Origin of the sequence: Rhodoferax sp. (assembly GCF_025354435.1) — a bacterium.
Lineage (GTDB): Bacteria > Pseudomonadota > Gammaproteobacteria > Burkholderiales > Burkholderiaceae_C > Rhodoferax_B.
Map to the genome: position 1 here is coordinate 1 of NZ_JANXMU010000010.1, position 83,644 is coordinate 83,644.

The following is an 83,644-nucleotide window of genomic DNA, read 5'->3' on the forward strand; positions in this document are numbered from 1 at the left end:
GCGGTGCTGGGCGAATCCCGCTTCTTGGTCGGCGGCCAGGGCCAGGGTGTGTTGCTTCATCTTTGTCGCCTTGTGAGGGATGACAATACCAATGCAAGTCACGCGCCAGGTCGGGACTTATTCAGCGTTGCCTTAACGCCCCCCTGCCTTTGTCGCAGGGAACGGTGCGCACCGCCCTGGTCGAGCGGGGGCGCTTCCAGGTGGTGATGCAGCCCAACTCCACCCAAGACATCCGCGCGCGCTATGCCGATGCCGTCTGGGCCGGCCGTGCCAGCCAGCGCACCCGGGTGTACCAAAGTGCCCGGGGTGTGTGGACCGACCGCCTGGTCACCCCGCAAACCCCGCATTTGCATCTGGACGCGGGCCGCGCCGCCTTGCTGGTCACCACCACGCTGCCGGGTGTCAGCCCCATCTCTGTGCAGTCGGTGCTGCTGGCCCAGGACCTGTACCAAAACCATGCCGAGGTCTGGGTTGGGGCCGCCCTGGTGTGCCTGCTGCTGGGGCTGCTGGTGCAGAGTGCGGTGACGCAGCGCTGCCAGCATTTCCAGTCGATGGCCTACCGTATCCGTTTTCTGTGCCAACCCGCCAATGTGGTGTGCCACTACCAGCCCATCATGGACTTGGCTAGCGGCCAACCGATAGGCTGCGAAGTGCTGGCCCGGTTGGATGACGCAGGCCAACTGGTTTACCCCGACCACTTCATTCCGGCCTTGATTGCGGATAACCGGACTTGGGCTTTTGACGCGGCGGTCAGCACCCGGGCGCTGCAGGAGCTGGGTGCGGCCTTGCCCGCGCGCGGGCCCTTCAAGGTGGCGTTGAACTTCTTTCCACAAAACCTGCAGCGCGATGCCATCGAGCCGCACCTGCGCGCCAGCCTGCAGGCCCTGGGCCGCACCGACCTGCAGGTTGAGCTGGAAGTCACCGAATACAACTTTTCGCCCGAGATCGTGCCCGAACTGCAGCGCCTCAAGGCCGACGGCTACTACATCTCGATCGACGACTTCGGCACCGGCTACTCCAACCTGGGCATGGTCAAGCGCGTCGCGCCCGACTTTGTGAAGATCGACAAGTCTTTTGTGTTCGAGATGGAAGACGCCAGCCTGCGCTCCAGCCTGATCCCGGAAATTATCGCCATCGCCAAGGCCGTCAATAGCCAGGTGGTTGCCGAAGGCATCGAAAACGCCGCCCAGGCCACGCAGTTGCGGGCCATGGGCGTACCGTTTGGCCAGGGCTATTACTTCGCCAAGCCCATGCCGCTGGAGGCCTTTTTGGCCTACCTGCGGGCCTGCGACGAAGCGGCTAAACGCCCAACTCTTTGAACACCTCTTTGGCGGTGCGGAAGCTGTCGATGGCCGCCGGTGCGCCGCAATAGATGGCGGTCTGCAAAAACACCTCTTTGATCTCGTCCTTGCTCACGCCATTGGTCAGTGCGCCGCGCAGGTGCAGCTTGAGTTCGTGTGGGCGGTTCAGGGCGGTCAGCATGGCCAGGTTCAGCAGGCTGCGGGTTTTGCGGTCCAGGCCTGGGCGGTTCCACACATCGCCCCAGGCATACTGGGTCACCAGCTCCTGGATGTCCATGCTGAAGGCATCGGCATTCTGGATGGCCGCGTCCACGTAGTCGGCACCCAGTACCTCGCGGCGGGTCTGCAGGCCTTTGTCGAAAAGTTCTTGGTTCATGGCGACTTCCCTTGTGAAAAAAGGGGAGTGTATCGCCCGCTATAAATGCTATTTATTTAATAGCTATATGCGTAGGTTCTATATGCGCTAGAGCCTGATTTTTTTTAAAAATCAAGTGTAGCGCTTGCTACGCAGGTTGTTCTTGATCTCTTGCAGCTTGGGCTGCAAGGTGGTGCCGCCGATGCGCAGGGCCACACAAGTGGCCAGGATGTCGATGATCATCAGGTGCAGCAGGCGCGACACCATCGGGCTGTAGCGCTCGTAGCCTTCGGGGTGGTTGGCGGCGAGGTGTATATGCCCGGCAGCGGCCAGGGGCGAGCCGCTGGTGGTTATGACGATGGTAGTTGCGCCGTTTTTGCGGGCGATGTCGCAGGCATCCATCAGGTCGCGGGTGCGGCCCGAGTTGGATATCACCACCACGCAGTCGCCCGGGCCGAGCATGGATGCGCCCATCACCTGCATGTGGCCGTCGCTGTAGGCAATGGCGTGCACACCCAGGCGGAAGAACTTGTGCTGCGCGTCCTGCGCCACGATGCCAGAATTGCCCGCGCCGTAGAACTCGATGCGTTTGCCGGTTTTGTAGGTTTCGGCCAAAATTTCGGCGGCTTTTTCCAGCGCCGTGGTGCTGGCTTCGTTGCGGTACTTGAGGAAGGCGGCGACGGTGTTGTCGATCACCTTGACCATCACGTCGCTGGTTTTGTCGTCCAGGTCCACGCTGCGGTGGATGAAGGGCACACCCTCGCTGACGCTGCCTGCCAGCTTGAGCTTGAAGTCGCTCAGGCCGTCGTAGCCCATGCTGCGGCAAAACCGCACCACGGTGGGTTTGCTGACGTGGGCGCGGTCACTGAGCTCGCTGACCGGCAGGTTGGCAAAGGCGCGCGGGTCGGTCAGCACCAGCTTGCCCACACGCTGCTCCGCTGGTGCCAGCGACGAGAGGGAAGCTTTGATACGGTCGAGCATGGATTACGACTCTTCGCTCCAGCAGTAACCGTCGCGCGCAATCATCGCGCTGGAGGCACTCGGGCCCCAGGTGCCTGCGCCATAGGGGCGTGGGCCTGCCGCGTCGTTCTTCCAGTGTTCGATGATGGGTTCGACCCAGCGCCAGGCTTCCTCTTGCTCGTCGCTGCGTACAAACAGGTTCAGGCGGCCGTCCAGCACGTCGAGCAGCAGGCGCTCGTAGGCACCCACGCGTTCCGAGCCGAAGCGTTTGTCAAAGTCCAGATCCAGCTGCACCGGGGCCAGCGACTGGCTGGCCGAGCGGCTGCGGTTGCCCTGGGCTTGCGCTAGCAGGTGCAGCTCTAGCCCGTCCTTGGGTTGCAGATTGATGACCAGGCGGTTGGCCGCGCCCACCGGGGCGTTGAAGATCGGGTGCGGGGTTTGGTGGAAGTTGACCACGATGTGCGCGTCGCGTCCGGCCAGGCGCTTGCCGGTACGGATGTAGAAGGGCACACCGGCCCAGCGCCAGTTGGCGATTTCGGTGCGCAGGGCAACGAAGGTTTCGGTCTGGCTGTCGGGGTTCACGCCCAGCTCTTCGCGGTAGCCGGGCACCGACACGCCGCTGGACTTGCCTGCGCTGTACTGGCCGCGGATCACGTGCTGGGACAGGGTTTCGGCTGTCCAGGGCTTGAGCGAACGCAATACCTTGAGCTTTTCGTCGCGGATGGCATCGGCGTGCGCGTTGATGGGCGGCTCCATGCCGATGGCGCACAGCAGTTGCAGCGCGTGGTTTTGCACCATGTCGCGCAGTGCGCCGGTGTTTTCGTAGAAGGCGCCGCGCTTTTCCACGCCCAGGTCTTCGGCAATGGTGATCTGGATGTTGGCGATGTGCTCGCGCTTCCACAGGGGTTCAAACAGGGCGTTGCCAAAGCGCAACGCAAACAGGTTTTGGACCGAGGGCTTGCCCAGGTAGTGGTCGATGCGGAAAACCTGCTTTTCCTTGAAGCAGCGGCGCACGGTTTCGTTGATGGCGCGGTTGGATGCCAGGTCGTGGCCCAGCGGCTTTTCCAGCACGATGCGGGTGTGGTCGCTGTTCAGGCCAGCAGCCGCCAGCTGTTCGCACACGGTGGTGAACAGGCCGGGCGCGGTGGCCACGTACATCACTACCGAGTCGGCATTGCGGGTTTCCAGGATGGACTTCAGCGCAGCGTAGTCATCGGGCTTGGACAGGTCCATGCGCTGGAATTCCAGCAGCGCGGCAAAGCGTGCAAATTCTTCGGCGTTGGGGCGCTTGGATTCTTCGACGCTGTTGAAGCGCGATTGGATCTGCTCGCGGTACTGTTCATGGCTGAGGTCGTCACGACCCACACCAATGATGCGACCACCCTCAGGCAGGGTGCCGTGGCGAAAAGATTGGAACAGGGCGGGCATCAACTTGCGCCAGGCGAGGTCGCCGGTGCCGCCAAACAAGACTAAATCAAAGCTCATAGAGTTACATCCAAAAGGGTGACCGCGAATGTAACTTAGTTTCAGGTTTCTGAAAATATGGCAGCTAAAAAATCTTTTTAAGGCAGTTTTTATCAGTGTTTTCCCGCTTGTGGCGCTTTCAAACTGGGGTCTAAGCTGGTTTGGTAACCTAGTTACCCCGATGCGCCCCAGGGGCCGGGTTTTTACGGCCACACAGATTTTGCAGCTTGGTAACCAAAAAGATGCACCACGCAGCCCCGCCGCGTATCTTTTTGTTTGTACCATTCGAGACCGTGCAGCCCTCCAACCCCTGGCGCACCCCGGTTTCCAGCGAAAGAACCCCGCCTATTTTGGGTTCTGACAACGACCACTACATACCATGACCCAACTCGACTCCCTCAAGCAGTTCACCACCGTCGTTGCCGATACCGGCGACTTCAAGCAGTTGGGCGTTTTCTTGCCCACCGATGCCACCACCAACCCGTCGCTGATCCTGAAGGCCGTGCAAAAGCCCGACTACGCGCCGCTACTGGCCGAGGCCGTGGCCAAGTACAAGGGCCGCCCGTTGGACGAGGTGTGCGACCGCCTGATTGTGCGTTTTGGCTGCGAGATTTTGTCCATCGTGCCGGGCCGCGTGTCCACCGAAGTCGATGCGCGCCTGAGCTTTGACACAGCGGCCACCGTGGCCCGCGGCAAGCGCTTGATCGAGATGTACGCCAGCGAAGGCATTGCCAAGGAACGCATCCTGATCAAGGTCGCCTCCACCTGGGAAGGCATCCAGGCCGCGGCCGAGCTGGAGCGCGCAGGCATCCGCACCAACCTTACATTGCTGTTCAGCTTTGCCCAGGCCGTGGCCTGCGGCCAGGCCAAGGTGCAACTGATCTCGCCGTTTGTCGGCCGCATCTACGACTGGTACAAAAAGACCGCCGGTGCCGCTTGGGTCGAGGCCGACATGGCCGAAGCCAAAGACCCCGGTGTGGTGTCGGTCACCCAGATCTACAACTACTACAAGCGCTTCGGCATCAAGACCGAGGTGATGGGTGCGAGCTTTCGCAACGTGGGCCAGATCACTGCGCTGGCGGGCTGCGACCTGCTGACCATCAGCCCCGACCTGCTGGCCCTGATGGCCGCCAGCGATGCCCCGCTGACGCGCGCGCTGGATGCCAAGGCCGCCCAGGCCATGGACCTGGAAGAAGTGACACTGGACGAAGCCGGTTTCCGCTTCGCCCTGAACCAGGATGCGATGGCCACCGAGAAGCTGGCCGAAGGCATCCGTGGCTTCGTCACCGATGCCATCAAATTGGACAAGCTGCTGCTGGCTGCTTAGTTTTACTTATCCCCAGGCTACGTTGCGCTACGCCAACCCCCTTGCAGGGGCGATACCGACGGCCCGGCGAAGCCGGTTCGGTGGTGCCCTGAGGGCGGTGCGTTCTGGCTGTTGTTTGGGGTGACCTACCTATAAAACCGAAAAGGAATAAAAATGGACGCACTCCACCGCCCCCGTTGTGACACTGTGCCCGCCTGGGCGCAACTGCAAGCCCAGTACGCTGCCAGTGGAGCTGCGCTGGACCTGCGTACGGCCTTTGCTGCCGACCCCGGCCGCTTTGCCGCCTTCAGCCAGGACGCGCCCTACGTGTTCGCCGACCTGTCGAAGAACCGTATCGACGCGCCCACCCAAAGCCTGCTGTTCGACCTGGCCCGCCAGACCGGTGTGGAAGTGCTGCGCGACGCGATGTTTGCCGGTGCCAAGATCAATACGACTGAAGACCGGGCGGTGATGCACTTTTTGTTAAGAAAAAGTGCTGCAACGCAAGCAAAACCTGCACCAGTAGCTATCAAAAATGATCTGGCTGAGGTGCACGCCACGCTGGACGCGATGCTGGCCTTTGCCGAAGCCACGCGCGCCGACGCCGCCATCACCGATGTGGTGAACATCGGCATTGGCGGCTCTGATTTAGGCCCGCTGATGGCCACACTGGCACTCGACGCGTTTGCCACGCCCACCAAACGCATGCACTTTGTGTCCAACGTGGACGGCCACGAGCTGGCCGCGCTGCTGCCGCGCCTGCAAGCGAGTAGCACGCTGTTTTTGATCGCCTCCAAGACCTTCACCACCACCGAGACCATGACCAACGCCCGCTCGGCCAAGGCCTGGTTCGAGGCGCAGGGCGGCACCAACACCGCGCGCCACTTTGCGGCACTCACCACCAATGTGGCGGCCGCCAACGCGTTTGGCATCAGCACCACTTTTGGTTTCTGGGACTGGGTGGGCGGGCGCTATTCGGTGTGGTCGGCGATTGGCCTGCCGGTGGCGATTGCCATCGGTGCGGCGCACTTCCGTGAGTTTTTGGCCGGTGCCGAAGCCATGGACGAGCATTTCCGCACCGCCCCGCTGGAGCAAAATTTGCCCATGCGCCTGGGCCTGCTGGACGTGTGGTACCGCAATTTCCACGGCTTCACCAGCCGTAGCATTGCCCCGTACCACAGCGCGCTGCGCCGCCTGCCCGCCTACCTGCAGCAACTGGACATGGAAAGCAACGGCAAGCAGGTGGACATGCAGGGCCAGAAGCTGCCGTTTGGCACCTCGTGCGTGCTCTGGGGCGAGCCCGGCACCAACGGCCAGCACGCCTACTTCCAGATGCTGCACCAGGGCACGGACGTGGTGCCGGTAGAATTTATCGCCGTCAAGAAGGCCCGCCACAGCCTGCCCGGCCACCACAACACACTTTTGTCCAACGTGGTCGCCCAGGCCCAGGCCCTGATGGTCGGCAAAGTGGATGCGGGCGGCCACCGCAACTTCCCCGGCAACCGCCCCAGCACCTTCCTGCTGCTGGACGACCTGACCCCCGCCAGCCTGGGCGCGCTGATTGCGCTGCAAGAGCACCGGGTGTTTGTGAGCGGCGCGCTGTGGGGTATCAACAGCTTTGACCAGTGGGGCGTGGAGCTCGGCAAGGTGCTGGCCAAAGACATCGAGCCGCGCCTGCAGTCGGGCGATGTGTCCGGGCTGGACGGCTCTACCGCGGGCCTGCTGGCCAAGCTGCGCTGAGGTGTTTAGCGCTGCCTTCATCTGGGAACTTGGCCAGTACGACGCGGAGTTTGACCGCTTGGACGCACTGATCGACGCGGTGGCCCGCGCCATGCCAGGCTTCTTGGGCGTGGAAGTGTGGTTGTCCGAAGTCGGCCAGCGCCGTAACGCTACCTACTACTGGGCCAGCCTGGAGGACGTGCAAGCCTTCTCCCAGCACCCGCACCACTTGGAAGCCAAGCGCCAGTACGCGCGCTGGTACAAGGGCTTCCATATCGTCATCTCCGAGGTGGTGCGCTCGTATGGCGATGGTGCCTTTGCGCACCTGACCCCCAATAGCCGGCTACCCGGGCCTTTGCCCCAGAGCGCTACGCCGTCTTGACTGCGCAGGGTATTTGCGCCTGGGGTGTGGCCACAAAGCGGTACACCAGCAGGCTGGCCAGGCCGTAAGCCAGGGCGAACGCCGCAAAGGCCAGCGGCAGCCGCAAGTTCCAATCTGGCACGGTGTGCAGAATCGTTCCGACCAACGCCACGCCGACCAAGGCACCGATCTGGCGATTGGCGTTCAGGGCGGCGGCGGCGCTATTGGCGTAGGTTCGGCCGGATATTTGCATCACGGTGGTGGTCATGGCCGGAATCGCCACCGCTACAAACAAGTTCACCACGATCAGCCCGAGCAGCAACACCGGGTAGGGCGTGTGCAGCCGTACCCCCACCAACGCCACCGTTGCCAGCGCCGCTACACCCAGGCCCACCAGCATGGGTTTGCGTGTGCCGACGCGGGCCGAAATGCGTCCCGAAGCCAGGTTGCCCACCGTGAACGCGGCCATCATCGGTAGCAGTTGCAGGCCTGCCTGCAAGGCATCGGCAGAGCGCGCCTGTTGCAGGTACAGGCTGAGCAGGAACAATTGGCCAAACACCGCAAAGTTGATCAAAAAGCCGGTCATGTTGGCGGCCCCGAAGCCTGCGGTGTGCAGCAATGCGCGTGGCAGCAATGGGTGGGCACCAGTGCGTTCGCGCTGGACCAAGGCCAGTGCCGCTGCCACGGCAACCACGGCCGCAGCCACCACGGGCGCTGACCCCCAGCCCAGCGTGGGGCCTTCAATCAAAAAGAAACTCAAGGCCGTCAGGATCAATACGCCGAACGCGTGGCTGAGCAAGGACAGCGCCCGGGGCTGCCGTGGCGTAGCCGCAATCAATACCTGCGCCAGCACGATGCCCAGCAAACCCAATGGCAGATTGACCCAAAACACACTGCGCCAGCCATAGCTGTGCACCAAAATACCGCCGACCAGCGGGCCCACGGCCGATGCCGCGCCCACCATGGCTGACCAGATGCCCAGTATCCTGGCGCGGGTGCGATCATCTTCATAGGCATGGGTGAGCAGGCTGAGCGAGCTGGGCATAAACAGGGCCGCGCCTGCGCCTTGCAGCAGACGTGCGGCGATCAGACCGGTGCCGCTGGTGGCCAGACCGCACAGCACCGACCCCAGCAAGAACACCGCCAACCCACCTTGGTAGACGGTTTTGGGGCCAAACCGGTCGGCCAACGCGCCGCCCGCTAGCAGCAGTGCGGCAAAGGTCAGCGTATAGCCGTCCACCACCCACACCAAACCGGTCAGCGGCACCGAGAGGTTCAATGCGATGTCTGGCAAGGCAACGTTGACGGCGGTCACGTCGATCATTGCCATCACAAAACCAATGGCCAGGGTCCAGAGCACCCAGATGCTGCCGGTGGCTGGGGTGTGGGGTGGAGGGCGGGTAGGCATGGTGGGCTTTCAGGGTTATCACTAGGTTGGCGATTATTCGCGGCTTGTGTGATGCAGTAAAGATGCATAACATAAGCAGCTCAATGCAAAAATGCATTTCAAGGAAGCCATGGATTGGGACAATGCCCGCATTTTTCTCAGCATTTCCCGCGCTGGTACCTTGCGAGGCGCGGCGGCCGAGCTGCAAATCGACCAGGCCACCGTGGGCCGCCGCTTGGCCGCCATGGAGCAGACGCTGGGCGCGCGGCTGTTTTTGCGCACGCCCTCAGGCTATGTAGCGACCCCGGCGGGTGAGTTGGCGGTGGCTGCGGCCGAGCTGATGGAGCGCGCTGCGGACCAGCTGCAGCGTGAAATGCAGGGTATCGATAACCGTTTATCGGGTACCGTGCGGGTGGCCACATCGGACACCATGGCGGTGTATTTTGTGGTTGCTGCCATGCAGCGCCTGCACACCCGGCACCCGGACATCCGCATCGTGCTCAGTGCGTCCAACCAATTGGCCAGCCTGACGCGCCGCGAGTCTGACCTGGCCATCCGGCTGGTGCGGCCTACCGACCCCGACCTGATCACCCGCCAGTTGACCAAACGCCAGATGGGTCTTTACGCGGCCAAAACCTATCTGGCAGAACGCGGCGAGCCCAAGGCGGGCACAGCCCTGGCGGGGCACGATGTGGTGATTTACCAGCCGTCGGTGTTGGCGCGGCAAAGTGAAATACTGTGCGGGGAAGCGATGGCGAATGCCCGTGTGGTGATGGAGGTCAACACTGGCTTGGTGCTGCTGGAGGCTGCCGCCAACGGGCTGGGCATTGCCGAATTGCCTATCCACATGGCCGACACCGATGCCCGGTTGCAGCGCATCTGGCCTGAGCGCAGCGAGTCTTACGGCGTGTGGCTGGTGATGCATAGCGATCTGGCCCGTACGGCACGCGTGCGGGCTGCGGCCGACGCGATCATCGAAACTTTTCCGGACAAATAAAGGCTGCTTTCCCGGTTGCGTCTATCTCAGGGCGTGAGGTTGAGGCGGTAGGCGTAGGCCTCGCCCCGGTAGGTGCTTTCGATGTACTCGACTAGCTTGTTGTCGCTGCTGAAGGACTTGCGTTTGAGCAGCAGGCAGGGCGCAGGCGCGGTGTAGTTGAAGGCTTTGGATTCGGCCTCGCTGCTCATTACCGCTTCAATGGTTTGCTCGGCCGCCGTCAGGGCCAGACCGCAGTGTTCTTGTAAGTAGGCATAGACCGAACCGCGTGTGTCCCAGTCGGCCATGGGCGGGGCCAGCGCCAGGTCATACCAGGCGACTTCGCGGGCCAGGGGCTGGCCGTCGGCCAGGCGGATACGCACCAGCTTGGCAAAGCTGTTGACCGATGGCCGCCCGAAGATGGACGCAATCATGCGGTCCTGCACCACGTCATGGGTCACCAACTGGGTGCTGGCGGCCATGCCCCGTTCGCGCATGTCTTCGGCAAAGCTTTTGAGTTTGCCGATGGGTTGGTGGATTTTTTGCGGAGCCTGCACCTGCGTGCCACCGCGGCCGTGGGTACTGAGCAAGTGGGCGTGGCGCAGGTCGTTGTAGCAGCGTTTGATGGTGGTGCGGCTGACCTGCAGGGCTTCGGCCAGGACCCGCTCCGACGGCAGGTTGCTGCCCGTGGGCAGATCGCCGCTGTCGATTAGGGCCTGGATCTGGCGCTTGAGTTGCTGGTAATAGGGCTCCGAGGTCTTGGAGTCCAGCCGCAGCTTGGCCAGAATGCCCTCGGACGCAGCCCCGGTGTGCGGGGCCGGTGGGGCGGCATGGCGTGCGTTCATCGTCGGGTTGTTCACTCGGTAGGTCCAAAAAATACCAGCGGCTTTACTGGCCTGGCAATTTTGTTCCAAACGTAACAATATGTGACTTTTGAGTTCGCGACATATTTGGGGTTTCGCCGACAAATATGGCCCGCACAGGCACTGTGTGTCGCCTGCGTGACTCTCGCCAGACCGCCGAAATCAGCGCTGCCGTGCTTGCGACGGGGCGCCTGGCAAGCCTAATTGGTGCCAGGCGCGGCGCAATTGGGTATCTGAACTGAAACCCGCCAGCTCGGCGGCATGGTTGACGTTGTGGCCCGACTGCAGGGCCGTCTGCGCCACGGCCAGGCGGATGCGGCGCAGATACTGCAAGGGCGCAATCTGCGCGTATTCTATGAACAAACGCGTCAGGTGGCGTGGCGAGGTGTGGGCCATGTCGGCCATGCGCGGCACCGTCCAGCCCGCCCGCGGGTCCAGGCTGACGGCATCCTGCACCCGGTGCAGGGCAGGGTGCAGGTGGTTGCGGTAGCTTAAGAATGGCGACAGCTCGGGGTCGTGCGGGCCGCGCCGCAAAGCCACCACCATGGTCTGGGCGACCTGCGCTGCGATGGGCTCGCCGCAGGTGTCGGCGATGCGTTGCAGCACCAGGTCAATGCCGGTGGTCACGCCCGCACTGCTGTAGACCGGCGCGTCTTCCACAAACACCCGGTTGGCCACCACCTCGCACTGCGGCTCCACGCTGCGCAGTTCGTCCAGGTGCTGGTGGTGGGTGGTGACGCGCCTGCCCTTGAGCAGCCCGGCGTGAGCCGCCAGCAGGGTGCCCGCGCACACCGTCACCAGCTCCAGCTGGTGCGTGGCTAGGCGCAGGCCGCGCAGCCAGTGCAGCACGGCGCGGGCCGGGGCGTTGTCTACCGCTATTGTTTCACCGGGCAGGCCGACCAGCACCACCCAGTGCGGCGTGGCCGGGTGGGCGGTCAGCGCGCTGGGCAGGGGCTGCAGCCCGGTGAGCTGTGCGCCGACTGAGGTGGCCGTGCTGCCATCCGGCCCTATAAATTGCAGGGCAAAGCGCTCCGGCTGGCCCTGCGCCAGCAGGCATTGGTTGGTGATGCGCAGGGCTTCGGCCGGGCCCGCCCAGTCGAGGATCAGGCTGTTGGGCAGCAGGACAAATAGAACCTGGATTACGGCTGGGCTTGCCATGCGTAGTCCATTTGCCGGGCCGTGCGGGTGGCCAGTTCGTGGCCCGCCAGCGTGGCGACCAGGTGTAGGCACATATCGATGCCTGCGCTGATGCCTGCCGAAGTGGTGATGTGGCCTTGGGTGATCCAACGCTTGCCGGTCTGCACCTGCAGGGCTGGGAACATGCGTTGCAGGTCATCCACGTCTTCCCAATGCGTGGTGACCGGGCCGTGGGTGAGCACGCCGCTGCGCGCCAGCAAAAATGCACCTGTACAGACTGATGCGACGGTAGAAGCCGTGGCGGCGGTGGCGGCAATCCAGGCGATGGTCTGTTCGCAAGCCATCGCGGCATCGACCACGCCGCCGGGGATGATCAGCGCGTCGGTGGCGGTGCAGGCCGCAAACGTGCTGTCGGGAATTATGCATAAACCGGCCCTTGCGCCCACTGGGTCAGCGTGACGTGCTACGCATTGTGTAGCAAATAGGGGTGGGTCGTTGGGGTGGCTGCGGCTATGCACGCGGCTGGCGGTGGTGAACACCTCGTACGGCCCGGCAAAGTCCAGTGCTTCTACGTCGTCAAACACCAGGATGGCAACACGGTGCGTCATGCGGCGGCTCCTTCCAGGGCTTGTTCCACCGTGCAGATGCGGGCGAAGCGCTCGGTGAGCACGGCGGCGGTGCGGGCCATGATGTCGGCGGCGGGTAGCACCGTGCCGTCTAGGTGCTGCATGTCCCAGGTCAGCGTGGCGTCCAGGCAGTAGTCCACTGCCCAGCCCAGGTCGGACGCATGGCGGGTGGTGGTTTCGCAGCATTGCTCGGTGCGGATGCCGCTGACGATCAGGCGGCGAATGCCGTGCGCTGTCAGCCACACGTCCAGCCCGGTGCCCACCAGCGCGCTGTGGCGGCTTTTGGTGAAGGTGGCGGCAGGCTCGAATGGAGCCAGACCCGCGATGGGCTGGATGTGGCCGGATTCGACGGCAAACGCGTTGTCGGTCGTCTTAGGGCCATCGACATGGAAGATGCGCACGATAGGAATGCCCTGCGCCACGCAGCCCTCGATCAGTGCGTTCTGCCGGGCCAGGTAACCCGGCAGCGTGGCCGGGTTGAAGTAAGGACGTTGCCGAAAAGATTCCTGGGCATCGATCAAAATCAGACAGGTTTGCATGGTGTAGAACCTCAAGCAGTGGTGGATGGTAGCGCTCTATTCTTCTGCACGAGCGGCCCACAGGCCATCCACGATCAGCCCAGTTTCGATCATTTTCAGCCATAAACTAGATCGGAAATGAAAAACCCCGCAGAGCTTGCACTCTGCGGGGTTTGGAGGAAGTTGTAGTCCCGGTCTTGCAACAGGGATGCCAACCTCGTCGCGCAACGGGTGGCTGGGTAGGCGCATCGTCGTAGACAGTGGCAAAGCCACGGCAAGACGGTGCAACGCCCCCAGCCGCTCGTTTCGCGGCGACCCTCTTTTACATGCCCATGTCGCCCATGCCGCCCATACCACCACCCATGCCGCCGCCCATGCCGCCAGCACCGGCTTCGTCTTTTGGAGACTCAGCAATCATGGCTTCGGTCGTCAGCATCAAAGATGCCACGGAAGCTGCGTTCTGCAGAGCAGTACGGGTCACTTTCGTTGGGTCCAGAATACCCATTTCGATCATGTCGCCGTAGGTGCCGTTGGCAGCGTTGTAGCCGTAGTTGCCCGAACCGGTCAACACAGCCGCGACCACCACAGAGGCTTCTTCGCCTGCGTTGTAGACGATTTCGCGCAGAGGGGCTTCGATGGCCTTCAACACCAGCTTGATGCCGGCGTCTTGGTCGGCGTTAGCGCCTTCGATCTTGCCAGCAGCTTGCTTGGCGCGCAGCAGAGCCACGCCGCCGCCAGCCACAATGCCTTCTTCCACCGCAGCGCGGGTAGCGTGCAGAGCATCTTCAACGCGGGCTTTCTTTTCCTTCATTTCGATCTCGGTGGTAGCGCCCACCTTGATCACGGCCACGCCGCCAGCCAGCTTGGCCACGCGTTCTTGCAGCTTTTCGCGGTCGTAGTCGCTGGAAGCTTCTTCGATTTGCACGCGAACTTGCTTGACGCGGGCTTCGATGTCGGCAGCAGCACCAGCGCCATCAATGATGGTGGTGTTTTCTTTGCCCACTTCGATGCGCTTGGCTTGGCCCAGATCGGCCAAAGTGACTTTTTCCAGGGTCAGACCGACTTCTTCAGCGATAACCTTGCCGCCGGTCAGAATGGCGATGTCTTCCAGCATGGCCTTGCGGCGATCGCCGAAGCCAGGAGCCTTCACAGCCACAACCTTCAGGATGCCGCGGATGGTGTTGACCACCAGGGTCGCCAGCGCTTCGCCATCGACTTCTTCAGCGATGATCAGCAGAGGACGGCCGGACTTGGCGACTTGTTCCAGGGTCGGCAGGAGTTCGCGGATGTTGCTGATCTTCTTGTCGAACAACAGAACAAACGGGTTGTCCAGCAAAGCGGCTTGCTTTTCTGGGTTGTTGATGAAGTAGGGCGACAGGTAGCCACGGTCGAATTGCATGCCTTCGACGACATCCAGTTCGGATTCCAGCGACTTGCCGTCTTCCACGGTGATCACGCCTTCTTTGCCGACCTTGTCCATTGCGTCAGCAATGATCTTGCCGATGGATTCATCGGAGTTGGCGGAGATCGAACCGACTTGGGCGATTTCCTTGGAGGTGGTGGTGGCCTTGGAAGCCTTCTTCAGTTCGGCGACCAAAGCAGTCACTGCCTTGTCGATGCCGCGCTTCAGATCCATCGGGTTCATGCCGGCGGCCACGTACTTCATGCCTTCGCGGATGATGGCCTGGGCCAGCACGGTCGCGGTGGTGGTGCCGTCACCAGCCAGGTCGGAGGTCTTGGAGGCCACTTCCTTGACCATCTGCGCACCCATGTTTTGCAGCTTGTCCTTGAGTTCGATTTCCTTGGCCACGGACACACCGTCCTTGGTCACGGTAGGCGCGCCAAACGAGCGCTCCAGAACCACGTTACGGCCTTTAGGGCCCAGGGTCACCTTGACTGCGTTAGCCAAAATGTTCACGCCTTCAACCATGCGTGCGCGGGCTTCGCCGCCGAAAACTACGTCTTTTGCTGCCATGAGAATTTCTCCGGAATCAGTTAATTAAGTGGAAAGTGAAAGGCGAGAAATTACTTCTCTACAACCGCGAAGAGGTCGTCTTCTTTCATGACCAACAGTTCGTCGCCTTCGACCTTGACGGTTTGGCCGCTGTACTTGCCGAACAAGACGCGGTCGCCAACCTTGACGGTCAGGGCGGAAATTTCACCCTTGTCGTTCTTTTTGCCAGGGCCAACAGCCAGGATTTCGCCTTGGTCTGGCTTTTCAGCAGCCGAGTCAGGGATCACGATGCCGGAAGCGGTCTTGGTTTCGCTGTCAATACGCTTGACGATCACGCGGTCGCCGAGAGGACGTAGGTTCATAGAGTCTCCTAAAAATGGAACGGTAAAAAAGGGGCGTGGGGTGGGTGCTAGCACTCAACCCCTACAAGTGCTAATGATAAGGGCAAGTTGTGACGTTTCAAGGGCAGCAGCCAGAAATGCTGTGCTGGCCGAGGCTATTGCATGCGGCTTGGCGCACACTTTGGCATGCGAAATTTAAGAAAATAAGGCCTGTAGCCTATATTCCACTTACGCTAGTAGCTATCTATTTAATAGTGAACAGATTGTAAGGCGGGTTAGCCACCGCCGTACAGCCATGGTAGGTCCAGCAGGCGTTCACCGCCCAGCTGCATCGCCCGGTCCCGGCCCCAGCGCACCAGGCCCGTGGCATGGAAGATGCGGCCATTGCGGATGGCGCGCGCTTGCACCCGTGCATTGCGTTGCCAGCGTTGGTCTGCGTAGTGGGCTAGCGCGGCAGGAATGTCGCTGCCGGGCTGCAACACGCTGGCCAGGGTGGCGGCATCTTCTATGGCCATGCCCGCGCCTTGGGCTAGGTAAGGGCGCATCGGGTGGGCCGCATCGCCCAGCAACGCGACCCGGCCTTGCGCATGCTGGTGGGCCCCGGCCATGGGCGGGCGGTCGCACAGCACCCACAAGCGCCAGGAGGAGACCGCCTGCAACAGGTCTTGGAGCGGGCTGCACGCGCCTGCCAGGCTGGTCTGCAGATCGGCGGCGTTGGCACTGTGGTCCCAGTGCTCCAGGCTGGTGCGCTGGGGCGGGAGCTGGCCGTGCACGATGGCCACGACGTTGAGCCAGTCGCCGCCACACACGGGGTACTGCACCACATGCAGATTCGGGCCTAGCCAAGCGTTGACGCGCTGGGAGCGCAGGTGCTGCGGCAGATCCGCCTGGCGCACCAGTGCGCGGTAGGCTAGGTGGCCGGTGCTGCGGGGCGGGCCATCGTGCAGCAGCCATTGGCGCACGGGGCTCCACAGACCGTCGGCACCCACCAGGGCATCGCCGTGGATGTCTTCCGCAGTGCTGCCGCGTACCGATACGCCAGAGGGGTTTTGGCTGAAATGCTGCAGGCCGTGGTCGAGTTGCAGCTGGGTACTCGTCTGCTGCACGGCGGTATGCAGCAGCGCCAGCAGGTCGGCCCGGTGCAGCGTGGCGTAGGGTGCTCCGTAGCGTTGCTGCATGTCAGTGCCCAGCGCCAGACGGCCCAGTTCGCGGGCCGTCAGTGCGTCGCGCACCTGCAGATGCGGTGGAAAGGCGGCCACAGCCGCCAGTGCGTCTTGCAGGCCCCAGCAGTACAGCAGCCGGGTGACGTTGGGGCCGATTTGGATACCTGCGCCGACTTCGCTCAAGACGGCCGCACGTTCGAACACGCGCACATCCCAGCCGACCTGCGCGCACGCCAAGGCCGCTGCCATGCCACCAATGCCTGCGCCTGCGATGAGTAACTGTTGAACCATGGGGTGATTTTGCCGTGCCCGGCGTATCGGCACAGGACGTGATCAATGCCTTAAATGGGTGCAAAAGTGCCTCTGACGTTGACCCCTGGGCCTCATATCTGTCTCAAAAAAAGCCCATAATGCAGCAGCAAAATTTATCTCACAGAGCGGTGGACTCGAGCGCTTTAAAAATCCTGCCAAATGCGCTTTATATCCAAACGCTATTCCATTGGACCAACCAATACTCGATGCATTTTCTTAAAAATCTAGACGCCAAACTGGGGTTAATCGGCCGGGTATCAGAGTTATCGCAGCATATAGGTGGCAGGCTTGATAAAAATATTTAACCATTACCTGCACCGACGCACGTTGCAGCAGGTTTTTTTTGATCTGGGACTGGTGATCTTGGCCGTTTTGGCTGTGGTGATCTGGAGGGGGGAAGATTTCACCTCGGTCGTGTCTTTGCTGGGACATGCCAGTTTGCTGTCGTTGGGCATGCTGGTGATCAACTCGGCTTTGGGCTTCTACCAACGTATCCATAACCGGTCGTTAAACCAGTCGCGCGCGCGCGCCGCCCTGTCTTTGGTGCTGGCATTGCCGCTGACGTACGGCGTTTTTTCGTTGTTCCCCCAAAGCTCTACCAGCCGCGAGACGCTGGCCATGGCGGCCATGGCAGGTTTTGTCGTGGTCATATTGCACCGGGTGTATGTGGTCCATTCGATGCCGCAATCCATGATGCGCCACCGTGTGCTGGTGTTCGGCACCGGACCCCGCGCGGCCCTGGTGGGGAAAACACTCAAAAACGAAGATCCCCATGTGGATGTTGTAGGTTACTACGCCAGCCCGAACGAGGCCGAATCCGAGGTGTCGGCCTGGGGAATTTTGTCCAAGCACAAGTCTTTGACTGATACGGCTTTGGAGTTGGAAGTGGATGAAATCGTCGTGGCACTGGTAGAGCGCCGCGGGGGCAGCATGCCTTTGCGTGAATTACTGGATTGCAAGCTGCACGGCGTGCGGGTGGTTGATGTGGCCACGCATTTTGAAAAAACCAAGGGCCAGATCCGGCTGGATTCGGTGAATGCCGGATGGCTGATTTTTGGCGATGGTTTTAGCCAGGGTGGTGTACGTACTGCGGTCAAGCGCTTGTTTGATATCGGTAGCGCTGTGGTGTTGATTCTGCTCAGCCTGCCGATCATGCTCATCACCATGTTGTTGGTGGTGCTGGAAAGTCCGGGGCCGGTTTTTTACCGCCAGGAGCGGGTCGGTTTCAATGGCCGACTGTTCAATGTGGTGAAGTTTCGCAGCATGCGCGCCGATGCTGAAAAAGACGGAACTCCACGCTGGGCGGCTGCCCAGGATGACCGGGTCACCAAGGTCGGCAAGTTCATCCGCAAAGTGCGTATTGACGAATTGCCGCAGTTGTTTTGTGTCCTCAACGGGGATATGAGCATGGTGGGACCACGGCCTGAGCGGCCTTATTTTGTCGACCAGTTGACGCGCCAAATCCCCTACTATGCGGTGCGCCAAAGCGTCAAACCTGGTGTCACGGGCTGGGCGCAAGTTCGCTACCACTACGGTGCCACGCTGGAAGATTCGGCAGAAAAGCTCCAGTACGACTTGTACTACGTCAAAAACCATTCACTGTTTTTAGACATCATCATCTTGTTTGAAACTGTTGGCGTCGTGCTGATGGCCAAGGGTGCACGCTGAAGTGCGCCATGCGGCTGTGCCGCACGCTGTGTATAACCCATGGATAAAGAAACATTCACCTTGACGGCCGTGGGTTATGCCTTGGTGGCATTGGTGTATGGCGGGTTTGCACTGCGGTTGATGGCGATGGGGGTTGCGCGCGCGCCCAGGAATCCATCCGCCCTCTACCTGCTATTCGCCGTTATTTTCTCTGCCCTGTGGGGCGGGTGCCAACTGCTGTCTGTGATAAGTCCATGGTGGGTCTTGCTGGGCAATCTGGCCGACATATTGCGCTATGGCTGTTGGTTTGGGTTCATGCTGCTCCTGTGCCGTTCTGGCCGCGACGGGAGGCTACCGTCGGGTATGGCCTGGCTGCCATTGATGGCCGCAGTTTTGGTGGGCTTGGGCCTGGGGACGCAGATACTGGCACCGTTTGGTGTGCTTGTTTTTGGTGATTTGGGGGAAATGGCGCTGATGTGGGCCATGGCTTTACCCGTGTTGGCCTTGGTGCTGTTGGAGCAGATTTACCGCAACGTGACTGAAGACTCCCGCTGGAATGTCAAGCCGTTGAGCTTGGGGTTAGCGGGTCTGTTCTTGTTTGATCTGTATCTGTATTCGCAAGCGGTGTTGTTCAAACGCTTGGATAGCGATGCCCTGAGCATCCGCGGGGCCGTGCATGCCCTGATGGTGCTGCTGCTGCTGCTGTCTACGACCCGTCGCCACGACTGGATTTCCAGTATCCGGGTGTCGCAAAAGGCCGCCTTCCATTCAGCAACGCTCTTGGTGGCCGGTGCGTATTTGATCTTCATTTCTGCCGTGGGTTACTACGTACGGTACTTTGGTGGTGAATGGGGACGGGCTTTGCAGGTGGGGGTAGTGTTTTCGGCCTTGATTGCGCTGATGGTGCTGGCCTTGTCGGGCTCTTTCCGGGCCAAGCTACGGGTTTTGGTGGGCAAGCATTTTTTCCGCTACCGGTATGACTATCGCGAAGAGTGGCTGAAGTTCACCCAGACGCTGTCCAGTAACCACGCGCCACAGGACACAGGTCAACAGGTGGTGCGGGCGCTGGCGGACATGCTCGACAGCCCAGGTGGCGGACTGTGGATGAAAAGCACCAGTGAATCGGTGTTTCGCCAAACGGCCCACTGGAATCTGGTGGCAACCTCTGCCAAAGAGGACGCGGAATCCTCGTTCTGCCAATTCTTGGTGCGCAGCGGTTGGGTGATCAATTTGGAGGAGTACCGTTCCTTTTCTAAACGGTATGGCGACCTCACGTTGCCCCTGTGGCTGCAGGATGTGATCCAGGCTTGGTTGATTGTGCCGCTGACGGCGGGCGGTGAGTTGATCGGTTTTGTCGTCTTGGCCCGCGCCCGTACCAATATCGACGTGAACTGGGAGGTGAACGATTTGCTCAAAACGGCTGGCCGCCAGGCGGCGAGCTATTTGGCGCAGATGCGGGCAACAGAGGCCTTGCTGGAGGGTCGCAAGTTTGATGCTTTCAATCGCATGTCAGCTTTTGTCGTGCACGATCTTAAAAACATCGTGACGCAGCTGTCGCTGATGCTCAAAAACGCCAAGCGCTTGCATGCCAACCCAGAGTTTCAACAAGACATGCTCATGACTGTGGAAAATTCGTTAGACAGAATGCGCCAGCTCATGCTGCAATTGCGAGAGGGTGCAACTCCTCCTGGTACGGCGGTGGGGGTGGATCTGGGAACCATCGTGCAACGCATTTCGCTTGTGGCATCCAAACGTGGCCGCCACCTGGACGTGACGCTGGTTGAGAGAATTGTCACGCGTGGCCATGAGGAGCGCCTTGAGCGGATCATCGGACACATTGTGCAAAATGCCTTTGACGCGACCGATCCTTCTGGGCGCGTATGGCTCAAGCTCGACCGTTTCAATGGACAAGCCCGGGTGGAGATCGGTGATACCGGGCACGGTATGAGCGAAGAATTTGTCCAGGAACGCCTTTTCAAACCGTTTCAAACAACCAAGCAAGCCGGTATGGGCATCGGTGCCTATGAAAGCTTTCAGTACGTGCAGGAATTAGGAGGCAAGATTTTGGTGAATAGTGCGCTAAACGAAGGAACGCTGGTGACGCTTTTATTGCCTTTGTTTGAGGTCCACCAGGACTCAGATCTCCACGTATTGGGGACATCATGAGTTCTGATGCTGCGCGATCACTTTTGATCGTAGAAGATGATTTGGCTTTGCAAAAGCAAATCAAATGGTCCGTCGACAAATTTGACTCGGTCACCGCACAGGACCGCGACAGTGCCATGGTGCAACTGCGCCGACACAGTCCGGCCGTAGTCACCATGGATCTGGGCCTGCCACCCGATGCAGACGGGGTTTCCGAAGGTTTTCGCTTGCTGGAGCAAATTCTCACCGTTGAGCCAGACACCAAAGTTATTGTGCTGACGGGGCAGAACGACCAAGCCAACGCATTGCGTGCAGTGGCGTTGGGAGCCTATGATTTTTTTGCAAAACCTTTTGAGCCCGATCTGCTAAATCTGACGATCGAACGTGCCTTCCGGATGTTCGAGCTGCAAAAGGAAAACCGGCGACTGCAGTCCATGTACCAGCCGGATGCATTGACGGGCTTGATCACCCGCGATCCCGAGATGCTGCGCGTATGCCGAACCATTGAAAAAGTCGCTAACACCACGGCCACTGTCATGCTTCTGGGCGAGAGTGGTACCGGTAAAGAGGTTTTGGCACGGGGACTGCATCAAGCATCTTCACGTAAAAATGAGAAATTTGTAGCAATTAACTGCGCCGCCATCCCTGAAAACTTATTGGAAAGCGAGTTGTTCGGGTACGAAAAAGGCGCATTCACCGGAGCGGCTAAAACGACTCTCGGAAAGATTGAACTCGCCAATGGCGGCACCTTGATGCTTGACGAAATTGGCGATTTGCCTTTTTCGCTGCAAGCAAAGTTGCTTCGGTTTATTCAAGAGCGCACCATTGAACGCGTAGGTGGGCGCCAAGAGATTCCAGTAGATGTACGGATCGTCTGCGCTACCCACCAAGACTTGAAGGCGCTGAGTAAAGAGAGCCGTTTTCGCGAAGATTTGTATTACCGATTAGCAGAAATCGTTATCAATATCCCACCATTGCGTGCACGTAAGGGAGATGCGGCCTTGCTGGCATTTGCGTTCGTGCGGCGTTTTGCCCGAGAGCAAAATAGAGGCTCTTTGAATCTCAGCGAAGAAAGTGTGCGTTTAATTGAACATCACAACTGGCCAGGAAATATCCGTGAGCTGGAAAATTGCATTAAACGGGCCGTTATTATGTCCGATAGCAATCAAATTTTGCCAGAAGATGTCGGTTTGGATTCGCCATCGTCAGAAATATCGGATAAATCATTGGACTTAAGATCTGTCCGTGATGCTGCAGAAAAAAGTGCCATCATCGCTGCCTTGGGTCGTGTAAATGGAAATATCGTCAAGGCTGCAGAGCTACTGGGCGTCAGTCGCCCAACGCTGTACGATTTGATGCACCGCCTTGGTTTAAAGTAATCCATTTTTTACTTTGAGAAATAAATGAAAAAAAATATTTTTATACGTAATCTGGCCCCAGCACTTATTGTTGCAGGTATTTTGTCTGGGTGCGGCGATGAGAAGCCAGAAGTTTTAATTGCGGCCGCTAAAACAAGCTTGGCGAAAAATGATCAAAAAAATGCCATTATTCAGATAAAGAATGCATTGCAGGCCGACCCCAATCTCCCAGAAGCCAGATTTTTACTAGGCTCTGCATTGTTAAATAGTGGAGATCCGGTAGCGGCAGAAATAGAGTTCGATAAATCACGTCGTTTGAAGTATTCGGATGATCTGCTAGTGCCACAAATGGTGCAATCGTTGCTTTTGCAAGGAAAATTTAAGAAAATTACGGATGAATTTTCAAAAGTTGAATTGCAATCAAACGCTTCTAAAGCAAGCCTGCAAATATCTTTAAGCAAAGCTTATGCAGGCCAAAACATGGCAGATTTGTCGCAGACTGCACTAACTACTGCGCTCTCTTATGAACCGGAAAATGCCGATGCGTTAATTATGAAGGCGCGTAGTTTTGCGGCCAAAAATGATTTTCCTGCAGCGTTGTCATTGATCGATACGGTGATTGCTAAAAATCCGAGTAATCCTGATGCTCAAAAAATGAAGGGCGACATTCTTTTATATGGAAAAAAAGATTTGGATGCCGCATTACTGTCTTATAAAAAATCTGTCGAAGTAAAAAGCGATTATATCCAAGGTTATTCTGGAATATTGACCATATTGTTCCAGCAAAATAAGTTGGAAGATGCCCAAAAAGAATTGGACGCTTTAAAGAAAATTGCAGATAGAAGTCCGCAAACAAAGTATTTTGAGGTTCAGTTGGCGTACCAAAAGAAGGACTTTTTGAATGCGAGAACTTTAGCCCAGCAACTCCTTAAAATGTCGTCCGATAATCCGGTTGGGTTACAGTCTGCAGGACTTATTGAATTTCAATTAAATTCTTTTATACAGGCTGAAATTTACCTTAGTAAAGCTATTTCTTTAAACCCTGGGTTATCAGTTGCCCGTAGGTTGCTAGTAATGACCTATTTGCGTATGGGACAACCAGACAAGGCGCTCGCAACCTTGACTCCTGGGTTGGTCCAGGAGCCTGTAGACACGGCTTTGTATTCGATTGCAGGCGAGGTTTTTCTGCAAAATGGGGATGTTAAAAAAGCAGGTGAATATTTTTCAAAGGCATCAAAGCTGGATCCTAAAGATGGAAGAAAGCGTACGTCATTGGCTTTAGTTCATATGATCAGTGGTGATACGGCATCTGCTTTCAATGAGTTAGACGATATTGCATCATCAGACCAAGGTATATCGGCAAATCTCGCGCTCATAAGTGCCCATTTGCGTCGAAAAGAGTTTGATCAAGCACTCAAAGCTATTGATGACATGGAGAAGAAACAGCCAGATAATCCTTTGGTATTTAATCTTCGTGGGAAAATTCAAATATCAAAAAATGATTTCGTAAATGCGCGGAAGAATTTTGAAAAAGCGGTGGTTATAAATCCTACTTATTTTCCAGCTATTTCAAGCCTCGCTGCGCTAGATGTTTTTGAGAAAAAGCCGGAAGATGCGAAAAAAAGATTCGAAGATGTATTGGTGAAGGAGCCTAAAAATAACCAAGTCCTATTAGGTTTGGCCGAATTAAAGGCCCGCACAGGAGGCACAAAAGAAGAGATTGCGGAGTCTATTAACAGGGCGATAACAGCCAATCCATCGGAGGCAATGCCCCGAATTTTGTTAGTTGATTTTTATTTGCGTAACAAAGATAATAAATCTGCTTTCTCTGCGGCGCAAAGTGCGGCGACTGTACTGCCTAATAGTCTAGAGGTTTTGGACGCACTAGGGCGTGCGCAGTTGGCTATGGGTGATACTAATCAGGCTATTTCTTCTTATACAAAGCTTGTCAGTTTGCAGCCCCAGTCGGTTCAACCTTTGATGCGACTGGCAAGTGCTAATTTGGCTGCAAAAAATACAGTTGCTGCCGAGCAAAATCTCAATAAAGCTTTGGAATTAAAACCTGATCTGCTGGAGGCGCAGACAAACTTAATTCTTTTGGATATTTCTTCTGAAAAATACCAAAATGCGGTTGAGATCACGCGCTCTATACAAAAACAAAGGCCTAAAGAGGTAGTAGGCTATATTTTGGAGGGCGATGTCAATGTCGCGCAAAAGAAGTGGGATGATGCTCTGGCTGCCTATCGCATGGGACTGAAGCAGACGACTTCGCTTGAGCCGGCATCTAAAATATATTCAGTTTTAAATGCTCAAAACAACAAAGTCGAGGCAGATAAATTCTCGGCTGCTTGGCTGAAGGAACATCCAAAAGACATCTCATTTATTTCGTATATAGCCGATACAGCATTAGTCAAAAAAGACTTTATTGGTGCCGAGAAGCTCTATGGTAGTATCATTCAAATCCAGCCGGAAAATGCTGTTGCATACAATAATCTGGCCTGGATAGTGGGGCAGCTCAAAAAAGACGGTGCCATTGCTTATTCAGAAAAAGCCAACATGTTGGCACCTAATCAACCTGCCTTCATGGATACCTTGGCTGCGTTGTTGGCTGATAAAGGTGATTACGTTAAATCTATCGAGTTGCAAAATAAAGTCATTTCGTTGCAGCCGGAAAATCTTTTGTTTAAATTAAATTTGGCAAAAATTTATATAAAATCTGGTGATAAGAGTAAGGCGAAGCCGTTATTGACCGAATTGGCTAAATTGGGCGATAAGTTTGCAGCACATGCTGAAGTCGATGCTGCATTAAAAAGTTTGTAGCATTTTAAATATATTGCCAATGATTGGGAGGTGATGTAGTGAATAAGTTCTCTATCCAATGGCTGTGTCTATTGGGGTTATTTATTGCACCCTGTAATCTGGCACATGCTGATCTTGCAGACACGATTTCTAAAGTAAAGCCCTCGATTCTCATTGTGGGTTATTACAAAAGCACCAATAGCCCCCGGTTTGCCTTGCGTGGGTCGGGTTTTGTGGCTATTGGCGGTAACATGGGTGTCACCAACGCCCATGTTTTGTTTGGTCCTTCTGAAGACAGTACTGGCTTTGATTTGGTGGTGCAGGTGCGTGGCCCGAAAGGCGAGTTGCAGATGCGGCAGGCCACGGTACTGGAGCAGGACCGTTTACACGACTTGGCACTGCTTCGTTTTGCGGGGGAGCCCGTGCCTTTTCTGGCCTTGCGTGACTCCAATACCGTGCGTGAAGGGCAATCGGTCGCGCTGATGGGTTTTCCGATTGGTGGCGCGCTCGGTTTTTCGCCAGTGACGCACCGCGCAATGATTTCGTCCATTACCCCAATTGTTCTGCCTGCGGCCACCGGGCAGTTGCTGACGGAAAAGTCGATTCGCAGCATTCGGGATGGCAGTTTCGACATTTTTCAACTCGATGGCACCGCCTATCCGGGCAACAGCGGTGGGCCTTTGTTTGATGTCGAATCCGGTGAGGTGGTGGGCATTGTGAATATGGTGTTCGTGAAGAGCACCAAAGAGTCAGCCATCAGCCAACCCTCCGGTATTTCTTACGCTATTCCTTCCAATTACATCCAGCAACTGGTGCAGCGGCAAAAGGCCAACTGAGACCCTTGCCTTTCGACCTTACTGCATGAAGCCCATGCGGCCTTTGTGTTGGCTGGCTTTGGGTAGGTCTTCTACCCGCACGGTATCGCGGCCATCCAGTCGGGCATTGCCAAAACTGGTCATCAATGCCCTGCGCATTTCACGTGGGGCCATTTCGGCCAAGGCATCTTGTAAATCACTGTGTGGATCGGGTTCAAAGCGCTCGCCCCAGCCGTGTTCGGCCCGGATGGACTGGTAGAGGTTGCGGGCAATCTGGCGCGCAGCCTCGGGGGAGGGCGGCTCGATTTCAAACACGTTCATGCGGTTCAGAATCGGCTCGGGGATACCACGCGGGTCGTTCGCTGTGGTGATCCAGATCACCTGGCTGGCATCGATGGCGACTTCGGCAAACTCGTCCATAAAGTTCTGGGCCGTATCCTGCTCCAGCAGGCTGTACAGGGCGCCCAGCGGGTCGTACTGGGCATCAGCGCTGGCTTTGTCGATCTCGTCCACCACGATGACTGGGTTAGCGTATTCGCCGTCGATCAGCGCTTCAAACACCTTGCCGGGCTTGGCACCTTTCCATTGCGAAGATGAGCCTGATACCAGCCAGCCTGCGGTCATGGAGCTCATGGGGACCAGGCTCATGCCGGTACCCAGCAGGTCAGCCAGCTTCTTGGCGAAATGGGTTTTGCCGATGCCGGGTAGGCCCAACAGCAGGATGGGGGTGACTTCCAGGCCGTCGCGGCTGTCCTGGCTCATGGCGACGTGGCGTTTCACGTCGTCTAGTACTTCGGTGAAGTTGGGCAGGGCTTGGTACAAGGCCGACATCTCAGGGATACCCGAGGGTTTGACCTGGAAGCGGTCAGGGCCGCGCTCCAGCATGCGCTCGTAGGTGCTGCGCAGGTTTTCGTGCTCTCGGCTGGGCAGTTTGGCGAGTTTGCGCTCCACATCGTGGGGCTGGAACACACTGCGCACGCTGGCTACGGGCAGTTGGAACGAGGATGCATGAGGAACGAGGCTGCGAGATTCCATCGATTACTCCTGGTTACAGACACAGCTTCATTTCAGCATAAGCCATGCCAGCGTACCAGAGTCCAAGATGCGCAATAGTGCCGCTTGTTCCGCCTATTTGCGCGTTGTGGACATGCCACCACAGGGCGCGACGCACAAAACCGTGCGTTGCCGGTTGGGTATCAGGCGGGTGTGGAGCCCAGCACCTGGTGCAGTTCGCCGGATTCGTACATTTCCATCATGATGTCTGAGCCGCCTACGAACTCGCCCTTCACGTAGAGCTGTGGAATGGTGGGCCACTGGCTGTATTCCTTGATGCCCTGGCGCACTTCGTCGTCTTCCAGCACGTTGACGGTTTTGACGGTCTTGGTGTCCACGCCGCAAGCCTTGAGCAACTGGATGGCGCGGCCGGAAAAGCCGCACTGGGGGAAGCTGGCATTGCCTTTCATAAACAGCACCACGTCGTTGGATTTGACCAGTGCATCAATGCGTTGTTGTGTGTCGCTCATCAAAAGACTCCTTGAAAATCAAACCACTATTATTTCACTTAGCTCGCCGTGGCAGGAGGCGGGCGGTGTTGTGTCCCCGTTTAGGCTAAGGACGCACAGTTTGTAAGGTGCTATTAATTTAATAGCTTTATACGTATGTGCTATATGCGCTAGAGGCCTAAAACATACTTAATTTACTTGTCCGCCGGTGCAGCGTGCGATACCGGCCAAGTCGGGCCGGGATTGCACCTGCGTAAAGCCGGCCTGCTCCAGGAGCGCCATCACCGCCGGGGCTTGGTCGTAGCCATGCTCCAGCAGCAACCAGCCTTGGGGCCGCAGATGCGCCGGGGCTTGGGCAACGATCTGGCGGATGTCGTCCAGCCCGTCGGGGCCTGCGGTCAGCGCGCTGCGCGGCTCGAAAGCCAGGGCGGGCAGATGCGGGTCAGCATCGGTGATGTAGGGCGGGTTAGAGACGACCAGGTCGAATGTGCCAGCCACCTCTGCCAGCCACGAGCTTTGGAGGAAGGCTACCGGCAGCGCTAGCCGTGCCGCATTGGCTTTGGCTACGGCGAGTGCATCGGCGCTGTTGTCGACCGCGGTGACCTGTGCGTCGGGCCGGGCCTTCTGGAGGGCCAGGGCGATGGCTCCGCTGCCGGTGCCGAGGTCGATCACCTGCGGGGCCGTTTTTCCCGCCAATAGTTCCAGCGCCCAGTCCACCAGGGTTTCGGTATCGGGCCGGGGGTCGAGCACGCGGGCATCGACCCGCAGGTCCAGGCCGTAGAACTCGCGCTGGCCGGTGATGTAGGCCACGGGCTCACCGCCACGGCGGCGGGTGCAGGCGGTGCCAAAGGCTTCGGCCTGCACCGGCTTCAGGGCATCCTGTCCATGGGCCAGCAGCCAGGCGGCATCCAGCGGGTTTTTACCCAGGGCGTGCAGCAGCAGCATGCGGGCATCCAGCTTGTCGATGCCGTGCTTTTGCGCGCCCAACAGGGCCACTTGCAAGGTGCTGGCCTCATCGCTGTACACCGATGCGATGGGACGGGCCGCAGCGCGTGCTTGTTTGCCCAGGCCGGGGTGCACGGGGCGTGGGGCCATGCGCTTGGCGGTTTTTTCCTTCGCCTCCTTGAGGGACTTGCTGGACACTTGGCCGTAGCCGGCTTTGGGCTTGGGGCCTTTGTTGATGGAGCGTGCCATGGGGTTCCTTTTATACGTTGACTTCGAGTTCGGCCAGTTGTTCGGCCTCGTGGGCGGCACGCAGGGCTTCCATAGGTTCGCTGAGGTCACCTTCCATGATGAACAGCAGCTTGTAGAGCGTGAGGTTGATGCGGTGGTCGGTCCAGCGGCCCTGCGGGAAGTTGTAGGTGCGGATGCGGTCGCTGCGGTCGCCGCTGCCGATCAGGCCCTTGCGCTCGGCGGCATCCTTGGCGGCGCGCTCAGAGCGGTCTTTTTCGTGGATGCGGGCGGTCAGCACTTTCAGCGCCTGGGCCTTGTTGCTGTGCTGGCTGCGGCCGTCCTGGCACTCGGCAACAATGCCGGTGGGTATGTGGGTAATACGCACTGCAGAGTCGGTTTTGTTGATGTGCTGGCCACCGGCGCCGCTGGCGCGGTAGGTGTCGATGCGCAGGTCGGCCGGGTTGATCTTGATGGCCACGGCTTCGTCGGGCTCGGCCAGCACCGCCACCGTGCAGGCGCTGGTGTGGATGCGGCCTTGGGTTTCGGTGGCGGGCACGCGCTGCACCCGGTGGCCGCCGGACTCGAACTTGAGCTGGCCGTAAATGTTCTCGCCCTCGATGCGCAGCACCACTTCCTTGTAGCCGCCCAGTTCACTCTGCGACTCGCTCACGATCTCGCTCTTCCAGCCTTTGCGTTCGGCATAGCGGGTGTACATGCGCAGCAGGTCCCCGGCGAACAGGGCGGATTCGTCGCCGCCAGTGCCGGCACGGATTTCCATGAAGGCGTTGCGTGCGTCGTCCGGGTCTTTGGGCAGCAGCATGCGCTGCAGTTCGGCTTCGAGCTTTTCCAGCTCGGCTTCGGCGGAGGTGATTTCTTCCTCGGCCATTTCGGCCATTTCCGGATCGCTTTTCAGGGCATGCGCCGCGGCCAGATCGGCCTCGCGCTGGGTGAAGCGCACAAAGCGGCTGGCCACCTGGCCCACATCGGAATGCTCGCGCGAGAGCGCCAAAAACTGCTTCATGTCGCCCATGATGTCCTCGCGGGACAGCAAAAAGTCGAGTTCTGCAAGGCGAAAGACGTAGCGCTCAAGCTGTTGGCGTAAGAAAGGTTTCATGGGTGGCAATTCAAATCAATAACGGTCCCAAGGCGGGACGAAGGCCCTTGGGGCCTGGCACAGGGGTGAGCAGCGTCGCTAACGCTCTTTGCGCAAAAACAGTTTGTGGATGGCCTGTACCGTGGGTTCACGGCTGTCGGCATCGCCTGCGCGCAACTCGGCCATGGCACCGTGCAGCATTTTTTGCGTCAGGCCCTTGCTTAGCATCTCCAGCACGGCTTCGATGTCGTCGCCCTTGGCCAGCAGACGGCGGGCGCGGGCCAACTCGATGGCGCGCCATTCGTCGGCCTGTGCGTTGAGCTGCTGGATCAGCGGCACTACGCCGTGCACCGGGTCGCGTTGGTCCATCCAGTGTAAAAAGCTTTGCACGCCTGCGTCGATGATGACTTCGGCCTGCGCCACTGCGGCCTGGCGGTTCGCCTGGCCGCTTTGCACCACGTGGGCCAGGTCGTCCACGGTGTACAGGTACACGTCTTCCAGCGCCTTGACTTCGGGCTCGATGTCGCGCGGCACAGCCAGATCGACCATGAACATCGGGCGGTGCTTGCGCAGCTTCAGGGCGCGCTCTACCGCGCCCAGGCCGATGATGGGCAGGGTGCTAGCGGTGCAGCTGACCACCGCGTCGAATTCGTGCAGGCGGCTGGGCAGGTCGGCCAGACGCATCACCTCGCCGCCGAAACGGGTGGCGAGCTTTTCGCCGCGCTCCAGGGTGCGGTTGGCGATGGCGATGGATTTGGGGTTTTTGGCGGCAAAGTGGGTGGCGGCCAGCTCGATCATCTCGCCCGCGCCGACAAACAGCACGCGCACTTTGGTCAAATCTTCAAACAACTGGCCGGCCAGGCGCACTGCCGCGGCGGCCATGCTGATGGAATGTGCGCCGATTTCGGTGGAGGTGCGCACCTCTTTGGCCACGGCAAACGAGCGCTGGAACAACTGGTTCAGCGTACTGCCCAGGGCCCCGGCCTGCTCGGCCACGCGGATCGCATCCTTCATCTGGCCCAGAATCTGCGGCTCGCCCAAGACCATGGAGTCCAGCCCGCTGGCCACGCGGAAGGCATGCCGGGCCACCGGGCCGTCTTGCAGGGTGTAGGAGTGGGAGCGCAAGAGCGCGGGCGAGACACCGCCGGTGTGGGCCAGCCAGTCCACCGTGTGCTCCAGTGCCTGCTGGTCGCCTGCGCAATAGACTTCGGTGCGGTTGCAGGTGGAGATGATGGCCGCCTCGGGGCCTTGCAGCGCAGCGCGCAGGCCGTGCAGCGTGGGGGCGATTTGGTCCAAGGCGAACGCAAACCGACCGCGCAAATCCAGAGGTGCGGTGGTGTGGTTAATGCCTAATGCCCAAACTGCCATCCTCAGATTATAAAATTTGTAGGAGGCTAAATTCCCCACACCCCGCCAAAGCCTCAAAATTGCAGCTATGGGACCTATAGATTCAATTTTTCACCTGCTGAATTTCGCCGCACCGGCACTGGTGGTGGGCATGTTAACGGCGTTGGCCGCCAGTATATTTATGAAAAACAGGCCGCTTACGCAGCATTGGTATGCACAAGCAGCTATCAATTTTGTAGTGTGCCTGCTGGTGCTGCTGGGCGGGCTGTGGTTCTTTGGCCACGACGGCAAGATGGCCACCTACGCCGCCTTGGTGCTGGCCTGCGCCACCAGCCAGTGGCTGCTAAGTCGCCAGTAGCGACCCAAAACGCGATAGGCCGCTGTGGCCACCATGACCGGTCGCCAGCGACACCTGGTTGCGGCCCGCGCGCTTGGCGTCATACAGGGCGTGGTCGGCGGCCTGTACCAGGGCATCCAGGGTCATGGGTTCGCCTTCGGCCATGCCCGCCGCGCCCACGCTGATGGTGACGCGCACGGCATCAGAGGGTGCATAGAGCTGGGCTGAAAAAGCCACGGCTTCGCGCATGCGCTCGGCCAGTTGGCGGGCGTGCTCCAGCGGGGTATTGGGCAGCAACACCACAAATTCTTCGCCACCCCAGCGGGCCAGCAGGTCGGTAGTGCGCAGGTACTGGGCGCAGCGGCGGGCCACTTCCACCAGCACCTTGTCGCCCGCGTCGTGGCCGTGGGTGTCGTTGACGCGCTTGAAGTGGTCGATGTCCAGGATCAGTAAGGCCAGCGGCAAGCGGTGGCGCAGGGCCAGGTCGACTGCGCGCTGGGCCGTTTGGACGAAATGGCGGCGATTGGCCAGGCCGGTCAGGCTGTCGGTGATGGACTGCACATGGGCCACATGCCGGGCCTGCTCCAGCGCCACGATCAGCGAAAAAATCGCCCAGCCGGTGATCAAGGTCATCGGCAGCGGCACCAGCAGCGAAATAAAAAACGCCTCGCCCATGGTGTCATACCCCAGCGCGCGGATGTAGCCATAGGTCAGCCCCAGCGACAGCAGCGATACCACCGCGCTCATCCCCAGTGTGGTGCGCTACACGCCCCAGCGCGCCACGGCGCGTGAACAACTCTGGCGCAGGGGTGTCAATTCCGGGTCAATGGGGCGGGTGGTAGAGCGGCTGGACATGTGGCGCCGGTGCTAGCAAGAAGTGCGCGAACCTCGGTCCACCATCAAGCTGCCGGGGCAAATAGATCAATCCGGTCGGTGATGATGCCATCGGTGCCCAGCGCGGCCAAGCGCTGTGCCGAGGCTGCGTCGTTCACCGTGTAGCTGGCGCTGCGCAGCCTGGCGGCTTTTACCTGGGCCACGCTGTCGGCCGTCCACAGCGTGTGGTCGCAGACGATGGCGATGCAGCCCAGGCGCTGTGCGGCCTGCAGCCAGCCATCCCACAGGCTTTCGAGCAGCAAGCCCCGGGGCAGGCCGGGTTGGGCCGCCTGGGCACCTTCCAGCGATGCCACGCTGAAGGATGTCAGCAGCGGCGGCACCGCCTGGCCCTGCCAGAGGCGGGCGGCGGCATCGGCTACTTTTTCGCCGGTCAGGCGGTCGGTGTCGGGCGAGGGTTTGATCTCGATGTTCAAAAACAGGCTGTTGCGCTGGCAAAACGCGGCGATGTTGTCCAGTGTGGGAATCGGCTCGCCCGCCTGACTGCGCGAATGCCAGCTGCCTGCGTCAAGCTGTGCCAGCGCGCTCCAGGGCTGCTCGCCTGCGATGCCATGGCCGGTGCTGGTGCGCTCCAGGGTGTCGTCGTGCAGCAGAAAGGGCACGCCGTCGGCGCTGAGCTTCACGTCGCACTCGAACATGCGGTAGCCGTGCTGCGCGCCCAGCCGGAAGGCGGCGAGGGTGTTTTCAGGGGCCAGTTTGCCCGCGCCGCGGTGGGCGATCCAGCGGGGGTAGGGCCAATTGAGCGCGGTGACAGGGGCGGTGACGTGCATGGTGAAAGGGTCTTAAATACGTTTTCCAGTGTCGCTATTAAACCAGTGCAAACGGTCCGCCCGCGGCGTGGCGTGGATGGTGCTGCAGATGGCGGGGGCGGCGGTGCTCTCGTCGGTACGGATGATCAGCAGCTCCTCACCCAGTCGGGCATAAATCAGGCGTTCGGCACCCAGCATTTCGGTAGTTTCAACGACCAAGCTCCAACCCGTTTCGCTGAGGTGCAGGTGCTCGGGGCGGATACCCAGGATAGCGTTAGCCGGGCCGCCCAGGGCGGTGTTGGGCGCGCTTTTGAGCAGGTTCATGGGCGGGCTGCCGATAAAGCTGGCCACAAAGGTGCTGGCGGGCTGGGTGTAGACCTGTTCAGGCGTGCCAAATTGCTCCATCACGCCGCCGTTCATCACCACCATGCGCTGCGCCAGCGTCATGGCCTCGACCTGGTCGTGGGTGACGAAGAGCGAGGTGATACCGAGTTCGCGGTGCAGCTTCTGGATTTCCAGCCGGGTTTGGGCGCGCAGCTTGGCGTCCAGGTTGCTCAGCGGTTCGTCGAACAAAAAAACCTGTGGCTGGCGCACGATGGCGCGGCCCATGGCCACACGCTGGCGCTGGCCACCGGAGAGCTCGCGCGGCTTGCGGGTGAGGTATTGGCCCAGCTCCAGGATCTTGGCGGCCTTGTCGACGCGGGTTTTGATCTCGTCCACCGGCACCTTGGCGATCTTCAGGCCGTAGGCCATGTTGTCGAACACGCTCATGTGCGGGTAGAGCGCATAGTTCTGGAACACCATGGCGATGTCGCGCTCCGACGGCTCTAGGTCGTTGACGACACGCCCGCCGATGCGGATGGTGCCGTCGCTGACTTCTTCCAGACCGGCCACCATGCGCAAGAGCGTGGATTTGCCGCAGCCCGAGGGGCCGACGATGACGATGAATTCGCCATCGGCTATTTCGGCATTCACCCCGTGGATAACCTGGTTGGCGCTGGCGCCTTTGCCGTAGCGCTTGATGACGTTGGTGAGGGAGATGGCGGCCATAAAGTGTTCTGCTATTAGATATATGGCTGCTAGCGCAGGTACTGCCTGCGCTAGAGCCATTTTTTTTATAAATTTCCGACGGACATGCGCGCCGGGGGAGTGGCTTACTTTTCAGTATCCACGAGGCCCTTGACGAACCACTTCTGCATCAGCATCACCACCAGCGCGGGTGGCAGCATGGCCAGGATGGCGGTAGCCATCACCAGGTTCCATTCGGTCTGGCCGTCGCCGCCGGAGATCATGCGTTTGATGCCGATGACCACCGGGTACATGTCTTCGTTGGTGGTGACCAGCAGCGGCCACAGGTACTGGTTCCAGCCGTAGATGAACTGGATCACGAACAGGGTGGCCATGCTGGTGGTAGACAGCGGCAGCAGGATGTCTTTGAAAAAGCGCATCGGGCCTGCGCCGTCCATGCGCGCGGCTTCCACCAGCTCATCCGGCACGCTCATGAAGAACTGCCGGAACAAGAAGGTGGCAGTGGCCGAGGCGATGAGCGGAATCGTCAGGCCCGCGTAGCTGTTGAGCATGCCCAGGTCGGCCACCACTTTGTACGTGGGGCCAATACGCACCTCGACCGGCAACATCAGCGTGACGAAAATCGCCCAGAAGAAGAACTGCTTGAACGGAAACCGAAAGTACACCAGCGCAAAGGCCGACAGCAGCGAGATGGCGATCTTGCCGAAAGCGATGATCAGCGCGGTAACCAGGCTGACCACCATCATCTGGCCCACCGCCGCGTTCGAGCCGCCACTGGAGCCCGTGCCGCGCAGCACCGTCAGGTAGTTGTCGACGAAGTGCGCGCCGGGCAGCATGGGAATGGGGCGCTGCACCATCTCCAGCGCCGTGTGGGTCGAGGCCACAAAGGTGACGTAGACCGGAAAGGCCACCACCAGCACGCCCAAGATCAGAATCACATGGGCCAGGATGCCCCCCGTGGTGCGGCGCTCAACCATAAAAGCCGTCCATTAGTAATTCACTTTCTTTTCGACAAACTTGAACTGCACCACGGTGAGAGCCACCACGATCACCATCAGCACCACCGACTGGGCCGCCGAGCCGCCCAGGTCCATGGCCTTGAAACCGTCGTAGTACACCTTGTAGACCAGGATGGCCGTGTCTTTGCCCGGCCCGCCCTGGGTGGTCGAGTCGATGATGGCGAAGGTGTCAAAAAACGCGTAGACGATGTTGATCACCAGCAGAAAGAAACTGGTGGGCGTGAGCAGCGGAAACTGGATGGTCCAGAAGCGCCGCCACGGCCGGGCGCCGTCCATGGCGGCGGCCTCGATCAATGATTTGGGGATACTTTGCAGACCCGCCAGAAAAAACAAAAAGTTGTACGACAGCTGCTTCCACACCGCTGCGCCCACTACCAAGGCCATGGCGTGGGTGCTGTTGAGCAGGTGGTTCCAGTCCAGCCCCAACAGGCCCAGCCAGTAGGCCACGATGCCGATGCTGGGCGAGAACATGAACAGCCACAGCACGCCCGCCACCGCCGGTGCCACGGCATACGGCCAGATCAGCAAGGTTTTGTAAATGCTGCTGCCCTTGATGACCCGGTCCGCAAACACCGCCAGCACCAGCGACATGCCAATGCCCAAGCCCGCCACCAACACCGAGAAAACCGCGGTGGTTTTGAACGAGGCCAGGTAGCTCGCATCGTTCCACAGGTTGCGGAAGTTCTCCAGCCCCACCCAGTCCACCGAGGTGCCAAACGCGTCCGACTGCTGCAGCGACTGCAGCATTGCCTGGCCCGCAGGCCAGAAGAAGAACACGATGATGACGATGAGCTGCGGCGTGATGAGCGCCCAGGGCAGCCAGCTGGATTTGAATACGACGCGTTTTTCCATACCGGCGGTTAGCTACCCTTATTTGCTTTTTCGAAGCGTTCTAGCTGTTCGTTACCGCGCAGCACGATGCTGTCCAGGGCTTCCTTGGCGGTCTTTTTGCCGGCCCAGACCTGTTCCAGCTCTTCGTCCTCAATCGCCCGCACCTGCAGGTAGTTGCCCAGGCGGATGCCGCGCGAGTTGGTGGTGGTCTTGCGGATCATCTGGTTCGGGGCTACGTCGGTACCGGGGTTTTCCTTGTAGAAGCCGGACTTGTCGGTGAGCACGAAGGATGCCGTGGTGACGGGCAGGTAGCCGGTGCGCTTGTGGCTGGCTGACTGCACTTCGGGGCTGGAGATGTAGCTGAAGAACTTGGCCACACCTTTGTATTCGGCGGGCTTTTTACCGGCCAAAACCCACAAACTGGCACCGCCGATAACGGTGTTTTGCGGTGCACCGGGCACATCGGGGTAGTAGGGCAGGGGGGCCAGACCGAAGGCGAACTTGGCGTTCTTCTTGACGTTGCCGTAGAACCCGCTGGAGGTGGTCATCATGGCGCATTCGCCCGACACAAAGCTGGCCTCGGGGATGTTGCCGCGGCCCTTGTAGATGAACAGGCCCTGCTTAGCCATATTGCCCAGGTTTTCAATATGGCGCACGTGCAGCGGCGAGTTGATCTTCATGCGCGCATCCATGCCGCCCAGGCCGTTGGCCTTGGTGGCAAATTCGACGTTGTGCCAGGTGGAAAAGCTCTCCAGCTGGGTCCAGCCCTGCCAGGCGATGGACATCGGGCATTTGTGGCCGCTGGCCTTGAGCTTGGCGGCGGCCAGGGCCACTTCGGGCCAGGTGCCGGGGGCCTTGTTGGGGTCTAGCCCGGCGGCTTTGAAGGCATCTTTGTTGTAGTAGAAAACCGTGGTCGAGCTGTTGAACGGGAAGCTCATCATCTGGCCATTGGCGGCAGTGTAGTAGCTAGCCACGGCCGGAATGTAGGCGCTGGGGTCGAACTTCTCGCCAGCGTCTTTCATCATCTGGCCGACCGGAACAATGGCTTTTTTGCTGGCCATCATGGTGGCCGTGCCGACTTCAAACACCTGCAGGATGTGCGGCGCATTGCCCGCGCGGAAGGCGGCGATGGCGGCCGTCATGGACTCGTCGTACTGGCCCTTGTAGGTGGGCACAATTTTGTAGTCTTTCTGGCTGGCGTTGAAGTCTTTGGCCAGGTCGTTGACCCACTCGCCATTGACCGAGTTCATCGAATGCCACCATTGGATCTCGGTCTGCGCTTGCGCAGTGGAGAGCGTGAGTACGGCGGTGGCCACGGCCAATGCCAAGCGGGAAATGTGCATGCAGGGTCCTGATGAAAGAGAAAAGCAGGGATGCTAGGGGAGAACGGTGACAACGCCGTGAAATTTAGTCGCAAAGCTGACATCCGTACTAGGGGGAAACCCGTTTTGGTGCATGCCTAGCTGTATACAGAAATCTTGGATTTTTTGCTTCTTCTGCACCATAAAGTGTAGCTAGACCGGCTGGTGTGTATCAGGATGCTTCTACATGCGTGGCAATTTATGGCGCGGGTCGATTTGCCGTCTTTCGTTTGCCACCTGGCAAAGAGGAATACATCCATGAAATTGCGCACCCAGATCATTGGCTTTGGTTTGGCCGGGACGCTGCTGGCGGCTTGGACCGGCGGTATTGGCCTGTACGCGTCGTCGCGGATGGGCGGCGCGCTGGACGATGCCATTCAGGCCAGCGTGGCGCTGCAGACCAGCCAAGAGGCCGACATGATGCATGACGCCGTGCGCGGCGATGCCCAGTTGGCCATTCTGGGGGCGATGGAGAAAAACCCGGCCCAGATCACTGAGGCCGACAAAGACCTGAAGGAGCACGCCGAAACCTTCAACAAAGCCCTGACAGAATTGCAAGCCATGCCGCTCACATCGGAGAGCACTGCTGCACTGTCCAAAGTGCGGCCGCTGGTGCAAAAGTACATTGCCTCTGCGGCCCTGGTGGTGAGCGCATCGGGCTCCGACGTGCAGGCCGCCCAGGCCGCCGTGCCCGCATTGCAAGGGGCATTTTCCGAACTGGAAAAAGAAATGGAGGGCTTGTCGGACACCATCCAGCGCAACGGTGCGGCTTTGAATGCGCAGGCCAAGCAGCATGTGGAAACCACGCGTATCACCATCGGCGCATCGCTGGTGCTGGCCTGCGTGGTGATGATGGCCTCAGCCCTGTGGCTGGCCCGCAGCATGACCCAGCCCATTGCCTACGTCGTAGGGGTGGCGGACCGGTTGGCCCAGGGCGATCTAGCCGCCGCCATCCAGCCTGCAGGCAACTTTGAGACCATGCAGTTGCTGCAGTCCATGGCCCATATGCAGAACAATTTTGCGGGCATCGTGCGCGATGTCAAAACCAATGCCGACGAGGTGGCCAACGCCAGTGCCCAGATATCGCAGGGCAACCAGGATTTGTCCAACCGCACCGAGCAGCAGGCCAGCGCCCTGCAGCAAACGGCGGCCACCATGGAGCAGTTGGGCAGCAATGTGCGCAACAACGCCGACAACGCCCAGCAGGCCAACAAGCTGGCGCTGGGTGCGACCACTGTGGCCGTCAAGGGTGGTGAAATGATGGGCCAGGTGGTGCAGACCATGACTGGCATCAACGACAGCGCCAAGAAAATTGCCGACATCATCGGCGTGATCGACGGCATCGCTTTCCAGACCAATATTTTGGCCCTTAACGCCGCGGTCGAGGCGGCGCGCGCCGGGGAGCAGGGTCGGGGGTTTGCGGTGGTGGCCAGCGAGGTGCGCAACCTGGCCCAGCGCAGCGCCGAGGCCGCACGCGAGATCAAGGTGCTGATTTCCACCAGCGTGGAACGGGTAGACCAGGGCACGCTGCAAGTAGGGCAGGCCGGGCAAACCATGGACGAGATCGTGGGGGCCATTCGGCGCGTGGCGGCCATCGTCACCCAAATCAGCGCCGCCAGTGCCGAGCAAAGCGCGGGTGTCAACGAGGTGGGGCAGGCGGTGTCGCAAATGGACCAGGCGACCCAGCAAAACGCTGCGCTGGTGGAGGAAAGTGCCGCCGCTGCCGCCAGCCTGACGCAGCAGGCACAGCAACTGGTGGATACGGTGGCGGCGTTCCGGCTGGCCTAGAAACTTACTCGGGAATCAGGCAGGCCTCTACGACCTGTAAACCGTTGTCACGCGCAAAGTTGATGGCGAAGTCCCAGGCCATCACGTCGTACTCGCGCAGGTCGCTGTGCAAGATCACCACCTTGGTTCCATTGATGGTGGTGGGCACGCACCAGGGGGAATAGCTCAGGTGGCTGCCGGGCTGTGCGCCGCCGGGGCGAAACTGGCTCAAAACACCTGCCAAACGCTCGGCCCAGTCACTCGGGCGGAAGGCTCTTCCGTCGTTGGTGACACCCTGGATAAAGACTTCTTTGGCGGAGGTGGAAACCATCGGTGGGGCTTTTCAGAGGGGGTTGTGTGCAGTGCAAAAACCGGGCGGGTAAGCTGGTTTGGGCGGCACTTTGTGCTGGAATGATAGCGCCAATGGCACAGGTTGGGTAGATTTGCTGCGGTGCACAATAATTGTATCTTATATAAGACTGAGGGCCATTTGGGGGGCTTGTGGCGGGCTGCAATGCATCGCAGTAATGCGGCATTGTCAAAAATATAAGCAATCTCTGCGCCTAGAATTACGTTTCAGTGGTGTAGTTGCCCTGAATCTGTAACGTCCACTTTGGAGAACTGCATGTCTGCTTATCAAGAGGCTTCCTCGCCCCACACCATGAACACCTATGGCCGACTGCCGATTGCGCTGTCGCATGGCCAAGGCTGCCGCGTGTGGGACGTGAACGGCAAGTCGTACCTGGACGGTTTGGGCGGCATCGCGGTCAACACGCTGGGCCACAACCACCCCAAATTGGTGCCTGCCCTGCAAGACCAGATCGGCAAGATCATCCACAGCTGCAACTATTACCACATCCCCCACCAGGAGGCGCTGGCCGCCAAGCTGGTGGAGCTGTCGGGTTTGACCAACGTTTTCTTTTGCTCCACCGGGTTGGAAGCCAACGAGGCCGCGCTGAAGCTGGCGCGCAAGTTTGGCCACGACAAGGGCATCGAGCGCCCCGAGATCGTGGTCTATGAAAAAGCCTTCCACGGCCGCAGCATTGCCACCCTCAGCGCCACCGGCAACACCAAAATCCAAAAGGGCTTTGGCCCCATGGTTGAGGGCTTCATCCGCGTGCCTCTGAACGACATCGAGGCACTGAAGGCCGCCACCGCCAACAACCCCAACGTCACCGCCGTCTTCTTCGAGACCATCCAGGGCGAGGGCGGCGTGAACCCCATGCGCATCGAATACCTGCAGCAAGTGCGCAAGCTCTGCGATGAGCGCGACTGGCTGCTGATGATCGACGAAGTGCAGTGTGGCATGGGCCGTACCGGTAAATGGTTTGCCCACCAATGGGCGGGCATCAAGCCCGACGTGATGCCGCTGGCCAAGGGCCTGGGCTCGGGCGTGCCGGTGGGCGCGGTGGTGGCAGGCCCCAAGGCCGCGCACATCTTCCAGCCCGGCAACCACGGCACCACCTTTGGCGGCAACCCGCTGGCCATGCGCGCCGGGGTGGAAACTATCCGCATCATGGAAGAAGATGGCCTGCTGGAGAACGCCGCCAAGGTGGGGGCGCACCTGCAAGCCGGGCTGCGCAACGCGCTGGAGGGCGTGGCGGGCTTCAAGGAAGTGCGCGGCCAGGGCCTGATGATTGGCGTGGAGCTCACCCGCCCCTGCGGCGTGCTGGCCCAGCGCGCGGTGGAGGCCGGGCTGCTGATCAGCGTGACTGCCGACAGCGTCATCCGCCTGGTGCCGCCGCTGATTTTGACCACCGCCGAGGCCGACGAGCTGGTGGCCATTCTGTGCCCCTTGATCAAGCAATTTTTGGCAGAACCGGTATGAAGCACCCGTTAAAGCATTACCTGCAATTCAGCGACCTCAGCGCCGACGAGTACGCCTATATTTTTGGCCGTGCCGCGCTGATCAAGAAGAAGTTCAAAGCCTACGAAAAGCACCACCCCCTGGTGGACCGCACCATGGCCATGATCTTCGAGAAGGCCTCCACCCGCACCCGCGTGAGCTTCGAGGCGGGCATGTACCAGCTGGGCGGCAGCGTGGTGCACCTGACCACCGGCGACAGCCAGTTGGGCCGCGCCGAGCCGATTGAAGACAGCGCCAAGGTCATCAGCCGCATGGTTGATCTGGTGATGATCCGCACCTTCGAGCAGACCAAGATCGAGCGCTTTGCCGCCCATTCGCGCGTGCCCGTCATCAACGGCCTGACCAACGAGTTCCACCCCTGCCAAATTTTGGCCGATATCTTTACCTACATCGAGCACCGCGGCTCCATCGCCGGTAAAACCGTGGCCTGGGTGGGCGACGGCAACAACATGGCCAACACCTGGCTGCAGGCCAGCGAGGTGCTGGGCTTTACCGTGCACGTCAGCACGCCCAGCGGCTACGAGGTGGACCAGTCGGTGGCGGGTATCCGCTCGGCCGAGAGTTACAAGGTCTTCAAAGACCCGATGCAGGCCTGTGCCGGGGCCGATCTGGTCACCACCGACGTCTGGACCAGCATGGGTTACGAGGCCGAAAACGAAGTCCGCAAAGCCGCCTTTGCCGACTGGTGCGTCGATCTGGAAATGATGGCCATCGCCAAGCCCGATGCGCTCTTTATGCACTGCCTGCCCGCCCACCGTGGCGAAGAGGTGGACGCCGATGTAATCGACGGGCCCCAGTCGGTGGTGTGGGACGAGGCCGAGAACCGCATGCACGTCCAGAAGGCACTCATGGAGTACCTGATGCTGGGCAAGCTGGAGTAAACCCATGTTCACCGTCTGCCAAAGCTGCGGCATCTGCTGCGCCAGCTTCCGCGTGGACTTTGCGGTGGAGGAGTCGCAGGAGCAGGGGGGCAGCGTACCCGAGGGCCTGGTGGTCGAGGTCAACGCCCGCCTGCGCCGCATGCGCGGCACCGACCACAGCCCGCCGCGCTGCGCCGCCTTGACTGGCACCTTGGGCGAGCGCGTGGCCTGCGGCATCTACGAATGGCGGCCTTCGCCCTGCCGGGAATTCGAAGCGGGCAGCGCCGCCTGCCTGCAAGCCCGCACGCGCCGGGGTTTGTCGAATGCTCTACTTTTTGAATAAAAAATTAATAGCGTTTTGCGAAGGTGGAATCTACGCTAGAGGCAGTTTTAAGGCCTGAAAAAAGCCTTGTTTTTTGGGTTTTCTGAAAATCCAGGGGAATTCGGCAGCTGTTGGAAATAACCGACACCACGCCTGTTTTTGCGGTGCTACCTTCCGGCACTATGCAAAACCTCTGGGACATCTCTCCTCCAATATCCCCCGGCTGCCCGGTTTTCCCTGGCGACACGCCCTACCAGCAGCACTGGTCGGCCACCATCACGCCCGACTGCCCGGTCAATGTCAGCGCCATCACCTTGTCGCCGCATGTCGGCGCGCACGCCGATGCGCCGCTGCACTACGACCCGCAGGGCGCGGCCATCGGCGCGGTCGATCTGGAACCCTACCTGGGCCCCTGCCGCGTCATCCACTGCATCGGCTGCGGGCCGCTGGTGCGCTGGGAGCACCTGGCCCACGCGCTGGTGGATCTGCCGCAGCGGGTGTTGGTGCGCACTTACCAGCGCATGCCGGTAGACCGCTGGGATGCCGACCTGGCCGCCTTCGCCCCCGACACTGTGGAGCGCCTGGCCGCCCTGGGCGTGCTGCTGATCGGCATCGACACCGCCAGCATCGACCCGGCCAGCAGCAAGACGCTGGAAAGCCACCAGACCATCCGCCGCCTCAACCTGCGCGTGCTGGAAAACCTGGTGCTCGACGATGTACCCGAGGGCGACTACGAGCTAATTGCCCTGCCGCTCAAGCTGATGACCGCCGATGCCTCCCCCGTGCGCGCAATCCTGCGTGCACTGCCTTGACTACGCAATCCTGCGTGCTCTTTGAAAGTAAAAAATGACAAGCTTGCATGACTGCCTGCGCCTCGATGCGCAAGACCCTTTAGCCCCGCTGCGCGAGCACTTCAGCCTGCCACCGGGCGTGATCTACCTAGACGGCAACTCCTTGGGTGCACTGCCCCGCGCCACCGCCGCCCGCGTGGCCGAGGTGGTCACGCAGGAATGGGGCACCGACCTCATCAAGGCCTGGAACACCGCCGGTTGGTTCGACCTGCCGCAGCGCCTGGGCAACCAGATCGCCCGCCTCATCGGTGCCCGCCCCGGCGAGGTGGTGGCGACCGACAGCACCTCGGTCAACCTGTTCAAGGTGCTTACCGCTGCCATCCATATGGCCAGCGCCGACGCGCCGCAGCGCAAGACAATAGTCAGCGAGCGCAGCAACTTCCCCACCGATTTGTACATCGCCGAATCGCTGTGCCGCCAGCACGGCTTTCGTCTGCAACTGGTTGAGCCTGAGGAAATCGCCACCTCCCTGACTTCCGAGGTTGCGGTGCTGATGCTGACCCACGTGAACTACCGCACCGGTGCGATGCACGACATGCCTGCCGTCACCGCCGCCGCCCACGCCGCTGGCGCGCTGATGCTGTGGGACCTAGCGCATAGCGCGGGCGCCGTGCCGGTGGACCTGACCGGCGCGGGGGCCGACTTTGCCGTAGGCTGCGGCTACAAATACCTCAACGGCGGCCCCGGTGCCCCGGCCTTTGTGTGGGTCAACCCCGTGCATGCCGACCGCTTCTGGCAGCCGCTGGCCGGGTGGTGGGGCCACGCCACGCCGTTCACCTTCACACCTGACTACCGCCCCGCGCCCGGCGTGCAGCGCTACCTGTGCGGCACCCAGCCGATGATCAGCCTGTCGGCGCTGGAGTGCGGGCTGGACGTGTTTGCGGCCGCCGCCACTTTGATTCCCAACCAGACGGCGATGGAAACCCTGCGGCAGAAATCGCTGGCCTTGACCGACCTGTTCATCACCCTAGTAGAGCAGCGCTGCGCCGGTTTCGGTCTGGATCTGGCCACTCCGCGCGAGCACGCCCGGCGCGGCTCGCAGGTGTCCTTGAGCAAATCCGAAGGTGCGTACGCCATCGTCCAGGCGCTGATTGCCCGCGGCGTGATCGGCGACTTCCGCGCCGGCGACGGTGCGGCCCACCCGGACATCCTGCGCTTTGGTTTCACCCCGCTGTACCTGGGCTATGAGGACGTGTGGCACGCGGTGGAGCAACTGCGCGAGGTGCTGCAAACGGCAGAGTGGCAGCGCCCCGAGTTCAACACCATCAGCGCGGTGACCTGAGATGGGCTGCCCCCACAACCAGATCGGCGACACCGAAAAAATCGTCCAGGACGAACACGCCCAGCTCGACTTCAGCCAGTCCATGAGCTACGGCGACTACCTGCAGCTCGACAGCATTTTGTCGGCGCAAAAACCCTTGTCGCCCGCGCACGACGAGCTGCTGTTCATCGTGCAGCACCAAACCAGTGAACTCTGGATGAAGCTCATGCTGCACGAGCTGCACGCCGCCATCCGCTGCGTGGCTACCGACGACCTGCACAGCGCCTTCAAGATGCTGGCCCGGGTGAGCAAAATCATGGCCCAGCTGGTCCACGCCTGGGACGTACTGGCCACCATGACCCCGCCCGAGTACAGCGCCATGCGCCCGTATCTGGCCAGCTCCAGCGGCTTCCAGAGCGCGCAGTACCGCTGCATCGAGTTTGCGCTGGGCAACAAAAATGCCGCCATGCTGAAACCGCACGCCCACCGCCCCGACCTGCTGGCCCTGGTGCAGACCGCCTATGAAGCCCCTTCGCTGTACGACGAAGCCCTGCGCCTCATGGCCCGCCGTGGCCTGGCCGTACCCGCTGATTATTTGCAACGCGACTGGACCCAGCCCTACGTGGCCAGCCCCGAGGTGGAAGCCGCCTGGCTGGTCGCCTACCGCGACCCGCGCCAGCACTGGGATCTGTACCAGCTGGGCGAAAAGCTCACCGACCTGGAAGACACTTTCCGCCTCTGGCGCTTTCGCCACGTCACCACCGTGGAGCGCGTCATCGGCTTCAAGCGCGGCACCGGTGGCACCGGCGGCGTTAGCTACCTGCGCAAAATGCTGGACGTGGTTCTTTTCCCGGAGATTTGGACTCTGCGCACCAATTTGTAGCCGTGCCGGTGGTCGGGGCTGGGTCGTTACAATTTACTAACTTTTTAACCCTCCCGCACAGATTCTGCGTGCACCACTAGCTATGACTTTAGTAGCAATCTTGATCGCCACCCTGTGCGCCGGTATTGGCAGTGTGTGGGTGGCGGCCGTACTCAGTTTTGGGGTGCTGGCGCGCTACACCCAGCACATGCTGAGCCTGGCGGCAGGTGCACTGCTGGCCACGGCTTTCATGCATTTGCTGCCCGAGGCGTTCGAGAGCCAGTCCAGCGCGCAAGAGCTGTTTGGCACGCTGCTGGTGGGGTTGGTATTCTTCTTCTTGCTCGACAAGGCCGAGCTATGGCACCACGGGCATGAGCACCACCATGGGCCGCAGACCGATGCCCATGCGGGCCACAGCCACCACGACCACCACCATGATGGCCATGCCACCCCGCCCCGCACCGGTGGCTGGGCGGTGCTCACCGGCGACAGCGTGCATGCCTTTGGCGACGGCATTCTGATTGCTTCGGCCTTCATGGCCGATATGCGCTTGGGCTTTGTGGCGGCGCTGGCGGTGCTGGTGCACGAGGTGCCGCACCACATGGGCGACCTGGTGGTGCTGCGCGGCGCGTCCAGCAACCGCCGGGTGGCATCGCTTAAAGTGTCGCTAGCCGGAGCCGTGACCGCGCTGGGCGGCATGGTGGGCTACGGGCTGGTGGATTTGCTGCACGACTGGCTGCCGTACTTTCTGGTGGTGGCCAGCAGCAGCTTTATCTACGTGGCGTTGGCCGATCTGATTCCACAGCTGCAAACCCGGCTCAGCGCCCGCGCTACCGCAGCGCAGATTGCTTGGCTGCTGATCGGCATGGGGTTGGTGACGCTGGTGAGCCGTTTAGTCCACGAGCACTAACAACAAGCGCAGCCTGCGCGGTGCTTGAGGCGCTGGTAATTGGCTTCCACGCTTTGGCCGTGGGCGCTGTTGGCGCGGCGGGGTTCGGCGGTGCTGAGCGTCAAGACGCGCTGGGCGGCATTGCCACAGGCGGGGCAGGCGCAAGGGTCGTCCCGTTCGGCCAGTCGGCGGATGGCTTCAAAGCCGCCACAGGCGGGGCAAACATAATCGTAAGTTGGCATGGAAAGATAGTCTCAAGGCATGCCATTGCGGCCATGCAGTCGAAAGCCCGGGCGCAGGCTCAGGCGTTCGTAGTAGGCCTGCACGGCGGGCAGGGCGGGCCGCTCCATGGGGGCGGCAAACCAGCGGTGGGTGGACAGGCCCAGCACGATGTCGGCCAGGGTGAAGTCGGCACCGGTGGCGTAGGCCCCGGTTTTTTGTAGTTGGCCGTCCAGCATTGCCATGTGGCGGTTCCAATTCTGCACACCTGCCGCAATGGCTCCCGGGTCGGTGTGGGCGGGGCTTTGGCGCACCAGGGCCATGAAGGCGTAGCGCCAGGCGTTGTTCAGCTCGGTGGCTTGCCAGTCCATCCATTGCTCGACCAAGGCACGGGCCTGGGGGGCCGCGGGCAGCAGGTCGGTGCGGGCATGCTGGGCGGCCAGGTAGCGGCAAATCGCGTTGGATTCCCACAGCACAAACGCGCCATCGCGGACCACCGGCACCATGGCGTTGGGGTTCAGCGCGCGGAACGCGTCCACCTCGGTGGACTGGAAGCCCGAGCCCCATTGCTGGTGCTCGAAGGGGATGTCCAGCTCGGCGCACAGCCACAGCACTTTGCGCACGTTGATGGAGGTGGATTTACCCAGTAACTGCAGCATGGCGAGATACCCGGTTTAGCGCGGCTGGTAGCCGATCACGCGCCACTGGCCATCGGCTTCGCGCACGGTGGTGACGAGTTCTTCCACGTCTTTTTTGTCGGCAAAGTGGGAGTCAAAAATGGCGGTGACGTATTCGCCGTCGGCCCGGCCGGGCAGGGTGGTTTTATAGACCACGGTGGACGCGGTGCGGCTCTCGAACGCGCCAAACGGTGCGCGCACGCCAGGGATGCTGTCCATCCACTGCCCTATTTGCACCATGTTGCGGAAGGTCTGGCTGCTGGCTTCGTAGGCCCCGCCCCAGTTACCCCGGTCCAGCATGGACAGCCAACCGGCGGCGGCAAGCTGGCCTTCGGCCTGTTTGGATAGTTCTGCCGACGGTGCGGCGGCAGAGGCAGTGGCGGCGGGTGCAGCAGCCGGTTTGGCGGCCTGGGCCTGAGCGGTGTGGGCGAACAACAGGCCCGATGCGGCCAAACACAGGCTGAGGGAGGTGGATTTAAACAAAGTCATACGTCTTCCGATAGCGGTCAATGGGAGGAGTGTAGGCGCTGCGGCGCGGCCCAACCTGCCTCTAACGCCCCCCGGCGACGGCGGGTTGGCGGGTTTTACATTAGTTTGCCGCTGCCAGGGCTGCCGTACGTATGCCTTCCAGCGTGCTGGTGGGCGTGATGGCCTCGGGGTCCAGCAGGCAGTGCAAGATGGCCGGTTTGCCGCTGGCCCGGGCGCGCGCCAGGGCTGGGGCAAATTCTGCGGTGGCGGTCACCCGCTCGCCATGGCCGCCAAAGGCCTGGGCGTAGGCGCAGAAGTCGGGGTTCTTGAGTGCAGTGGCGCTGATGCGGCCTGGGTAGTGCCGCTCTTGGTGCATGCGGATGGTGCCCAGCATGGCGTTGTCCAGCACCACCACGAGGATGGGCAGGCCGTATTGCACGGCGGTGGCAAATTCCTGGCCGTGCATCAAGAAGTCGCCATCGCCCGCAAACACCACCACCTCGTGCTGCGGCCACAGGCGCTTGGCCCCCACGCCCGCAGGTAGGCCGTAGCCCATGGAGCCGCTGGTGGGCGCGAGCTGGCTGGCGTAGGTGGTAAACGGCCAGAAGCGGTGCACCCAGGTGGCGAAGTTGCCCGCGCCGTTGCAGAAGATGGTGTCGGGTGGCAGTACATCGCGCAGGTGCTGCATCACTGCGCCCATTTGCAGCGGGCCGGGAATCTGGATGGGGGCCGGGTCGCTCCAGCGCAGGTAGTCGGCGTGGGCGGTTTCGGTCTCGGCCTGCCAGGCCGGTGGCGATGCCGGGCGCAGCGTGCCGGCGGCTGCGGCAAACGCCTGCGGCGTGGCGTGGATGGACTGGGCCGCCCGGTACAGCTTGCCGAATTCATCCGCATCCGCATACACATGCACCAGGCTTTGCTGGGGGCTGGGAATGCCTAGCAGCGTGTAACCCTGCGACGGCACTTCCGACAAGCGCCCGCCCACCAGCAGCACCAGGTCGGCGTTGCGGATGCGTGCCAGCAGCCGGGGGTTGGCCCCCAGCCCCAGGTCGCCGCCGTAGCAGGGGTGGGAGTGGTCAAACAGCATCTGGCGGCGGAACGAGCAGAACACCGGCAGCGCAAACGCCTCGGCAAACGCGCGGAACTGCTGCACCGCCAGCGCCGACCAGCGGCTGCCGCCCAGGATGACCACCGGGCGCTGGGCAGCCGCCAGCCGCTGCTGCAGCTCGGCCAGCGGCGCGGGGCCGGGGTGGGTTTCGGTGACGGCATAGAGCAAGGCATCGGCCACGGTGGTGGTTTCGGTCAGCATGTCTTCCGGCAGGGCGATCACCACCGGGCCAGGACGGCCCGAGGTGGCCACGTGGAAGGCGCGTGACACCAGCTCGGGCAGGCGTGCGGGGTCGTCAATTTGCACCACCCACTTGGCCATGCTGCCGAACACGGCTGTGTAGTCCAGCTCTTGAAACGCCTCGCGTCCCAGTGCTTCACGCGCCACCTGGCCCACAAACAGCAGCAGCGGCGTGGCATCCTGGTGCGCGATGTGCACGCCCGCCGCGGCGTTGGTGGCACCGGGGCCGCGGGTCACAAAGCACACGCCCGGTTGCCCGGTGAGCTTGCCGTGCGCCTCGGCCATCATGGCCGCGCCGCCTTCCTGGCGGCACACGGTCACGGCAATGGGCGCGTCGTGCAGGGCATCCAGCACCGCCAGAAAGCTCTCGCCAGGCACGCAAAACAGGTGCTGCACGCCGTGTACCAAAAGTTGATCGACAAGAATCTGGCCGCCGCTGCGGGTGGGGAGGTGGGTCATGGTTTCACTTAAATGATGTTTTTTTCCAACAGCGGGCGCTGGTCTACCAGGCGCTGGATGGCAATCGGCGAAAGGTCTAGGCTCTGGTAGCTGCCGGTGTGCATGAGTTCCGCCAGGCCTCGGCCCACGGCGGGGCACTGCTGCAGGCCGTGGCCAGAGAAGCCGTTGGCAAACACCAGGTTGTCACAAGCCGGGTGCAGGCCGACCAGGGCGTTGTGGTCGAAGGTATTCATCTCGTAGTAGCCCGCCCACGCGCTTTGCATGCGCAAGGCTTCAAACGCCGGAATGCGCGCGGCCAGCGTGGGCCACACATGGTTGTCAAAGGCTTCGTACACGGGCTCCAGCGGCGCAAAGTCGGCATCCTGGTCTGCGGGCGGCGTAAATCCGGCGATGAAGCCCCGGCCCTCGGGGCGCAGCCAGATGCCGCTGGTGTCGATGAGTAAAGGGCAGCGCGGCAGGGCCGCCGGGCTGGACAGGTGGAACACCGTGCGCCGTTTGCCCACCACCGGCAGTGCGATGCCCGCCCAGTCGGCAATCGCCGCCGCCCAGGGGCCGCCCGCGTTGACCGCAAAATGGCAGGGCAGGGTGCCGCCGCTGCGCAGCCGTACGGTCTGTACGTGCTGCACGCCGTCGCTGCGGGCCAGGTCCAGACCCACGGCCTCGTTGGCCAGGTAGCGCACGCCCTGGCTTTGCGCCTTTTTGCGCAGCGCCGTCAGCAGCATGTAGCCATCGAACCAGCCTTCGCCCGACAGGCCCAGCGAGCCCAGCGCCACGTCCTGCAGCGCCAGCCAGTGAAATTGCTGTTGCAACTGCGCGGCGCTGGGCAGCGCCACATCGGCACCCAGCTGGCGTTGTAGCACATGGTTCTCGCGCAGCGTGGCCGCGCCCGCCGCGGTGGCCAGGTACAGGTAGCCGCCCTCGTGCAGGCCGATGTTCGGCGCGTCCCCATTACAGGCCAGCAGCGTGCCCACGTTGCGCAAAAAGTCTATGCCAAACGCCGAGATGCAGATGTTGATATCGGTCGAAAACTGTTGTCGTATCGAGCTGGCCGACAGCGCCGACGAGGCCCGCGCATAGGTCGGGTCGCGCTCCAGCACCACCACCTCGCAGCCCGGCTGTTGTTGCGTGAGGAAGTAGGCGATGGCGCTGCCGATCACGCCGCCGCCGATGATGACGATGGGCACTACCGCGCCTTACACGTCGAACTTCACGCCCTGGGCCAGTGGCAACTGGGTGGAGTAGTTGATGGTGTTGGTGGCGCGGCGCATGTAGGCCTTCCAGCTGTCGGAGCCCGATTCGCGGCCACCGCCGGTTTCTTTCTCGCCCCCAAACGCGCCGCCAATCTCTGCGCCACTGGGGCCGATGTTGACGTTGGCAATGCCGCAGTCCGAGCCGTTACTGGCCATGAAACGCTCGGCCTCGCGCATGTTCAGCGTGAAGATGGACGAGGACAGGCCCGCCCCCACCGCGTTGTGCCAGTCGATCGCCTGGTCCAGCGACTCGTAGCGCAGCATGTACAGAATGGGCGCAAAGGTCTCGCGCAGCACCGGCCCGGTGTGGTCGGCCAGCTCGACCAGGGCGGGGCGCACGTAGAAGGCTTCCGGCGCGCTCTCTACCCGGGTGCCACCGTGCACCACCGCCCCCAGGGCGCGGCTCTCGGTCAGTGCGGCCTGCATGCTGTCAAAGGCGGCGCGGTCGATCAGCGGGCCCATCAGGGTGCCGGAGCTGCGCGGGTCGCCCACCTGCACCTTGGCGTAGACCTGGGCCAGGCGCGGCACCAGCGTGTCGTAAATGCTGTCGTGCACAAACAGGCGGCGCAGCGTGGTGCAACGCTGCCCGGCCGTACCCATGGCCGCAAAGGCGATGCCCCGCAGCGTGAGGTCCAGGTCGGCAGAAGGCGCGACGATGGCCGCGTTGTTGCCGCCCAGCTCCAGAATCGCCCGCGCAAACCGGCCCGCCAGGCGCGGGGCCACGGCCCGGCCCATAGCGGTGGAGCCGGTGGCCGACAGCACCTTGACCCGCGCGTCATCCACCAGCACTTCGCCGATGTCGCGCTGGCCCACCAGCAGCTCCAGCAGGCCCTCGGGCGCATCGCCAAAGCGGGCCAGCGCACGCTGCGCAATCGCCATGGTGGCCAGGGCGGTGAGCGGGGTTTTCTCGGACGGCTTCCATACCACCGCATTGCCGCAGACCAGGGCCAGGGCCGCGTTCCAGCACCACACCGCCACCGGGAAGTTGAAGGCCGAAATCACGCCCACCACGCCCATCGGGTGCCAGGTTTCCATCATGCGGTGCTCGGCGCGCTCGGTGGCGATGGTCAGGCCGTAGAGCTGGCGCGACAGGCCCACGGCAAAGTCACAAATGTCGATCATCTCCTGCACCTCACCCGCGCCCTCGCTGGGCACCTTGCCCACCTCCAGCGTCACCAGCAGGCCCAGGTCGGCCTTGGCCGCGCCCAGCTCTTCGCCCAGCAGGCGCACCAGCTCGCCCCGGCGCGGCGCGGGCACCGTACGCCACGCTAGAAAAGCGACCTGGGCACGGGCGATAGCGGCGCTGGCCTCGGCGGGCGAGGTCTGCGGCAGGTGGGCGATGGCCTCGCCGGTGATGGGCGAGCGCACGGCTAGCGTGCCGCCGGTGTAGCTTGTGTGTGCGACACCCAGGCGTTGCAGTAGCTGGTCAACTTCAGCGGGCAGGGTGGTGGCGGTGTGGGGCATGTGGCGGTTGTAGAGGGTGAAAAAGTGGCCCCAATATCGCCCAATCTGCCGCGCTTGTATAGTGACAAATGCGAAGCACTTGATGCCAAAATAGAATGATATGGTTTACAGAAAAGCTAGCGACTAGCGCAGGTTAAATCTACGCTAGAACCCATATTTCTTTAAGAGTGTCTACCTAACTTCATTCTGAAAATGCATCACCATGCTGCGTAAAAATTTTTTGCCGTCTATCGCCGACCTGCTGGCCTTCGAGGCCGCCGCCCGCCACACCAGCATCTCGCGTGCGGCGGAAGAGCTGCACCTCACGCAAAGCGCGGTGTCGCGCCAGATCCGCCAGCTGGAGGCGCAGTTGGGCATGGCTGTGTTTCACCGCGTGCGCCAGCGTGTGGTGCTGACCGACGCAGGCCGGGTCTACGCCGCCGACGTGCGCGCAGTCTTGCAGCAGCTGGCGTCGGCCACGCAAAAAACCATGGCCTGGTCCGACGGTGGCGGCCTGCTGAACCTGGCCGTGCTGCCCACCTTCGGCACCCGCTGGCTCATCCCCCGTCTGCCCGACTTTGCCGCGCTGCACCCGGAAGTGACCGTCAACATCGCCGCCCGCAGCGAACCCTTCGATTTCGCCCAGGAGCCGCTGGATGCCGCCATCCACTTCGGCGCGCCGCTGTGGGCCGGTGCGGTGTGCGAATACCTGATGCACGAGCAGGTGGTGCCGGTGTGCAGCCCTGCCTACCGGCAGCGGCTGGGCATTGCCCAGGTGCCGGATTTGACCCGGGCCGTACTGCTGCAGCAAACCACCCGCCCCACCCAGTGGGCCGACTGGTTCGAGCAGGTCGGCACCGACGGCCAGCACGCCCTGCGCGGCCCGCGCTACGAACAGTTCGCCATGATCGCCCAGGCGGCAGTGTCCGGCCTGGGGGCTGCGCTGCTGCCGCGGTTTTTGGTCGAGGCCGAGATTGCGTCCGGCGCGCTGGTGCAGTTGTTTGCCCAGGCGCTGCAGAGCAGCGATGCCTACTACGTGGTCTACCCCGAGTCGCGGGCGCAGGCACCGTTGGTCACGGCGTTTCGGGATTGGATTCGGGAGGCGGCGAAACCTGCTGTGGCCTTGCCTTGAGCTGGCTCGGCCATGAGAATGGTTGACCCGTATCCAGCAACCAGCCTCCAGGAGCAACACCATGGCCCCCAAAAACACCCTGTGCCTGTGGTTTGACGGCAACGCCGTCGATGCCGCCAATTTCTATGCCGCCACCTTCCCCGACAGCGCGGTGGGCACCATCTTCCGCGCGCCCAGCGACTACCCCGCTGGCAAGCAGGGTGATGTCCTTACGGTCGCGTTCACTGTCGTCGGCATTCCCTGCATCGGGCTGAACGGCGGCCCGCAGTGCCAGCACAGCGAGGCCTTCTCGTTCCAGATCGCCACCGACGACCAAGCGGAAACCGACCGCCTGTGGAGCGCCATCGTCGGCAACGGCGGCCAGGCCAGCCAGTGCGGCTGGTGCAAGGACCGCTGGGGCCTGTCGTGGCAGATTACCCCACGCGTCCTGATCGAGGGAATATCCGACCCCGATCCCGCCGTGGCCCAGCGGGTGTTTGAGTCGATGATGGGGATGGGGAAGATTGATATCGCGGGGATTGAGGCGGCGCGGCGGGGGGATACCCTAGATGAAGCCTAAGGTTTTTCGCAGGGTTCGATAATGCATGCCCACTCGGAGACAAGCCATGGCCAAACTTATCGCCACCTACCAGCAGCCAAAAGATGCCGCTGTATTTGATGATTACTACTTCAATAAACATGTGCCCTTGGCCAAGACCATTCCGGGATTGCGCAGCTACGAGGTTACCCGTGGTGACGTGATGGGCGTGGCCGGTAAACATGGCGCTTACTTGGTTGCCATTCTCGGATTTGATTCGATGTCTGCCATTCAGGCTGCTATGGCCTCACCGCAAGGGCAGGCAACGGCTGCCGACTTGGCGAACTTTGCCGGGGCCGGTGTGGACCTGATGATGGGCGAAACTCGGATGGTGTGATGCCGGTTCAAGCCGTCCGGACCGGGTGGCAATAGTCGCATTCGGCGTGGTTGCCAATGGATGGCCAACGGCACGCTCCAAGCCCCGATGCACCACAATATTGCTATCCTGCGCCACCTGCCCAGGTGGTTCCAAGGTAGGCGTTTCGCGGCAGGATATGGAGACAAATACCCCCATGGATACCCCGATTTTTGACTACATCGTCATCGGTGCAGGCACCGCAGGCTGCCTGCTGGCCAACCGGCTCAGCGCGGACACGAGCCGCAGCGTGCTGCTGCTGGAGGCGGGCGGGCCGGACAACTATGCGTGGATCCACATCCCGGTGGGTTACCTGTACTGCATCGACAACCCGCGCACCGATTGGCGCTACCGCACCGACCCCGCGCCGGGGCTGAATGGCCGGTCGCTGCTGTACCCGCGTGGCAAGACGCTGGGCGGCTGCTCCAGTATCAACGGCATGATTTATATGCGCGGCCAGGCCCGCGACTACGCGCAGTGGGCCGAGGCTACGGGTGACGATGCCTGGGGCTGGACGCATTGCCTGGCCGACTTCCGTGCCCATGAAGACCATTACCGGCTGGATGCCACGCAGGTCGCGACCCAGGATGGCGACGTCCAGGCCTTTGCCGCGCTGCATGGCAATGGTGGTGAATGGCGGGTGGAGAAGCAGCGCTTGCGCTGGGACGTGCTGGATGCGTTTGCGCTGGCGGCGCAGCAAGAGGGTATTCCGGCGGTGGCCGACTTCAACGGCGGCGACAACTTCGGCGTGGGCTATTTCGAGGTGAACCAGCGCAGCGGCTGGCGTTGGAACGCGTCCAAGGCGTTTCTGCGGCCCATCCGTAAGCAGCGCAGCAACCTGGCGGTGTGGACCGGTGCCCAGGTGTGCCGCCTGCTGTTCACGCCGGGGGACGACGGCCTGCCGGTGTGCAGCGGGGTGGAGCTGGTGCAGCAGGGCGTGCGCCGCACGGTGCATGCCCAGCGTGAGGTGGTGCTGAGCGCCGGTGCCGTGGGGTCGCCGCAGATACTGCAGCTATCGGGCGTGGGCGACGCGACCCTGTTGCGGGCGCAGGGCCTGCCGGTGGTGGCCGATGTGCCGGGAGTGGGTGGCAACCTGCAAGACCATTTGCAAATCCGCTCGGTGTACAAAGTGCAGGGCGCGCGCACCCTCAACACCCTGGCCAGCTCGCTCTGGGGCAAGGCGAAAATTGCGCTGGAATATGCCTTGCACCGCAGCGGCCCGATGAGCATGGCACCGTCGCAGCTGGGCATTTTTGCGCGCAGCGATGCCACGCAGGCCCATGCCAATCTGGAGTACCACGTGCAGCCGCTGAGCCTGGAGGCCTTTGGCCAGCCTTTGCATGGTTTTCCGGCCATCACCGCCAGCGTCTGCAACCTCAACCCTACCAGTCGGGGCAGTGTGCGCATTCGCAGCCCGCGGTTTGAAGATGCGCCTTGCATCGCCCCTGATTACCTGGCCACCCTGGAGGACCGGCAGATCGCCGCCGATTCGCTGCGTCTGACCCGCCGCATCGCCGCGCAACCTGCCATGGCCCGCTACCAGCCCGAAGAATTCAAGCCCGGCACACAGTACCAGACCGACGAACAACTGGCCCGCTTGGCGGGCGATATCGGCACCACCATCTTCCACCCGGTGGGCACCGCCAAGATGGGCCGGGCCAGCGACCCGCTGGCTGTCGTGGACAGCCATTTGCGGGTGCGCGGCGTGCGCGGTTTGCGGGTGGTGGATGCCAGCGTGATGCCCACCATCACCAGCGGCAACACCAACAGCCCCACGCTGATGATTGCCGAAAAGGCCGCGCGCTGGATTTTGGCGGGGGTTTGAAGCTCAGGCCGGTTGCTGTTTCCCGCCCAGTTTTGCCGTAGGTTGCTGTGCCCGGTGAAACGCCCCCACTGCCGCTATCACCCCCACCAGCAGCAGCGTGATGCCGCAGGCCTCGGACACGCTGGGCCAGCGCTGGCGGGCGATCAGGCCGAAGGTGGTGGCGAAGATGGTTTCGGTCACGATGAGTTGCCCGGCCAGGCCAATCGGCAAGCGCCGGGTAGCGATGGACCAGGCCCAGGACGCGCCAATCGAGCCCAGTATGGCCAGCGCCAGCGCCGACATGAACAAAGGAGCGGCGGTGGCCCACGCCAGGCCGATGCGCGGCACGTGGAACAAATCCAGCGACAAGCCCAGCGGGATAAAGGCCACTACCTCGAAGGTGCCACCCACCATCATCAGGCCGGTCCAGGTCAGCGCACCCATATGGGGGCGTTTGCGCAGCGCCGCCTGGTTGCTGATGCCAAACAGCGTCCACAGCGCTACGGCGGCGATAGAAAAGACTATCCCTAGCAGGGTGTGGCCCAGCGGGGTGTCGCTGGGGTGGGTGAGGCCTTCGGCATTGACCAGCAGCAGCCCTGCCAGGGCCAAGGCCAGCGGCGGTGCCAGACTGCGCCAAGAGATGCGGTCGGGCCCGAAATTACCAATGATGGCCAGCACCACCGGCACCGTGGCCACAAAGGCTGGGGGGATCACCGGCCCGGCGTAAATCACGGCAGCGGCGATGGTCAAAAAATACCCTACGTAGCCAATTAGGCCCAGCCAGGCCGCCACCAGCCAGTCCATGGCGGTGAGCCCGCGCAGTTGGCTGGGTGCGGCCAGCAAGATACCCAGGGCAAACACGCCCGAGATCAAAAACCGGCACACCGCCAGGTCGTAGATGGAATAGGGGCCGATCACGTAGGGCGCAATAAAGCCCAGCGACCATGCAAACGCGGCAAATATGGCGGCCACTACACCCAGCATGAGCTGTTTTCCCATCCAAAACTCCCCGTTAACGTGAAATAACTTTCATGGCTCGGGGTGCTCTGCACCCGAGTCCATGAAAGTTATGTAGGGAGCCAGGCTAGGCGTTCAGGAAACACTTGCTTTCAACAAAACACCAGAAACTTGCTGGCATGCGACACGCTGTTAAACCAGCCCCAGATCGCGCGGTGCGACACCGGCAAACACCTGGTCCAACTGCTTGCCGTTCAGCCCAAACTGCCGCCCAAACAGCCCCGCCAGCACGGCGCGGTATTCGTTGAGCACCGGGTAGTCGCGGTTTTGGAACAGGGTGGCTTGCTCAATGCGCACCTGCTCGCCCGCCACCTGCGCGCTGCGCAAGCCGCCACCCAGCACCCAGTAGACAGAACCGTGACCGTGGTCGGTACCGCGGTTGCCGTTTTGCCGGAAGGTGCGGCCAAATTCGCTGGCTACCACCACGGTGGTATTGCGCCAGGCCGGGCCCATCTCTTGGGCAAAAGTGGCCAGGCCGCGGCCCAGCTCTTCCAGGCGCGAGGCCAGGTAGCCGCTGGCACCGCCCTGGTTGACATGCGTGTCCCAGCCGCCCACATCCACAAAGCCCAGGTTGTAGCGCTCCTTCATCAGGCGGGCGATGCGCTGGGCTTCCAGCTCGAAGCCTTTGGCGTTGATTGCGCCCCGGCTGGCGGCCTGCATTTCGGTGCTGAGTTCACGGGCCACTTCGTCGCGCACCGCAAAGCCGTCGGTCACGCGGCTGGACAGATCGCTGCCCTTGTACATGGCGGCGATGATGGCCGTCTGGCGCGGGTCTACCGCCGGTTTGGCAAGGGATTTGAGCGCCGTGTTGGGTACCTGCACGCTGCCCTGCATCACCAGCGGCAGGCTGTCGGTGAAGGCCATGGGTTCGGCACCGTTCATCACTGCGGCCAGGCGGTTCATGAAGCCGGAGCGGTAGTTCTTTTGGCCCGTCAGCGGCTGGCCCAGTTCTATGCTGTCCTGCGTCTCGAAGTGGCTGCGCGACACGTCGTCGGTGCCCGCAAACGGGATGAAGCTGGCTTCGCCCTTTTGCCACAGCGGGTACACGGTGTCGCGCAGCGCCGGGTGCAGGCCCCAGTCAGCGTTCAGCGCCAGCGCGGTGTTCAGGTCGGCACCGGGGCGGGGCACGGCGATGTCGGGGCGGGACGCGTAGTAGAAGTCGCTGGACGTAGGCACCAACAGATTGGCTGCATCGTAGGCTCCACGCAAGAAGACGAACAGCAAACGGGACTGCGCGGCGGGCGCAGCAAACAGCTGCCCGGCGTTGAGCAAGGGCAGAGCAGACAGCGACTGGAGCAGGTGGCGGCGTTGCATTGTTGTTCCTTTAGCGGTGCATGAGCTCGGGCGACGACAGTAGAAAGCTGTTCCACTCCTGCGCCGACGTGGCCTGGGCCAGGGCTTGCTGGGTGTTCGGGCCCAGGGTCTGGCCCAGTGCGCGGTAGTACAGGGCGTTGGCCAACTGCGGGAAGGCGGGCTTTTCCAGCGGCTGCGGGCCGTCGGTTTTGAACAGCCCGGCATTTCCCGAGCCGATGGCCTTGGCAATTTCAAACCGGGTCGCCATCTGGCCGGGGCTGGACCAGGCCGCCGTGTCCAGCGCGTAGCCGTCGGGGGTTTGGCGGCCATACAGGGGCTCGCCCATGCGGTTGAGCCAGTTCAGTATGGGGCCGACGTTGAGGATGGGTTTGTCGTCATAGGCCAGCCGCACGGCCGACACCACGTAATGCACCGGGTCCTTGAATTTTTGCCCTGCACCCTGCGCATACTCCGGTGAGGACAACAGGGTCTGTAGGGTCACGGCAATGTCGCCGTCGCTCTTCAAGAAGCTCTGCGCCATGCTTTCCACCAGCGCGGGCGGTGGGTCGTCGCTCAGCCAGTACTGCGCCAGTTTGCGGCTGATGAAGTGGGCGGTGGCGGGGTGTTTGGCCAGCCGGTCCAGGGCTTCGTCCAGCTCAGCCAAACCACGGCTGTGGATAGGCTGGCCCAGCAGGGTTTTGGCGCCGTAGTCGTGCCGGTTCGGGTTGAACTCGAACAGGCCTTTGCGCACGTAATCGCGTTGCAGCTCTTTGCGGACTTTGGGGTTGTCGGTGCCCAGGTTCACGCCCACACCGGTGAGTACGCGGGCCATCTCTTGCACGTCTTGCTGGGTGTAGCCTGCACCCAGACCCAAGGTGTGCAGCTCCATCAGCTCGCGGGCGTAGTTTTCGTTGATGCGGTTGGCGGCGTTTTGCTCGTTGTCCAGGTAGCGCAGCATGGCCGGGTGGTGGGCCACCGCACCCAGCAGGTCGCGGAACTTGCCCAGGGCGTGCGGGCGCAGGGCCGTGTCCTCGTAGTCGCCTACCAAAGCGCGCAGATTGCCCTTGTACAGGTGTACGTTGAAGTGGTTCAGCCAGAACCAGGTCATTTGCTCCTGCACCTGGTTGCTGGAGTACAGCGCGCGCAGCAGGTGGCGCGTGGCGGCTTCGCGGCCCAGGCGGTTCAGCTCCTGCTGGTAGGCCTGCTGGGCGGCTTTTTTGTCGTCGTCATTGGCAAAGGTGGCATCGGCATCTCTTCTGCGTTTGTCCATGTCTTGCACCAGCGCCACCACGGGGGTCTGGCTGATGGTCATGGCCGCTATTTGCTGCTGCACCGCTGGGGGCAGGGTGGCCGGGCCGGGATGCAGTTGCTGGGCCAGGTAGGGGCTCATGCCCATGTGCTCTGCCTGGTCCAGCGTGGCCACCGTGGCCCCCCAGGTCAGGCGGTTGGTGAGCTGGTAGGCGGCCACCGGGCTGGGCCGGACGACAGGGGCGGTGGCCACCGTTTTCACCGGTTCGTGGGTGGCGCAGGCTCCCAGCAGAGCACTGAGGAGCAGGGCGCTTGGGCCCCAGCGAAACGGCGGATTGCACATATGGTTCGTCTCCTATTTACCCTGGAACGGGAGCCGTGCCGTTTCCGATGACCGGCTTTACTTAACTTGTTCTGCGGGCGGCTCGTCAAAACCCAGGCGGATCAGCTCGCCGTTCTCTGGCGGGTCGGTGTAGGTCCAGTCGTCCAGCGCGTCGCGCATCACGCTGGGCGGCGGTGCGAACGGGGCGACAGGCGCACCCTTAAGAGCGCGGCCCATGTAGTCGATCCAGATGGGCAAGGATACGCTGCTGCCCGATTCGCGGCCCATGCTGCGGGGTTTGTCGTAACCGGTCCACACCACGGCGACCAGGCCGGGCTGGAAACCGGCAAACCAGGCATCCACCGAGTCGTTGGTGGTGCCGGTTTTGCCGTACAGGTCGGGGCGTTTCAGTGTGGCCTGGGCCTTGGCTGCGGTGCCGCTGCTGGTCACGGTTTGCAGCAGGCTGCTGGTGATGAACAGGTTGCGCTCGGGCACGGTGGGCTCCATGTCGGCCAGCACCGGGGGCGGTGGGGCTTCAAACAGCACCTTGCCCTGCGCGTCGGTGATGCGCTCGATCACCACTGGTGGCAGCACGTGGCCACCGTTGGCAAACACGCCATAGGCAGAGGCCAGTTGCAGCGGTGTGGTGCTGCCCGCGCCCAGCGCCAGGGTCAGGTTGTCGGGCTGTTTGTCGATGTCAAAGCCAAACCGGGCCGCCCATTCGCGCGCGGGCTGCACGCCCAGCATCTGCACCAACCGCACGCTGACCAGGTTGCGCGACTTGGCCAGGGCGGTACGCAGCGGAATGGCCCCGAGGAACTGGCCATCGTCGTTTTGCGGGCTCCAGCCCGGGCCGCCGTTCACACCGGGCAGCTCCAGCGGGCCGTCGTTGACCACGGTGGACGGCATCACGCCCTTGTCGATGGCCGCCGAGTACAAAAACGGCTTGAAGCTGGAACCCGGTTGCCGCCAGCCTTGGGTGACGTGGTTGAACTGCTGGTCGGAAAAGTCAAAGCCGCCCACCAGCGCCCGCACCCGGCCGGTGCTGGGGGTCAGCGCCACCAGCGCGCTTTGCACTTCGGGCCACTGCGAAATCGCCCAGCCGATTTTGCCCTCGACGTGCTGCACGCGGATGATGGCCCCGCGCTTGATGGCCAGCGGCGCGGTGGCCTTGGCACCCAGTGCGGCTTGGGCCCAGCGCAGGCCTTCGCCCTGGAGCTGCAGAGTTTCACCGGTGGCCAGGCGGGCCACCACGGCCTGCGGGCTGGCCAGCAGCACGATGGCCACGCGCAGATCTTCGTCGTCGCTGTAGTCCTTCAGGGCCAGGGCAGCGGCGGCATCTTCTTCGGTCGGGTCGCTGGGCAGTTCTTCAAATTCTTCTGGTCCCCGGTAGGGCAGCTTGCGGTCAAAGGCCAGCACGCCACGGCGCAGGGCGGCGTAGGCGGCCTGCTGGTCAGTGGAAATCAGCGAGGTGGTGACCTTGATGCCCTGCGAGTAGGCCTGCTGGCCGTAGCGCTCAAACACCACTTGGCGGGCCATTTCGGCCACAAACTCGGCATGCACTGGCACCTGCAGCGGCGAGCGGATCACCAGCTTTTGCGCGGTGGCGGTGGCAAATTGTTCTTCGGTGATGGCGCCCACGGTGCGCATGCGGCCCAGCACCAGCTGCTGGCGGCGGGTGGCGCGCTCAAAGTTGGTGATGGGGTTGGCGTAGGCCGGGTTCTGCGGCAACCCGGCCAGCATGGCCATTTCGGCAATCGACAACTGGTCCAGCGGCTTGCCGAAGTAGACCTGCGAGGCCGCACCAAAGCCGTAGGCGCGGTGGCCCAGGTAGATCTGGTTCATGTAGAGCTCCAGAATCTGGTCCTTGGTCAGGGACTTTTCGATCTTCAGCGCCAGCATGGCTTCTTTGAGCTTGCGCTCGGCCGTCTTGCGGTTGCTTAAAAAGAAGTTACGCGCCACCTGCTGTGTGATGGTGGATGCCCCCTGGCGCGTGCCCCCGGTGAGGTTGGCCACTACCGCGCGTAGCACGCTGATGGGGTCGATGCCGCTGTGTTCGCGGAAGCGCGCGTCTTCAATGGCCAGTACCGCCTCCTGCATCAGCGGCGGGATCTGGGCGATGGGCAAGAACGTGCGCCGCTCGGAGCCAAATTGCGCAATCTCCACGCCATCGCTGGTAAACACCTGCATGGCCTGCTGCGGCTGGTAGCGGGTCACCTTGTCGAGTTCGGGCAGGCTGGGGTAGTACCAGGCGGCTGCGATGGCAATGAGCAGGCCGCCGATCAGGCCCAGGCCTACGCAGGCCCACAGGGCCGTGAGCCAAAGCTTGCCGGATTGGGTGCGGAGGGCGGGGGTAGGGGATGTGTGTGGGGTCATGGAACCTGGGTCGCGCAGCACCCGGCGGGGGCGGGTACTGGGGTAATGGAGAGGGCGGCCAAATTATGAACCAGACCGCCAAACGGGTAGCTGGACGAGCTTAATGGCGGGTTGTGAAGACAGTGTGAAGTGAAATTGCTATTTTTTTGATAGCTGCTTGTGCTGATTGAATAAGCACAGGGTGCCTAAAAAGCTCGGATTGCAACATTCGATGCGATTACAGCTTACGCCACACGATCCGGCACCGCTTGGTGCTCATCCTCAACCAGGTGGACGCCTAAAACTGGAGTCCGTGAATTTGCTATGAAATACGTAGCTACTTGTGTAAGTGGAATAATCGTTATAGGCCAAAAATTTTTGTAATTTTTGAGGCTTGAGTTTACCTTGCAACGAATCGCCAGAATCAGCCATGGCGTGTTCTCAAGGGTGCCGATACGACCCAGAATCAGGGTGTAGAGAACTAGCGTGCCGCAAAAATGTTACCGGGCGATCGCAGCACAAAGTCGGCCAGACAGTGCGCCGATTCCGATGTGGCGTTGTGCACATACAGGCCGATGTCCAGCGCAATAGGGTTGGGAAAATGCGGCAGGTAGTGGATGCTGCGGCAACCCGGCGGGATGGTTGCCGTGATCATGGGCCCCACGCCCAGACCGACCTGCACCGCCGTTGCCATGGCCACCAGCGTGGTGGCTTCACACACCAGGGACCAGTTCACCTGGCGCTCGTTCAAAGCCTGGACTGCGCGGGTGCGCCAGTGGCAACCCTCTTCAAACAGAATCACCGGCAAGGTTTCTACGCGGGCATCGTCAAAATCACTGTGGACGGTCCAGGTCAGTTGTTCCGGCCACGTCACCAGCGGTTCACGCCCCACCGTCCCTGATTTGTGCTGCATGACATCCACATCGCAGATGGCCAGGTCCAGCTTTCTTTGCGAGAAAAGCGCTTCAAGGTGGCTGTTGTCCTCCACGATCAAATCCAGTTGCACCAGCGGATGCTGGGTTCTGAACAGACGCAGGATGTCTATCAGGCGTGTGGCGGCGAAATCCTCCACCACGCCCAGCTTCACCCGCCCCTTTAAGGACTGCTGGCCGATGCGCTTGCCCACTTCTTCGTTCAGCGCCAGGATGTCATTGGCGTAGCGCACCAGGAAGGTGCCCTGGTCGTTGAGTACCAGTCCTTTGGCGGAGCGCACGAACAGGGGCGAACCCACGACCTCCTCCAGGCGCCGGATCTGCATGCTCACCGCCGCCTGGGTGCGGCACAGGCTGGCCGCGGCACCGTTGATGGTGCCGATACGCGCTACCGACAGAAAAGCGCGCAGCAAATGGGGATCCAAGTCGAGCATTCAGAAACCCTTATACCGCCACAAAAATTATCCAGCTACCGCCAAGCAAATTGTGTTCCTAAACTCGGCCAAACATCAACAGAGACGGATCCGGTCCTATCGAAATCCGACCTACTGGCGATGTTGGGCCGCGCAACTTCCACTTCCATCTGAACTTTGAGAGAGATAGCTATATGACACAAAACATCGACCGCCGCCGCCTCATGCAAACCGGTGCCGGTTTGGGTTTGGCGGCTGCAACCATGGGTTTTCCGGCCATCCAGGCGCGAGCCCAGTCGCGCCAGTTTGCTGGCAAGACGCTGCGTATCCTCACCTGGTCGGACGATACCGGGTTGGCCGTGCTGCGCAATATTGCGCAAACCTTTGAAGCCAAAACCGGTTGCAAGGTGATTGCCGACCGCACCGGCGGCACGGGGGACATGGTGGCCAAAATCAAGGCGGGTGGTGCCCGTCCGCAGTATGACGTGATGCACATGGCCGGCGTGGGTGCCGTCACGCTGGGCGCTGCCGGACTCTTGGAAAAGCCGGATCTGAACCAGCTGCCCAACCTCAAAGATGTGGAAGCCCGTTTTGCAACCGGAGCCGATGGTTTTGCCATTGGTTACCTGCTGTGGACGGGGGGAGCGATCTACAACACCAAGACCTTCAAGAGCCCGCCCACCAGCTACGAAGAGATGTGGGACCCGAAGTACGCCAAACGCGTGTTCCTGCCACCGGCCACCTGGACCGATGCGCTGGACACCATCGTGGCGGCGGCCCGCATCAAAGGCGGTAGCGCCACCAATGCGGAGGGCGGTTTCCAGAAGCTGGCCGCACTGCGCGATAGCGTGTTGACCTTTGGCGAAAACCCGGCCCAGATTGCGGAACTCTTCCGCTCGAACTCGCTGGACATGGGTGCCGTGTACCCGCCCGCCTTCTTTGCCAAGGAGCTGCGAGACCCGACATCCAACATGGGGGCCACCTACAACCTCAAGGAAGGCTTTTTTGCCGACCTGATGTACACCGTGATTCCCAAGGCACACCCCGGCGAATCGGAAGTGGCCAATGCCTATATCAACCATTCACTGGACCCCGTGGTGCAAGGCAAGTTGGCGGAAGAGGTACTCAACGGGCCCCTGAACCGGAAAGCGGTGCTGTCTGCCGAGGCGAGCAAGAGCCCCTTCATCATTCGGCCGGAACAGCTGGGCAGCAATGCGGTGATTCACGACAAAGCGGTGATCGCCAAGGTCCGCGATGGCTGGATCAAGCGCTACTCCCAGACCTTGAGCTGATCCAGCGCCGCCCTAACCCGGCAGGCGACAGACCACCCGCTGGGAGTCTGTCGCCATGCGGGTTCCAGTCATCCCCTAAAAACCGTCAACCCCTGCGGTAGCCCATGTCCACATCCCAACTATCGAGCAGGCGTGCCGCCCTGCTATCGCTGCCAGCGTTGGCGCTCCTGCTGCCATTTCTGTTGGCGGTGGTCTTCATTTTGCGGTTTTCTCTTTCGGAGGAAGCGCAGGCCATCAGTGGTTACACGCTGGCCCATTACCAGGCGCTGTTGGACCCCTTCCTTCTGCGCTCGCTGGTGTTGACGTTGAAACTGGCATTCTTGAGCACCATGATTTGTGTGGTCCTCGCGGTGCCGATTGCCATGCTGATGGCGGCGATACAGACACCGCTGTGGCGGCGCGTAGTGACCAGCATGGTGCTGCTGCCCATGATTCTGAATCTGCTGATCCAGTCCTATGGCTGGATCATGGCTCTAGGCCCCAAGGGTGTCGTGAACAACCTGCTGCTGCAAATGGGACTGACTACGTCGCCGGTGCAACTCCTGTTCAACGAGCTGGGGATCCTGATCGGCCTGGTTCAAACGGCTTTGCCGCTGGCGGTGTTTCCGATTCTGGGTGCAATGCGCAGCATCTCGCGTGAGTACCTGGAAGCGGCTGACAGCCTGGGCGCACCCGCGTGGCGCAGCTTCTTCAGCATCACCCTGCCGCTGCTCAAACCAGGACTGATTGGCGCGGCATCCATTGTCTTTGCGTTCAACGCCAGCGCCTTTGCCGTGCCGCTGCTGATGGGCGGGCGCAGGGTGCAGATGCTGGGCGTGGCTATCCGCGACATGGTGTCGCCGCTGTACGACTGGTCGGGTGCCGCCGCCGCCGGTGTCACCTTGATTTTCATCACCATTGTGATCATGGGTGTCGCCACGTGGCTGACCACCGGCAACACAAAGAGCAACAAGGGGGCCCACGCATGAGCGCGCTATTTTCCCCGAGCAACGCCAAAGGAAGCTTCGCCCCGGTGATGGGAACCCTGGCAGCCCTGGGTCTGCTCATCGCCTGCCTGCCGGTGGTGCTGATTGTGGTGATGTCCTTCTCCGGCGACCACAGTCTGAGCTTTCCACCAAAGTCTTTTTCACTGCAGTGGTATGGCTCCGCCGGGAGCGTACTGTGGGGGGACCGCAGCGAAGGCATCATGTCGGCCATGAGCGGCCTGCTCACCAGTTTCGGGGTGGGGCTGTTCACCATGCTGGCGAGCGTGCTGGTGTGCATTCCCCTGGCCTATGCGTTGGTGCGCGGCGGCGGAAAAGCGCAGCGCTGGGTGGAGCTGCTGTTCACCATGCCGCTGGTGTTTCCGATGGTAGTGCTGGGCGTTTCTTATCTGCTGATCGTGGAGACGCTGGCCACCACCACAGGCATCGAGCTGGGCTACTTTCGCCTCATCATTCCCCACATCACCCTGGCCCTGCCGCTGGTTCTGCGCAATTGCATCAGCGCCATGGGTGGCATCCATCCTGAGCTGGAAGAGGCCGCGATGTCCCTGGGGGCCTCGCCTCTGCGCGCAGCCTGCAACGTGGTGGTGCCATTGATGAAACCGGGCATTTTGGCGGGCTTCATCTTTGCCTTCATTATTTCTTTCAATGAGTTCACGGTGACCTTCTTCATGTACACGATAGACGTGCGCACGCTGCCTATCTGGATGTATAGCCGCACGGTGTCGTCGCTGGACCCGACAACACTGGCCCTCTCCACGCTCATCATCTTGCTGGATGTGGCCCTGATCGCATGGGTCGACAAGATCGTTGGCGGCAAGACCAGTCTGTTTTGAATTTTGTTTTCCATTTCTGCAGGATCCACCATGACCTCCACCCCACCATCAACGTCTACGCACTCCCATCTGGAGGTGCAAGGTCTCGGCAAGCGCTTTGGAGTCGTCGATGCGCTCAGCGATGTGGACCTGAAAATCCAGCGCGGTGAATTTGTCTGCCTGCTAGGCCCCTCGGGCTGCGGCAAGACCACCTTGCTGCGCATCATCGCGGGCTTTGAATCGGCCGATCGCGGCCGGCTGCTGCTGGATGGCAGCCCTATCGGGCACCTGCCTCCGCACCAGCGAGACTTTGGCATGGTGTTCCAATCATTGGCTCTGTTTCCCCATATGACCGTGGCAGAAAAAATTTCCTACGGCATGCGGATACGCGGCATGGATGCCAAGCATTGCCGCGACCGGGTCGAGGAGCTTTTGCATGTGGTGTCCCTGCCCACCATTGCCGATCGACGGGTTTCCGAACTTTCCGGCGGCCAGCGTCAACGCGTGGCCATAGCCCGCGCACTGGCGATTCCACCCAAGCTCTTTCTTCTGGATGAACCTCTGTCGGCCCTGGACGCGCAGTTGCGTGACAGCATGCAGATTGAGTTGCGCCAGCTGCAACAGAAGTTTGGTGTCACCACCGTGCTGGTCACCCACGACCAGACCGAGGCGATGATGCTGGCAGATCGCCTGGTGGTCATGCGGCAAGGCCGGGTGCTGCAAAACGATGTGCCTACCGAGGTCTACCGCAAGCCGAAAAATGCCTTTGTGGCCGAATTTATCGGCGCGGCCAATATGCTGCTGGGCACCGTCGGCGCTGCCAAGGATATCGTTGTGATGAACGGTACTGTGCCTATGCATGCCAGCGGGACCGTCGGGCAAAAGGTGACCCTGGCCTTGCGCCCCGAAGACCTGAGTTTCCAGGCCAGAGGCAGCGCCCGGTCTGCGGACATGGCGCAGCATGCGGCATTTCCGGGTGAAATTGAATTTGTGCGAAATCTGGGCCCGGTCTCCGAGATCATCGTGCGCTGTGGTGAAGCCCGCTTGCGCTGCATAGGCAGCGACAACGCGTTCCGCCAGGCCAGCGTTGGTCAGCCGATTGACCTGCTGGTCGATAGCCAGCGGATCTGTGTGTTTGCTGAATCCACAACCTCTCCAACCTAAAAGAACCACCTCGATGATGTCCACTGAAACTTTTGCAACCCCTGCAACCTGTGGCGAGGTGCTGGTGCGCCTTTTGGAAAACTATGGCGTGCAACAGGTGTTTGGCATTCCAGGCGTACATACCGTAGAGCTGTACCGCGGCCTGGCCCGCTCCAGCATCCGGCACATCACGCCACGCCATGAACAGGGTGCAGGCTTCATGGCCGATGGCTATGCGCGGGTGACTGGCAAGCCGGGCGTTTGCTTCATCATCACCGGACCGGGCATGACCAATATTGCCACCGCCATGGCACAGGCTTATGCGGATTCGGTTCCCATGCTGGTGATATCGAGCGTCAATGCGCGCAACCAGATGGGCCTGGGCAATGGGTATTTGCATGAGCTGCCCTCGCAGCGGAATTTGACGGCGGGATTTACCGCGTTTTCCCATACGCTGATGTCGCCGGACGAGTTACCACAAGTGCTGGCACGTGCCTTTGCCGTGTTTGAGGCGGCGCGCCCGCGCCCGGTGCACATTGAGATTCCCCTGGATGTGATTACGGCCCGCGCCGACCATCTGCTGCTGCAACGTTCTGCTGTCCTGGCGCGGCCCGAGGCCAGCCACCATGGCATCGCACAGGCTGCCCATGCGCTGGCCCACGCCCAACGTCCGTTCATATTGGCGGGCGGTGGCGCGGTGTCTGCGGGCGTAGCACTGCAGGCTTTGGCAGAGTATCTGCAGGCACCTGTGGCGTTGACTATCAATGCCAAGGGTATCGTCGCGCCAACGCATCCCTTGCTGCTGGGTTCCACCCAATCCACGACGTACACGCGTGCCCTGGTGGCGCAGGCCGATGTGGTGCTGGCGGTAGGAACCGAGCTGGGCGAAACCGATTACGACACCGTCTTCGACAACGGTTTCAAGATACCCGGCATGCTCATCCGCATTGACATTGATGCACTGCAGCTGACGCGTAACTTTGCCCCTTCCATTGCCTTGGTGTCCGATGCCAGCCTGGCCCTGGAAGCACTGCATACGCAGGTTGCAGCGCTGGGTACGCCGCCAAAAAAATCTGACTGGGGTGAGTCGGCGGTCGCTCAGGTGCGCAAGAGTGTGAATGCCCAGTCGGACGCGGCCACAAGCGCGCAGGCACTGCTGATCGCCACCCTGGCAGAGACGCTACCTGACGCGATCATGGTCGGCGATTCGACCCAACCTGTCTACGTTGGAAACATCAGTTTTGATGCCGCGAGGCCGCGCTCTTGGTTTAATTCATCGACCGGTTATGGCACTCTGGGCTATGCGCTGCCTGCTGCCATGGGTGCCAAGCTGGGGGCAGTGGAGCGCGCGGTTATCTGCCTGATCGGCGATGGTGGGGTGCAGTTCACGCTACCCGAGCTGGCAAGCGCCGTCGAGGCTGGCATTGGCATTGTCGTCCTGCTCTGGAACAACGCTGGCTATGCAGAGATCAAGCGCTACATGACCCAGCGCAACATCACACCGGTTGGGGTGGACATCTATACGCCCGACTTCCTGGCACTGGCTCGGGGGTTTGGTTGCGTTGCGCAACGGGTGGGGAACCGCGCGGAATTAGTGGTTCAGCTTGCCGAAGCCGCACACAGGCGCGTGCCGACAGTGCTGGAAGTACTGGAAGACCAGTGGATTGCAAGCTGTGGGGCGCAGCCATGACGCACAACGCAGCACACATGCATACCCGTATGTACGTCAACGGCGCTTGGTGTCCGTCCGCCCGAGGCCAGTGCCTGGCAGTGATCAATCCACACACCGAAGAGCTAATTTGTGAGGTGAGCGCAGGCGATGCCGGTGATGTCGATACGGCGGTGGCCGCCGCGGCTGCAGCCTTCGCCGCTTGGAGCCACAGCAGCGGAGCGCAGCGCGCAGGCTATCTGCGTGCCATCGCCCTGGGTGTGGAGCAGCAAAAAGACGCGTTGGCCCATTTGCAGTCGCTGAACGGTGGCAAGCCCCTGGCGGAGTCGGCCATGGACGTGGCCGACGTGATTGCCACGTTCAACTATTACGCCGAGCTGGCCGAACAGCTGGACGCCACCGCAGAGCAGACGGTTGTCCTGCCGAGTGCAGATTTCCAGGCCAGCTACAGCCGTGAGCCCTGCGGCGTGGTGGCTTTGATCGTGCCTTGGAATTTCCCCATGGTGACCACGGCGTGGAAGCTGGCACCGGCGCTGGCAGCGGGTTGCACCGTGGTGCTCAAGCCGTCTGAAGTGACCCCCCTGCCGGAACTGGCGCTGGCCGCCATCATCGATGCGGCAGGTTTGCCGCCAGGTGTTTTTAATGTAGTGCCAGGCACTGGCACTGCGGTCGGGGAGCCGCTCTGCACCCACCCGCTGGTGTCCAAGCTGTCATTCACCGGCAGCAACGCCGTCGGCAGCTTGGTGATGCAGGCGGCGGCTGGCAGTGTCAAAGGTGTCAGCCTGGAACTGGGGGGCAAGTCCCCGATATTGGTATGTGCCGATGCCGACATGGATTTGGCACTTAGCTTGGTGCTGGGCGATCCGTTCGACAGTCGCACGCAGATGGGCCCTCTGGTCAGTCAGCTGCAGTACGAGCGTGTGATGCGCTCCATTGCATATGGCCTGGACGAGGGCCTGGAGTTGGTCACGGGGGGCCATCGCGTGCCCGGCATGGCATGCGGCTATTTTGTAGCCCCCACCATTTTCCATAACGTGCCCGTGCAGAGCGTTTTGTGGCGCGAGGAAATCTTTGGACCGGTGCTTTGCGTGCGCAGTTTTAGCGGCGATGCCGAGGCATTGGCTCTGGCCAATGACAGCGCTTTTGGACTGGTCGCCACCGTGGTCACCGCGGACCCGGTGCGCGCAAAGTGGCTTGCGCGGGAATTGCAGGTGGGTCTGGTCTGGATCAATGCGCCGCAAGTCATCCTTCCGCAGACCGCCTGGGGGGCATGAAGAAGAGCAGCATAGGTCGGGAGTTGGGCCCCTGGGGGCTGGCTGCATTTCAGGAAATAAAACACACCGTCAGCGCGTGAACGGGGCCTCAGCTGCCCAAACGGACAGCTGTTCAGGGGGGAAGTCGTTCATGCTGCTTGTGCCGAGGTCTTTGCCTGCGGGCCCATGGCTCGGCCGTCGGGCCATGTGGGCGTCAAACGTCGGCCCGCACGCTGCCAAGCGCGTCCGTCAGACTACACAGCAATCAATCTAAAATTTATAAGACTTTTGGCAATTTAGCCCAATCTTTGTATACGTATGTAGCTATTAATTAAATAGCAATTGCCGTTGCAAATTACAGCACCGGCCGCAGTGCCTCTGCCACTTCCCGCAGGATGGGCAGCAGCTTGGCCACCATTTGCCCGCCCGGGTACATCTGCCGCTGCACGGTGACGCTCAGGGCGTAGTGGCAGCGGCCTTTGCGGTCTTTCAGGGCCACGGCCAGGCCGCTGAGGCCGAAGTCGAGGTACTGGTCGGCGTGCCAGTAGTCCACCGCGCGGGCGGCTACCACGCTGTCGCGGAAAGCGGCCGGGTCGATCAGGGTGGAGCCGGTGAAGCCCGCGAAATCGTGCGCGGCAATCCAGGCATCCAGGGCCGCGTCGTCCAGGGTGGACAGCAAAATGAAGCCCTGCGCCACCACGTGGGCGGGCACGCGCGCACCGGGGGGGAAGCCGATGGAGATGATGCGCGAGGTATTGCTGCGCGCCAGGTAGACGATCTCGTGGCCGTCCAGCGAACCAACGTTGAAGGTCTCGCCGCACTGGATGGACGCACGCTGGATGTAAGGCTGCACCAGCCGCGGAATGCGGGCACCGTCCAGAAAAGCTTGGCCCAGGCGCAGCACCCGGGGCAGCAGCCAGTAGTGCTTGCCGTCGGTGGCCGCATAGCCAAAATGCACCAGGCTGAGCAGGTAGCGGCGGGCGGCGGTGCGCGTCAGCCCGGTGTGTGCGCCCGCTTCGGCGGCCGTCATGCGGGGGCGGTCGTCCGAAAACGCCTCTATCACCCGCAGGCCCTTGCCCAGGCCTTCAATCAGCAGTTTGCGGTCGATGGGGGCGGGCTCGGTCATGCAGGTAGACTTTGTAGAAGAGGTGTCGGTAAGCGAAATCGCACCCTGGGGGCTGTGGTGCGGATGCCGATGGCTGGGTTCGGTCGGCCCTAGGACTTACCCGTGGTTTGGTCGTCTAGTGTACGGTCGCGGTCGATCATTGATCGCTTATGGGGGAAACAGTATGGTGGTTACCCCCGCTCATCGCTACATTTTCCTTGCGGCCCTCCAAAGCCGTGAGGCCGCAACACCGATATCACGCGAGATCAGGTGGTTCGGTATGTTCAGTACCCCGGTTTTGTCTTGCATCTACTTTTGCAGACAAACGTTCACACAATAGAGGAGACATGCATGGCGAATACCCAGGATGGCGCAGCGCATAACAAGGAACAGTCGAAGAAGGCAACCGCCAGCGGCTGGATCGGCTCGGCGTTGGAGTACTACGACTTTTTCATCTACGCCACGGCAGTGGCGTTGATTTTTCCGCAAATTTTCTTCCCTAAGGGCGACCCCAAGACGGCCATCATCGCGTCGCTGGCCACCTACGGCGTCGGTTACGTGGCGCGGCCCATCGGCGCGTTTTTTCTGGGCCACTGGGGCGACACCCAGGGCCGCAAGAAGGTGCTGATTCTCTGCATGTTCCTGATGGGTTTTTCGACCGTCGCCGTGGGCCTGCTGCCCACCTATGACCAGGTCGGCCTGTGGGCACCAGCGCTGTTGGTGATCTTGCGCTTGATCCAGGGTTTTGCGGTGGCCGGGGAAATCTCCGGGGCCAGCTCGATGATTCTGGAGCACGCACCCTTTGGGCGGCGCGGCTTCTTCGCCAGCTTCACCTTGTAAGGTGTGCAGGCCGGGCAGATTCTGGCGGCCGCCGTATTCCTGCCGTTGGCGCACTTCATGCCAGCTGAGCAGTTCAACACCTGGGGCTGGCGCATTCCGTTCCTGCTGAGCTTTCTGGTCATCGTGGCCGGCTACATCATCCGCCGCGAAGTGGACGAAACCCCGGCTTTCACCGAAGAAACCATCGACGGCCACGTGCCCAAGGCCCCGTTTGTGCAGGCCGTCACCGAAAGCTGGCGCGACATGCTGCGGGTGATGTGCTGCTCGCTGATGAATGTGATTCCGGTGGTCACCACCATCTTCGGCGCGGCCTACGCGGTGCAGCCCGGCTACGGCATTGGTTTCGAGAAAGACATCTACCTGTGGATTCCCGTGCTGGGCAACATCGTGGCGGTGATCGTGATTCCGTTTGTGGGCAATCTGTCGGACAAGATTGGCCGCAAGCCGCCCATCATCGTTGGCGCACTGGCTTCGGGCATGCTGGCCTACGTTTACTTGTACGCCATCAGCATCCACAGCGTGCCGCTGGCGATTTGCATGTCGATCCTGATGTGGGGCATCGTCTACCAGGGCTACAACGCCATTTTCCCCAGCTTCTACCCCGAAATGTTCCCCACCCGTACCCGGGTGTCGGGTATGGCCATTTCGCAGAACCTGGGCACCCTGGTCACCGCCTTGTTGCCTGCGCTGTTTGCCTACGTGGCACCTCCCGGTGCGATGGACATCCCCTTCACCGTCGGCTCGATCACCTTGGCCGTGACGGTCATTGCCGCCATCGCCGCCTTCACCGCCCGCGAAACCTACCGTGTCCACATGGTCGATTTGGGCAACCCGGATGCCGTGCCGGTGCCCAAAAAAGCCTACGACGCAGCACGTGACAAGCTGATGGCCGCATCGTGCTAAGCCGGTAAGCTAAACGGTGGGGCTGGACGGACTTTGCCCAAAGTCTGCCCAGCCCCATTTGCTATTTTTGCAAAGCTTATTTGGTAGCGCTGTGTAAAGACATCCCGGTATCTGTCAATAAAGAAGGAATGCAAATTTCATCTTCTACATCGACCAGCGTGCAAGGCTCCCAGGGGAGCAAGCAGATTGCGGCGCTGCTCAAGCAGGTACGCCAGCTCACCGAGCAGTTGAAAAACGTGGCCTCGCAGGACATGGAGCCCAAAGCCAAAGAGGAGCGGGTCAAACTGCTGCAGGCCCAAATCCAGATGGTGGAGGCGCAGATTGCCGCCATCCAGCGCCAACAGCAGCAGGAACAGCTCAGCCAGCAGCAAGAAACGCAAGTCGCCAAGGATGCCCTGGCGGCCAAGAACGCGCCCCGCCGCACACCCGGACTGGGCGAGAACGTCGATACCTACGCCTAAGCCCTGCCTGGCAGAGGGGCGGGCGTCTTCGCCGACAGGGCACGGCCCGCAGGCAAAATGCCCCCCATGACAACCAAGAAAACCCTGCTGCTGGTCGATGGCTCCAGCTACCTGTACCGCGCCTTTTTTGCCGGTGGCGAAACCATGAGCACCACCTTGCCCGATGGCACGGTGCAAAAAACCGGCGCCATTCGCATCATCATCAACATGATGAACAGCCTGCGCAAAGAGGTGCGGGCCGACTACGCCGTGTGCGTGTTCGATGCCAAAGGCCCCACCTTCCGCGACGCGTGGTATCCCGCCTACAAAGCCACCCGCAGCCCCATGCCGGATGATTTGCGCACCCAGATCGAGCCGGTGCACGAAGTCATCCGCCTGATGGGCTGGCCGGTGGTGGCCGTGCCGGGCGTGGAGGCTGACGACGTGATCGGCACGCTGGCTCGGGTGGCGGGCGACCAGGGTATCGAGGTGGTGGTGTCCAGCGGCGACAAGGACCTGAGCCAGCTGGTCAACCAACACGTGACCATCATCGACACCATGAACGGCAAGCGCCGTGACGTGGCCGGGGTCACCGAAGAATTCGGCGTGCCCCCCAGCCTGATGGTGGACTACCAGACCCTGGTGGGCGACACCGTGGACAACGTGCCTGGCGTGCCCAAGGTCGGCCCCAAAACCGCCGCCAAGTGGCTGATGGAGTACGGCTCGTTGGACGCGCTGATGGCCCGCGCCACCGAGATCAAGGGCGTGGCGGGCGAGAATCTGCGCAACGCCGTGGACTGGCTGCCGCAGGGCCGCCGCCTGGTCACCATCAAGACCGACTGTGAACTGGCGGGCTACATCGAAGGCCTGCCTGCTCTGGATTCGATAGCTTTCACCGCCCAGGATACGGGCGCGCTGAAGGTTTTTTACGAAAAATTTGGCTTCAAGGGCCTGGCCCGGAATCTGGACGGGGCGGCTGCCGTAGAGCCCGCACCCACGGCAGAGAAGCCCCCCAAGGCCAAGCCGTCCGAGCCCGGCCTGTTTGACGAACCCGCCGCTGCCGAAGTTGCCCCCGCGCGCACCCCTGGCTTTGAAACCATCCTGACCGGGGAAGCTTTTGACCTGTGGTTGGCCAAGCTGCAAGCCGCCGAACTGGTGGCGCTAGACACCGAAACTAATTCGCTGGACGAAATGCTGGCCGAGATCGTCGGCATCAGCGTCTGCGTCACCCCCGGCGAGGCCGCCTACATCCCGGTGGCGCACAACTACCCCGACGCGCCCGCCCAGTTGCCGCGTGACGAGGTGCTGGCCAGGCTCAAGCCCTGGCTGGAAAACCCGGCCAAATTGAAACTTGGCCAGCACATCAAATACGACCGCCACGTGTTCGCCAACCATGGCATCGAAGTGCAGGGCTATGCCCACGACACCATGCTGCAAAGCTATGTGCTGGAAGTGCACAAGCCCCATGGCCTGGGCAGCCTGGCCGAGCGCCATCTGGGCCGCAGCGGCATCAGCTTCGAAGACCTGTGTGGCAAGGGTGTGCACCAGCTCACTATCAACCAGGTGGACGTAGAAAAAACCTCGGAGTACGCCTGCGAAGACGCAGACATGACCCTGGAGGTGCACCGCGTGCTCTGGCCGCAGCTGCAAGCAGTCAAAGAGCTGGCGTTCATCTACCAGCTAGAAATCGACAGCAGCGAGGCCCTGTACCGCATCGAGCGCAACGGCGTGCTGATCGACGCGGCCACGCTGGCCAGACAAAGCCACGCCCTGGGCCAGCGCATCGTGCAGCTGGAAAACGAGGCCTACGAGATTGCGGGCCAGCCCTTTAACCTCAGCAGCCCCAAGCAGCTGGGCGAAATTTTCTTCGACAAGCTGGGCATGCCGGTGGTCAAGAAAACCGCCACTGGCGCGCGCAGCACCGACGAAGAAGTGCTGGAAAAGCTGGCCGAGGACTACCCCCTGCCCGCCAAGTTGCTGGAGCACCGGGGCCTGGCCAAGCTCAAAGGCACCTACACCGACAAGCTGGCTCTGCTGATCCTGCCGCGCAGTGGCCGCGTGCACACTCACTACGCCCAGGCCGTGGCCGTCACCGGCCGCCTTAGCAGCAACGACCCGAATCTGCAGAACATCCCCATCCGCACCCCCGAAGGCCGCCGCGTGCGCGAAGCCTTTGTGGCCGCACCCGGCAACCTGATCGCCAGCGCCGACTACTCGCAGATCGAGCTGCGCATCATGGCCCACATCAGCGGCGATGTGGCGCTGTTGCGCGCCTTTACCGACGGCCTGGACGTGCACCGCGCCACCGCCGCCGAGGTGTTTGGTGTCACGGTGGAGCAGGTCACCAGCGAGCAACGCCGCTACGCCAAGGTCATCAACTTCGGCCTGATCTACGGCATGAGCGCCTACGGCCTGGCCAAGAACCTGAACATCGACAACACCGCCGCCAAAAACTACATCGCCCGCTACTTCGACCGCTATCCCGGTGTCAAAACCTACATGGAAAGCACCCGGGAACTGGCCAAACAGCAGGGCTATGTGGAAACCGTGTTTGGCCGCCGCCTGCAACTGGCCAACATCCAGACCGCCAAGGGCGCGCTGCTGGCCGGCCTGGAGCGCGCCGCCATCAACGCCCCCATGCAGGGCACGGCCGCCGACCTGATCAAGCTCAGCATGGTGGCCGTGCAAAAAGCGCTGGATTCCGAGCAACGCGGCACCAAGATGATCATGCAGGTGCACGATGAACTGGTGTTTGAAGTGCCCGAGGGCGAGGTGGAATGGCTGCGCACCGAGATCCCGCGCCTGATGGCCGGTGTGGCCGATCTCAAAGTGCCGCTATTGGCCGAAGTAGGCGTAGGCCCCAACTGGGACAAGGCGCACTGATTGCTACTTATTTAATAGCTACTAGTGTATGTTTTATATGAGCTAGAGGCCTAAAAGACATGTAATTTTGAGCTAGAACTGGCTGACGTCAAACTGCTGTCGGCCGGCGTTCTTGGCCCGGTACAGCGCGTTGTCGGCCGCATCCACCAGGGTGTCGGCCTTGCGTTCGGCATCGGGCACGGTGTGGGCCACGCCGATGCTCAGGGTCACGTACTTGGCCGTGGGCGAGCCCGCGTGCGGTATGCGCTCTTGCGCCAGCGCGTCCATGCAATGCTGGGCGACCAGGCGGGCGTGGTTCTGGTCGGTGCCGGGCAGCAGCAGCACAAATTCCTCACCGCCGTAGCGGGCCACCAGCTCGCCTGCGCGGCGCACGCAGGTGGCCAGCAACTGGGCCACGCGGCGCAGGCAGGCATCGCCTGCCAAGTGGCCGTAGTGGTCGTTGTAGAGCTTGAAGTGGTCGATGTCGATCATCAGCAGGGCCAGCGGCTCTTGCTGGCGGGCTCCGCGCAGCCATTCGGTGGCCAGCACCGCGTCAAAATGCCGCCGGTTGCCGATGGCGGTCAACCCGTCGGTGGCCGACAGCAAGGCCAGGCGCTGGTTGGCCTGCTCCAGCGCCTGGCGCTGCAGCACCATTTCGGTAATGTCCAGCCGCACCGCCACGATGTAGCCTGACGGCGTGCGCGACTCGTAGGCATGCATCCACACGCCGATGGGGTAAGAGCGCACTTCGGGCATGGCGCGCTTGCCGCGTTCGGCCAGGTGGGTCGCCAGCCACTCGTCTTCGCGGCCCATGGCTTCGTGCGGAAAGCCCTGGCGCAGGCCGATGCGTACCAGCGCCTCGTGGGTCAGGCCCCGGCCTTCTTCCAGCGTGAACCAGGGGCGCATCTCGCCCATCTTGCGGTTGAAATACACCAGCCGGTCTTGTGCGTCGTACAGCTCGATGCCGATGGGCATGGCCTCCAGCGCCTCGGACAGCTGGGATTGGGCGCTGTAGGCCTCTTGCCGGGCCTGTTCCAGCGCGCGTTCCTTGCGCACCTTGTCGGTAATGTCGGCCCGCAGTATGGCGGTGCTGCCGTCCGACAGGCGTAGCTGGCTGATGCGCAACCAGCGGTCGTTGGGTAGTTCCTGGATCTGCGGTTCGACGGGGTGGCGAAAGGCCGCTAGGCGCTGCTGTATCCAGGCTTCCTGGCCCTCGGATTCGGGCATTTCCCCCTGTGCAATGGTGCTGCGCAAAATCTCTTCAAACAGCACGCCAGGCTGCATGAATTGCGCTGCCTTGGGGTAGAGCACCCGGGTCCGGGCGCTCACCAGCACCAGGCGCTCCTGTGCGTCAAACAGTGAGAACGTGATGTTGTCGGGCAGGATGTCCAGGGCTTCTTCCAGCCGACTGTGCGGGAAGGGTGCAGCGGCTACGGGTGCGGCACCGCGTACCGCCGCCACCCATGCCACCCCGCCTGCAAGAAGTGCCGCCTGCAATACCGCCACTGGCCAGCCCAGCGGCAGCCAGACCAGCGCGGCCTGCGCCGCAACCAGAGCCGCTGCGGCGAGCAGGGTCGGCCATGCGCTAGCGCGCAAGAGGGGGGGACGGGGCATGGCGTAGGCGCATCGTATGTAAACGCAGGTAACAAAGCATAGCAGCCGCCACGGCCCCGTTCAAAAAATGGGACCACGCCACCCCCAATCGTTCTTGGCAAGCCACAGCCGCTGCCATGCACATCCTCACTATTTTTTAAGAAAAAAGAGCTTATAGCGTATGCAGAATATACAGTAAGTGCTATGAAATTAGTAGTATTTTCAGATGTGTAGGCGATGGATACCCAGGGTGAATTCGATAATTGCATACAGCACATTGGTACAATTTTTATGACACAGCGGTTGATGGAATACCTCTAGACCGTGCGCGATGCACTTCAAGCCTACCGAAACATTCCATGCCCAAAGCTCCCCACCGCTCTTCGGCTACGGCACCGCAACGCAAGTGGGCGCTGTTGCTGGCGCTGTTGATCGTGCTGGCGGCCGTGGTGACCGTGCCCTACGCGGCTATAGCCCTGCCTGTGGTGGCCCCCTTTTTACCGATCTTTGCAGCCACCGTCACCTTGACCGAGGCCTTGACCGCCTACCTGCTGATGGTGCAGTTTGTGGCGGTGCGGCGCTTTTATCTGGTACCGCTTGCCGGGGCATATGCCTATGTGGCGATGCTGGTGCCGATCCAGTTGCTGGTGTTTCCAGGCGTGTTTGCGCCCATGGGGCTGCTGGGTGGCAATACCCAGTCGGCGGTGTGGATGTGGGTGTTCTGGCACGGTGGGTTTCCGTTTTTTATTGGCCTGTCTTTGCTGCTGCGGCAGTCGCGCGTGCATGGCGCGCTGGGCCAGCGGGTGTCGGTCGGGCAGGCCGGACTGCTGTTTTCGCTGGCGCCGCTGCTGGCCTGCGCCATGGCCTGGCTGGCGCTGCAGGGCGACTTGCCTCCGCTAATCAACGGCAACAGCTTCAAGACGCTCAGCGACAGCGTTGCGGGCTGGTCGGTGTGGGGGCTCAATGTGGCCGCGGTGGCGCTGGTACTGCTCCTGCCTAAGAAGCGTTGGGAGCTGGTGAACCTGTTTTTGTTTGTGGCGGTGCTGGCTTCGCTGGCCGATGTGTCGCTGACCTTGCTGTCCTCGGCCCGCTACAGCCTGGGCTGGTATGTGTCGCGGCTGTTGAGCGTCGTCTCGTCGGTCAGCCTGCTGGCCGCCCTGATCTACCAGATCACCCAGTTCTACCAGGAGCTGGCCACCACCCATGCGTCCTTGCTGCGCAGCTCGGCGCGCGACAAGCTCACCGGTGTGTACAACCGCAACAGCTTTGACAACGCCGCCCAGGCGGAATGGCAGCGCGCCCAGCGCAGTGGCGAACCGCTGTCGCTGGTGCTGGTGGATATTGACCACTTCAAACGCTACAACGACCATTTTGGCCATGTGCAGGGCGACTTCTGCCTGCACGCCGTGGCCCAGGCCCTGGCCCGCAGCGTGCACCGGCCAACCGATATGGTGGCCCGCTATGGCGGCGAAGAATTCGTCATCTTGCTGCCCGGCACCCGCACCGAGCAGGCCCTGCGCATCGCCGAGCAGGCCCGCCGTGCCGTGGCCGATCTGCGCATACCGGCCCACGCGCCGGGCCTGAGCGTGTCCTTCAGCGCTGGCTGCGCCAGTTGGGATGCCAACGCGGGCTTCCCGGACTTCGAGGACATGCTGGTGGCCGCCGACCAGGCCTTGTACAAAGCCAAAGCCCAGGGCCGCAACCAGGTCTGGGCGCAAGAAGACCAGGTGCTGCGCCCCGCCAGCGCCTATGAAGAGCCCCAGGTTGCCTATTGAAAATGGGCATAAAAAGTGCCTCTTGTGCTCTTCCCATCAGCACAAGAAGCTACTTATTTAGTAGCAAACGCCTAGGCGGCCACAAACAGCGCCGGGTCCACCATCGCCCGGTTCAGGCAGATCGACCAGTGCAGGTGCGGCCCGGTCACCCGGCCGGTGGCGCCCACGGCACCCAGGCGCTGGCCGGTCTGCAGTACATCGCCAGGCTGCACGGCGATGGCGCTCAGGTGGCAAAACATGCCCAGCAGACCGCCGCCGTGGTCCAGCCAGACGGTGTTGCCGTTGAAGAAATAGTCGCCGGTGTCGATCACCCGGCCTGGCAGCGGCGCCGCCACCGGTGTGCCCGTGGCGGCGGCGATGTCCATGCCGCTGTGCGGGTTGCGTGCCTGCCCGTTGAAGACCCGGCGCAGCCCAAACGAGCTGGAGCGCCGCCCCGGCACCGGTACCTGCATGCGCAGACCCGTCGGCAGGGGTTCGCTGAACGTGGCCATCACGGTTTCCAGATGGGCATGTTCGCGGTTGTAGCGGGCCTCGTCCCCGGGTGACAGGTCCACCGTGCCGGGCGCTACTTTCAGCCGCTGTTCGCGGTACTGCTTGGGCCCCACGGTGTAGGCCACTGGGCGCGTGCCGTCTGCGGTTTGCACGCGGATAAAGGCTGGGCCCAGCGCGGCCGCCAGCGGAATGCCGACGATGGCCGTCCACTCGATTGCATCGCCCAGCACCAACAGCGGCACCTCGCCCGTTGCACTGACGCTATGGGCCACAGGCCGCACCGCTGCCGGCCCCAGCGACAACCGCGCCACACCGCCTGGCACCTGCAGGTCGTGCGGCCAGACGGTGCGGGCGATAGGCGTGGTGGGGGTGGCGGCGTGCAGGCGGGTGGCCAGCAGGCCCAGGGAGGCGAGCAGGGTGGTGCGGCGGGTCAGGATTGGCATGGGCAAAGTGGGTCTAAACAAGCCCCCAGTATCGCTACAACAGCAGCCCGGCCGCCTCTTTGGCGCGCATCTTGGCACCGATGTATTCGCCGTGGGTGACGTACAGCAGCCCGGCCACCTGGTTAATGACGCTGTTTTCCACTGCGCCCAGAGTGCCGTCGGCGTAGGCCACTTGCCACATGTCTTCCACGATCTGGATCTTTTGGGCCTGGGTGCAGTGTTCGTTGATGCTGCTGGTGAAGCGTTGGTAGTCGTAGGCCTTGGCCGCCGATTGTTCGGCCTGCTGCATCAGCTGCGTCAGGGCCGCACCGTCCAGTTGCAGGCGCTGCTGCAGGGTGAGCACCACGGCCTGGCGTTCCACGGCGGTCTTGGCCGGGTCGGCCCGCATCACCTCGACCAGCAGCACGGCCGTGGCCAGGTTCTGGGCATGCTGGCGCTCGGCGGGGGAGGGCTCGGTGGCCTGGGCGACCAAGTCGTCAAAAATGTCTTTCAGGGCACGCAGCATGGACAGGATCTAGGAGGTACGGGATGGGACGGACCCCACACCCCCCGCATTGGTTCCCTGTATCTGCGTAAATTTTTATGAAGAATAGGCCGCTAGTGCTTATTTTGTCTGCGCTTTACGCTATTTAATTTGTAGCAAATATCGGTTTTAAAACGACGACCCGGGCTGGCCCAAAAATACCTGTTCCTCGGCGCTGGCGCTGCGCCCCAATACGGCGTTGCGGTGCGGGTAGCGGCCAAAGCGTTCCACGATGGCCTGGTGGTGCAGGGCGAAGCGCAGGTTGTCTGCGATCCCCAACTGGGTGAACAAGGCCATAGACTGGGTGTGGATGGCCTTGGATTCACTGTGCATGTACGGCATGAAGGCAAAGGGCCGCTGCGCCAGGGGCAGGCTGCGGTCGAGCCCGCTGGCCACCAGCTCTTGCGCCAGTGCCAGGGCCAGCGGGTCCTGGGCAAAAGCCTGCGGTGTGTCGCGGAAGATGTTGCGCGAAAACTGGTCGAGCACCAGAATTTCGGCCAACCGCCCCTCGGGTGTGGTGCGCCAGGCAAACAGCTCGCAGCGGGCGGCGGCCTCCAGCGTGGCGGCGAAGCGCTGGCGGATGCGTTCGTCCAGCGCAGCGTCTTTGGCGAAATGCTGCTGGGGCGTGAGTTCGGTGAACCAGAAGGCGAGGATGTCTTGGGCGTGCATGGGACGATTGTCGCGGAGGGCCGCTTGGGCCATCGCCCGGTGCGCGCCACCTGCCTACTTTTGCGCCATCCACTCCTGGATGCCGATGGCCCCGATGCGTGCGCCGTCGCTGGCGGTGAGCGACTGGTCGTTTACCGCCACACCGAAGTACAGGGCCTGGGCATCGGCCACCACGGTGCGCGGGTCGCCAATGGCGGCCAGATAGCGCTGCACCAGGGCGGCCATGCCTGCGCGCTCGGGCCCGGCAATTTCGACCATGCCGTAAAGTGGTGCGGCCAGCGCGCAGTCGGCCACCGCTGCGGCCACATCGGCCGAAGCCACGGGCTGCAAATGCGCGGACGGCAGGCGCACGGTGCTGCCTTCGGTGCCCGACTGCGCGATGGCACCCAGAAATTCCATGAACTGCGTGGCCCGCACGAGGGTGTAGGGGATCTTCGCGGATTTGATCAGCGCCTCTTGTGCCAGCTTGGCGCGGAAGTAGCCGCTGCCCTGCAGCCGCTCGGTGCCCACCACCGACAGCGCCACATGGTGCTGCACGCCTGCTAGCGCCTCGGCGGCCAGCAGGTTGCGGCCCGAGGTGGTGAAGAAGTCCATCACCGGCTGGTCTTCGAACGACGGGGAATTGGCCGCATCCACCACCACCTGCGCGCCCACCAGCGCCTGGGCCAGGCCCTCGCCGGTGAGGGTGTTCACGCCCGAGCCGGGCGAGGCGGCGACGGCCTCGTGGCCGCGCTGGCGCAGCAGCTGGACGACTTGGCTTCCAATCAATCCGGTGCCACCGATGACGACGATTTTCATTGCGGTTCTTTCTGTTAGATGCTGAATGGCTGGATCGTTGGTGTGGAACAATCTGTCGTAAATGACGAATAGCCCAGAATTACTGCCAAAAACTTTTCCCCAGCGCCCACCGCTGCGCCGCGTGCTGTTTGTGGCCTTTGACGAGGTGGGCCTGCTGGACCTGACCGGCGCGCAAACCGTGTTCTGGGCCGCCACCAAGGCCATGGAGGCGCGTGGCCTGCCGGGTTACGAGCGCTGCACCGCCAGCCTGCACGGTGGGCTGGTGCGCAGCGCGGAAGGGCTAGAGCTGCAGACCACTGCCATGGCCGACCTGGGGTTGGAACCGGTGGACACCCTTGTGGTCCCCGGCTCGCCGCACATCGCCTCGGTGCTTGACCAGTCGGCCCCGCTGGTGGATTGGCTGCGGCAGGCATCCGCTGCGGCACGGCGCACGGTGTCGGTGTGCAGCGGGGCGTTTTTGCTGGCCGCCGCCGGGCTGCTGGACGGCAAGCGCACCGCTACCCACTGGGCCATGTGCGACATGCTGCAGCAGCGCTATCTGGCGCTGCAGATCGACCGCGATGCCATCTTTGTGCAAGAGGGTGCGGTGTGGACATCGGCCGGGGTGACGGCGGGCATCGACCTGGCGCTGGCGCTGGTCAAGGCCGATTGCGGCCACGCCGTGGCCATGGAGGTGGCGCGCGAACTGGTGGTGTTTTTGAAGCGGCCCGGCGGGCAGTCGCAGTTCAGCGTGCTGCTGGAGTCGCAAACCCAGGGCGCAGATAGTTTTGATGCCCTGCACCTGTGGCTGGGCGATAACCTGGCCCGCGCCGACCTGACGGTGGAGTCCCTGGCCGAGCAGGCCCGCATGAGCCCGCGCAACTTCGCCCGTGTCTACAAACAAAAAACCGGGCGTACGCCTGCCAAGGCGGTGGAGGTGCTGCGCCTGGAGGCCGCCCGCCGCCTGCTCGAAGAGTCAGCGCACAACGTGGACCAGATTGCCAGCCGTTGCGGCTTTGGCGATGAAGAGCGCATGCGCGTCAGCTTTCAGCGCCACCTGGGTGTGGCCCCGCGGGATTACCGCCGGCGGTTTGCGGGGGACACTTAAGGCAATGCTGAACAAGGCCATTCAAAATGGCTCTTCCGGGGTACTGATAACAAGAATGCGCCGAATCCGGCCAAAACGAGTCGTTTTCTAACCCCTTGGGGCTAGGTTCGCGGGCCTTTGGGCCCACTTTGCGCC

Annotated in this window: 73 protein-coding genes and 1 pseudogene; 34 read left to right on the top strand and 40 right to left on the bottom strand. The window is 61.7% G+C overall.

Annotation, left to right across the window (positions count from 1 at the left end; all coding sequences use genetic code 11):
* The first annotated feature begins 149 nt into the window (after positions 1-149).
* Positions 150-1,319: an EAL domain-containing protein gene (locus tag Q0T48_RS02480; RefSeq protein WP_295951916.1), complete on the top strand. Its 1,170-nt coding sequence runs from the start codon at positions 150-152 to the stop codon at positions 1,317-1,319.
* On the opposite strand, the gene pcaC is transcribed toward Q0T48_RS02480, so the two are convergent.
* From pcaC to zwf, 3 genes are all read right to left on the bottom strand, one after another.
* Positions 1,300-1,677: a 4-carboxymuconolactone decarboxylase gene (gene pcaC / locus Q0T48_RS02485; protein ID WP_295951919.1), complete on the bottom strand. Its 378-nt coding sequence runs from the start codon at positions 1,675-1,677 to the stop codon at positions 1,300-1,302. The genes Q0T48_RS02480 and pcaC overlap by 20 nt on opposite strands.
* Positions 1,678-1,788: 111 nt before the next feature.
* Positions 1,789-2,637: an SIS domain-containing protein gene (locus Q0T48_RS02490; protein ID WP_295951921.1), complete on the bottom strand. Its 849-nt coding sequence runs from the start codon at positions 2,635-2,637 to the stop codon at positions 1,789-1,791.
* 3 nt (positions 2,638-2,640) lie between these two features.
* Positions 2,641-4,101 carry a glucose-6-phosphate dehydrogenase gene (zwf, locus tag Q0T48_RS02495; RefSeq protein WP_295951924.1) on the bottom strand — a complete coding sequence of 487 codons (1,461 nt, stop codon included), beginning with the start codon at positions 4,099-4,101 and terminating at the stop codon, positions 2,641-2,643.
* Positions 4,102-4,459: 358 nt separating this feature from the next.
* On the opposite strand from zwf, the gene tal reads away from it, so the two are divergent.
* The 3 genes from tal (at position 4,460) to Q0T48_RS02510 (ending at position 7,487) form a co-directional block, all read left to right on the top strand.
* Positions 4,460-5,407 (top strand): transaldolase, encoded by a 948-nt coding sequence (tal, locus tag Q0T48_RS02500; RefSeq protein WP_295951927.1) that lies wholly within the window; start codon positions 4,460-4,462, stop codon positions 5,405-5,407.
* Positions 5,408-5,560: 153 nt separating this feature from the next.
* Positions 5,561-7,126: a glucose-6-phosphate isomerase gene (gene pgi, locus Q0T48_RS02505; protein ID WP_295951929.1), complete on the top strand. Its 1,566-nt coding sequence runs from the start codon at positions 5,561-5,563 to the stop codon at positions 7,124-7,126.
* A gap of 1 nt (position 7,127) precedes the next feature.
* Entirely contained in the window at positions 7,128-7,487 is a 360-nt protein-coding gene (locus tag Q0T48_RS02510; protein ID WP_295951933.1) for an antibiotic biosynthesis monooxygenase, read from the top strand.
* Here the strand turns inward: Q0T48_RS02510 and Q0T48_RS02515 are convergent.
* Entirely contained in the window at positions 7,474-8,874 is a 1,401-nt protein-coding gene (locus Q0T48_RS02515; RefSeq protein WP_295951935.1) for an MFS transporter, read from the bottom strand. The genes Q0T48_RS02510 and Q0T48_RS02515 overlap by 14 nt on opposite strands.
* Positions 8,875-8,983: 109 nt before the next feature.
* Between Q0T48_RS02515 and Q0T48_RS02520 the strand changes: the two genes are divergently transcribed.
* A complete protein-coding gene (locus tag Q0T48_RS02520) occupies positions 8,984-9,850 on the top strand; it encodes a LysR family transcriptional regulator (protein ID WP_295951938.1) in 867 nt (288 codons plus the stop codon).
* A 26-nt stretch (positions 9,851-9,876) separates the two neighbouring features.
* Here Q0T48_RS02520 and Q0T48_RS02525 read toward each other — a convergent pair whose 3' ends face one another.
* The 7 genes from Q0T48_RS02525 to Q0T48_RS02555 all read right to left on the bottom strand — a co-directional run bounded on the left by Q0T48_RS02525 (position 9,877) and on the right by Q0T48_RS02555 (position 16,719).
* The gene (locus Q0T48_RS02525; RefSeq protein WP_295951941.1) at positions 9,877-10,671 is read right to left on the bottom strand and encodes a GntR family transcriptional regulator; all 795 of its coding nucleotides are present in this window, start codon (positions 10,669-10,671) and stop codon (positions 9,877-9,879) included.
* Positions 10,672-10,851: 180 nt separating this feature from the next.
* Positions 10,852-11,847, bottom strand: a complete 996-nt coding sequence (locus tag Q0T48_RS02530) for a helix-turn-helix domain-containing protein (protein WP_295951944.1) — start codon at positions 11,845-11,847, stop codon at positions 10,852-10,854.
* A complete protein-coding gene (locus tag Q0T48_RS02535) occupies positions 11,829-12,434 on the bottom strand; it encodes a DJ-1/PfpI family protein (RefSeq protein WP_295951947.1) in 606 nt (201 codons plus the stop codon). The genes Q0T48_RS02530 and Q0T48_RS02535 overlap by 19 nt, the downstream gene beginning before the upstream one ends.
* Positions 12,431-12,991, bottom strand: a complete 561-nt coding sequence (locus Q0T48_RS02540) for an isochorismatase family protein (protein WP_295951950.1) — start codon at positions 12,989-12,991, stop codon at positions 12,431-12,433. The genes Q0T48_RS02535 and Q0T48_RS02540 overlap by 4 nt, the downstream gene beginning before the upstream one ends.
* Before the next feature lie 301 nt (positions 12,992-13,292).
* Positions 13,293-14,945, bottom strand: a complete 1,653-nt coding sequence (groL, locus tag Q0T48_RS02545; protein ID WP_295951953.1) for a chaperonin GroEL — start codon at positions 14,943-14,945, stop codon at positions 13,293-13,295.
* 50 nt (positions 14,946-14,995) lie between these two features.
* The gene (gene groES, locus Q0T48_RS02550) at positions 14,996-15,286 is read right to left on the bottom strand and encodes a co-chaperone GroES (RefSeq protein ID WP_295951957.1); all 291 of its coding nucleotides are present in this window, start codon (positions 15,284-15,286) and stop codon (positions 14,996-14,998) included.
* 254 nt (positions 15,287-15,540) lie between these two features.
* Complete coding sequence (locus Q0T48_RS02555) at positions 15,541-16,719, bottom strand: FAD-dependent monooxygenase (RefSeq protein WP_295951960.1); 1,179 nt, start codon at positions 16,717-16,719, stop codon at positions 15,541-15,543.
* 300 nt (positions 16,720-17,019) lie between these two features.
* Between Q0T48_RS02555 and Q0T48_RS02560 the strand changes: the two genes are divergently transcribed.
* Genes Q0T48_RS02560 through Q0T48_RS02580 form a run of 5 tightly spaced genes read left to right on the top strand, consistent with a single transcriptional unit; the run spans position 17,020 to position 25,525 of the window.
* Positions 17,020-18,408: a TIGR03013 family XrtA/PEP-CTERM system glycosyltransferase gene (locus Q0T48_RS02560; RefSeq protein ID WP_295951964.1), complete on the top strand. Its 1,389-nt coding sequence runs from the start codon at positions 17,020-17,022 to the stop codon at positions 18,406-18,408.
* A gap of 39 nt (positions 18,409-18,447) precedes the next feature.
* Positions 18,448-20,553: an XrtA/PEP-CTERM system histidine kinase PrsK gene (prsK, locus tag Q0T48_RS02565; RefSeq protein WP_295951967.1), complete on the top strand. Its 2,106-nt coding sequence runs from the start codon at positions 18,448-18,450 to the stop codon at positions 20,551-20,553.
* Positions 20,550-21,911, top strand: coding sequence for a PEP-CTERM-box response regulator transcription factor (gene prsR, locus Q0T48_RS02570; protein WP_295951970.1), 1,362 nt, complete (start codon positions 20,550-20,552; stop codon positions 21,909-21,911). The genes prsK and prsR overlap by 4 nt, the downstream gene beginning before the upstream one ends.
* Before the next feature lie 24 nt (positions 21,912-21,935).
* Entirely contained in the window at positions 21,936-24,710 is a 2,775-nt protein-coding gene (prsT, locus tag Q0T48_RS02575; RefSeq protein WP_295951973.1) for an XrtA/PEP-CTERM system TPR-repeat protein PrsT, read from the top strand.
* Between the two features lie 38 nt (positions 24,711-24,748).
* Positions 24,749-25,525 carry a serine protease gene (locus Q0T48_RS02580; protein WP_295951975.1) on the top strand — a complete coding sequence of 259 codons (777 nt, stop codon included), beginning with the start codon at positions 24,749-24,751 and terminating at the stop codon, positions 25,523-25,525.
* 18 nt (positions 25,526-25,543) lie between these two features.
* Here Q0T48_RS02580 and Q0T48_RS02585 read toward each other — a convergent pair whose 3' ends face one another.
* The 5 genes from Q0T48_RS02585 to hemA all read right to left on the bottom strand — a co-directional run bounded on the left by Q0T48_RS02585 (position 25,544) and on the right by hemA (position 30,640).
* On the bottom strand, positions 25,544-26,539 hold the full coding sequence (locus Q0T48_RS02585; RefSeq protein ID WP_295951979.1) for an AAA family ATPase: 996 nt from the start codon (positions 26,537-26,539) through the stop codon (positions 25,544-25,546).
* A gap of 161 nt (positions 26,540-26,700) precedes the next feature.
* Complete coding sequence (gene grxD / locus Q0T48_RS02590; RefSeq protein WP_295951982.1) at positions 26,701-27,027, bottom strand: Grx4 family monothiol glutaredoxin; 327 nt, start codon at positions 27,025-27,027, stop codon at positions 26,701-26,703.
* Positions 27,028-27,195: 168 nt separating this feature from the next.
* A complete protein-coding gene (prmC, locus tag Q0T48_RS02595; protein WP_295951985.1) occupies positions 27,196-28,200 on the bottom strand; it encodes a peptide chain release factor N(5)-glutamine methyltransferase in 1,005 nt (334 codons plus the stop codon).
* 10 nt (positions 28,201-28,210) lie between these two features.
* Complete coding sequence (gene prfA / locus Q0T48_RS02600) at positions 28,211-29,293, bottom strand: peptide chain release factor 1 (RefSeq protein ID WP_295951987.1); 1,083 nt, start codon at positions 29,291-29,293, stop codon at positions 28,211-28,213.
* Between the two features lie 78 nt (positions 29,294-29,371).
* A complete protein-coding gene (gene hemA, locus Q0T48_RS02605) occupies positions 29,372-30,640 on the bottom strand; it encodes a glutamyl-tRNA reductase (protein ID WP_295951991.1) in 1,269 nt (422 codons plus the stop codon).
* A gap of 160 nt (positions 30,641-30,800) precedes the next feature.
* On the opposite strand from hemA, the gene Q0T48_RS02610 reads away from it, so the two are divergent.
* Positions 30,801-30,977 carry a hypothetical protein gene (locus Q0T48_RS02610; protein ID WP_366887921.1) on the top strand — a complete coding sequence of 59 codons (177 nt, stop codon included), beginning with the start codon at positions 30,801-30,803 and terminating at the stop codon, positions 30,975-30,977.
* Here Q0T48_RS02610 and Q0T48_RS02615 read toward each other — a convergent pair.
* The 6 genes from Q0T48_RS02615 to ugpB all read right to left on the bottom strand — a co-directional run bounded on the left by Q0T48_RS02615 (position 30,963) and on the right by ugpB (position 36,818).
* Complete coding sequence (locus Q0T48_RS02615) at positions 30,963-31,703, bottom strand: GGDEF domain-containing protein (protein WP_295951996.1); 741 nt, start codon at positions 31,701-31,703, stop codon at positions 30,963-30,965. The genes Q0T48_RS02610 and Q0T48_RS02615 overlap by 15 nt on opposite strands.
* Before the next feature lie 152 nt (positions 31,704-31,855).
* A complete protein-coding gene (gene ugpQ, locus Q0T48_RS02620) occupies positions 31,856-32,617 on the bottom strand; it encodes a glycerophosphodiester phosphodiesterase (protein WP_295951999.1) in 762 nt (253 codons plus the stop codon).
* A gap of 12 nt (positions 32,618-32,629) precedes the next feature.
* The gene (locus tag Q0T48_RS02625) at positions 32,630-33,646 is read right to left on the bottom strand and encodes a sn-glycerol-3-phosphate import ATP-binding protein UgpC (RefSeq protein WP_295952002.1); all 1,017 of its coding nucleotides are present in this window, start codon (positions 33,644-33,646) and stop codon (positions 32,630-32,632) included.
* 104 nt (positions 33,647-33,750) lie between these two features.
* Complete coding sequence (gene ugpE, locus Q0T48_RS02630; protein ID WP_295952005.1) at positions 33,751-34,602, bottom strand: sn-glycerol-3-phosphate ABC transporter permease UgpE; 852 nt, start codon at positions 34,600-34,602, stop codon at positions 33,751-33,753.
* Positions 34,603-34,614: 12 nt separating this feature from the next.
* Positions 34,615-35,496 (bottom strand): sn-glycerol-3-phosphate ABC transporter permease UgpA, encoded by an 882-nt coding sequence (ugpA, locus tag Q0T48_RS02635; RefSeq protein ID WP_295952008.1) that lies wholly within the window; start codon positions 35,494-35,496, stop codon positions 34,615-34,617.
* A gap of 8 nt (positions 35,497-35,504) precedes the next feature.
* Positions 35,505-36,818, bottom strand: a complete 1,314-nt coding sequence (gene ugpB / locus Q0T48_RS02640; protein ID WP_295952011.1) for a sn-glycerol-3-phosphate ABC transporter substrate-binding protein UgpB — start codon at positions 36,816-36,818, stop codon at positions 35,505-35,507.
* A gap of 276 nt (positions 36,819-37,094) precedes the next feature.
* Here ugpB and Q0T48_RS02645 point away from each other — a divergent pair, with 276 nt between their 5' ends.
* Positions 37,095-38,624 (top strand): methyl-accepting chemotaxis protein, encoded by a 1,530-nt coding sequence (locus Q0T48_RS02645; protein WP_295952013.1) that lies wholly within the window; start codon positions 37,095-37,097, stop codon positions 38,622-38,624.
* Positions 38,625-38,628: 4 nt separating this feature from the next.
* Here the strand turns inward: Q0T48_RS02645 and Q0T48_RS02650 are convergent, their stop codons facing one another.
* Entirely contained in the window at positions 38,629-38,934 is a 306-nt protein-coding gene (locus tag Q0T48_RS02650; RefSeq protein ID WP_295952016.1) for a DUF3579 domain-containing protein, read from the bottom strand.
* 294 nt (positions 38,935-39,228) lie between these two features.
* Between Q0T48_RS02650 and Q0T48_RS02655 the strand changes: the two genes are divergently transcribed.
* The 7 genes from Q0T48_RS02655 to Q0T48_RS02685 all read left to right on the top strand — a co-directional run bounded on the left by Q0T48_RS02655 (position 39,229) and on the right by Q0T48_RS02685 (position 45,536).
* On the top strand, positions 39,229-40,431 hold the full coding sequence (locus tag Q0T48_RS02655; RefSeq protein WP_295952019.1) for an aspartate aminotransferase family protein: 1,203 nt from the start codon (positions 39,229-39,231) through the stop codon (positions 40,429-40,431).
* Positions 40,428-41,351, top strand: coding sequence for an ornithine carbamoyltransferase (gene argF / locus Q0T48_RS02660; protein ID WP_295952025.1), 924 nt, complete (start codon positions 40,428-40,430; stop codon positions 41,349-41,351). Before Q0T48_RS02655 ends, argF begins: the two co-directional genes overlap by 4 nt.
* Before the next feature lie 4 nt (positions 41,352-41,355).
* Positions 41,356-41,673, top strand: coding sequence for a YkgJ family cysteine cluster protein (locus Q0T48_RS02665; protein ID WP_295952028.1), 318 nt, complete (start codon positions 41,356-41,358; stop codon positions 41,671-41,673).
* A gap of 161 nt (positions 41,674-41,834) precedes the next feature.
* Entirely contained in the window at positions 41,835-42,464 is a 630-nt protein-coding gene (gene kynB / locus Q0T48_RS02670) for an arylformamidase (protein ID WP_295952030.1), read from the top strand.
* Positions 42,465-42,498: 34 nt separating this feature from the next.
* Positions 42,499-43,785, top strand: coding sequence for a kynureninase (gene kynU, locus Q0T48_RS02675; protein ID WP_295952033.1), 1,287 nt, complete (start codon positions 42,499-42,501; stop codon positions 43,783-43,785).
* A gap of 1 nt (position 43,786) precedes the next feature.
* Positions 43,787-44,647: a tryptophan 2,3-dioxygenase gene (gene kynA, locus Q0T48_RS02680; RefSeq protein ID WP_295952035.1), complete on the top strand. Its 861-nt coding sequence runs from the start codon at positions 43,787-43,789 to the stop codon at positions 44,645-44,647.
* An 82-nt stretch (positions 44,648-44,729) separates the two neighbouring features.
* The gene (locus Q0T48_RS02685; RefSeq protein WP_295952037.1) at positions 44,730-45,536 is read left to right on the top strand and encodes a ZIP family metal transporter; all 807 of its coding nucleotides are present in this window, start codon (positions 44,730-44,732) and stop codon (positions 45,534-45,536) included.
* Here Q0T48_RS02685 and Q0T48_RS02690 read toward each other — a convergent pair.
* The 6 genes from Q0T48_RS02690 to Q0T48_RS02715 form a co-directional block, all read right to left on the bottom strand.
* Positions 45,533-45,757 carry a zinc ribbon domain-containing protein gene (locus Q0T48_RS02690; RefSeq protein WP_295952038.1) on the bottom strand — a complete coding sequence of 75 codons (225 nt, stop codon included), beginning with the start codon at positions 45,755-45,757 and terminating at the stop codon, positions 45,533-45,535. The genes Q0T48_RS02685 and Q0T48_RS02690 overlap by 4 nt on opposite strands.
* A 12-nt stretch (positions 45,758-45,769) precedes the next feature.
* Positions 45,770-46,393 carry a glutathione S-transferase gene (locus tag Q0T48_RS02695; RefSeq protein WP_295952041.1) on the bottom strand — a complete coding sequence of 208 codons (624 nt, stop codon included), beginning with the start codon at positions 46,391-46,393 and terminating at the stop codon, positions 45,770-45,772.
* Between the two features lie 15 nt (positions 46,394-46,408).
* Complete coding sequence (locus Q0T48_RS02700; RefSeq protein ID WP_295952043.1) at positions 46,409-46,900, bottom strand: DUF4019 domain-containing protein; 492 nt, start codon at positions 46,898-46,900, stop codon at positions 46,409-46,411.
* 100 nt (positions 46,901-47,000) lie between these two features.
* Positions 47,001-48,683: a thiamine pyrophosphate-binding protein gene (locus tag Q0T48_RS02705; RefSeq protein WP_295952047.1), complete on the bottom strand. Its 1,683-nt coding sequence runs from the start codon at positions 48,681-48,683 to the stop codon at positions 47,001-47,003.
* An 8-nt stretch (positions 48,684-48,691) separates the two neighbouring features.
* Complete coding sequence (locus Q0T48_RS02710; RefSeq protein WP_295952050.1) at positions 48,692-49,867, bottom strand: FAD-binding oxidoreductase; 1,176 nt, start codon at positions 49,865-49,867, stop codon at positions 48,692-48,694.
* Between the two features lie 9 nt (positions 49,868-49,876).
* Positions 49,877-51,397 (bottom strand): aldehyde dehydrogenase family protein, encoded by a 1,521-nt coding sequence (locus Q0T48_RS02715; RefSeq protein ID WP_295952054.1) that lies wholly within the window; start codon positions 51,395-51,397, stop codon positions 49,877-49,879.
* 202 nt (positions 51,398-51,599) lie between these two features.
* On the opposite strand from Q0T48_RS02715, the gene Q0T48_RS02720 reads away from it, so the two are divergent.
* The 4 genes from Q0T48_RS02720 to Q0T48_RS02735 all read left to right on the top strand — a co-directional run bounded on the left by Q0T48_RS02720 (position 51,600) and on the right by Q0T48_RS02735 (position 55,265).
* Complete coding sequence (locus tag Q0T48_RS02720; protein ID WP_295952057.1) at positions 51,600-52,508, top strand: LysR family transcriptional regulator; 909 nt, start codon at positions 51,600-51,602, stop codon at positions 52,506-52,508.
* Positions 52,509-52,569: 61 nt separating this feature from the next.
* Positions 52,570-53,067 carry a VOC family protein gene (locus tag Q0T48_RS02725; RefSeq protein ID WP_295952059.1) on the top strand — a complete coding sequence of 166 codons (498 nt, stop codon included), beginning with the start codon at positions 52,570-52,572 and terminating at the stop codon, positions 53,065-53,067.
* 46 nt (positions 53,068-53,113) lie between these two features.
* On the top strand, positions 53,114-53,422 hold the full coding sequence (locus Q0T48_RS02730) for an EthD family reductase (RefSeq protein ID WP_295952062.1): 309 nt from the start codon (positions 53,114-53,116) through the stop codon (positions 53,420-53,422).
* Between the two features lie 175 nt (positions 53,423-53,597).
* Positions 53,598-55,265, top strand: coding sequence for a GMC family oxidoreductase N-terminal domain-containing protein (locus Q0T48_RS02735; RefSeq protein WP_295952064.1), 1,668 nt, complete (start codon positions 53,598-53,600; stop codon positions 55,263-55,265).
* Between the two features lie 3 nt (positions 55,266-55,268).
* On the opposite strand, the gene Q0T48_RS02740 is transcribed toward Q0T48_RS02735, so the two are convergent.
* The 5 genes from Q0T48_RS02740 to Q0T48_RS02760 form a co-directional block, all read right to left on the bottom strand.
* Positions 55,269-56,243, bottom strand: a complete 975-nt coding sequence (locus tag Q0T48_RS02740) for a DMT family transporter (RefSeq protein WP_295952067.1) — start codon at positions 56,241-56,243, stop codon at positions 55,269-55,271.
* Between the two features lie 150 nt (positions 56,244-56,393).
* Positions 56,394-57,575 carry a DUF1501 domain-containing protein gene (locus Q0T48_RS02745; RefSeq protein WP_295952070.1) on the bottom strand — a complete coding sequence of 394 codons (1,182 nt, stop codon included), beginning with the start codon at positions 57,573-57,575 and terminating at the stop codon, positions 56,394-56,396.
* Positions 57,576-57,585: 10 nt separating this feature from the next.
* Entirely contained in the window at positions 57,586-59,145 is a 1,560-nt protein-coding gene (locus Q0T48_RS02750; protein WP_295952073.1) for a DUF1800 domain-containing protein, read from the bottom strand.
* Between the two features lie 57 nt (positions 59,146-59,202).
* Positions 59,203-61,500 carry a penicillin-binding protein 1A gene (locus tag Q0T48_RS02755; RefSeq protein ID WP_295952076.1) on the bottom strand — a complete coding sequence of 766 codons (2,298 nt, stop codon included), beginning with the start codon at positions 61,498-61,500 and terminating at the stop codon, positions 59,203-59,205.
* 460 nt (positions 61,501-61,960) lie between these two features.
* Entirely contained in the window at positions 61,961-62,845 is an 885-nt protein-coding gene (locus Q0T48_RS02760) for a LysR substrate-binding domain-containing protein (RefSeq protein WP_295952078.1), read from the bottom strand.
* Between the two features lie 173 nt (positions 62,846-63,018).
* Here Q0T48_RS02760 and Q0T48_RS02765 point away from each other — a divergent pair, with 173 nt between their 5' ends.
* The 6 genes from Q0T48_RS02765 to Q0T48_RS02790 all read left to right on the top strand — a co-directional run bounded on the left by Q0T48_RS02765 (position 63,019) and on the right by Q0T48_RS02790 (position 70,000).
* A complete protein-coding gene (locus tag Q0T48_RS02765) occupies positions 63,019-64,116 on the top strand; it encodes an ABC transporter substrate-binding protein (protein WP_295952080.1) in 1,098 nt (365 codons plus the stop codon).
* A 104-nt stretch (positions 64,117-64,220) separates the two neighbouring features.
* The gene (locus tag Q0T48_RS02770) at positions 64,221-65,084 is read left to right on the top strand and encodes an ABC transporter permease (RefSeq protein ID WP_295952082.1); all 864 of its coding nucleotides are present in this window, start codon (positions 64,221-64,223) and stop codon (positions 65,082-65,084) included.
* A complete protein-coding gene (locus Q0T48_RS02775) occupies positions 65,081-65,935 on the top strand; it encodes an ABC transporter permease (RefSeq protein WP_295952085.1) in 855 nt (284 codons plus the stop codon). Before Q0T48_RS02770 ends, Q0T48_RS02775 begins: the two co-directional genes overlap by 4 nt.
* A gap of 30 nt (positions 65,936-65,965) precedes the next feature.
* Positions 65,966-67,078 (top strand): ABC transporter ATP-binding protein, encoded by a 1,113-nt coding sequence (locus Q0T48_RS02780; protein WP_295952088.1) that lies wholly within the window; start codon positions 65,966-65,968, stop codon positions 67,076-67,078.
* Positions 67,079-67,091: 13 nt separating this feature from the next.
* A complete protein-coding gene (locus Q0T48_RS02785) occupies positions 67,092-68,747 on the top strand; it encodes a 5-guanidino-2-oxopentanoate decarboxylase (protein WP_295952090.1) in 1,656 nt (551 codons plus the stop codon).
* Between the two features lie 17 nt (positions 68,748-68,764).
* Positions 68,765-70,000, top strand: coding sequence for an aldehyde dehydrogenase family protein (locus Q0T48_RS02790; RefSeq protein ID WP_366887922.1), 1,236 nt, complete (start codon positions 68,765-68,767; stop codon positions 69,998-70,000).
* A 334-nt stretch (positions 70,001-70,334) separates the two neighbouring features.
* Here Q0T48_RS02790 and Q0T48_RS02795 read toward each other — a convergent pair whose 3' ends face one another.
* Positions 70,335-71,105: an IclR family transcriptional regulator C-terminal domain-containing protein gene (locus tag Q0T48_RS02795; RefSeq protein ID WP_295952092.1), complete on the bottom strand. Its 771-nt coding sequence runs from the start codon at positions 71,103-71,105 to the stop codon at positions 70,335-70,337.
* A gap of 330 nt (positions 71,106-71,435) precedes the next feature.
* On the opposite strand from Q0T48_RS02795, the pseudogene Q0T48_RS02800 reads away from it, so the two are divergent.
* The 3 genes and pseudogenes from Q0T48_RS02800 to polA all read left to right on the top strand — a co-directional run bounded on the left by Q0T48_RS02800 (position 71,436) and on the right by polA (position 76,150).
* A pseudogene (locus Q0T48_RS02800) lies at positions 71,436-72,827 on the top strand (MFS transporter).
* A gap of 128 nt (positions 72,828-72,955) precedes the next feature.
* The gene (locus Q0T48_RS02805; protein ID WP_295952095.1) at positions 72,956-73,288 is read left to right on the top strand and encodes a FlxA-like family protein; all 333 of its coding nucleotides are present in this window, start codon (positions 72,956-72,958) and stop codon (positions 73,286-73,288) included.
* A 66-nt stretch (positions 73,289-73,354) separates the two neighbouring features.
* The gene (gene polA / locus Q0T48_RS02810) at positions 73,355-76,150 is read left to right on the top strand and encodes a DNA polymerase I (RefSeq protein WP_295952098.1); all 2,796 of its coding nucleotides are present in this window, start codon (positions 73,355-73,357) and stop codon (positions 76,148-76,150) included.
* A gap of 72 nt (positions 76,151-76,222) precedes the next feature.
* Here the strand turns inward: polA and Q0T48_RS02815 are convergent, their stop codons facing one another.
* On the bottom strand, positions 76,223-77,743 hold the full coding sequence (locus tag Q0T48_RS02815) for a GGDEF domain-containing protein (protein ID WP_295952101.1): 1,521 nt from the start codon (positions 77,741-77,743) through the stop codon (positions 76,223-76,225).
* Between the two features lie 338 nt (positions 77,744-78,081).
* Here Q0T48_RS02815 and Q0T48_RS02820 point away from each other — a divergent pair, with 338 nt between their 5' ends.
* On the top strand, positions 78,082-79,497 hold the full coding sequence (locus Q0T48_RS02820; protein ID WP_295952104.1) for a sensor domain-containing diguanylate cyclase: 1,416 nt from the start codon (positions 78,082-78,084) through the stop codon (positions 79,495-79,497).
* A gap of 71 nt (positions 79,498-79,568) precedes the next feature.
* Here the strand turns inward: Q0T48_RS02820 and Q0T48_RS02825 are convergent, their stop codons facing one another.
* The 4 genes from Q0T48_RS02825 to Q0T48_RS02840 all read right to left on the bottom strand — a co-directional run bounded on the left by Q0T48_RS02825 (position 79,569) and on the right by Q0T48_RS02840 (position 82,422).
* Positions 79,569-80,432 carry a M23 family metallopeptidase gene (locus Q0T48_RS02825; protein ID WP_295952106.1) on the bottom strand — a complete coding sequence of 288 codons (864 nt, stop codon included), beginning with the start codon at positions 80,430-80,432 and terminating at the stop codon, positions 79,569-79,571.
* A gap of 34 nt (positions 80,433-80,466) precedes the next feature.
* Positions 80,467-80,937 carry a TerB family tellurite resistance protein gene (locus tag Q0T48_RS02830; protein ID WP_295952109.1) on the bottom strand — a complete coding sequence of 157 codons (471 nt, stop codon included), beginning with the start codon at positions 80,935-80,937 and terminating at the stop codon, positions 80,467-80,469.
* Between the two features lie 147 nt (positions 80,938-81,084).
* Positions 81,085-81,624 carry a DUF924 family protein gene (locus Q0T48_RS02835; RefSeq protein WP_295952111.1) on the bottom strand — a complete coding sequence of 180 codons (540 nt, stop codon included), beginning with the start codon at positions 81,622-81,624 and terminating at the stop codon, positions 81,085-81,087.
* Positions 81,625-81,678: 54 nt separating this feature from the next.
* Positions 81,679-82,422 carry an SDR family oxidoreductase gene (locus Q0T48_RS02840; RefSeq protein WP_295952114.1) on the bottom strand — a complete coding sequence of 248 codons (744 nt, stop codon included), beginning with the start codon at positions 82,420-82,422 and terminating at the stop codon, positions 81,679-81,681.
* Between the two features lie 61 nt (positions 82,423-82,483).
* On the opposite strand from Q0T48_RS02840, the gene Q0T48_RS02845 reads away from it, so the two are divergent.
* Positions 82,484-83,509, top strand: a complete 1,026-nt coding sequence (locus Q0T48_RS02845) for a helix-turn-helix domain-containing protein (protein ID WP_295952117.1) — start codon at positions 82,484-82,486, stop codon at positions 83,507-83,509.
* The last annotated feature ends 135 nt before the right edge of the window (positions 83,510-83,644 follow it).

Excerpts from the sequence above, each read along its gene's own strand:
- pcaC (WP_295951919.1), bottom strand. The coding sequence starts at position 1,677 with ATGAACCAAGAACTTTTCGACAAAGGCCTGCAGACCCGCCGCGAGGTA.
- Q0T48_RS02490 (WP_295951921.1), bottom strand. The coding sequence starts at position 2,637 with ATGCTCGACCGTATCAAAGCTTCCCTCTCGTCGCTGGCACCAGCGGAG.
- zwf (WP_295951924.1), bottom strand. The coding sequence starts at position 4,101 with ATGAGCTTTGATTTAGTCTTGTTTGGCGGCACCGGCGACCTCGCCTGG.
- tal (WP_295951927.1), top strand. The coding sequence starts at position 4,460 with ATGACCCAACTCGACTCCCTCAAGCAGTTCACCACCGTCGTTGCCGAT.
- pgi (WP_295951929.1), top strand. The coding sequence starts at position 5,561 with ATGGACGCACTCCACCGCCCCCGTTGTGACACTGTGCCCGCCTGGGCG.
- Q0T48_RS02515 (WP_295951935.1), bottom strand. The coding sequence starts at position 8,874 with ATGCCTACCCGCCCTCCACCCCACACCCCAGCCACCGGCAGCATCTGG.
- Q0T48_RS02520 (WP_295951938.1), top strand. The coding sequence starts at position 8,984 with ATGGATTGGGACAATGCCCGCATTTTTCTCAGCATTTCCCGCGCTGGT.
- Q0T48_RS02525 (WP_295951941.1), bottom strand. The coding sequence starts at position 10,671 with ATGAACGCACGCCATGCCGCCCCACCGGCCCCGCACACCGGGGCTGCG.
- Q0T48_RS02530 (WP_295951944.1), bottom strand. The coding sequence starts at position 11,847 with ATGGCAAGCCCAGCCGTAATCCAGGTTCTATTTGTCCTGCTGCCCAAC.
- Q0T48_RS02535 (WP_295951947.1), bottom strand. The coding sequence starts at position 12,434 with ATGACGCACCGTGTTGCCATCCTGGTGTTTGACGACGTAGAAGCACTG.
- Q0T48_RS02540 (WP_295951950.1), bottom strand. The coding sequence starts at position 12,991 with ATGCAAACCTGTCTGATTTTGATCGATGCCCAGGAATCTTTTCGGCAA.
- groL (WP_295951953.1), bottom strand. The coding sequence starts at position 14,945 with ATGGCAGCAAAAGACGTAGTTTTCGGCGGCGAAGCCCGCGCACGCATG.
- groES (WP_295951957.1), bottom strand. The coding sequence starts at position 15,286 with ATGAACCTACGTCCTCTCGGCGACCGCGTGATCGTCAAGCGTATTGAC.
- Q0T48_RS02555 (WP_295951960.1), bottom strand. The coding sequence starts at position 16,719 with ATGGTTCAACAGTTACTCATCGCAGGCGCAGGCATTGGTGGCATGGCA.
- prsK (WP_295951967.1), top strand. The coding sequence starts at position 18,448 with ATGGATAAAGAAACATTCACCTTGACGGCCGTGGGTTATGCCTTGGTG.
- prsR (WP_295951970.1), top strand. The coding sequence starts at position 20,550 with ATGAGTTCTGATGCTGCGCGATCACTTTTGATCGTAGAAGATGATTTG.
- prsT (WP_295951973.1), top strand. The coding sequence starts at position 21,936 with ATGAAAAAAAATATTTTTATACGTAATCTGGCCCCAGCACTTATTGTT.
- Q0T48_RS02585 (WP_295951979.1), bottom strand. The coding sequence starts at position 26,539 with ATGGAATCTCGCAGCCTCGTTCCTCATGCATCCTCGTTCCAACTGCCC.
- grxD (WP_295951982.1), bottom strand. The coding sequence starts at position 27,027 with ATGAGCGACACACAACAACGCATTGATGCACTGGTCAAATCCAACGAC.
- prmC (WP_295951985.1), bottom strand. The coding sequence starts at position 28,200 with ATGGCACGCTCCATCAACAAAGGCCCCAAGCCCAAAGCCGGCTACGGC.
- prfA (WP_295951987.1), bottom strand. The coding sequence starts at position 29,293 with ATGAAACCTTTCTTACGCCAACAGCTTGAGCGCTACGTCTTTCGCCTT.
- hemA (WP_295951991.1), bottom strand. The coding sequence starts at position 30,640 with ATGGCAGTTTGGGCATTAGGCATTAACCACACCACCGCACCTCTGGAT.
- Q0T48_RS02610 (WP_366887921.1), top strand. The coding sequence starts at position 30,801 with ATGAAAAACAGGCCGCTTACGCAGCATTGGTATGCACAAGCAGCTATC.
- Q0T48_RS02615 (WP_295951996.1), bottom strand. The coding sequence starts at position 31,703 with ATGAGCGCGGTGGTATCGCTGCTGTCGCTGGGGCTGACCTATGGCTAC.
- ugpQ (WP_295951999.1), bottom strand. The coding sequence starts at position 32,617 with ATGCACGTCACCGCCCCTGTCACCGCGCTCAATTGGCCCTACCCCCGC.
- Q0T48_RS02625 (WP_295952002.1), bottom strand. The coding sequence starts at position 33,646 with ATGGCCGCCATCTCCCTCACCAACGTCATCAAGCGCTACGGCAAAGGC.
- ugpE (WP_295952005.1), bottom strand. The coding sequence starts at position 34,602 with ATGGTTGAGCGCCGCACCACGGGGGGCATCCTGGCCCATGTGATTCTG.
- ugpA (WP_295952008.1), bottom strand. The coding sequence starts at position 35,496 with ATGGAAAAACGCGTCGTATTCAAATCCAGCTGGCTGCCCTGGGCGCTC.
- ugpB (WP_295952011.1), bottom strand. The coding sequence starts at position 36,818 with ATGCACATTTCCCGCTTGGCATTGGCCGTGGCCACCGCCGTACTCACG.
- Q0T48_RS02645 (WP_295952013.1), top strand. The coding sequence starts at position 37,095 with ATGAAATTGCGCACCCAGATCATTGGCTTTGGTTTGGCCGGGACGCTG.
- Q0T48_RS02650 (WP_295952016.1), bottom strand. The coding sequence starts at position 38,934 with ATGGTTTCCACCTCCGCCAAAGAAGTCTTTATCCAGGGTGTCACCAAC.
- Q0T48_RS02655 (WP_295952019.1), top strand. The coding sequence starts at position 39,229 with ATGTCTGCTTATCAAGAGGCTTCCTCGCCCCACACCATGAACACCTAT.
- argF (WP_295952025.1), top strand. The coding sequence starts at position 40,428 with ATGAAGCACCCGTTAAAGCATTACCTGCAATTCAGCGACCTCAGCGCC.
- Q0T48_RS02665 (WP_295952028.1), top strand. The coding sequence starts at position 41,356 with ATGTTCACCGTCTGCCAAAGCTGCGGCATCTGCTGCGCCAGCTTCCGC.
- kynB (WP_295952030.1), top strand. The coding sequence starts at position 41,835 with ATGCAAAACCTCTGGGACATCTCTCCTCCAATATCCCCCGGCTGCCCG.
- kynU (WP_295952033.1), top strand. The coding sequence starts at position 42,499 with ATGACAAGCTTGCATGACTGCCTGCGCCTCGATGCGCAAGACCCTTTA.
- kynA (WP_295952035.1), top strand. The coding sequence starts at position 43,787 with ATGGGCTGCCCCCACAACCAGATCGGCGACACCGAAAAAATCGTCCAG.
- Q0T48_RS02685 (WP_295952037.1), top strand. The coding sequence starts at position 44,730 with ATGACTTTAGTAGCAATCTTGATCGCCACCCTGTGCGCCGGTATTGGC.
- Q0T48_RS02690 (WP_295952038.1), bottom strand. The coding sequence starts at position 45,757 with ATGCCAACTTACGATTATGTTTGCCCCGCCTGTGGCGGCTTTGAAGCC.
- Q0T48_RS02695 (WP_295952041.1), bottom strand. The coding sequence starts at position 46,393 with ATGCTGCAGTTACTGGGTAAATCCACCTCCATCAACGTGCGCAAAGTG.
- Q0T48_RS02700 (WP_295952043.1), bottom strand. The coding sequence starts at position 46,900 with ATGACTTTGTTTAAATCCACCTCCCTCAGCCTGTGTTTGGCCGCATCG.
- Q0T48_RS02705 (WP_295952047.1), bottom strand. The coding sequence starts at position 48,683 with ATGACCCACCTCCCCACCCGCAGCGGCGGCCAGATTCTTGTCGATCAA.
- Q0T48_RS02715 (WP_295952054.1), bottom strand. The coding sequence starts at position 51,397 with ATGCCCCACACCGCCACCACCCTGCCCGCTGAAGTTGACCAGCTACTG.
- Q0T48_RS02720 (WP_295952057.1), top strand. The coding sequence starts at position 51,600 with ATGCTGCGTAAAAATTTTTTGCCGTCTATCGCCGACCTGCTGGCCTTC.
- Q0T48_RS02725 (WP_295952059.1), top strand. The coding sequence starts at position 52,570 with ATGGCCCCCAAAAACACCCTGTGCCTGTGGTTTGACGGCAACGCCGTC.
- Q0T48_RS02730 (WP_295952062.1), top strand. The coding sequence starts at position 53,114 with ATGGCCAAACTTATCGCCACCTACCAGCAGCCAAAAGATGCCGCTGTA.
- Q0T48_RS02735 (WP_295952064.1), top strand. The coding sequence starts at position 53,598 with ATGGATACCCCGATTTTTGACTACATCGTCATCGGTGCAGGCACCGCA.
- Q0T48_RS02740 (WP_295952067.1), bottom strand. The coding sequence starts at position 56,243 with ATGGGAAAACAGCTCATGCTGGGTGTAGTGGCCGCCATATTTGCCGCG.
- Q0T48_RS02745 (WP_295952070.1), bottom strand. The coding sequence starts at position 57,575 with ATGCAACGCCGCCACCTGCTCCAGTCGCTGTCTGCTCTGCCCTTGCTC.
- Q0T48_RS02750 (WP_295952073.1), bottom strand. The coding sequence starts at position 59,145 with ATGTGCAATCCGCCGTTTCGCTGGGGCCCAAGCGCCCTGCTCCTCAGT.
- Q0T48_RS02755 (WP_295952076.1), bottom strand. The coding sequence starts at position 61,500 with ATGACCCCACACACATCCCCTACCCCCGCCCTCCGCACCCAATCCGGC.
- Q0T48_RS02760 (WP_295952078.1), bottom strand. The coding sequence starts at position 62,845 with ATGCTCGACTTGGATCCCCATTTGCTGCGCGCTTTTCTGTCGGTAGCG.
- Q0T48_RS02765 (WP_295952080.1), top strand. The coding sequence starts at position 63,019 with ATGACACAAAACATCGACCGCCGCCGCCTCATGCAAACCGGTGCCGGT.
- Q0T48_RS02770 (WP_295952082.1), top strand. The coding sequence starts at position 64,221 with ATGTCCACATCCCAACTATCGAGCAGGCGTGCCGCCCTGCTATCGCTG.
- Q0T48_RS02775 (WP_295952085.1), top strand. The coding sequence starts at position 65,081 with ATGAGCGCGCTATTTTCCCCGAGCAACGCCAAAGGAAGCTTCGCCCCG.
- Q0T48_RS02780 (WP_295952088.1), top strand. The coding sequence starts at position 65,966 with ATGACCTCCACCCCACCATCAACGTCTACGCACTCCCATCTGGAGGTG.
- Q0T48_RS02785 (WP_295952090.1), top strand. The coding sequence starts at position 67,092 with ATGATGTCCACTGAAACTTTTGCAACCCCTGCAACCTGTGGCGAGGTG.
- Q0T48_RS02790 (WP_366887922.1), top strand. The coding sequence starts at position 68,765 with ATGCATACCCGTATGTACGTCAACGGCGCTTGGTGTCCGTCCGCCCGA.
- Q0T48_RS02795 (WP_295952092.1), bottom strand. The coding sequence starts at position 71,105 with ATGACCGAGCCCGCCCCCATCGACCGCAAACTGCTGATTGAAGGCCTG.
- Q0T48_RS02805 (WP_295952095.1), top strand. The coding sequence starts at position 72,956 with ATGCAAATTTCATCTTCTACATCGACCAGCGTGCAAGGCTCCCAGGGG.
- polA (WP_295952098.1), top strand. The coding sequence starts at position 73,355 with ATGACAACCAAGAAAACCCTGCTGCTGGTCGATGGCTCCAGCTACCTG.
- Q0T48_RS02815 (WP_295952101.1), bottom strand. The coding sequence starts at position 77,743 with ATGCCCCGTCCCCCCCTCTTGCGCGCTAGCGCATGGCCGACCCTGCTC.
- Q0T48_RS02820 (WP_295952104.1), top strand. The coding sequence starts at position 78,082 with ATGCCCAAAGCTCCCCACCGCTCTTCGGCTACGGCACCGCAACGCAAG.
- Q0T48_RS02825 (WP_295952106.1), bottom strand. The coding sequence starts at position 80,432 with ATGCCAATCCTGACCCGCCGCACCACCCTGCTCGCCTCCCTGGGCCTG.
- Q0T48_RS02830 (WP_295952109.1), bottom strand. The coding sequence starts at position 80,937 with ATGCTGCGTGCCCTGAAAGACATTTTTGACGACTTGGTCGCCCAGGCC.
- Q0T48_RS02835 (WP_295952111.1), bottom strand. The coding sequence starts at position 81,624 with ATGCACGCCCAAGACATCCTCGCCTTCTGGTTCACCGAACTCACGCCC.
- Q0T48_RS02840 (WP_295952114.1), bottom strand. The coding sequence starts at position 82,422 with ATGAAAATCGTCGTCATCGGTGGCACCGGATTGATTGGAAGCCAAGTC.
- Q0T48_RS02845 (WP_295952117.1), top strand. The coding sequence starts at position 82,484 with ATGACGAATAGCCCAGAATTACTGCCAAAAACTTTTCCCCAGCGCCCA.